The organism is Aeromonas sp. S11(2024) (assembly GCF_041402345.1).
In the GTDB taxonomy this organism is placed as follows: domain Bacteria; phylum Pseudomonadota; class Gammaproteobacteria; order Enterobacterales; family Aeromonadaceae; genus Aeromonas; species Aeromonas veronii.
Map to the genome: position 1 here is coordinate 1 of NZ_JBGLRC010000001.1, position 115,343 is coordinate 115,343.

At 59.6% G+C, this 115,343-nt stretch carries 97 protein-coding genes, 1 pseudogene and 1 riboswitch (1 of these 99 running past the window's edge); of the genes and pseudogenes, 50 read left to right on the forward strand and 48 right to left on the reverse strand.

Going from position 1 to position 115,343, the window contains the following annotated elements:
• From ACB040_RS00005 to ACB040_RS00015, 3 genes are all read left to right on the forward strand, one after another.
• On the forward strand, positions 1-3,283 hold a 3,283-nt coding region (locus ACB040_RS00005; protein WP_371153969.1), incomplete at its 5' end, for a DUF5801 repeats-in-toxin domain-containing protein.
• 85 nt (positions 3,284-3,368) lie between these two features.
• Positions 3,369-3,929, forward strand: coding sequence for a hypothetical protein (locus ACB040_RS00010; protein ID WP_371153967.1), 561 nt, complete (start codon positions 3,369-3,371; stop codon positions 3,927-3,929).
• A 56-nt stretch (positions 3,930-3,985) separates the two neighbouring features.
• Positions 3,986-4,702 (forward strand): SIMPL domain-containing protein, encoded by a 717-nt coding sequence (locus tag ACB040_RS00015; RefSeq protein WP_021229694.1) that lies wholly within the window; start codon positions 3,986-3,988, stop codon positions 4,700-4,702.
• Between the two features lie 136 nt (positions 4,703-4,838).
• Here ACB040_RS00015 and ahpF read toward each other — a convergent pair whose 3' ends face one another.
• The 3 genes from ahpF to ACB040_RS00030 all read right to left on the reverse strand — a co-directional run bounded on the left by ahpF (position 4,839) and on the right by ACB040_RS00030 (position 8,260).
• Entirely contained in the window at positions 4,839-6,419 is a 1,581-nt protein-coding gene (gene ahpF / locus ACB040_RS00020; RefSeq protein ID WP_371153965.1) for an alkyl hydroperoxide reductase subunit F, read from the reverse strand.
• Positions 6,420-6,542: 123 nt separating this feature from the next.
• Positions 6,543-7,109, reverse strand: a complete 567-nt coding sequence (gene ahpC / locus ACB040_RS00025) for an alkyl hydroperoxide reductase subunit C (protein WP_005337335.1) — start codon at positions 7,107-7,109, stop codon at positions 6,543-6,545.
• A gap of 704 nt (positions 7,110-7,813) precedes the next feature.
• Positions 7,814-8,260, reverse strand: a complete 447-nt coding sequence (locus ACB040_RS00030; RefSeq protein WP_041235032.1) for a CBS domain-containing protein — start codon at positions 8,258-8,260, stop codon at positions 7,814-7,816.
• 212 nt (positions 8,261-8,472) lie between these two features.
• Here ACB040_RS00030 and queA point away from each other — a divergent pair, with 212 nt between their 5' ends.
• The 7 genes from queA to nlpI all read left to right on the forward strand — a co-directional run bounded on the left by queA (position 8,473) and on the right by nlpI (position 15,442).
• Positions 8,473-9,525, forward strand: a complete 1,053-nt coding sequence (gene queA, locus ACB040_RS00035) for a tRNA preQ1(34) S-adenosylmethionine ribosyltransferase-isomerase QueA (RefSeq protein WP_005344678.1) — start codon at positions 8,473-8,475, stop codon at positions 9,523-9,525.
• A 74-nt stretch (positions 9,526-9,599) separates the two neighbouring features.
• A complete protein-coding gene (tgt, locus tag ACB040_RS00040; RefSeq protein WP_005337329.1) occupies positions 9,600-10,736 on the forward strand; it encodes a tRNA guanosine(34) transglycosylase Tgt in 1,137 nt (378 codons plus the stop codon).
• A 52-nt stretch (positions 10,737-10,788) separates the two neighbouring features.
• Entirely contained in the window at positions 10,789-11,124 is a 336-nt protein-coding gene (gene yajC / locus ACB040_RS00045; protein WP_005337327.1) for a preprotein translocase subunit YajC, read from the forward strand.
• An 18-nt stretch (positions 11,125-11,142) separates the two neighbouring features.
• Complete coding sequence (gene secD / locus ACB040_RS00050; RefSeq protein ID WP_371153961.1) at positions 11,143-12,996, forward strand: protein translocase subunit SecD; 1,854 nt, start codon at positions 11,143-11,145, stop codon at positions 12,994-12,996.
• Between the two features lie 10 nt (positions 12,997-13,006).
• Complete coding sequence (gene secF / locus ACB040_RS00055) at positions 13,007-13,954, forward strand: protein translocase subunit SecF (RefSeq protein WP_371153959.1); 948 nt, start codon at positions 13,007-13,009, stop codon at positions 13,952-13,954.
• 84 nt (positions 13,955-14,038) lie between these two features.
• Positions 14,039-14,407: a rhodanese-like domain-containing protein gene (locus ACB040_RS00060; RefSeq protein ID WP_005351016.1), complete on the forward strand. Its 369-nt coding sequence runs from the start codon at positions 14,039-14,041 to the stop codon at positions 14,405-14,407.
• A 90-nt stretch (positions 14,408-14,497) separates the two neighbouring features.
• Positions 14,498-15,442, forward strand: a complete 945-nt coding sequence (gene nlpI, locus ACB040_RS00065; RefSeq protein WP_005351017.1) for a lipoprotein NlpI — start codon at positions 14,498-14,500, stop codon at positions 15,440-15,442.
• Between the two features lie 65 nt (positions 15,443-15,507).
• On the opposite strand, the gene ACB040_RS00070 is transcribed toward nlpI, so the two are convergent.
• Together ACB040_RS00070 and ACB040_RS00075 are read right to left on the reverse strand one after the other, a co-directional pair.
• Positions 15,508-16,380 carry a U32 family peptidase gene (locus ACB040_RS00070; RefSeq protein WP_371153956.1) on the reverse strand — a complete coding sequence of 291 codons (873 nt, stop codon included), beginning with the start codon at positions 16,378-16,380 and terminating at the stop codon, positions 15,508-15,510.
• Positions 16,381-16,391: 11 nt separating this feature from the next.
• On the reverse strand, positions 16,392-17,387 hold the full coding sequence (locus ACB040_RS00075) for a peptidase U32 family protein (protein WP_042080116.1): 996 nt from the start codon (positions 17,385-17,387) through the stop codon (positions 16,392-16,394).
• A 189-nt stretch (positions 17,388-17,576) separates the two neighbouring features.
• Between ACB040_RS00075 and ACB040_RS00080 the strand changes: the two genes are divergently transcribed.
• Positions 17,577-18,110: an SCP2 domain-containing protein gene (locus ACB040_RS00080; RefSeq protein ID WP_139746632.1), complete on the forward strand. Its 534-nt coding sequence runs from the start codon at positions 17,577-17,579 to the stop codon at positions 18,108-18,110.
• Here the strand turns inward: ACB040_RS00080 and ACB040_RS00085 are convergent.
• Positions 18,063-18,479, reverse strand: a complete 417-nt coding sequence (locus ACB040_RS00085) for a hypothetical protein (RefSeq protein WP_005359788.1) — start codon at positions 18,477-18,479, stop codon at positions 18,063-18,065. The genes ACB040_RS00080 and ACB040_RS00085 overlap by 48 nt on opposite strands.
• 187 nt (positions 18,480-18,666) lie before the next feature.
• On the opposite strand from ACB040_RS00085, the gene trmJ reads away from it, so the two are divergent.
• The 20 genes from trmJ (at position 18,667) to ACB040_RS00185 (ending at position 37,650) form a co-directional block, all read left to right on the forward strand.
• On the forward strand, positions 18,667-19,389 hold the full coding sequence (gene trmJ, locus ACB040_RS00090; protein WP_371153954.1) for a tRNA (cytosine(32)/uridine(32)-2'-O)-methyltransferase TrmJ: 723 nt from the start codon (positions 18,667-18,669) through the stop codon (positions 19,387-19,389).
• A gap of 92 nt (positions 19,390-19,481) precedes the next feature.
• Positions 19,482-19,985 carry a Fe-S cluster assembly transcriptional regulator IscR gene (iscR, locus tag ACB040_RS00095; protein ID WP_026035025.1) on the forward strand — a complete coding sequence of 168 codons (504 nt, stop codon included), beginning with the start codon at positions 19,482-19,484 and terminating at the stop codon, positions 19,983-19,985.
• 53 nt (positions 19,986-20,038) lie between these two features.
• Positions 20,039-21,253, forward strand: coding sequence for an IscS subfamily cysteine desulfurase (locus ACB040_RS00100; protein WP_013723838.1), 1,215 nt, complete (start codon positions 20,039-20,041; stop codon positions 21,251-21,253).
• Between the two features lie 41 nt (positions 21,254-21,294).
• The gene (gene iscU, locus ACB040_RS00105; protein WP_005333813.1) at positions 21,295-21,678 is read left to right on the forward strand and encodes a Fe-S cluster assembly scaffold IscU; all 384 of its coding nucleotides are present in this window, start codon (positions 21,295-21,297) and stop codon (positions 21,676-21,678) included.
• Positions 21,679-21,693: 15 nt separating this feature from the next.
• Positions 21,694-22,017 (forward strand): iron-sulfur cluster assembly protein IscA, encoded by a 324-nt coding sequence (gene iscA / locus ACB040_RS00110; protein ID WP_005333812.1) that lies wholly within the window; start codon positions 21,694-21,696, stop codon positions 22,015-22,017.
• 118 nt (positions 22,018-22,135) lie between these two features.
• Positions 22,136-22,654 carry a co-chaperone HscB gene (gene hscB, locus ACB040_RS00115; RefSeq protein ID WP_371153950.1) on the forward strand — a complete coding sequence of 173 codons (519 nt, stop codon included), beginning with the start codon at positions 22,136-22,138 and terminating at the stop codon, positions 22,652-22,654.
• A 28-nt stretch (positions 22,655-22,682) separates the two neighbouring features.
• A complete protein-coding gene (hscA, locus tag ACB040_RS00120; RefSeq protein ID WP_005351033.1) occupies positions 22,683-24,530 on the forward strand; it encodes a Fe-S protein assembly chaperone HscA in 1,848 nt (615 codons plus the stop codon).
• Position 24,531: 1 nt separating this feature from the next.
• Positions 24,532-24,870 carry an ISC system 2Fe-2S type ferredoxin gene (gene fdx, locus ACB040_RS00125; protein WP_005333808.1) on the forward strand — a complete coding sequence of 113 codons (339 nt, stop codon included), beginning with the start codon at positions 24,532-24,534 and terminating at the stop codon, positions 24,868-24,870.
• A 174-nt stretch (positions 24,871-25,044) separates the two neighbouring features.
• Positions 25,045-26,349 carry an aminopeptidase PepB gene (gene pepB / locus ACB040_RS00130; protein WP_371153948.1) on the forward strand — a complete coding sequence of 435 codons (1,305 nt, stop codon included), beginning with the start codon at positions 25,045-25,047 and terminating at the stop codon, positions 26,347-26,349.
• The gene (gene pepB, locus ACB040_RS00135) at positions 26,346-27,629 is read left to right on the forward strand and encodes an aminopeptidase PepB (RefSeq protein WP_371153946.1); all 1,284 of its coding nucleotides are present in this window, start codon (positions 26,346-26,348) and stop codon (positions 27,627-27,629) included. Before pepB (ACB040_RS00130) ends, pepB (ACB040_RS00135) begins: the two co-directional genes overlap by 4 nt.
• A 267-nt stretch (positions 27,630-27,896) precedes the next feature.
• A complete protein-coding gene (ndk, locus tag ACB040_RS00140) occupies positions 27,897-28,325 on the forward strand; it encodes a nucleoside-diphosphate kinase (protein ID WP_005333805.1) in 429 nt (142 codons plus the stop codon).
• Positions 28,326-28,492: 167 nt separating this feature from the next.
• Positions 28,493-29,596: a bifunctional tRNA (adenosine(37)-C2)-methyltransferase TrmG/ribosomal RNA large subunit methyltransferase RlmN gene (locus ACB040_RS00145; RefSeq protein ID WP_005344856.1), complete on the forward strand. Its 1,104-nt coding sequence runs from the start codon at positions 28,493-28,495 to the stop codon at positions 29,594-29,596.
• An 11-nt stretch (positions 29,597-29,607) separates the two neighbouring features.
• Positions 29,608-30,399 (forward strand): PilW family type IVa pilus biogenesis/stability lipoprotein TapF, encoded by a 792-nt coding sequence (gene tapF, locus ACB040_RS00150; protein WP_085943024.1) that lies wholly within the window; start codon positions 29,608-29,610, stop codon positions 30,397-30,399.
• The gene (gene rodZ, locus ACB040_RS00155) at positions 30,389-31,357 is read left to right on the forward strand and encodes a cytoskeleton protein RodZ (RefSeq protein WP_362782025.1); all 969 of its coding nucleotides are present in this window, start codon (positions 30,389-30,391) and stop codon (positions 31,355-31,357) included. Before tapF ends, rodZ begins: the two co-directional genes overlap by 11 nt.
• 10 nt (positions 31,358-31,367) lie before the next feature.
• On the forward strand, positions 31,368-32,483 hold the full coding sequence (gene ispG, locus ACB040_RS00160) for a flavodoxin-dependent (E)-4-hydroxy-3-methylbut-2-enyl-diphosphate synthase (protein WP_362808386.1): 1,116 nt from the start codon (positions 31,368-31,370) through the stop codon (positions 32,481-32,483).
• A 138-nt stretch (positions 32,484-32,621) separates the two neighbouring features.
• Positions 32,622-33,899 carry a histidine--tRNA ligase gene (hisS, locus tag ACB040_RS00165; protein ID WP_005351051.1) on the forward strand — a complete coding sequence of 426 codons (1,278 nt, stop codon included), beginning with the start codon at positions 32,622-32,624 and terminating at the stop codon, positions 33,897-33,899.
• Between the two features lie 3 nt (positions 33,900-33,902).
• A complete protein-coding gene (locus tag ACB040_RS00170) occupies positions 33,903-34,553 on the forward strand; it encodes a tetratricopeptide repeat protein (RefSeq protein ID WP_019446074.1) in 651 nt (216 codons plus the stop codon).
• On the forward strand, positions 34,546-35,730 hold the full coding sequence (gene bamB / locus ACB040_RS00175) for an outer membrane protein assembly factor BamB (RefSeq protein ID WP_371153942.1): 1,185 nt from the start codon (positions 34,546-34,548) through the stop codon (positions 35,728-35,730). The genes ACB040_RS00170 and bamB overlap by 8 nt, the downstream gene beginning before the upstream one ends.
• 74 nt (positions 35,731-35,804) lie before the next feature.
• Positions 35,805-37,301, forward strand: coding sequence for a ribosome biogenesis GTPase Der (gene der / locus ACB040_RS00180; RefSeq protein ID WP_005333794.1), 1,497 nt, complete (start codon positions 35,805-35,807; stop codon positions 37,299-37,301).
• Between the two features lie 124 nt (positions 37,302-37,425).
• Complete coding sequence (locus tag ACB040_RS00185; RefSeq protein WP_005333789.1) at positions 37,426-37,650, forward strand: zinc ribbon domain-containing protein; 225 nt, start codon at positions 37,426-37,428, stop codon at positions 37,648-37,650.
• Between the two features lie 372 nt (positions 37,651-38,022).
• On the opposite strand, the gene mltF is transcribed toward ACB040_RS00185, so the two are convergent.
• Positions 38,023-39,507 (reverse strand): membrane-bound lytic murein transglycosylase MltF, encoded by a 1,485-nt coding sequence (mltF, locus tag ACB040_RS00190; RefSeq protein WP_005344877.1) that lies wholly within the window; start codon positions 39,505-39,507, stop codon positions 38,023-38,025.
• Positions 39,508-39,656: 149 nt separating this feature from the next.
• Here mltF and purL point away from each other — a divergent pair, with 149 nt between their 5' ends.
• Positions 39,657-43,580 carry a phosphoribosylformylglycinamidine synthase gene (purL, locus tag ACB040_RS00195; protein WP_371153939.1) on the forward strand — a complete coding sequence of 1,308 codons (3,924 nt, stop codon included), beginning with the start codon at positions 39,657-39,659 and terminating at the stop codon, positions 43,578-43,580.
• Positions 43,581-43,644: 64 nt separating this feature from the next.
• Here the strand turns inward: purL and ACB040_RS00200 are convergent, their stop codons facing one another.
• From ACB040_RS00200 to ACB040_RS00305, 22 genes and pseudogenes are all read right to left on the reverse strand, one after another.
• Complete coding sequence (locus ACB040_RS00200) at positions 43,645-45,189, reverse strand: HD domain-containing phosphohydrolase (RefSeq protein WP_371153937.1); 1,545 nt, start codon at positions 45,187-45,189, stop codon at positions 43,645-43,647.
• Position 45,190: 1 nt separating this feature from the next.
• Positions 45,191-46,648 (reverse strand): HD domain-containing phosphohydrolase, encoded by a 1,458-nt coding sequence (locus ACB040_RS00205; protein WP_338774574.1) that lies wholly within the window; start codon positions 46,646-46,648, stop codon positions 45,191-45,193.
• Positions 46,645-47,781, reverse strand: coding sequence for an FIST C-terminal domain-containing protein (locus ACB040_RS00210; RefSeq protein ID WP_338774575.1), 1,137 nt, complete (start codon positions 47,779-47,781; stop codon positions 46,645-46,647). The genes ACB040_RS00205 and ACB040_RS00210 overlap by 4 nt, the downstream gene beginning before the upstream one ends.
• 232 nt (positions 47,782-48,013) lie before the next feature.
• Entirely contained in the window at positions 48,014-49,477 is a 1,464-nt protein-coding gene (nuoN, locus tag ACB040_RS00215) for an NADH-quinone oxidoreductase subunit NuoN (RefSeq protein WP_110303232.1), read from the reverse strand.
• A complete protein-coding gene (gene nuoM / locus ACB040_RS00220) occupies positions 49,474-51,018 on the reverse strand; it encodes an NADH-quinone oxidoreductase subunit M (protein WP_021231430.1) in 1,545 nt (514 codons plus the stop codon). Before nuoM ends, nuoN begins: the two co-directional genes overlap by 4 nt.
• A 98-nt stretch (positions 51,019-51,116) precedes the next feature.
• The gene (gene nuoL / locus ACB040_RS00225; RefSeq protein ID WP_371153933.1) at positions 51,117-52,964 is read right to left on the reverse strand and encodes an NADH-quinone oxidoreductase subunit L; all 1,848 of its coding nucleotides are present in this window, start codon (positions 52,962-52,964) and stop codon (positions 51,117-51,119) included.
• Entirely contained in the window at positions 52,961-53,269 is a 309-nt protein-coding gene (gene nuoK / locus ACB040_RS00230; protein ID WP_005337247.1) for an NADH-quinone oxidoreductase subunit NuoK, read from the reverse strand. Before nuoK ends, nuoL begins: the two co-directional genes overlap by 4 nt.
• A complete protein-coding gene (nuoJ, locus tag ACB040_RS00235; RefSeq protein WP_005337246.1) occupies positions 53,266-53,817 on the reverse strand; it encodes an NADH-quinone oxidoreductase subunit J in 552 nt (183 codons plus the stop codon). The genes nuoK and nuoJ overlap by 4 nt, the downstream gene beginning before the upstream one ends.
• 10 nt (positions 53,818-53,827) lie before the next feature.
• Entirely contained in the window at positions 53,828-54,370 is a 543-nt protein-coding gene (gene nuoI / locus ACB040_RS00240; protein WP_005337245.1) for an NADH-quinone oxidoreductase subunit NuoI, read from the reverse strand.
• Between the two features lie 10 nt (positions 54,371-54,380).
• The gene (gene nuoH / locus ACB040_RS00245; RefSeq protein WP_005337244.1) at positions 54,381-55,349 is read right to left on the reverse strand and encodes an NADH-quinone oxidoreductase subunit NuoH; all 969 of its coding nucleotides are present in this window, start codon (positions 55,347-55,349) and stop codon (positions 54,381-54,383) included.
• Complete coding sequence (gene nuoG / locus ACB040_RS00250) at positions 55,346-58,102, reverse strand: NADH-quinone oxidoreductase subunit NuoG (RefSeq protein WP_342400918.1); 2,757 nt, start codon at positions 58,100-58,102, stop codon at positions 55,346-55,348. The genes nuoH and nuoG overlap by 4 nt, the downstream gene beginning before the upstream one ends.
• Before the next feature lie 41 nt (positions 58,103-58,143).
• Positions 58,144-59,529 (reverse strand): NADH-quinone oxidoreductase subunit NuoF, encoded by a 1,386-nt coding sequence (gene nuoF, locus ACB040_RS00255; RefSeq protein WP_342400919.1) that lies wholly within the window; start codon positions 59,527-59,529, stop codon positions 58,144-58,146.
• Positions 59,526-60,068, reverse strand: a complete 543-nt coding sequence (nuoE, locus tag ACB040_RS00260) for an NADH-quinone oxidoreductase subunit NuoE (protein WP_270817113.1) — start codon at positions 60,066-60,068, stop codon at positions 59,526-59,528. The genes nuoF and nuoE overlap by 4 nt, the downstream gene beginning before the upstream one ends.
• Before the next feature lie 80 nt (positions 60,069-60,148).
• Complete coding sequence (nuoC, locus tag ACB040_RS00265; protein WP_206901672.1) at positions 60,149-61,954, reverse strand: NADH-quinone oxidoreductase subunit C/D; 1,806 nt, start codon at positions 61,952-61,954, stop codon at positions 60,149-60,151.
• A gap of 2 nt (positions 61,955-61,956) precedes the next feature.
• On the reverse strand, positions 61,957-62,631 hold the full coding sequence (locus ACB040_RS00270; RefSeq protein ID WP_005344917.1) for an NADH-quinone oxidoreductase subunit B family protein: 675 nt from the start codon (positions 62,629-62,631) through the stop codon (positions 61,957-61,959).
• A gap of 29 nt (positions 62,632-62,660) precedes the next feature.
• Positions 62,661-63,065 (reverse strand): NADH-quinone oxidoreductase subunit A, encoded by a 405-nt coding sequence (locus ACB040_RS00275; RefSeq protein ID WP_005344919.1) that lies wholly within the window; start codon positions 63,063-63,065, stop codon positions 62,661-62,663.
• Between the two features lie 193 nt (positions 63,066-63,258).
• A pseudogene (locus ACB040_RS00280) lies at positions 63,259-63,893 on the reverse strand (IS3 family transposase); the annotation flags it as partial.
• A 245-nt stretch (positions 63,894-64,138) separates the two neighbouring features.
• Positions 64,139-64,663, reverse strand: a complete 525-nt coding sequence (locus ACB040_RS00285) for an acyloxyacyl hydrolase (RefSeq protein WP_371153927.1) — start codon at positions 64,661-64,663, stop codon at positions 64,139-64,141.
• Positions 64,664-64,912: 249 nt separating this feature from the next.
• Entirely contained in the window at positions 64,913-66,577 is a 1,665-nt protein-coding gene (asnB, locus tag ACB040_RS00290) for an asparagine synthase B (RefSeq protein WP_371153925.1), read from the reverse strand.
• A 192-nt stretch (positions 66,578-66,769) separates the two neighbouring features.
• Entirely contained in the window at positions 66,770-67,138 is a 369-nt protein-coding gene (locus tag ACB040_RS00295; RefSeq protein ID WP_201908822.1) for a cupin domain-containing protein, read from the reverse strand.
• A 129-nt stretch (positions 67,139-67,267) separates the two neighbouring features.
• The gene (locus ACB040_RS00300) at positions 67,268-68,842 is read right to left on the reverse strand and encodes a cation:proton antiporter (RefSeq protein WP_371153922.1); all 1,575 of its coding nucleotides are present in this window, start codon (positions 68,840-68,842) and stop codon (positions 67,268-67,270) included.
• A gap of 54 nt (positions 68,843-68,896) precedes the next feature.
• A complete protein-coding gene (locus ACB040_RS00305; RefSeq protein ID WP_005337281.1) occupies positions 68,897-69,646 on the reverse strand; it encodes an HAD-IIA family hydrolase in 750 nt (249 codons plus the stop codon).
• Between the two features lie 197 nt (positions 69,647-69,843).
• Here ACB040_RS00305 and ACB040_RS00310 point away from each other — a divergent pair, with 197 nt between their 5' ends.
• Positions 69,844-70,908: an adenosine deaminase gene (locus ACB040_RS00310; RefSeq protein ID WP_371153920.1), complete on the forward strand. Its 1,065-nt coding sequence runs from the start codon at positions 69,844-69,846 to the stop codon at positions 70,906-70,908.
• Positions 70,909-71,008: 100 nt separating this feature from the next.
• Here ACB040_RS00310 and ACB040_RS00315 read toward each other — a convergent pair whose 3' ends face one another.
• The 4 genes from ACB040_RS00315 to ACB040_RS00330 form a co-directional block, all read right to left on the reverse strand.
• Entirely contained in the window at positions 71,009-71,995 is a 987-nt protein-coding gene (locus ACB040_RS00315) for a zinc-binding dehydrogenase (protein WP_371153918.1), read from the reverse strand.
• Between the two features lie 159 nt (positions 71,996-72,154).
• A complete protein-coding gene (locus ACB040_RS00320) occupies positions 72,155-73,264 on the reverse strand; it encodes an alkene reductase (protein WP_371153916.1) in 1,110 nt (369 codons plus the stop codon).
• Positions 73,265-73,446: 182 nt separating this feature from the next.
• On the reverse strand, positions 73,447-74,982 hold the full coding sequence (locus tag ACB040_RS00325) for a TerC family protein (RefSeq protein WP_040066465.1): 1,536 nt from the start codon (positions 74,980-74,982) through the stop codon (positions 73,447-73,449).
• Between the two features lie 300 nt (positions 74,983-75,282).
• Positions 75,283-76,209, reverse strand: a complete 927-nt coding sequence (locus ACB040_RS00330) for a cation diffusion facilitator family transporter (protein WP_139429511.1) — start codon at positions 76,207-76,209, stop codon at positions 75,283-75,285.
• A 167-nt stretch (positions 76,210-76,376) separates the two neighbouring features.
• Here ACB040_RS00330 and ACB040_RS00335 point away from each other — a divergent pair, with 167 nt between their 5' ends.
• The 4 genes from ACB040_RS00335 to ACB040_RS00350 all read left to right on the forward strand — a co-directional run bounded on the left by ACB040_RS00335 (position 76,377) and on the right by ACB040_RS00350 (position 82,648).
• Positions 76,377-79,448, forward strand: coding sequence for an FAD-binding and (Fe-S)-binding domain-containing protein (locus tag ACB040_RS00335; RefSeq protein ID WP_371153913.1), 3,072 nt, complete (start codon positions 76,377-76,379; stop codon positions 79,446-79,448).
• Positions 79,448-79,936: a hypothetical protein gene (locus ACB040_RS00340; protein ID WP_371153911.1), complete on the forward strand. Its 489-nt coding sequence runs from the start codon at positions 79,448-79,450 to the stop codon at positions 79,934-79,936. Before ACB040_RS00335 ends, ACB040_RS00340 begins: the two co-directional genes overlap by 1 nt.
• Positions 79,937-80,104: 168 nt before the next feature.
• A complete protein-coding gene (locus tag ACB040_RS00345) occupies positions 80,105-80,566 on the forward strand; it encodes a hotdog fold thioesterase (protein ID WP_040066459.1) in 462 nt (153 codons plus the stop codon).
• A gap of 180 nt (positions 80,567-80,746) precedes the next feature.
• Complete coding sequence (locus tag ACB040_RS00350; RefSeq protein WP_371153908.1) at positions 80,747-82,648, forward strand: DEAD/DEAH box helicase; 1,902 nt, start codon at positions 80,747-80,749, stop codon at positions 82,646-82,648.
• Positions 82,649-83,139: 491 nt separating this feature from the next.
• Here the strand turns inward: ACB040_RS00350 and ACB040_RS00355 are convergent, their stop codons facing one another.
• From ACB040_RS00355 to ACB040_RS00365, 3 genes are all read right to left on the reverse strand, one after another.
• On the reverse strand, positions 83,140-84,462 hold the full coding sequence (locus ACB040_RS00355) for a Na+/H+ antiporter family protein (RefSeq protein WP_005344933.1): 1,323 nt from the start codon (positions 84,460-84,462) through the stop codon (positions 83,140-83,142).
• Between the two features lie 266 nt (positions 84,463-84,728).
• A complete protein-coding gene (gene rnt / locus ACB040_RS00360; protein ID WP_371153906.1) occupies positions 84,729-85,415 on the reverse strand; it encodes a ribonuclease T in 687 nt (228 codons plus the stop codon).
• Positions 85,416-85,515: 100 nt separating this feature from the next.
• Entirely contained in the window at positions 85,516-86,259 is a 744-nt protein-coding gene (locus ACB040_RS00365) for a phosphatase PAP2 family protein (RefSeq protein WP_371153904.1), read from the reverse strand.
• Between the two features lie 248 nt (positions 86,260-86,507).
• On the opposite strand from ACB040_RS00365, the gene ACB040_RS00370 reads away from it, so the two are divergent.
• From ACB040_RS00370 to ACB040_RS00410, 9 genes are all read left to right on the forward strand, one after another.
• Entirely contained in the window at positions 86,508-87,629 is a 1,122-nt protein-coding gene (locus ACB040_RS00370; RefSeq protein WP_371153902.1) for a 4-phosphoerythronate dehydrogenase, read from the forward strand.
• Positions 87,630-87,823: 194 nt separating this feature from the next.
• Positions 87,824-88,840: an aspartate-semialdehyde dehydrogenase gene (locus ACB040_RS00375; protein ID WP_005344937.1), complete on the forward strand. Its 1,017-nt coding sequence runs from the start codon at positions 87,824-87,826 to the stop codon at positions 88,838-88,840.
• A 271-nt stretch (positions 88,841-89,111) separates the two neighbouring features.
• Entirely contained in the window at positions 89,112-91,310 is a 2,199-nt protein-coding gene (locus ACB040_RS00380) for a FimV/HubP family polar landmark protein (protein WP_371153899.1), read from the forward strand.
• A 200-nt stretch (positions 91,311-91,510) separates the two neighbouring features.
• On the forward strand, positions 91,511-92,320 hold the full coding sequence (gene truA / locus ACB040_RS00385) for a tRNA pseudouridine(38-40) synthase TruA (protein WP_040066446.1): 810 nt from the start codon (positions 91,511-91,513) through the stop codon (positions 92,318-92,320).
• A 119-nt stretch (positions 92,321-92,439) separates the two neighbouring features.
• Positions 92,440-93,303, forward strand: a complete 864-nt coding sequence (accD, locus tag ACB040_RS00390; RefSeq protein WP_042053089.1) for an acetyl-CoA carboxylase, carboxyltransferase subunit beta — start codon at positions 92,440-92,442, stop codon at positions 93,301-93,303.
• Between the two features lie 2 nt (positions 93,304-93,305).
• Positions 93,306-94,565, forward strand: coding sequence for a bifunctional tetrahydrofolate synthase/dihydrofolate synthase (gene folC, locus ACB040_RS00395; protein WP_279498130.1), 1,260 nt, complete (start codon positions 93,306-93,308; stop codon positions 94,563-94,565).
• 74 nt (positions 94,566-94,639) lie between these two features.
• A complete protein-coding gene (dedD, locus tag ACB040_RS00400) occupies positions 94,640-95,440 on the forward strand; it encodes a cell division protein DedD (RefSeq protein WP_040066443.1) in 801 nt (266 codons plus the stop codon).
• Between the two features lie 170 nt (positions 95,441-95,610).
• Positions 95,611-95,928 carry a heavy metal-binding domain-containing protein gene (locus ACB040_RS00405; protein WP_005333757.1) on the forward strand — a complete coding sequence of 106 codons (318 nt, stop codon included), beginning with the start codon at positions 95,611-95,613 and terminating at the stop codon, positions 95,926-95,928.
• 252 nt (positions 95,929-96,180) lie between these two features.
• The gene (locus ACB040_RS00410) at positions 96,181-96,783 is read left to right on the forward strand and encodes a hypothetical protein (protein ID WP_088869211.1); all 603 of its coding nucleotides are present in this window, start codon (positions 96,181-96,183) and stop codon (positions 96,781-96,783) included.
• 100 nt (positions 96,784-96,883) lie between these two features.
• Here ACB040_RS00410 and cysG read toward each other — a convergent pair whose 3' ends face one another.
• The 5 genes from cysG to ACB040_RS00435 all read right to left on the reverse strand — a co-directional run bounded on the left by cysG (position 96,884) and on the right by ACB040_RS00435 (position 102,437).
• Entirely contained in the window at positions 96,884-98,275 is a 1,392-nt protein-coding gene (cysG, locus tag ACB040_RS00415) for a siroheme synthase CysG (protein ID WP_371153895.1), read from the reverse strand.
• 197 nt (positions 98,276-98,472) lie between these two features.
• The gene (asrC, locus tag ACB040_RS00420) at positions 98,473-99,483 is read right to left on the reverse strand and encodes a sulfite reductase subunit C (protein ID WP_040066440.1); all 1,011 of its coding nucleotides are present in this window, start codon (positions 99,481-99,483) and stop codon (positions 98,473-98,475) included.
• 11 nt (positions 99,484-99,494) lie between these two features.
• Positions 99,495-100,334 (reverse strand): anaerobic sulfite reductase subunit AsrB, encoded by an 840-nt coding sequence (asrB, locus tag ACB040_RS00425; RefSeq protein ID WP_371153893.1) that lies wholly within the window; start codon positions 100,332-100,334, stop codon positions 99,495-99,497.
• Between the two features lies 1 nt (position 100,335).
• Entirely contained in the window at positions 100,336-101,394 is a 1,059-nt protein-coding gene (gene asrA, locus ACB040_RS00430; RefSeq protein WP_371153891.1) for an anaerobic sulfite reductase subunit AsrA, read from the reverse strand.
• Positions 101,395-101,594: 200 nt separating this feature from the next.
• The gene (locus ACB040_RS00435; protein WP_371153889.1) at positions 101,595-102,437 is read right to left on the reverse strand and encodes a patatin family protein; all 843 of its coding nucleotides are present in this window, start codon (positions 102,435-102,437) and stop codon (positions 101,595-101,597) included.
• A gap of 265 nt (positions 102,438-102,702) precedes the next feature.
• Between ACB040_RS00435 and ACB040_RS00440 the strand changes: the two genes are divergently transcribed.
• On the forward strand, positions 102,703-103,719 hold the full coding sequence (locus ACB040_RS00440; protein ID WP_371153887.1) for a S66 peptidase family protein: 1,017 nt from the start codon (positions 102,703-102,705) through the stop codon (positions 103,717-103,719).
• Between the two features lie 95 nt (positions 103,720-103,814).
• Here ACB040_RS00440 and ACB040_RS00445 read toward each other — a convergent pair whose 3' ends face one another.
• The gene (locus ACB040_RS00445) at positions 103,815-106,070 is read right to left on the reverse strand and encodes an LTA synthase family protein (RefSeq protein WP_371153885.1); all 2,256 of its coding nucleotides are present in this window, start codon (positions 106,068-106,070) and stop codon (positions 103,815-103,817) included.
• 255 nt (positions 106,071-106,325) lie between these two features.
• Here ACB040_RS00445 and ACB040_RS00450 point away from each other — a divergent pair, with 255 nt between their 5' ends.
• Positions 106,326-107,411: a hypothetical protein gene (locus ACB040_RS00450; protein WP_371153884.1), complete on the forward strand. Its 1,086-nt coding sequence runs from the start codon at positions 106,326-106,328 to the stop codon at positions 107,409-107,411.
• A gap of 82 nt (positions 107,412-107,493) precedes the next feature.
• On the opposite strand, the gene lysC is transcribed toward ACB040_RS00450, so the two are convergent.
• Positions 107,494-108,846 (reverse strand): lysine-sensitive aspartokinase 3, encoded by a 1,353-nt coding sequence (gene lysC / locus ACB040_RS00455; RefSeq protein ID WP_159158708.1) that lies wholly within the window; start codon positions 108,844-108,846, stop codon positions 107,494-107,496.
• Between the two features lie 90 nt (positions 108,847-108,936).
• Positions 108,937-109,160, reverse strand: a riboswitch (Lysine riboswitch).
• A gap of 107 nt (positions 109,161-109,267) precedes the next feature.
• Complete coding sequence (argA, locus tag ACB040_RS00460; protein WP_005345063.1) at positions 109,268-110,596, reverse strand: amino-acid N-acetyltransferase; 1,329 nt, start codon at positions 110,594-110,596, stop codon at positions 109,268-109,270.
• Positions 110,597-110,864: 268 nt separating this feature from the next.
• Here argA and msrA point away from each other — a divergent pair, with 268 nt between their 5' ends.
• Positions 110,865-111,497, forward strand: coding sequence for a peptide-methionine (S)-S-oxide reductase MsrA (gene msrA / locus ACB040_RS00465; RefSeq protein ID WP_216948451.1), 633 nt, complete (start codon positions 110,865-110,867; stop codon positions 111,495-111,497).
• Between the two features lie 261 nt (positions 111,498-111,758).
• On the opposite strand, the gene ACB040_RS00470 is transcribed toward msrA, so the two are convergent.
• From ACB040_RS00470 to ACB040_RS00480, 3 genes are read right to left on the reverse strand one after another with little or no spacing between them, the layout of a single operon-like run.
• Positions 111,759-112,094, reverse strand: a complete 336-nt coding sequence (locus tag ACB040_RS00470; protein WP_005333735.1) for a DUF3802 family protein — start codon at positions 112,092-112,094, stop codon at positions 111,759-111,761.
• Positions 112,095-112,151: 57 nt separating this feature from the next.
• Entirely contained in the window at positions 112,152-112,640 is a 489-nt protein-coding gene (locus ACB040_RS00475) for a GNAT family N-acetyltransferase (RefSeq protein ID WP_371153880.1), read from the reverse strand.
• Positions 112,637-113,020, reverse strand: coding sequence for an MmcQ/YjbR family DNA-binding protein (locus tag ACB040_RS00480; RefSeq protein ID WP_247822628.1), 384 nt, complete (start codon positions 113,018-113,020; stop codon positions 112,637-112,639). Before ACB040_RS00480 ends, ACB040_RS00475 begins: the two co-directional genes overlap by 4 nt.
• 118 nt (positions 113,021-113,138) lie before the next feature.
• Between ACB040_RS00480 and ACB040_RS00485 the strand changes: the two genes are divergently transcribed.
• Positions 113,139-113,930, forward strand: a complete 792-nt coding sequence (locus ACB040_RS00485; RefSeq protein ID WP_005333728.1) for an alpha/beta fold hydrolase — start codon at positions 113,139-113,141, stop codon at positions 113,928-113,930.
• A gap of 189 nt (positions 113,931-114,119) precedes the next feature.
• On the opposite strand, the gene ACB040_RS00490 is transcribed toward ACB040_RS00485, so the two are convergent.
• Positions 114,120-115,343 carry the 3' portion of a hypothetical protein gene (locus tag ACB040_RS00490; RefSeq protein WP_371153878.1) on the reverse strand. The gene runs 66 nt beyond the window's last position, so only the last 1,224 of its 1,290 coding nucleotides appear in the window; its start codon lies off the right edge, out of view — the gene reads right to left on this strand; it ends in the stop codon at positions 114,120-114,122.

Below are 115,343 nucleotides of genomic sequence, written 5' to 3' on the forward strand. Positions count from 1 at the left end.
TGCGAACGGCGCGGTGCAGGCTGAAGCAACTGGAGCGGCGGCCAGCTTGCAGGTGAATGCAGATGGCTCGTACACCTTCACCCTGGCAGACAACCTGCTGGTATCGGGTGAGGGAGAGAACGTAGTTAAGTTGCTGACCGATGGCTTTACCTTTGCGGCGCAGGATGGCGATGGCGACCCGGTGGTGGGTGGCATCAAGGTGAATGTAAACATCACCGATGATGTGCCGGTGGTTCGCAGTTTCAGCCTGAAGGAGGGCGTGAAACTGTTCGTGGACGAGTCGGTGGGCACTACCGGTTCGACTAAGGACGAATCTGGGCAGGCGACCAACAATGATGAGTCCGGCCAGAGAGTCGGTGTTATTGGCTACAAGAGCATCACCGGCGCCAGTCTGTTCAGTCTGACGGTAGACTCCGGCAGTGACGGTCAGGATGCCAGCAAGACCAAGTACGAACTGACCCTAAGCGCGCCGAGCGCCAACTCGGGCCTAGATGCGACAACAGGCGGCGACATCCTGTTGTCGAAGGAAGACGGCACTGGCGATATCCTTGGCACGGCTGACGGCACGGTTGTCTTCCGTCTGCATATGGATGCTGATGACGGCGACCTCACCCTGATTCAGTACAAGGCCATCAAGCACACCGACATCAGCAACAATCACGACTTCCTGGCCCAGATCAGCCAAGGGCTGGTAGGTGCCAAGGTGACGGTGTATGACAACGATGGCGATTCGGCCAGTTCCAACACTTTGGACTTGGGGCCGGTGCTTGGCTTTGAGGACGATGGCCCAGAAATCAGCAATGTGCAGGATGCGGTCTTGGCTAACTCTGCCAGTGGCTACTTCTCAGGTGGTTCGGTTGTCGATATTGGCACTGATGGTGCCGGCTGGGCTGATCTGACGGGTAACATCAGTGGGTGGGATGGTTCAAGCACTACCTATGCTGCCAGCGCGTTGACCTCAGGTGGGGCAACGGTTTACTACTACGTCAGTGCAGCCGATCCGAGCATCCTCTATGCCTATACCAGCACGGTGCCCGGCGCCTATACCGGTGGTGCCGGTCAGTCACTGATATTCACCTTGAGCCTGAATACGTCTGGTAATTATGTCATCGACATGAATGGCAAACTGGACAACGCTACCCAAGAATACTCGGCGACATTCTCGAATATTCCTGGCGGCAATCAGGATTATCTCGTGGTCAGTAATACCGGGGGCATCTACAAACCCGGAGAGGTTGTACCGGCCGGTCAGTTCGTAATCATGTCTATCGACTCATCAATAGACTCTGTCAATTCCAGTACTCAGGGGCTGGCGACAGACAATCAGTGGGTCGACGGCAGCGAGAAGCTGTATTTCGACTTCAGTGAGCCTGCCGTCAAGGTGTCGTTTGCCATTGACGTACAAACCGGCGCTACGACCAATAGCGTTAACTGGACTGTGTATGGCACCAACGCTAACGGTGAGTTGGTCACTGAAAGTGGCAGCACGCTGTTCACTGACGGTGTGCTTCAGCAGGTGCCGACGACCCTGACGGACATCACGCGAGTTGAACTGTCTGACAACGGTGGGGCTTACGGCTACCGGGTGCAGAAGGTCACGCTGGTCGATCGTGTAGACGAGAGCCCAGTAACGAGCAGCTTTGATCTGGCCGTCGTCGATGCCGACGGGGATAGGGATTCGGCCACACTTGATGTGACCTTTGAGCCTGTGGTTGCCCCGGTTCTGATTGTGGGCACCAATGCGGATGATGTTACCGGCAGCTCGGTGCCCTATGAGGTATCGGGCGGTGCCGGGGTTATTACCGGCAAGGGTGGCAATGATGTGTTGGTCGGGGACGTGGGGGGCACCACGCAGTTGCCCGGACAAAAGGCCAATATCGCTTTTGTACTGGATAACTCCGGCAGCATGCAGACCAATACCATTCAGTTCACCAATGCAAATGGCACCACAACGACCATGACTCGTCTGGATGCCATGAAACAGGCGGTGATAAGTTCACTGAATGGTCTCTATAACTCGGGCGCTGGTGATATTCGGGTGCATTTGGATACATTTGCGACCCAGGTTAATGGTTCCGGCACCTTCACCCTGACTTCCGGCGGTGTGGATAACGCAGCTCAACTGGCGGCCGCGATAGCTTTTGTCAATGCCATCACGGTGCCGGGCTCGGATGCTGCGCAATACACCAACTATGAAGCGGGTCTGGTGGCAGCGAATACCTGGATCGAGTCTGCAGGGGTAAATGCGCCTATAGCGGCGGCGGATGTCAATAAGGTCATCTTTGTCTCCGACGGTGAGCCCAACAGGGCGCTGCAAGGCAATGGAACCAGTTCGGTAGTTTCGTTAAGCACCACAGGGGCCATGAAACATGTGCTGGGTACCTATGACGTCTCCCCCAACAGCAATGATGATACTGTCAATGAGATCAACCTGATCGAGAACGTCGGCTCATCGACGGGACAGGCCTTTACCGTCGAGGCGGTTGGCATTCAGGTTAACGAAAGTGCGCGGAGCCTGCTGAGCCAAGTCGAGGGAGCTGGTGGCAGTGCTACCAATGTGACTAATGCCAATCAATTGAGCAGTGTGATTGGTCAGCTGACCGGTGGAAGTATCAACGCTAACTCGGTAGGCAACGACCATCTGGTCGGTGGTAACGGCAATGATGTGATGTTTGGTGATAGCATTCATGCAGACAATGTGGATGGTGGTTGGTTCGAGTTTGTTACAGACAATCCGGGCAAGAGTGGTGGGCAACTGCTCAACGAACTTTACAGTCAGCATGCAGTGTATGGTAAGGAGGGGGCTGTCGGTGGCGATGATACCCTTGAAGGTGGCGACGGTAATGATGTGCTTTATGGCCAAAAAGGGAATGACATCCTGATTGGCGGTGACGGTATCGACATTCTGATTGGTGGGACCGGGTCTGACATCCTCACTGGGGAGGCTGGCAAGGACACCTTCAAGTGGATGGCTGGGGATGTGGGTGGTACCGATGTGATCAAGGACTTCACTACCGGTACCGGTGGGGATGTGCTGGATCTGTCTGATCTGCTGGTTGGCGTACCAGCGCTGGGGGACAACGAAGACTTGGCAGCCGTGCTGATCAACTATCTGCAGTTCAACACGACCACCAAGACGTTGACGATAGATCCTGCCGGGGCCGGTGGGAGCCCGGAACTGACCATCCAGTTCCAGAACTCACTCGATCTCGCCTCGCTTGGGTCCAATCAGGATATCATCAAGCACTTGCTGGATGACGGTAACTTGAAGGTTGATCCGTAACCCTGTCTCGGGGCCGGGCTTGCCTGGCCCCTGTTTTTTCTCAAGGTGGATGGATAAGATAGCGGCCGTAGAAGAGAGGGTAATCATGCAGTCATTCAACTGGGTCGACATTGATGGCATCCGTTATAGCTGGGATGGACAGGGCAACATTACCTGCGCAGGCCAGTTTGGCTATCAGGCCTCGATCGCTGGTGATCGGCTGGATGGGATGGAGATAGAGAATGAGGCCGGTGATGTAGCGGGCTCGCTCTATGTTGACTTTGCAGCAGCCTCTATCACCTATGTGCCTGTTTTGGATACCGAGTCTGCCCATAACATGATTCTGGTTGGCCATGAGCAGGGTCAGCAGGAGTATCCGCTGGTCAGTTTTCACCCTCCGTTGTTACAAAGTTTGCTTGGGCCGTCTGATACCATCCCTTGGTCTGCGATGGAGGAGGCAAGTGGTGGCACCAATATCGGACAGGCGGTGCAAGGACACGTTCTGTCGTGGGACTCGTTCCATTTCGATGATGAGGTGTTGGTCTGTGGCGCGTCTCCTGCTCTGGATATGGCAAACCAGAGCCAGGATCCCGGCAGCATGGTCACCATTAGCCTCGATCTGACTAATCAGATACTGGATCAGCTCCCCCCCTTGCACGATATATGAATCCCGTAGCTGCACGGGCATAATGGCCTCAATCTTTCCGATTGAGGTTTTTTTCTATGTGGCGTCCCCTTCTTACTCTTTCCGCTCTGGTTGTCAGTGCTCCGCTGCTGGCGATTGAAGTGCCGCAAGCGCCCCATCTGGTGGTGAGTGGTTATGCCGAGCAGAAGACCGAACCCGATATGCTCACCCTCAATGTGGCGGTGAGTGCACTGGATAAGCAGGGCCTCAAGGCCAAGCAGCAGGTCGATACCAAGGTCGCAGCCTTTTTCAGCCAACTGGAAGGGCTGGGGATCAAGCGCAGCGATGTTGAGGCTGGCAACCTGATGGTCTCTCCGGAATATCAGTATGGCGAGAACAAGAAGCCGGTATTGCTGGGATACCGTGCCCAGCGGCAATTGGCGGTCAAACTCTATCAACTGGATAAATTGAGCCCCCTGATGGATACCGCCCTCAAAGCCGGGCTGGAGTCCGTATCCCAGATTGAGTACGGGTTGAAGTCGCCGCAGGTCATCAAGGAGCAGGCCCGTCTGAATGCCGTTGAGGATGCCAAAACCAAGGCTGAATCTCTGGCCAAGGCGTTCGGGATGAAGCTTGGCAAGGTCTACAGTGTGGAGTACCGCAATGCTTCGCCCATTACCGCCTACAGCCGCAACCTGAAGGTGGTGCAGGCCATGGCGATGGCTGCTCCCGCGCCGGATATGGCGGACAACAGCTATCAACAACAGCAGATCACGGTAAGTGATAATATCGAGGCTGTTTTCTTGCTGGAGTAATGCCCGTCGTTTAAGTCCAGTCATGAACAACCCCGCCATTTGCTGCGGGGTTTTTATTGCGCATCGATGCAGATATAAAAAAGCCGACGCTCGTGTTTACTAAATCGAGCATCGGCTTTTTGTTGTGCCGGGTTTATCAGGCGGTCACAGTATCAGCCTTGGTCGCTTCAGGTGCCGGGTTGCGGATGAGGTAATCAAACGCACCCAGTGCGGCGGTGGCGCCAGCACCCATGGAGATGATGATCTGCTTGAACGGTACCGTGGTGGCATCCCCTGCGGCGTAGACGCCGGGCAGGGAGGTCGCCCCTTTGGTATCGATCTCGATCTCGCCAAAGCGGGTCAGGGCTATCTCGCTCCCTTTCAGGAACTCGGTGTTCGGTACCAGACCGATCTGGACGAAGATGCCCGCTACCGCCAGGTGCTTGATCTCGCCGGTGGTGCGATCTTCGTAGTCCATACCGACCACCTTGCTGCCATCACCGATCACTTCGGTGGTGCGCGCGCTCATGATGATGTCGATATTGCTCATGGAGCGAGCCTTCTTCTGCAGCACTTCATCGGCACGCAGGGTGTCGGCGAACTCCACCACAGTCACATGCTCGACGATGCCAGCCAAGTCGATCGCTGCCTCGATGCCGGAGTTACCGCCACCGATCACAGCTACTCGCTTGCCCTTGAAGAAGGGACCATCGCAGTGCGGGCAGTAGGCCACGCCCTTGGTGCGGTACTCAAGCTCGCCCGGTACGTTCAGATCACGCCAGCGGGCACCGGTAGCCAGGATCACGGCGCGGCTCTTCAAAGTGGCGCCAGAGGCGAGATCCACATTCACATATCCATCTTTGCTGATGGCGGCGGCGCGCTGTTCAGTTATCACTTCCACGCCGTACTGTTTGACGTGCTGCTCCAGGCTGGCGGCCAGTTTGGGGCCTTCGGTGTAGGGCACGGAGATAAAGTTCTCGATACCGACGGTGTCCATCACCTGACCACCGAAACGCTCGGTAACGATGGCGGTGCGAATGCCTTTACGGGCGGCATAGATGGCCGCTGCGGCGCCAGCCGGGCCACCGCCCACCACCAGTACGTCGTAGGGATCTTTCTCATTCAGCTCGGCAGCCTTGCGCTCGGCGGCGCCGGTGTCGAGTTTGGCGACGATCTCTTCCAGCGAGATCCGGCCCTGGCTGAACGGTTGACCGTTCAGGTAGACATTCGGTACCGCCATGATTTGACGCTCATTGACCTCATTCTGGAACAGGGCGCCATCGATCATGGTGTGGGTGATACCGGGGTTCAGGGTCGCCATCAGGTTGAGGGCCTGTACTACGTCCGGGCAGTTGTGGCAGGAGAGGGAGATATAGGTCTCGAAGTGGAACTCACCCTTGAGATTGCGGATCTGCTCCTGCACGGCCGCATCGGCCTTGGAGGGGTGGCCGCCGCTTTGCAGCAGGGCGAGCACCAGAGAGGTAAATTCATGACCCATGGGGATGCCGGCAAAGTGAACGCGCGGGGCTTGGCCCTGCGGCGCGACACTCATGGAAGGCTTGCGAGCGGCAGTGCCAGAGGTCTGGGTGATCTTGGGGGACATCTCGGCGATCTCGCTGGCCAGTGCCAGCAGCTCTGCAGATTTGTCGCTGTCGTTACCGGACACGCTGATCTCGATGGGATTGACGATGTACTGCAGATAGGTGTTCAGCTGTTGTTTGAGGTTGGTATCCAACATGGTCGAATTCCTTCTTGTAATGGCGAGTTGGCATTAAATGTGAGTCGGTCTGCTTTCAGGCCTATTTGGCAATGCCGGAAAGCAGACCGGCCCTTATGCGGGCCGGTCTTGGAAGCGGGAGGCTTAGATCTTGCCTACCAGGTCCAGGGACGGGGCCAGAGTGGCTTCGCCTTCTTTCCATTTAGCCGGGCACACTTCACCCGGGTGGGAAGCAACGTACTGGGCCGCTTTGACTTTGCGCAGCAGTTCCAGTGCGTCACGGCCGATGCCGCCAGCGTTGATCTCGACGATCTGGATGATGCCCTGCGGGTCAATCACGAAGGTACCGCGGTCAGCCAGACCAGCTTCTTCGATCATCACGCCGAAGTTGCGGGTGATGGTACCAGTCGGGTCACCAATCATCGGGTACTGGATCTTCTGAATGGTGTCAGAAGTGTCGTGCCATGCTTTGTGAGTGAAGTGGGTATCGGTAGAGACAGAGTAGATCTCGACGCCCAGTTTCTGGAATTCAGCGTAGTTGTCAGCCAGGTCGCCCAGCTCGGTCGGGCAAACGAAGGTGAAGTCAGCCGGGTAGAAGAAGACCACGGACCACTTGCCTTTCAGGTCAGCGTCAGACACCTGAACGAATTTGCCATTGTGGTAGGCGGTAGCATTGAACGGCTTGATTTCAGTGTTGATGTAGGTAGACATGTAATTGCTCCTTGGTGATGTACATATGCCGGTCTGGTGTTGAAGAGTCTTGCCAGACGAGGCGCTTAACTTTCGATGGATTCATCATAGGGGCTTCCGCTAATCGATAAAAGCCGCAATTTTGAATCGCTTAAATCTACTTATTAGATAACTCACTATGGCTGTACCTAACATGAATATCTCTGGCCTACTGAGATAACTCCTTGTCGTGGTTCAATATCTGTGCGCTACATCGCCTTTTCAAGGCATAAGAAAGGGTGTGCAGAGCCACGATGACGCGATGAGATAAACGGTGGTGCAAAGATATGGAGCAAACAGATGGCGCAGGAGGTTGAGGCCGCTGCTCGCAGCGATGGAGTTGTGCTGACAAGGGGGAGAGCAGAAAACGCGGATAAAAAAATCCCGGCGCTATCGCAACGACAGGGCCGGGTCATCAAACAAGGAATGGCTATATAAACAAATGCTTTACAGCAAAGACTAACTACGGGGTGTGCAAACTTGCAGACATATGAGAGGAAGATAATGGGTGCACAATCCCTCGTCTCCCCCTCGGCAACTATTGCATGAGAGGGATGATAGTGTGACGCAGATCACAAGGCAAGTATTTGGTGTAATTTTTCAATCAAAATGAAAGTGTTTCATCATTTCAGCTTATTTTGACGGCTGAAAACGCTTTTATTGTAATTTAATTACAGCCAGATCTATCAAAAGTCGATAGGTGGTTCCTGCTCTTCCATCAATTCCAGCAGGTTGATGGCCACGGCAATGAAGTCCGACTCGGTGACAATGCCGATCAGCTTGCGTCCTTTGAGTACCGGCAGGCAGCCATATCTGTGTCGCTGCAGGTAAAGTGCCGCCTCCTTGATACCGGCGTGAGGATCTACGCTCGCCACTTGCCGTGTCATGATCTCGTCGAGTTGTACGCTGTCGGTAAATTCGGCTTCCCGCTCCGGGCTGATGAGCAGCAGCTTGGATTCCCGGGTGGCCAGGATATCGGTGAGGGTCACCAGCCCCAGCAGGTGGTGCTGCTCGTCGACGATGGGAATGTGGCGGATCCGCTCCTGCTGCATCAGGTCCATCGCCTGTTTGACACTGTTTGACGGACCCAGAGTGAAGGGATGTTCGGTCATGATTTCGGATAGGGTCATCATGGTGGGCCTCCTTGTGTATCTGCTTTCACCCTAGCCCAGCGCCCATTGGCAAAACATGATCAGGGTCAATACAGAACATTAAAGAATCATTAACCGGAGGTGTGTCTCAATATTGCTCGCTACCCCTTGTCTCTCTTGGGTTTTTGGTCTTTTGGGTTGCCTTGGAAGATGGGGATAACTAGACTAGCCGCCGATTCCCCCCGAGGTGAAAGATGCAAGTATCCGATTTTCATTTTGATCTGCCAGACGAGCTGATTGCCCGCTATCCGATGGCAGAGCGTACCGCCAGCCGCCTGTTGCAGCTCGATGGTCAAACTGGCGCCCTGCGCCACGGTCAATTTGTGGATGTGCTGGATCAGCTCAATCCGGGTGACCTGCTGGTATTCAATAACACCCGTGTCATTCCGGCGCGCATGTTTGGCCAGAAGGCCAGCGGCGGCAAGCTGGAGGTACTGGTCGAGCGCATTCTGGACGAGCACAGCGTGCTTGCCCATGTCCGTGCCTCCAAGGCGCCCAAGCCCGGCACCCGGATGATCATGGATGGTGGTGTGGAGGCAGAGATGCGCGCCCGCCACGACGCCCTGTTCGAGATCCACTTCCTCGACCCGCGTCCGGTGCTGGAGATTTTGGAGGCCATCGGCCACATGCCGCTGCCCCCCTATATCGACCGTCCCGACGAGGATGCCGACAAGGAGCGCTACCAGACCGTTTACAATCAAAAGCCGGGCGCCGTCGCGGCGCCGACCGCCGGCCTGCACTTTGATGAGCCGCTACTTGAGAAAATTCGGGCCAAAGGGGTTGAAACGGCCTTCGTCACCCTGCATGTAGGGGCGGGGACCTTCCAGCCGGTGCGGGTTGAGAAGATTGAAGATCACCATATGCACTCCGAGTATGCGGAAGTGCCGCAAGAGGTGGTGGATGCCATCGCGGCCACCCGTGCCCGTGGTGGCCGGGTGATTGCGGTGGGGACCACGTCGGTCCGTTCGCTGGAGAGCGCGGCCAAGGTCACCCTGGCACAGGGCAAACCGCTGGCGCCCTTCTTTAGTGACACCGACATCTTCATCTTCCCTGGCTATCAGTTTCAGATTGTCGATGCCATGGTCACCAACTTCCATCTGCCGGAGTCGACCCTGATCATGCTGGTCAGCGCCTTTGCCGGTTATGACAACGTGATGGCGGCCTATCAGGCAGCCGTGGCCGGGCAGTACCGTTTCTTCAGCTACGGGGACGCCATGTTCGTCACCCGTCGCCAGGTTGAAGCATAAGCTTCAGCTTATTTACCGGGCCGTGAGCGGCCCTCCTATTGTCAGACTGTTTATCTGACGCAGCCGAGGTAGCAATGAAATTTGAACTGAAAACCACCGACGGCCGTGCCCGTCGCGGTCAACTGGTCTTCGAACGTGGTGTGGTACAAACGCCGGCCTTTATGCCGGTCGGGACCTACGGCACCGTCAAGGGGATGACCCCTGAAGAAGTGCGTGAAACCGGCGCCCAGATCCTGCTGGGTAACACCTTCCACCTCTGGCTGCGCCCGGGTCAGGAAGTGATGCGTGCCCACGGCGATCTGCATGACTTCATGAACTGGCAGGGCCCGATCCTGACCGACTCCGGTGGTTTCCAGGTGTTCAGCTTGGGCCATATTCGCAAGATCACCGAAGCGGGCGTCCACTTCCGTCACCCCATCAATGGCGAGAAGATCTTCCTCGACCCCGAGAAGTCCATGGAGATCCAGTACGATCTGGGCTCCGACATCGTGATGATCTTCGACGAGTGCACCCCGTACCCGGCCACTTATGAAGAAGCGCGCAAGTCCATGGAGATGTCCCTGCGCTGGGGCAAGCGTTCCCGCGACAAGTTTGATGCGCTGGGCAACAAGAACGCCCTGTTCGGCATCATTCAGGGCTCGGTCTACGAAGATCTGCGTGATGTCTCCCTCAAGGGGCTGCTGGAGATCGGTTTCGACGGTTATGCGGTCGGTGGTCTGGCCGTGGGTGAACCCAAAGAGGACATGCACCGCATCCTCGAGCACGTCTGCCCGAAAATCCCGGCCGACAAGCCGCGCTACCTGATGGGGGTCGGCAAGCCGGAAGATCTGGTGGAAGGGGTGCGCCGTGGTATCGACATGTTCGACTGCGTCATGCCGACTCGCAACGCCCGCAACGGCCACCTGTTTACCACCGATGGCGTAGTGAAGATCCGCAACGCCCAGCACCGCAACGACACCAGCACCCTGGATGCCGAGTGCGATTGCTACACCTGCAAAAACTACAGCCGCAGCTACCTGCATCATCTGGACAAGTGCAACGAGATCCTCGGTGCCCGTCTGAATACGATTCATAACCTGCGTTATTACCAACGCGTGATGCAGGGTTTGCGGGACGCGATCGAGCAGGGTAAATTAGACGACTTTGTAACAGAGTTTTACCGTCGGCAAGGGAAGCCTGTGCCTCCGTTAGCTGAAAATGACGTTAAATAACAACAACATATAATTTTGTTTTTTTTAATCTACATCAATAAGAGGTTGTTAAATGAGCATTATCTCCAAGGCGTATGCAGAAGGCGCAGCACCGGGTGCACAGGGTGGTGGTATGGAAATGATCATCATGCTGGCCGTATTCGGCCTGATCTTCTACTTCATGATCTATCGTCCCCAGGCCAAGCGTGCCAAGGATCATCGCAATCTGATGAGCTCCTTGTCCAAGGGTGATGAAGTGCTCACTTCCGGTGGCCTGGTTGGCAAAATTGCCAAAGTGGCTGCAGACAGCGATTACCTGGTGATCGCCCTGAACGACCAGACTCAAGTCACCATCAAAAAGGACTTCGTCTCTGCCGTTCTGCCCAAGGGTTCTATCCAGTCCCTTTAATCTCCCAAGGAGCACAGCGTGTTGAATCGCTATCCGCTGTGGAAATACCTGATGGTGATCCTGGTGATCGCCATCGGTTTTCTATATGCAGCCCCCAATCTTTACGGCGAAGATCCGGCTTTGCAGGTTTCTGCCAGCCGTGGTGCCGAAGTCAAGCTAGATACTCTTGATCTGGTGAAAGAGACCCTTGAAGCGGCCAAGATCCCGGTCAAACATGCTGCATTCGAGCACGGTTTTATCCTGATCCGTTTCCAGAACACAGAAGACCAGCTGAAAGCGCGCGATATCGTTGCCAACAAGCTGGGTGACAACTTCATTACCGCACTCAACCTGGCACCTTCCACTCCCGCCTGGCTCGAAGCCATCGGTGCGGCGCCTCTGAAGCTGGGTCTTGATCTGCGCGGTGGTGTGCACTTCCTGATGGAAGTGGACATGGCCGAAGCACTGACCAAGCAGCAAGAGCAGATGGTGCAGGATTTTCGCACCGAGCTGCGCAACCAGAAGATCCGTTACTCCGGCGTGCGCCGGGTCGGTGATCTGGTGCAGGTGATCTTCCGTGACGAAGCCGATCAGGAACGCGCTGTTTCTCATCTGCGTCGTCAGAACCCTGATTTGACCTTCACTACCGAGCAGAAAGGGGATGAGTTCATCCTGCAGGCTGGTCTGAGCGAAGCCAAGATCAAGGAAGTGAAGAAGTACGCCCTCGAGCAGAACATCACCATCATCCGTAACCGGGTCAACGAACTGGGCGTGGCCGAGCCGCTGGTACAACAGCAAGGCGCCGAGCGCATTGTCGTTGAACTGCCCGGTATTCAGGATACCGCCCGCGCCAAGGAGATCCTGGGTGCAACCGCGACCCTGGAATTCCACATGGTCGATGAGACTGCCGACATCCAGGCTGCGGCCGATGGCCGTGTCCCGCCCAGCTCCAAGGTCTACAACGATCGCAATGGTCGTCCCGTGGTGCTGCAAAAGCGGGTGATCCTGACCGGTGACCACATCGTGGGTGCCCAGTCCGGTTTCGACGAGTACAGCCGTCCCCAGGTCAACATCAAGCTGGATGGCCAGGGTGGCAACAAGATGGCCAACTTTACCAAGGATAACGTCGGTAAAGGGATGGCGACCGTCTTCATCGAGTACAAGCCGGTCGGTCAACCGGGTCCGGATGGCAAGCGCAAGTTCCGCAAGCAGGAGGAGGTGATCAACGTCGCCACCATCCAGTCGCGTCTTGGCAGCCAGTTCCGTATCACAGGTATCGACAACGCCAACGAAGCCCACAACCTGGCGCTGCTGCTGCGTGCCGGTGCCCTGATCGCCCCGATCCAGATCGTGGAAGAGCGCACCATCGGCCCGAGCCTGGGTCAACAGAACATCGACAGCGGTATGGAAGCCATCGGCTGGGCCATGCTGGTGATCGTGCTGTTCATGGGGATCTACTACCGCGCGTTCGGCTGGGTTGCCAACCTGGCGCTCTGTATGAACCTGGTGTTGATTGTCGGCATCATGTCGATGATCCCGGGGGCCACGATGACATTGCCGGGTATCGCCGGTATCGTCTTGACGCTGGGTATGGCGGTGGATGCCAACGTACTGATCTACGAGCGTATTCGTGAAGAGATCCGCAACGGTCGCGGTGTTCAGCAAGCCATCCATCTGGGCTTTGATCGGGCATTCTCCACCATCGCCGACTCCAACGTCACCTCGCTGATCACCTGCGTGATCCTGTTCGGTATCGGCACCGGCGCAATCAAGGGCTTTGCCCTGACGCTGGGCATTGGTCTGACCGCCTCCATGTTTACTGCCATCACAGTTTCCCGTGCCATTATCAACCTGGCTTGGGGTGGACGGCGTATCGACAAGCTGCCCATCTGAGGATAGAGAGATGTTTCAGATTCTACATTTTGAAAAACCGATCCCGTTTATGCGCTATGCCAAGCCGGGTGTGGTTTTCTCTTCCGTGCTGATGGTGGTAGCCCTGTTCTTCCTGTTTGATCGGGGGCTGAACTGGGGTCTGGACTTTACCGGTGGTACCACCATCGAGGTGGGGTTCCAGCAGTCGGTGAGCCTGGACAAGATCCACGACGCTCTGGAAGAGCAGAAGATTGAAGGGGCAACCCTGCAACACTTTGGCTCCAGCCGTGACGTATTGTTCCGCCTGACTCCGGAAGAGGGTGTCAAGGTCGAACAGCAAGGTAATGAAGTGCTGGCGGCGGCCAAGCTGCTCGATGAGGGCGCTGTGCTCAAGCGGGTCGAGTTCGTCGGTCCTTCGGTGGGTGATGAACTGGCGACAGACGGTGCGCTGGCGATGCTGGCCTCCATCCTCTGTATCCTGGCCTACGTGGCAGTGCGTTTCGAATGGCGTCTGGCGTTGGGGGGCATTCTCTCCCTGGTACACGACGTGGTGATCACGCTGGGTGTCTTTGCCTACTTCCAGTACGAGTTCGACCTGACCGTACTGGCGGCGCTGATGACCCTGGTGGGTTACTCCCTTAACGATACTATCGTGGTGTTCGACCGCTTGCGGGAGAACTTCCGCAAGGTGCGTAAAGGGGATACCGAATACATTCTGGATCTCTCCATGACCGAGACCCTGAGTCGTACCATCATCACCTCCGGCCTCACCTTTATCGTGGTGCTGGCGCTGCTGCTCAAGGGCGGTGCACTGATCCACGGTTTTGCCGTGGCCATGGTGATCGGTGTGGCGTTCGGTACCTACTCCTCCATCTATGTGGCGAGTGCGTTTGCCATGTTCCTCGGCGTCAAGCGCGAGCACATGCTGCCCACCCAAGTAGAGAAAGAGGGTGCGGACCAACAGGAAATTCTGCCGTAACAGTGAAGAGCGCCTCATGGCGCTCTTTTCTTATCTCTGCGTGTTGTTTGCTGACGCACATGATTTAAACAACAGGAGTTTGTCATGCATCACAATCCCCGTTTTTTGGCGCTGGTTGACGGGATCCGCTCCCGCATCACCGAAACCGATGTTCACCAGATCAAGCGCTGGCAGGACGAAGGGCGCACGTTTCACCTGATCGACGTGCGGGAAGAGAGCGAGTGGGCCAGGGGCCATCTGCCCGGAGCCCGATATCTGGGTCGTGGCGTGATTGAGCGGGATATCGAGACCCAGTTCCCGGATCTCGAGACCGAGCTCTACCTCTATTGTGGTGGTGGTTTTCGCTCCATTCTGGCGGCGGACAACCTGCAACAGATGGGTTATCGCAAGGTGATCAGCGTCGACGGCGGCTTTCGCGGTTGGTGCGATGCCGGATACCCTGTCGAATCCTGATTTATTTGAGGTAGAGGGGCACAGCTACATGACAAAGCGGCAGTTGACCTTTACCATATGCGGGGTCAAGCGTAAGCGTCGGAGTGTTCATTGAACGTCAGGAAAGGGATTGGATACCTCCTCGGTATCCTGTTGTTGCTTCCCATGTGGGGTTGCAGCAGTAGCAGTCAGGTTAACACCCCCAAGGTTCCCAAGCCGCAGCCTGCTTCACTGGTGTTGGCGACCCCCCTGCAGGTCTCCTACCAGAGTGAGCTGGCGCTTGCCCGACTCGGGCAGATGCTCAGTGAAATGGAACTGACCACCGAGCAACGGGCAGAGTTGTTCTATGAACGTGCCGTGGTGTTTGATCGGGTTGGTCTGCGTTCCCTCGCGCGGCTCGATTTCAACCGTGCCCTGAGGGAGAAACCGGATTTCGCTGAAGCCTACAACTTCATCGGCGTCTATCTGGTACAGCAGCAGAATTACGACGAAGCCTATGATGCGTTCGATTCCGCCCTCGAACTGGCGCCGGACTATGACTATGCCTATCTCAACCGTGGCATCGCCCTCTATTACGGCAACCGTCCCGAACTGGCTGCGGCCGATATGAAGCGTTTCTACGAGGCGCAGCCGGAAGACCCCTATCGGGTGATCTGGCTCTATCTGGCCGAGCAGAAACTCGACCCGTCGGCCGCCATGAGCCGGATGCGCGAGCGTCTCAACAAGTACGATGACGATGCCTGGAACTGGGATCTGGTGCGCCTTTATACCGGCGAGATCAACGCTTCCCAGCTGATGGGCAACGTGGTGAAAGGGGTGAAGGATAACCGGGAGCTTGCCGAGCGCCTGTGTGAAACCTACTTCTATCTGGGCAAGTTCGAGCTGGGCAAAGGCAACCGCAAGGAAGCCATCAGCTACTTCAAGCTGGCCTTATCCAACAACGTCTATGACTTCATCGAGCACCGCTATGCGCTGCTGGAGCTGGAGTTGATGGCGCGCAAGCCCTTGCCGCCAGGTGCCCAGAGCGCTCGTAACAAGGGTGATCAGCCCTCCTGATCTACTGCCAGATAGTGGTAAAAAAGGCCTCGCGATGAGGCCTTTTTGTTGGGCAAATAGCGGGTTTACTCCACCAGGCTCATGCCGGGGATCTGACGCCAGTAGCCGTTGCAATCGCTTCCTTGCTGCAAGGAGAGGGGTGCCTGGCCCTGCCGGTTGGCTTTGAAGCGGGCCAGCATCTCCAGCGTCTCCATCCCTTGCGGCGAAAGCCTGACCACATCTACCAGACCTTCCATACCAGCCAGCTCGTTACCCAGGTTGTAGCAGTAACCGGACTGGGTCTGGATCCCGTTGAGATTGAACACCCGCTGCCCCTCGCGGCTGTTGGCCAGTCGTCCGGTGGGGTAGTTGATGCAGGCGAGCTCGCAGTTGTCCTTGGGCTTGTCGAGGGATCGGGCGGTGAAGCAGCGCGCCGAGTAGGCGAGCGGCAGATGGCCGTAGGCAAACACCTCCACCTCAAATTGGTCGCGCAGGGGGCCCAGATCCTGATTGAGCTGGATCAGCCAGTCACGGGAGAGCTCCACCGGCATGACCCAGCGTTTCATCCCCTGTTTGAGCAGCATGCGCAGCACATCGGCGTTATAGGCGTTGATGGCGGGACCACAGACGAAGGGGATCCCTGCCTCCCAGGCGAGTTGCACCGTACCGAGATCGTTGGCTTCGACCATCAGGTCGCCATTGTCGACCAGCCGCTTCACCTCCTTGAGCTCGGAAGGGGCGGAGATAAGGGCGAGGGTCGAGAGCACCACCTGCTTGTCGGAGCAGGCCATCTGACGGGCCAGCGCAATCCAGTCATCGACTGTGAGTTCGCGCCGCTTGCTGCAGACGGTCTCCCCCAGATAGATGATGTCGGCCTGACTGTCGGCAGCGGCATGGTAAAAGGCTTCGGTATCGGCTTTGGGCCAGTAGAAGAGCAGAGGCCCGAGAGAAAATTGCATGGGTGGACTCCTTATTGCCACTGACGATGGTAGGCGCCGAGGGTAGTCTGGCTACCTTCGGAGACGCGGGCGAGCTGGGCATCCCACTCAGCTTTGACCTGATAGGCCTCGGGATTGGCCTGATAGGCATCGATGGCCGCACGCCACACCCGGGTCACTTGCTCCACATAGGCGGGGCTGCGTTGGCGCCCTTCAATCTTGACCGACTGGATCCCGGTCTTGAACAGCTCGGGCAGGAGACCCAGGGTATTGAGACTGGTGGGCTCTTCCAGCGCGTGGTAGGTCTGGCCATCCACGTCGAAACGCCCCTTGCACAGGGTCGGGTAACCGGCATTTTCGCCCGGGCCATAGCGGTCGATCAGCACCTCGTTGAGTCGCGACTCGAGACCATTCGGGGTCTCTTCCCAACGGACGAACTTGGCCGGTGAGCAGGCGCCGACGGTGTTGGGACTCTCGCCAGTCATGTAGGAGGAGAGATAGCAGCGCCCCTCGGCCATGATGCAGAGGCTGCCAAAGGCGAACACCTCAAGGCCAACATCGGTCTCGCGGGCCAGCTGCTTGACCTGATGCATGGAGAGCACCCGGGGCAGCACCACCCGTGTGACATTGAATTGCTGCTGATAGAAGCGAATGGCGGCGGCATTGGTGGCGCTGGCCTGCACCGAGACATGGAGTTCCATCTCGGGGTAGTGGCGGCTGGCATATTCCAGCACAGCGAGATCGGCGATGATTAACGCATCGGCGCCGAGGGCCACCCCGCGATCAACCGCCTGTTTCCATCGAGTATCGGCCCCGGGATGGGCAAAGGTATTGATGGCAATATGCAGCTTGCGACCATGTTGATGCACATAATCTACCGCCTTCTCCAGTTTGCTGTCGGTAAAGTTGAGACCGGCAAAGTGGCGGGCATTGGTGTCATCCTTGAAACCGATATAAACGGCATCGGCCCCGTTATCCACGGCGGTTTTCAGTGCCGGCAAACTGCCTGCCGGACAGAGTAATTCCATTGGTACGCTCCGAGAGTGCATATGAAGGGCAAACGAGCCCTGATTGTATGCAGCCATGCACTCCCGCTTTTTGACCTGAGGCAGCTTTGTGTGGCTTTACCCTTCTTGAGGTAACCCTGCACAAGTTTGATTTCCAACAGGATCTTGACACTCTCCCTGTGTTTGAATGCGCAAAAAAGGGAGTCTATCGTGTTTCAACAACTGCAACGCCGCCTGGTCGAACAGGCTCCGCGCTTCTTGCGCCATCCCCTCAAGCTGGTTCCCTTCAATCTGCAAAAGCAGCTGATGGAGAGTTTGCTGGCCCGGGTTTTCAAAGAGGCTATCGAAGATGGCGATTTCGAGTTTCTGGCAGACAAGTGGCTGAAAGTCGAAGTCTCTGATCTGGAGCTGTGCTGGTTTATCAGTGAGCAGAATGGCCAGCTGGTGGTGGCTCGCGAGTGTGACAAGGCCGATGTCTGCTTCAGCGGTACCGCCAACGACCTGATCCTGATTGCCGGTCGCAAAGAGGATCCGGATTCGCTCTTTTTCCAGCGCAAGCTGAAGATAGAAGGGGATACCGAACTGGGCCTTGAGGTGAAAAACCTGATGGACAGTCTGGATCTCGATGGCTTGCCAAGCCTGATGAAGTATCCCCTGATGGATCTGGCGACGTTTATCGAACGGGCCCGCACCGAGTCAGCGCAGGCTTCGGTGCAGACGGCGCCGGGCGGGATCCCGTCTTAAGTGGACAATCACCCCATGGGCATGGCGACGATAATGGTGCCGTGCCCAGAGGCAACGACAGGCCCACAGACAGGGCACCAAGGCGATGAGTGCCGCAGGGGCGGGCAGCTGTGACATGGCTAGCCCCGCAGCCAGCCAGATGAAGGGCTGCGCTTCATACAGCCACTCCGGCTGTAGCCAGCGTTTGCTCGGAAAGATAATCAGATCGGTACGTCGGTAGCTGGAGCGCATCATCCAGGTCACCGCTCCGGCGATAAACAGTAAGGCGCCTGCAAACCAGAGCAGGGGCTGATCACTCAACGTAATAATGGCAATGGCTGCCAGCAGGTAGAGGCTGGGCAATCTTTCATAGATAAAGGGAGGAAGCATGGCGCGGTGTCTCCTGTGCCGTTTATCGGATATCCATCAAGTTTAGTCCCCCCCTCTCACTTCCCTCATGCTGGTTTGTTATACAAACGGGTGGTTTTGTTCTGAAATGGCTCGGCTTTTACGGTGCCAACATGGTGTTCTCTTATGTTACAATTGCGCGCCATTTTTGACTGAAGATTGACTGGGCATGTTGGATCAGATTCGTATCGTTTTGGTAAACACCTCTCATACCGGCAACATGGGGTCTGCGGCACGTGCCATGAAGACCATGGGGTTGACCCAGCTGGTATTGGTTGATCCGCAAGCCTTGCCGGATGACAATGCCTTCGCCCTGGCGGCTGGTGCCAGCGATGTGCTTGCCAATGCCCGTATCGTCCCGACACTGGACGACGCGATCGCCGATTGTGGTCTGGTGATTGGCACCAGCGCTCGTTCTCGAACCCTGAGCTGGCCCATGCTCGATCCCCGTGAGGCCGGCGAAAAGTCGATAGTCGAGGGGATGCAGCACCCGGTCGCGCTGGTGTTTGGCCGTGAACGCACCGGTCTCACCAACGACGAATTGCAAAAGTGCCACTACCACGTGGCCATTCCGGCCAATCCTGATTACAGCTCTCTCAATCTGGCCATGGCGGTGCAGACTCTCTGCTACGAAGTGCGGATGCGCTGGCTGCATGGGCAGGCCGCCGAGCCTGAAGACGAGATGGTCTATCCGAGTGCCGCCCAGCTGGAAGGGTTTTATCAGCACCTGGAACAAACCCTGATGAAGACCGGTTTTATTGCCGATGACCATCCGGGTCATGTGATGAGCAAGCTGCGTCGCCTGTTCAATCGGGCTCGGCCGGAAGCGGCTGAGCTCAACATTCTGCGCGGTATTCTGACCTCGGTGCAGAAAGCGCGCGTACCGGATTAATCCGACTGATTTACTCAACCATATACTTGACTGATTTGGTCGGGTATGTGACCATGTGCCCCATTAAATTGCTTCGCAAGACGGTAAGGCACATGAGACTGACTTCAAAAGGACGTTACGCTGTAACCGCCATGCTCGACGTGGCGCTGCATGCAGAGCAGGGGCCCGTCCCCCTTGCCGATATTTCCGAGCGCCAGGGCATCTCGTTGTCCTATCTCGAGCAGCTCTTTGCCCGCCTGCGCAAACATGGTCTGGTGAGCAGTGTGCGTGGCCCGGGCGGTGGTTATCGCCTCGGTTTGGCCCCAGGCGAGATTTCGGTTGGTCAGGTGATCACCGCGGTCGATGAGTCGGTCGATGCCACCAAGTGTCTCGGCAAGGGCGGTTGCCACGGCGGTACCCAGTGCCTGACTCACTCCCTGTGGCGCGACCTGAGTGAGCGGATTTCCAGCTTCCTCGGGGATATCACGCTGGCCGAGCTGGTACGCCAGGCCGATGTGCGCCGCATTGCCGGCAAGCAAGATGAACAAATGAAGACCGTGTTGTCCCTGGTTGATCGGGCAGAACACGGCGATGTGAGCTTGAAAGTCCAACTATAAACGTGCTTTCCACAGCGGGACTCTGTATGACCCGGACTGTGACGGAGAAAAACATGAAACTGCCTATTTACCTTGATTATTCGGCAACCTGTCCGGTGGACCCGCGTGTCGCAGAAAAAATGATGCAGTGTCTCACCATGGATGGCCTGTTCGGCAATCCGGCTTCCCGTTCTCACCGCTTTGGCTGGCAAGCCGAAGAGGCGGTGGATCTGGCCCGTAATCAAGTGGCAGATCTGATCGGTGCCGATCCCCGCGAGATCGTCTTCACTTCCGGTGCGACCGAATCCAATAACCTGGCCATCAAGGGTGTTGCCCACTTCTATGCCAGCAAGGGCAAGCACATCATCACCTCCAAGACCGAACACAAGGCGGTGCTCGATACCTGTCGCCAGCTGGAGCGTGAAGGGTTCGAGGTGACCTATCTTGAGCCGATGCCAAACGGCCTGTTCACTATCGAGATGATCGAGAATGCCATGCGTGATGACACCATCCTGGTCAGCATCATGCATGTGAACAACGAAATCGGCGTGGTTCAGAACATTGCCGCCATCGGCGAGTTGTGCCGTTCCCGCAAGATCCTGCTGCACGTGGATGCCGTTCAGAGTGTGGGCAAGATCCCGGTAGATGTGGAAGCACTGAAAGTGGACCTGCTCTCCGTCTCTGCGCACAAGGTGTATGGTCCGAAAGGGATCGGTGCACTGTTTGTTCGCCGCAAACCCCGCGTTCGTCTGGAAGCCCAGATGCACGGTGGCGGCCACGAGCGCGGCATGCGTTCCGGTACTCTGCCGACCCACCAGATCGTCGGGATGGGCGAAGCTTTCCGCATCGCCAAAGAAGAGATGGTGAGTGAAGGCGAGCGCATCTTGGCTCTGCGCCAGCGTCTGTGGAATGGCATCAAGGATATTGAAGCCGTCTACATCAATGGCGATCTGGAGCAACGTGTTCCGGGCAACCTCAACGTCAGCTTTGCCTATGTGGAAGGGGAATCCCTCATCATGGCGCTGAAAGATTTGGCGGTCTCTTCCGGCTCGGCCTGTACCTCCGCCAGCCTGGAACCTTCCTATGTGCTGCGCGCACTGGGTCTGAACGACGAGCTGGCACACAGCTCCATCCGTTTCAGCATGGGTCGCTTCACCACCGAGGAAGAGATTGACTACGCGGTCAAGCTTATTCGTGACTCCATCGGTCGTCTGCGCGAGATGTCCCCTCTGTGGGAGATGTACAAAGACGGCGTCGATCTGAACACGGTCGAATGGGCTCATCACTGATCTATCTGGTCAGTGAGCAACAGAATTAGCAGGAGTGAGATATGGCTTACAGTGAAAAAGTAATCGACCACTACGAGAATCCTCGCAACGTCGGTGGTTTCGACAAGAATGATCCCAGCGTTGCAACCGGCATGGTCGGAGCGCCCGCCTGTGGCGACGTGATGAAGCTGCAACTGAAGATCAGCGATGAAGGCATCATCGAAGATGCCAAGTTCAAGACCTACGGCTGCGGTTCCGCCATCGCCTCCAGCTCCCTGGTGACCGAATGGGTCAAGGGCAAGACCCTGGACGAAGCGGCTGGCATCAAGAACACAGATATCGCTGAAGAGTTGGCCCTGCCACCGGTGAAGATCCACTGCTCCATTCTGGCCGAGGACGCCATCAAGGCCGCCATCGCCGATTACAAGCAGAAGAAAGGTCTCTAAGCGTCGGAGAGCAGTATGGCTATTACCATGACAGATGCCGCCGCGGCACGGGTTTCCTCTTTTCTGGCTAACCGGGGCAAGGGCATTGGCCTGCGCCTCGGCGTCAAAACCACCGGCTGCTCCGGTCTGGCCTACGTGCTTGAGTTCGTTGATGAACTGACCGATGAGGATCAGGTGTTCGAGCAGCAGGGCGTAAAGATTATTGTCGATGCCAAGAGCCTGATCCATCTGGATGGCACCGAGCTGGATTTCGTCAAGGAGGGCCTCAACGAGGGCTTCCAGTTCAACAATCCCAACGCCAAAGGCGAGTGTGGTTGCGGCGAAAGTTTCAGTGTCTGAGATGTTTGACGTCAATGATCCTTCGTCTGTGGTTGAGCGGGTCGCCCATGACCCGTTCAACCACATCTCATTTGCTAGGGGCGAGTGAGGTTGTGGCGAACGTTTCCAAGAGGTTTGCATGAATCATTTCGAGCTGTTTGGGCTGGTTGAAGGCTTCGAGCTCGATACCCGTCAGTTGGCTGATACCTACCGCCAGCTGCAAACCCAATTCCATCCTGATCGTTTTGCCACCGCCCCCGAACGGGAGCAGCTGGCTGCGGTGCAACGTGCCGCCCAGATCAACGAAGCATTCACCATCCTCAAGGCGCCGCTGCGCCGTGCAGAATATCTGCTCTCCCTGCGTGGCACCGATATCCGTGGTGAACAGCAGACTCTGCAAGATACCGCGTTTCTGATGCAGCAGCTGGAGTGGCGCGAGCGTCTGGCCGATCTGAAAGATGACGCAGACCCTGAGCGCGCCATCAAGGATTTTCGCAGCGAGATCAGGCATGATCACCAGATGTTGATGCAGCAGCTGACCGAGTCTCTTGCCGCCGGCAAAGATCTCGTTGCCGCTGATTGCGTTCGCAAGCTCAAGTTTGTCGACAAGCTCCTCGAAGAGCTGGAACGATTCGAAGACTCGCTTCTCGAGTCTTGATCCTTTAACGCTGGAAGTTTCATTACCCATGGCATTACTGCAAATCGCCGAACCCGGCCAGAGCGCTGTTCCTCATCAGCACAAACGTGCCGTCGGCATCGATCTCGGCACCACCAACTCTCTCGTCGCTGCGGTTCGCAGTGGTCACGCCGATACCCTTTGCGATGAGCAAGGGCGCGACCTGCTTCCCTCAGTGGTGCACTATCAAAGCGACGCCATTCGAGTGGGGATTGATGCCAAGCGCGAAGCGGCGCTCGATCCTCACAACACCATCGTTTCGGTCAAACGGATGATGGGCAAGGCGCTGGCCGATATCGATACCCGCCAGCAGCCTTACCAGTTTGTTGCCGCCGACAATGGCATGCCGCAACTGCAAACCCGTCAGGGGCTGGTCAATCCGGTGCAGGTCTCGGCCGAAATTCTCAAAAAGCTGGCCGAGCGTGGCGCCCAGACACTCGGGGGCGATCTCGATGGCGTGGTCATTACCGTGCCCGCCTATTTCGATGATGCCCAGCGTCAGGGCACCAAGGATGCGGCCCGTCTGGCCGGTCTGCACGTGCTGCGGCTGCTCAACGAGCCGACTGCGGCCGCGATTGCCTATGGCCTCGACTCCGGTCAGGAAGGGGTGATTGCGGTCTACGATCTGGGGGGCGGTACCTTCGATATCTCCATTCTGCGGCTGCATCGCGGTGTGTTTGAAGTGATGGCGACCGGCGGCGATTCCGCCCTCGGCGGCGATGATTTTGATCACCTGCTGGCGGACTGGATCAAGGAGCAGGCGGGCCTCTCCGGTGAGCTGGATGCCCATCTGCAGCGCGAGCTGCTGGATGTGGCCGCTGCCGTCAAACATGGCCTGACCGATGCCGAGCAGGTGGCGTGCACCTTTGCTGGCTGGCAGGGTTCAGTGAGCCGCAGCCAGTTTGATGAACTCATCACCCCGCTGGTGAAACGGACCTTGCTGGCCTGCCGCCGCGCCCTGCGCGATGCGGGCCTTGAGCAGGTGGAAGTGCTGGAAGTGGTGATGGTCGGTGGCTCCACCCGGGTGCCGCTGGTGCGTGAACTGGTGGGCGAGTTCTTCCAGCGCACGCCGCTGACCAGTATCGATCCGGATAAAGTGGTCGCCATTGGCGCCGCTATCCAGGCCGATATCCTGGTGGGCAACAAGCCCGATGCCGAGATGCTGCTGCTGGACGTTATCCCCTTGTCGCTGGGTCTGGAGACCATGGGTGGCCTCGCCGAGAAGGTGATCCCGCGCAACACCACCATCCCGGTTGCCCGCGCCCAGGAGTTCACCACCTTCAAGGATGGTCAGACCGCCATGGCCATTCACGTGGTACAGGGTGAACGCGAGTTGGTGGCCGATTGCCGCTCCCTGGCCCGCTTTACCCTGACCGGTATTCCGCCGATGGCAGCCGGCGCCGCCCATATTCGCGTCACCTTCCAGGTGGATGCGGATGGTCTGCTCTCGGTCAGCGCCATGGAGAAATCCTCCGGCGTGCAGGCCGAGATCCAGGTCAAGCCCTCTTACGGGCTGGCGGAGCAGGATATCCTCAACATGCTGAGTGCCTCCATCGAGAACGCCCAGCAGGATATGGATGCCCGCATGCTGGCCGAGCAGCAGGTTGAAGCTGACCGGGTGGTCGAGAGTCTCAATGCCGCGCTGGCTGCTGATGGCGATGCCCTGCTCAATGCTGCCGAGCGTGCCGAGATTGATGCCGCCATCGCCCATCTGCTGACCATGCGCAACAGCGGTGCAACCCATCAAATCAAAGAAGCCATTGAGGCAGCAGATGCTGTCAGTGGCGAGTTTGCAGCCCGCCGGATGGACGCCTCCATCCGCAAGGTGCTGACCGGACAAAACGTCAACAAGGTGTAATATGCCAAAACTGATCATTCTTCCTCATCCCGTACTCTGTCCGGATGGCGCCGCCCTCGAGGGGCAAAGCGGCGAGACCATTCTGGATGTGGCGCTGCGCAACGGTATCGAAATCGAGCACGCCTGCGAGAAATCCTGTGCCTGCACCACCTGCCACTGCGTGGTGCGCGAGGGCTTTGACTCGCTCGAGCCAAGTGACGAGCTGGAAGACGACATGCTGGACAAGGCGTGGGGGTTGGAGCCGGAATCGCGCCTCAGCTGCCAGGCAAAACTGGCGGACGAGGATCTGGTGGTGGAATTGCCTAAGTACACCCTGAACCTTGCCTCTGAACGCCATTAATTACACATGAGTGAATTGCACGTGCAGCATCCTGTGGTGCTTCAGTGATATGGTGGAAGGCCGTGACCCTCGGGGGCACGGCCTTTTTTGTATTCGTTATTCTCTCTTTGCCAATAAGCTCTTTGCCCATAAAGAGTGCTTATACATAGTGCCAGTAAAAAGGAAGCAAACACGATGGCTGACATGATGAAGGTAGCGTTATCCACCCAGGCTGCGGCCGCTTATTGGGGCGAGGGCGCCCAGCTCAGTTTCAATGGCGACGAGGCACTGATCCATCTTGGTGCCGCCGGTCAGGAGAAGGATGTTCTGCGTACCGTTCAGCGCGCCGCCCGTCGCCTCGAATCGAGCGGGATCAAGCGGGTGATGCTGGTCGGTGAAGGCTGGGATCTGGAGCGTCGCTACGCGTTCGCCCAGGGGTTCTACGCCGCCAAGGGTGCGCGTGAACTGGATTTTGGCCAGCAGAGCGACGGGGATGCCCGTGAACTGGATGCGCTGCTCAAGGCAGCTCGCTGGGGACGTGACATCACCAATGGCTGTCCGGAAGAGATCTACCCCATGAGTCTGGCGGAATCGGCCCTGTTGCTCATTCGTGGTCTGGCCGGGGATCAGGTTACAGCTCGCATCACCGCCGGTGAAGCGCTGCGCGAGTCCGGCCATATCGGGATCTGGTCGGTTGGCCGTGGCAGTGAGCGCGAGCCTGTGCTGCTGGAGCTCGACTATAACCCGACCGGGGATCGCAATGCACCCGTGGTGGCGGCGCTGGTGGGCAAGGGGATCACTTTTGATTCCGGTGGCTACTCCATGAAGTCCTCTGACAACATGCTGCCGATGAAGTCCGATATGGGCGGCGCGGCCATGGTGACCGGCGCGCTGGCGCTGGCTATCAGCCGCGGTCTGAACCAGCGGGTGAAGCTCATTCTCTGCTGCGCCGAGAACCTGGTCTCCGGCCACGCCTTCAAACTGGGCGACATCCTCACCTACAAGAATGGGGTTTCGGTCGAGATCCAGAACACCGATGCGGAAGGTCGTCTGGTGCTGGCCGATGGCCTGATGGCGGCCTCCGACAGCGGTGCGGCTTATATCCTTGACGCAGCCACCCTGACCGGCGCCGCCAAGATGGCGCTGGGGCGCGATTATAATGCGGTGTTTGCCCTCGATGAGACCGAACAGCAGCGTGCGCTGGCCGCCGCCAAGGTGGAAAACGAGCAGGCGTGGGCACTGCCGCTGGAGCCCTGGCATGCCAGCCAGCTCACCTCGGCCTTTGCCGATCTGGGCAACGTCGCCTCGGCAGAAGGCACGGCCGGTGCCACCACGGCTGCTGCGTTCCTCTCCCGCTTCGTGCGCGATGAGGGCAAGGGCTGGGTGCACCTGGATCTGTCGGCCTCTTATCAGAAATCGGGCAACGATCTGTGGGCGACCGGCGCCAAGGGCCACGGTCTGCGCACAATCGCACGCTGGCTGCAGGAGGTGACCGCATGAATGTCTGGTTAAGTCGTGAATTTGCATCGGCCGAGTGGGGGGAGGGTGCGCTGCTCTCTCACCGTGCCGACGGCATGGTGATCCATCTGGTGACGGCCAATCCGCTGCTCGATATCCAGCAGGCGGCCCGTCGCCTCTGCCAGCAGGGGATCCAGAAAGTGACCCTGGCTGGTCACTGGGAGCGTGAACAGCAGTGGGCTTTTGCCCAAGGGCTGCAAACCCCCAAGGCGGAGGTGCAACTGCAGTGGGCCATGTCCTCGGAAGAGGACAGAGAGGAGCTGGAAGCGCGTTGGCTCTGCGGCCGCTGGGTGCGCGAGATGACCAATGCCACCCCGGAGCAGTTGGGCCCGCTGGAGCTGGCGGTGGAAGCGGCCTCTTTTATTACCGAGCTGGCGCCGGACAAGGTGAGTCATCGCATTTTGAAAGGCGAAGCGCTGCAACAGGCGGGCTGGGTCGGTCTCTATCAGGTGGGCCGCGGCAGTGCGCGCGAACCGGTATTGCTGGAGCTCGACTTCAACCCGGGGCGTGACCCCAAGGCGCCGGTGGCGGCAGCGCTGGTGGGCAAGGGGATCACCTTTGACTCCGGCGGCTACTCCATGAAGAGCTCCGAGGGGATGCTCACCATGAAGTGCGACATGGGGGGCGCGGCGATGGTCACCGGTGCGCTGGCGCTGGCTATGCTGCGCGGGCTCGACAAGCGGGTGAAGCTGATCCTCTGCTGCGCCGAGAACCTGGTCTCCGGCCACGCCTACAAGTTGGGGGATATCCTCACCTACAAGAATGGCACCACGGTCGAGATTGTGAATACCGACGCTGAGGGGCGGCTGGTGCTGGCCGACGGCCTGCAACTGGCGAGCGAGTCCGGCGCACCGCTGATCATCGATGCCGCAACCCTGACTGGCGCAGCCGTGATGGCGCTGGGTGGGCGCTACAATGCTCTGTTCGGCCTCGATAAAGGGCTGGTAAGCCGGGCCATGACTTATGCCGATGCCGAGCATGAGCCAGCCTGGCCGCTGCCGCTGGAGCCCTGGCACCGCCAGCAGTGCCCTTCCCATTACGCCGACACGGCCAACAGCCGTCCGGTGAAGGGGGGCGGGCCGGGTGGCGCCTCCAACGCGGCGGGTTTCCTCTCCCGTTTCGTTGCCAACGAAGGGATGGGCTGGTTGCATATCGATCTGGCCGCCTGCTTCAGTGACAACGGCGATGCTCTCTGGGCGCCGGGGGCCAATACCTTGGGGATGCGCACCATAGCGCGGGCCCTGCTGGCTGAAGCCAAATAGGCGAGACAAGGCACCTTCGGGTGCCTTTTTCATGCTGTTCGAATTGTGAACAAAAGATGGGGTTTTGGCGGCTTAAGGTAACTATCGTGCGCAAGCGCACATATTTTCCGGCTCTGCTCGGTCAAGATGAGTGTGGATGTTGATTGCGAGGGAGTGATGTTTAATAAAAAGTTGCTTGTTTGTGTGTTTTTCCGGTTTTTGTTTACGTATAATCGCCAGCGAACATGGATTCTAACAATAAAACTCTGTAGTTAAGGAAAGATATCAATGGCCATCGAACGTACCTTCTCTATCGTCAAACCGGATGCTGTCAGCAAGAACCTGATCGGTGCCATCTATAGCCGTTTCGAAAGCGCAGGCTTGAAAGTGGTGGCATCCAAAATGCTGCACATGAGCAGTGAACAGGCTGCCGGTTTCTATGCCGAGCATCAGGGCAAGCCTTTTTATGACAATCTGGTCAGCTTCATGACCTCTGGCCCTGTCATGGTGCAGGTGCTGGAAGGGGAAGACGCCATCCGTCGCAATCGCGAGATCATGGGTGCTACCAACCCGAAAGAGGCGCTGGCTGGTACCTTGCGTGCCTGTTATGCCGAGAGCATCGATCGCAACGCAGTACATGGCTCCGATGCACCGGCATCCGCTGCCCGCGAAATTGCCTACTTCTTCTCTGACAACGAGATCTGCCCGCGCGGCTGATTTACGTGGATGATGACCCAAGGGAGCCTCGGCTCCCTTTGTTGTTTTCGCCGTTTACGCAATATCCCTCTATTCTCCAGGTGGAAAGCCAGACCCATTATTTGTACAATGCCGCCCCCTGACGTCGTCAGCCAATAATTGATGAAGTGTTTGAACTGAGGCCATTGATGAGCGAAACAAAAATCAACCTGCTGGATCTTGATCGGGATGCCATGCGTGCCTTTTTCGTCGAACTGGGCGAGAAGCCATTCCGGGCAGATCAGGTCATGAAGTGGATCTATCACTTTGGGTGTGATGATTTCGATCAGATGACCAACGTCAACAAGGTGCTCAAAGAGCGCCTCAAGGCGATCGCCGAGATCAAGGCGCCCGAGATCAGCCGCGAGCAGCGCTCTGCCGATGGCACCATCAAGTGGGCCCTGCAGGTGGGCGATCAGGAGGTCGAGACCGTCTACATCCCGGAAGATGACCGCGCGACCCTCTGCGTCTCCTCTCAAGTTGGCTGTGCGCTGGAGTGCAAGTTCTGCTCTACCGCCCAACAAGGCTTCAACCGCAACCTGAAAGTCTCCGAGATCATCGGTCAGGTGTGGCGTGCGGCCCGCGTGGTCGGTGGCAAGCGTCCCATCACCAACGTGGTGATGATGGGGATGGGCGAGCCGCTGCTCAACCTCGCCAATGTGGTGCCCGCCATGCGTCTGATGATGGATGACTACGGCTTTGGCATCTCCAAGCGCCGGGTGACCATCTCCACCTCTGGCGTGGTACCTGCGCTGGACAAGCTGGGTGACCAGATCGACGTGGCGCTGGCTATCTCCCTGCACGCCCCGAACGACAAGCTGCGTTCAGAGATCATGCCGATCAACGACAAATACAACATCGAGGAGTTCCTCGCCGGTGTCCGTCGTTACCTGGCCAAATCCAATGCCAACGGTGGCCGGGTGACCGTCGAATATGTGCTGCTCGATCATATCAATGACGATATGCAGCATGCGCACGAGCTGGCCAAAGTGCTCAAGGACACGCCGAGCAAGATCAATCTGATCCCGTTCAACCCCTTCCCGGGCAACCCTTACGGCAAGCCGAGCAACAGCCGTATCGATCGCTTCTCCAAGGTGCTGATGGAGTACGGTTTCACCGTGATTGTCCGCAAGACCCGTGGTGATGACATCGATGCCGCCTGTGGTCAGCTGGTGGGTGACGTGATTGACCGTACCAAGCGAACTATCAAAAATCGGATGCAACAGGATGGGATTTCCGTCAAAATGGTTTAAATGCTAAGCCATTGTATAGACAGGGAATGGATACACGTACATTGATCGTAGTGGCAGCGCTCTGCGCGCTGCCAGGCTGTGTGACCGAGACCACTTACGCTGGCCAGAACTCGACCCAGCGTGAAGTGGGTCCTGACCTCAAGGCGGCTGCCCAAACCCGCCTTGACCTGGGTATCCAGTACCTGCGTCAGGGCAATGCCGAGCAGGCCAAGTTCAATCTTGACCGCGCCCTCCAGTATGACCCCTCCAACCCCCAGATCCAGATCGGTTTTGCCTACTTTTACCAGAAGGTAGGAGATTTCAAGGCAGCCGAGACCCATTACAAGAACGCCCTTGCCATGGATCCGTCCAATGCTGACGCAATGAACAACTATGGTGCCTTCCTCTGTGATCGCGGCAGGTATGCCGAGGCAGATCAGGCGTTCAACCAGGCTGTTATTCAGCCAGGCTACGTAAAAATTGCTGATACCTATGAAAATGCGGCACTTTGTGCGCTGCAAAATCGCAGAAATGATAAAGCAGGCGAGTACTATCGCCTGGCCTTGGGGTATAATCCCCGCAATCCAGGGTTATTGCTGGACTTGGCCGAGCTTTCCATGAAAGATGGCAAGCTGCCTGATGTGCAGTCCTACCTCGCCCGTTTTGCCGATGTGTCAGACGAGAACGAGGAGAGTCTCTGGTTGAGACTTCGGCTGGCACAGGCGATGGACAAGCCGGCATTACTTCACCAATTCGGGACTGAGCTGGTAAGGCAATATCCCACTTCGCAACAAGCCAAGCGTTATTTAGCCAATGACTATTGAACAGCAACACGATTTCCAAGACGACTCCCAGGCAGTAGGCCCAGGCCAATTGCTGCGCAACGCCCGTGAACAGCTTGGCTGGACACGAGAACAGGTTGCGTCCCGCATTCACCTTCGTCTGACCCTGATCGCCGCTATCGAATCGGATACCTACGACAAGCACACCTCCCATACCTTTATTCGGGGCTATCTGCGTACCTATGCCAAGCTGGTCGGGATCCCCGACGAGACCATTCTGGCCGCTTACGACAAGCTGGGTCTGACTCCTCCCGACAATATCGACATGCAGAGCTTCTCCCGTCGCTCCCGCCAGCAAGCCAACGACAGTCGGCTCAAGGTGGTGACCTGGCTGGTGATCCTGGTGTTGATTGCGCTCTCGGTCGCCTGGTGGTGGCAGAGTACTTCACGCCGCTCCGCCGGTGATGAAGCGCTGGCAGCCACCGAGATGAGTGCAACTAGTTCGACTCCGGCTGAACCTGCTATCACGCCGCCCGATGCGATCAATACCGCTCCGGTGGAAGGCGCTGCCATCGCACCGGCCGCCACGGACGTGGCTGCCCCTGCGGTGGTCTCCGATGCGACGGCTACCCTGGCGCCTGCTTCTGCGGCTGTTGCCCCGACCGATGTCAGTGCGGCTGTCGGCACTGCGACCGATGCTGCAGTATCCGGCGCCAATGGCACCGAATCTGAAGAGGCTGTCGTTGATCCGGCGACTGCGCCGCAACTGAAGATGAGCTTCACTGCCGATTGCTGGCTGGATGTGAAGGATGCCAACGGCAAGACCCTGTTTAGTGGTCTGAAGAAGGCCAACGACGAGCTGGTGCTGGAAGGCGCCGAGCCCCTGAAGTTCATCATTGGCGCGCCCATGGCCGTCAAGCTTGACTACAAGGGTCAGTCGTTTGATATGAGCCGTTACAACAACGGTCGTACAGCCCGCTTCTCACTGCCGCAGGAGTAATCTGTTTCCCATGTCTTCTCACGAATCACCCATCATTCGTCGTAAATCCAGACAGATCATGGTTGGTAATGTACCGGTTGGGGGCGATGCCCCCATTACCGTGCAGACCATGACCAACACCAAGACCACAGATGTCGCCGCCACTGTCGAGCAGATCCAGCGGATCGAGCGGGTTGGTGCCGATATCGTCCGGGTTTCCGTGCCCACCATGGAAGCGGCGGAAGCCTTCCGGCTCATCAAACAGCAGACCCGCATCCCCATCGTTGCCGATATCCATTTTGACTATCGCATCGCCCTGAAAGTGGCCGAGTATGGCGCTGACTGCCTGCGCATCAATCCGGGCAACATCGGCAACGAGCAGCGGGTGCGCTCGGTGGTCGATTGCGCGCGCGACCTCAATATCCCGATCCGTATCGGGGTCAATGGCGGGTCGCTGGAGAAAGATATTCAGGAGAAGTACGGCGAGCCGACCCCCGAAGCGCTGGTGGAGTCCGCCATGCGTCACGTGGACTACCTCGATCGCCTCGATTTCCAGGACTTCAAGGTGAGTGTCAAGGCCTCTGATGTGTTCCTGGCCGTCGGTGCCTATCGCCTGCTGGCCAAGCAGATCGAGCAGCCGCTGCACCTTGGCATCACCGAAGCGGGCGGTTTCCGTGCCGGCGCGGTGAAGTCTGCCATCGGTCTGGGCATGCTGCTCACCGACGGCATCGGCGATACCCTGCGTATCTCGCTGGCGGCGGATCCTGTGGAGGAGGTGAAGGTCGGTTTCGATATCCTCAAATCCCTGCGTATTCGCTCCCGTGGCATCAACTTTATCGCTTGCCCATCCTGCTCACGGCAGGAGTTCGATGTGATCGCCACCGTCAATGCGCTGGAAGAGCGGCTCGAAGATATCATCACCCCGATGGATGTCTCCATCATCGGTTGCGTGGTGAATGGCCCGGGCGAAGCACTCGTCTCCGATCTTGGTCTGGCGGGTGCCGCCAACAAGAGTGCCTTCTATGAGGGGGGCCAGCGGGTCGATCGGCTCGACAACAAGGATCTCATTCCAACTCTGGAGCGCCGCATTCGCGCCCGCGCCGCCATGCTGGATCCCGCCAACCGGATCCCGATGGACAAGGAGTGAGCGAAACAGGGCCACATTGGGTGGCCCTTTTTCCAGGTGACTGATTTTAAATCCCGCATCCGGATTCCCTGATTTTACCTTGGGGGGGAAAATCCCTATAATGCGGCCAAATTTTACCTCTTTTTCTCGAGTATCAACGTGGCAAAACAGATCCAAGCTATTCGCGGTATGAATGATTGCCTGCCGGAGCAGAGCCCGGTATGGCAGAAGGTTGAACAGATCCTGCGCCAGGTCGTTGCCAGCTATGGCTACAGCGAAGTGCGCATGCCGATTGTCGAGCAGACTCATCTGTTCAAGCGCGCCATCGGTGAAGTGACCGACGTGGTCGAAAAAGAGATGTACACCTTTGAAGATCGCAACGGCGACAGCCTGAGCCTGCGTCCGGAAGGGACCGCCAGCTGCGTCCGTGCCGGTATCGAACACGGTCTGCTCTACAACCAGGAACGCCGGATGTGGTACATGGGCCCCATGTTCCGTCACGAGCGTCCCCAGAAGGGCCGTTATCGCCAGTTCCACCAGTTCGGTGTCGAGCTGTTTGGCATCAACGGGCCGGACATTGACGCTGAGCTGATCATGCTGACCCACCGTCTGTGGCGTCTGTTTGGCATCAGCGAGCATGTCACCCTGCAGCTCAACACCTTGGGTCAGAGCGCCGAGCGTGCCGCTTACCGCGATGCGCTGGTGGCCTATCTGGAGCAGTACAAGGAGCAGCTGGACGAAGAGAGCCAGCGCCGCATGTACAGCAACCCGCTGCGGGTGCTCGACTCCAAGGATGAAAAGGTGCAGGCCATTTTGGCGGGTGCCCCGCGTCTGTTCGACCATCTGGGCGAAGAGAGCCTGGCCCACTTCGAGGGGCTCAAGCGCCTGCTCGAGTCTGCCGGTATCAAATACGAAGTGAACGAGCGTCTGGTGCGTGGTCTTGACTACTACAACCTGACCGTGTTCGAGTGGGTCACCAGCAGTCTGGGTGCCCAGGGCACCGTCTGTGCCGGTGGCCGCTACGATGGTCTGGTAGAGCAGCTGGGCGGTCAACCGACCCCGGCCGTGGGCTTTGCCATGGGCATGGAGCGTCTGGTGCTGATGCTGGAGACTCTCGAGCTCAACGCCGATATCCGCCCGGCAGTGGATGTTTATCTGGCGATGGTGGGCGAGGGGACCGAACAGGCTGGCTTCCAGCTGGCCGAGCGTCTGCGCGATGCCCTGCCGGATCTGCGCCTCATGAGCCACTGCGGTGGTGGCAACTTCAAGAAACAACTCAAACGTGCCGACAAGAGCGGCGCGGCAATCGCCCTGATCCTTGGTGAGACCGAGGTGCAAAACGGGGAGATCACTATCAAATATCTGCGTGGTCAGGCCGAGCAACAGACCGTCAAGGTTGACGCCGCCATTGCCCTGCTGGCAGCCAAAGGAGAGTAAGCTGTGGAAGTCTATACCACCGAAGAACAACAGGTTGAGGTTATCAAGGAGTGGTGGAAAGAGAACGGAACCTCGGTGATTGCCGGGACCGTGATCGGTCTGGTCGGTCTGTTCGGCTGGCGCTATTACAACCAGCACCAGCAAGAGACCATGGAGGCATCCTCCCACTCTTACAACCAGGTGATTGAGCAGCTTGCCAAGGGCGATACCGCCGGTTTCGAGCAGGCACAGCAGTTTGTCACTGCCAACAAGGGTGACTCCTACGGTGAACTGGCCGCGTTGCAACTGGCTGCCGCTGCCGTCAAGGCGGGCAAGCTGGATCTGGCTGCCGAGCAGCTGGAGCTGGTGGCGACCACGGGTGACGAGAGCATTCGTCCCATCGCGGCGCTGCGTCTGGCCCGTGTGCTGAATGATCAGGGCAAGGCAGATGAAGCGCTGGCCAAGCTGGCGACCATCCAGAATGAGGCCTTCAAGGCGCAGGTAGCCGAAGCCCGTGGTGATGTGCTGCAAAAGCAGGGCAAGACCGAAGAGGCTCGTGATGCCTATCAGGCGGCGGCGGATGCCGGCGGCCTGCAGGGTAGCGCCGAGCTCAAGCTGAAAATGGACGATCTGGCCCTGCCGGCCGTTGCGACTGGTGAGGCACCGGATGCGTAATCTATTCAAGATGGTGGCGCTGGGGGCTGCGGTCTCCTTCGCTCTGCAGGGGTGCTCCCTGTTCAGTTCCGAAGAGGATCTCAACCCGATGGCGCCGCTGCCCAAGGTTGAATCTGCCTTCACTGCCGACACCGCATGGTCATCTACTGTGGGTGATGGTATCGGTGACTTCTACTCCCAGCTCAAGCCGGTGGTGGAAGAGGATCGCATCTACGCGGCGGCCCGCGACGGCGATGTCAGCGCCTTTGACCGTGCCAGTGGCGATCGCCTCTGGAGTGTCGATCTGGCCGACCTGCCGGTCAACGCCGACAAGCGCAGCGCCCGCCTTTCCGGCGGCCTGGTTTCCCGTTACGGCAAGCTGTTCCTCGGTTCCGAGAACGGGGTGGTCTACGCCCTTAACGAAGAGAACGGTGAAGTGCTGTGGCAGACCAATGTGCCCGGCGAAGTGGTGGCAAGCCCCGCGGTGGAAGATGGCCGCGTGGTGGTGTTGACCACCTCCGGTCGCTTGATCGCCCTCGACACTGATGAAGGCAAGTTGCAGTGGTCGCTCTCCGAAGAGCAGCCGCCGCTGACCCTGCGCAGTGCCGGTGCACCGGTGATCACCAACGGCGCCGTGATTTACGGTCGTGCCGATGGCAAGGTGGGCATCGCCCTGCTGAGCAACGGCCAGCCGGTGCGCCAGTCTAAGGTGGCTGATCCGCGCGGTGCCACCGAGCTGGACCGCATGGTTGACGTCGATGCCAGCCCGCTGATCGCCGGTGATGAGCTCTACGCCATCGCCTACAACGGTCAGCTGATGGCGCGCAAGCTGATGACCGGCGATGAAGTGTGGAAGCGCAAGTATTCCGGCTATCGCGATCTGGCGATGACCGGCAATGCCATCGTGCTGACCGACAGTCGCAGCCACCTGTTTGCCATCGACCGTCGCAACGGTCTGGAGCTGTGGTCAAACACCCAGCTGGAAAATCGTACCGTCACTGCACCTGTCATCTTCGGTGACTATGTGGTGGTGGGTGATGTGGAAGGATACCTGTATTGGCTTGATCGTACCGACGGTACCATCAAGGCGATGCAGCAGCTCGATAGCAGTGGTCTCTATGCCGCCCCGCTGGTGGATGGCGAGACCCTGTATGTGCAGAGCCGTGACGGTAAGTTGTACGCCCTCAAGCGTCCTTGATCGTCCGATAATGTGAATATCCGGCTCCTGGTCTTCGGACCCGGAGCCTTTGTCGTCTTGAGAATGAGGCTTTTATGACTCCTGTAGTAGCCCTGGTGGGCCGCCCCAACGTGGGGAAATCCACCCTGTTTAACCGCTTGACCCGTACTCGGGATGCCCTGGTTGCCGATTTTCCCGGTCTGACCCGGGACCGTAAATACGGTCAGGCGAAGTTGGGCGAGCTGGAATTTATCGTGGTCGATACCGGCGGTATCGATGGCACCGAAGAGGGGATCGAGCTGAAGATGGCCGAGCAATCCCTGCTGGCCATCGAAGAAGCGGACGTCGTGCTGTTCATGGTGGATGCCCGTGCCGGTCTGACCGCGGCGGATCAAGCCATTGCCGAGCACCTGCGCAAGGCCCACAAGAAGGTATTTCTGGTGGCCAACAAGACCGACGGTATCGACGGTGATTCCGCGGTCTCCGAGTTCTACGGTCTGGCGCTGGGCGAGGTCTACCAGATCGCGGCCGCTCACGGTCGTGGCGTGCTGAGCCTGCTGGAACTGGCCCTGGCTCCCCATCTGGAGACCCTGGTCGACTCCGCTACCGATGAAGATGCGCAGGATGAGGAAGAGGAGGACTTCGACGAAGAAGCCCTGCTGCGCATGGTGGCTGCCGGTGAACTCGATACCAAAGAGGACACCAAGGAGACCCCGTTCGCCGACCTGCCTATCAAGTTCGCCATCGTTGGTCGCCCCAACGTCGGTAAATCTACCCTGACCAACCGCATGCTGGGTGAAGATCGGGTCATCGTCTATGACATGCCCGGCACCACCCGTGACTCCGTTTACATTCCGATGGAGCGTGACGAGCAGAAGTATGTGGTCATCGACACCGCCGGTGTACGTCGTCGTGGCAAGGTGCACGAGACGGTGGAGAAGTTCTCCGTTATCAAGACCTTGAAAGCCATCGAAGATGCCAACGTTTGCCTGCTGGTGATCGACGCCCAGGAGACCATCACCGATCAGGACTTGAGCATCCTTGGCTATGTGCTCCACGCCGGTCGCTCCGTGGTGCTGGTGGTGAACAAGTGGGATGGTCTGGATCAGAAGGTGAAAGAGGATGTAAAGAACGAGCTGGATCGTCGCTTGGGCTTCATCGACTTCGCTCGCGTCCACTTCATCTCCGCCCTGCACGGCAGCGGTGTCGGCCATCTGTTTGAATCCATTCAGGAGGCTTACCAGTCCGCCACCCGTCGTACCAGCACGGCCATGCTGACCCGCATCATGCAGATGGCGCAGGAAGATCACCAGCCGCCGATGGTCAATGGTCGCCGCGTCAAGCTCAAATATGCTCACGCCGGTGGCTACAACCCGCCGCGCATCGTGATCCACGGCAACCAGCTGAACGACTTGCCGGACTCCTACAAGCGGTATCTGATTAACTACTTCCGCAAGTCCCTCAAGATCATGGGCTCGCCGATCCGGGTCGAGTTCCAGGAGTCGGTCAACCCGTTTGAAGGGAAGAAGAACACCATGACCCTGAGTCAGGAACGTCAGCGCAAACGCCTGCTGAAAATGAAGAAGAAATAAGTCCTTGCGGCTGCCCTCACCGGCAGCCGCTTTGTTATCCTCGCCATGTTAAGGTGAGGAATAAGGTGAGGGGGATCTGCCATGGAACAAGACCATGGCAGATCCACTTTTCGAGGAGTTGATTATGGAAGCCCTGCTTTGTCCATCATGCCAGGCTGAACTGGATACCCGCAGCAAGGAGCAAACCTGTGGCCAGTGCCAGGCCCCTGTTCGCGTCACGGCCATCTGCCCCACCTGCCAGCAGGAGCTGGAACGTCTCAAGGCGTGCGGCGCGGTGGATTACTTCTGCAACCACTGCAACTCGCTGATCTCCAAGCGGTCGGTACAGTTCAAGGCGGCGCTGGTGTAAGACAGTATTCAGGTGAGAAAGAAGATAAAAAACCCGGCGAATGCCGGGTTTATGCTGTGTGCTCTGCAATAAGCAGGGTATAGGATCGATTTCTGCGCCACAGATTGCGCTTGATGTCATTAAGCTTGAGTTTGCGTCTGGGGCTCCAGCTGCACTTCGCTTTTCTGACCAGACTGATTTTTCTACGTTTTTGCATCTTGGTCTCCTCCCAACTCAGTTGGCCATCCCGGCCTTGGGTCATTGATGGAGCCCATCCGAAATTGCTGTTATTTAATCTCTCAACATAATGAAAACAATGCGATTTCGGATAGGCTCCGATATGAATCGATGGTAACAGAGAAGTTTGCGTGAAAACAGCCGAATAATGGCTGGTTAGCGCATGGTGATCTGATTGACCACTTCGGCGATGGCGGTGGGGCGCTCGGCCAGCTCGGGCTCGCTGTCGTTGTCGAGACTCTCCCGCTGATGTGCCTTCTGTTGCTCGTTGTCGAGCCAGAGCAGACTCTGGTAATACTGGCGCACGTTGTTGACATAGTTGCGCGCCTCGCTGCCACGGGCATAGCCATAACGCACCTTGCGGTGCCAGCGCGCTTGCTGTAGCAGCGGCAGCACCTCTTTCACGTCGCTCCAGGCGTCGGGATTCTTGCCGAGCTCTTTGGTCAGGCGGCGGGCATCCATCATGTGGCCGTAACCGATGTTGTAGGCGGTGAGGGCAAACCACACCTTCTCGTCATCGGGCACCGAATCCGGCACCTTCTCCATCATCTGTTGCAGATAGAGGGAGCCACCCTTGATGCTCTCTTCCGGATGAAGCCGGTCGTTGACTCCCATCGCCTTGGCAGTGGGCTCGGTCAGCATCATCATGCCGCGCACGCCGGTGTAGGAGCGGGCCTGCGGGTCCCAGTGGGACTCCTGATAGCTGATGGCGGCGAGCAGACGCCAGTCGATATTCTTGGCGTGAGTCTGGAACAGCGGTTGGTACTTGGGCAGCAGGCTCTTGGCGCGCTTGAGGAAGGTGCGGGTATCGACAAAGTCGAAGTTCTGCACGTGGCCGAAGTACTTCTCGTCCAGCTTGGCGATGGCACCATCCATAAAGCGCTGACCGAAGAAGTCGATCACGCTGGCATAGAGGCTGTCATCGGGCAGCTTGCTCATGGCCCAGGCAACGGTCTGCTTCTGGGCCAGGGTCAGCCCCTCGGTGAGCTCCGGGTAGTAGCGCTGGGTACGGGCCAGCACGGTATCCTGCACCACCGTGTAGTCAATCTTGCCATCCACCACCTGCTTGAGCAGCTCCTCTACATCGGCGTTGTCGCTGGTGCTCCAGGCTAGTTTCGGATTTTCTTTGCTCATCTCTTTGAGCAGATCTTCACCGGTGGAGCCGGCGGCCACCACCAGCTTGCCCTTGATATCGTTTAACGAGGCAGGCTTGGGTTTGCCGTTGCGGTAGACCAGTTTGGGAGAGACCTGATAGAAGCCCGGGCCGAAGCGAAACAGCTCGCGTCGCTCTGGGGTGACCATGATGGCGGCAGCCGCCAGATCGAGTTTGCCCTTTTTCAGCAGGGTGACCAGTTGGTCAGTGGTGTCGACCGGGATGATGGTGAGTTTCACCCCCAACCAGTCGGCATAATTTTGCGCCAGCTCGTAATCGAACCCCTGGGCGAGGTCGTCACGCTGGTAATAGGAGGTGGGACCATAGATGGTGCCAACCCGGATCTCGCCTCGCTGGCGGATCTGCTCCAGCTGGCTGGAGGGGCTATAGAAGTCGCAGCCAACCAGCGTCAGCGTCAACAACAGCCCGATAAACAGTCGAAAAATGCAGCGCAAGTAGGTGAGTACCTTTGTTGAAAAAATCGGCATTTGTCAAAAAAGAGGCACCTTTATACCAGAGAGTGTGCGCAGAGTCACACTGCTCGAAGTGAGAAAAACGTTTGTCCGCTGTGAGCCAGATCCCTATAATACGCGCGTCTCAATTCCCCCCCACTTTAAAACTTGGTGAGAAAGGTCATATGGATATCTTGCGTGGTGCCCCAGCACTGTCTGATTTTCGTGTCCAAAAACTGCTGCAACGCTTCGCACAGATGAGAAACGAGAGTGGAGTAGAGAGCGGAGTAGAGATAGAGGATGTCTATGCCGAGTATGTGCACTTTGCCGAGCTGACAAGCCCCCTCTCTCCCCCCGAGCGAGCGACCTTGGGCCAGCTCTTGCGCTACGGCCCGACTATCCCCGAACACACCCCCAGCGGTCAGCTGTTTCTTGTTACCCCCCGCCTCGGCACTATCTCCCCCTGGTCTTCCAAAGCAACCGACATCGCCCACAACTGCGGCCTGAAACAGGTCAAGCGGCTGGAGCGGGGTATTGCCTATTACCTGACCATCAAGGGGCAGGGTGAGCTGAGTGCCGCCCAGCGCAGCGCCATTGCCGCCGTGCTCCATGATCGGATGATGGAAGTGGTGTTTGCCGAGATGAGCGAAGCTGCCGCCCTGTTTGCTCACCACGAGCCGCGCCCCTTCACCCAGGTGGATGTGCTGGGCGGTGGTCGCGCAGCCCTGGCCGAAGCCAACGTGGCGCTCGGTCTGGCGCTGGCCGACGACGAAATCGACTATCTGGTGGAGAACTTCACCAAGTTGGGTCGCAACCCCAACGACATCGAGCTCTACATGTTCGCCCAGGCGAACTCCGAACACTGCCGTCACAAGATCTTCAATGCCGACTGGACCATCGATGGCGAGCAGCAGCCCAAGTCGCTGTTCAAGATGATCAAGAACACCTTCGAGCAGACGCCGGATCATGTCCTCTCTGCCTATAAAGACAATGCCGCCGTGATGGAAGGGAGCCAGGGGGGCCGCTTCTTCCCGAGCCCGGCCAACGGCGAATACCAGTATCACCAGGAACAGGTCGACATCCTTATGAAGGTGGAGACCCACAACCACCCGACCGCCATCTCCCCGTTCCCGGGTGCAGCCACCGGCTCCGGCGGCGAAATCCGCGACGAGGGGGCCACCGGTCGCGGTGCCAAGCCCAAGGCGGGTCTGGTCGGTTTCTCCGTCTCCAACCTGCGCATTCCCGGCTTCGAGCAGCCCTGGGAGCAGGATTTCGGCAAGCCGAGCCGTATCGTCAGTGCCTTCGACATCATGCAGGAGGGGCCGCTCGGCGGCGCCGCGTTTAACAACGAGTTCGGCCGTCCGGCCATTCTCGGCTACTTCCGTACCTTCGAAGAGGAGGTGCCGAGCCACAATGGCGTCGAGGTGCGTGGCTACCACAAGCCCATCATGCTGGCGGGCGGCATCGGCAACATCCGCACCGAGCATGTCCAGAAAGGGGATATCCCGGTCGGCGCGGCGCTGATCGTGCTGGGCGGCCCGGCGATGAACATCGGTCTGGGCGGTGGTGCCGCATCCTCCATGGCCTCCGGCCAGTCAGCCGAAGATCTCGACTTTGCCTCGGTGCAGCGTGATAACCCCGAGATGGAGCGCCGTTGCCAGGAGGTGATCGATCGCTGCTGGCAGCTGGGGGACGACAACCCTATCGTCTTTATCCACGATGTGGGGGCGGGTGGTCTCTCCAACGCCATGCCGGAGCTGGTCAACGACGGTGAGCGTGGCGGTCGTTTCGATCTGCGCGCCATCCAGAGCGACGAGCCGGGCATGAGCCCGCTGGAGATCTGGTGCAACGAATCCCAGGAGCGTTACGTGCTGGCGGTAGCGCAGGACAAGTTGCCGCTGTTCAAGGCCCTGTGCGAGCGTGAGCGCGCTCCTTATGCCGTCATCGGTACCGCGACCGAAGAGAAGCATCTGACCCTCTCTGACAGCCACTTTGAAAATCAGCCCATCGATCTGCCGCTGGACGTGCTGCTGGGCAAGGCGCCCAAGATGCACCGTGACGTGGTGACCCTGCCAGCACAGGGCAAAGCGCTCCAGCTCGATGGCATCACTTTGAGTGACGCGGCCGAGCGGGTACTGCGCCTGCCGACCGTGGCGGAGAAGTCCTTCCTTATCACCATCGGCGATCGCAGCGTGACCGGTCTGGTCAATCGCGACCAGATGGTTGGCCCCTGGCAGATCCCGGTGGCCGATTGCGCCGTCACCGCTGCCACCTACGACAGCTATCACGGCGAAGCCATGTCCATGGGCGAGCGTACCCCAGTGGCGCTGCTCTCCCACGCCGCCTCCGCTCGTATGGCGGTGGCGGAAGCGCTCACCAACCTGGCGCCGGCTCATATCGGGTCGCTGAAGCGGGTCAAGCTCTCCGCCAACTGGATGGCCGCTGCCGGTCATCCGGGTGAAGATGCCGGTCTCTATGAGGCAGTCAAAGCGGTGGGCGAGGAGCTCTGCCCGGCTCTTGGTATCACCATTCCGGTGGGCAAGGACTCCATGTCCATGAAGACCCGCTGGCAGCAGGATGGCAAGGAGCACAGCGTTACCTCGCCGCTCTCCCTGCTCATCTCGGCGTTTGCCCGGGTCGAAGATGTGCGCAACACCGTCACGCCACAACTGCGTACCGATCTCGGTGAAACCGACCTTATCCTCGTCGACCTTGGCAGTGGCAAGCAGCGCCTCGGCGCATCTGCGTTGGCGCAGGTCTATCGCCAGCTGGGTGACAAGGCGCCGGATCTCGACAACCCGGTCCAGCTCAAGGGCTTCTTCAACGCCATTCAGACGCTGGTGGCCGATCGCAAACTGATCGCCTATCACGACCGCTCTGACGGTGGCCTGTTCGTCACCCTGACCGAGATGGCGTTTGCCGGTCACTGCGGCCTCGACATCCAGCTCGATCGCATCGGCGGCGAGCTGCTGCCTGCTCTGTTTAACGAGGAGCTGGGCGCCGTCATTCAGGTGCGCCGCGAAGATAAGGAAGCGGTGATGACCCTGCTGGCCGGTCACGGTCTGGCGGCTTGCTCCCACGTGCTCGGCACGGTGCGCGAGGGGGATCTCATCACCCTGCAACGTGCCGGTCAGGAGGTCTATCGCGCCAGCCGCACTGCCCTTCGCACCATTTGGGGCGAGACCAGCTGGCAGATGCAGCGCCTGCGCGACAACCCCGAGTGCGCGGATCAGGAGCATGCTGCTCGTCAGGACGCCACCGATCCGGGTCTGCAGGCCAAGCTGACTTACAACCCGTCCGAGGATGTGGCTGCACCTTACATTGCCCGTGGGGTCTCCCCCCGTCTGGCGGTGCTGCGCGAGCAGGGGGTCAACTCCCATGTGGAGATGGCTGCGGCGTTCGATCGTGCCGGTTTCGCGGCGGTCGATGTCCATATGAGCGACATTCTCTCCGGTCGCATCAAGCTGGAGGAGTTCCAGACCCTGGTGGCCTGTGGCGGTTTCTCCTACGGTGACGTGCTGGGTGCGGGGGAAGGCTGGGCCAAGTCCATCCTGTTCAATGACAACGCCCGCGAGCAGTTCCAGCGCTTCTTCGAGCGTGGTGACACCTTGTCGCTGGGCGTCTGCAACGGTTGCCAGATGATGTCCAACCTGCGGGATCTCATCCCGGGCGCCGATCTCTGGCCGCGCTTTGTGCGCAACCGCTCCGAGCGCTTCGAGGCCCGCTTCAGTCTGGTTGAGGTGCAGGAGTCCCCGTCGGCCTTCTTCGCCGGCATGGCAGGTTCGGTGATGCCCATTGCTGTTTCCCACGGGGAAGGGCGTGTCGAGGTGCGCGATGCCGCTCACCTGAACGCACTGCAGCAGAGCGGTCTGGTAGGACTGCGCTTTGTCGACAACCGCGGCAGCGTGACCGAGCAGTATCCGGCCAACCCGAACGGCTCGCCGGATGGTATCACCGCCGTGACCACCACCGATGGCCGAGCCACCATCATGATGCCGCACCCGGAGCGGGTGTTCCGCACCGTGGCCAACTCCTGGCACCCTGATAACTGGGGTGAGGGCGGCGCCTGGATGCGGATGTTCCGCAACGCACGGGTTCGTCTGGGTTAATAGAGAGAGCGCCAGCGCATAAAAACAGAAACCGGCCAATTGGCCGGTTTTTTTATCCGTGTCGTTACGGCTTGCCGAGCGGTTGGGGGATAAAGTCTCCCCGGTCGAGGATCCGCAGACAGGCATCCACCACATCCGCATCGAGCTGATGGCCGCGCATCTGGATGATCTGCTCACGGGCCTGGGGAATGCCGAGGGCGGCGCGATAGGGGCGATCCGAGGACATGGATTCGACGATATCGGCGACGGTGAGGATGCGGGCCTCCAGCAGGATCTCATCCCCCTTGAGCCCCTGCGGATAGCCGGAGCCATCGAGATACTCGTGGTGCTGGTGGATCATCCGGGCGATGGGCCAGGGGAAGTCGATATCCTTGAGCACCAGATAGCCGATGGCGGGGTGTTCCTTGACCAGCTCGAACTCCAGCGGCGTGAGGCGCTCCGGTTTGGTGAGAATTTCAGCCGGTACCTGGATCTTGCCGATATCGTGCACCATGGCGCCCAGATAGATCCCCCGCAGCCGCTTCTCTTCCAGCCTGAGCTCCCGGCCGATGGCTTGGGCCAGCTTGGCCACATGTTTCTGATGGCCAGCGGTATAGGGATCGCGCTGCTCCAGCACGGCGGCGATGGCACCCAGCGCATCTTCCAATGCCAGCTCCAGCTGGCGGGCATGGAAGATCTTCTCCTGTTGCGAACGCAGATAAGCCTGCTGGGTATGGCGCGCCTGCAGGCCGTAGGCGAGGTAGTCGGTCAGCTGGATAAAAAGTTGCTCCTCCTCCTGGCTGAACAGCCGTGGCTGGTCGCTGTGAATGATCAGCGCACCGGCCAGATCCTCCTGCAGTGGCAGAGGGATCAGCAGACGGGATCGCAACGGATGGTGGCCGGTATGGGGCCGCTCGTGGAAGATCACCTGATTGAGACGCCGCTGGTGGAGGATGGCCTGGGTGAGGGCCTCATCGTTCAGCCACAGCGTTTGTTCCGAGGCATCGGCACTGCCTGCCTGCGCCACGATCCTCGGCGGTTGGGCGAGTTCGGGCTGGCCTTGCAGCACTGCGACCAGCGGAAAACGGTCATCGACGGCGATGGCATCGCAGATATCCTGCAGCAGTTGTGGCTCATCGCCCGGTTTGAGCAGGGCGTGGTGGGCGCGGCTGATCGCCTGCTGGGTCCAGCTGTACTGTTGCAGTTTCTCCTGCTGCCATTTCTGCTCGGTAATGTCCTCGAAGAAGACGCCGACCCCCACGATGACCCCCGCCTCATCACGCAGGGGAAACTTGGTGGTGCTGAGCCAGCGGGCTTCTCCCCCCTTCAGATAGGGCTCTTCGATGTGCTGGTGTATCCCCTCGCGCATGACTCGGGTGTCATCCTCCCGATAGCGCTGTACCAGTTCGGGGGGAAAAAAGTCGCAGTCATTCTTGCCCACCAGTGCCTCTGGGGAGAGGGCGAGATCCGCCGCCAGCAGGCGGTTGCCCGCAATGTAGCTGAATCGGGTGTCTTTGAGCAGCACCCGATAGGGAAGCTGATCCATCACCTGGGTCAGCAACAGCGCCGAGGAGGGGAGCGCATCGGTCAGTGGGTGGGGGAGTGCACAGGAGGTGAGGAGTTCGGACATCTTATCCCGCCTTGTCTGCAAGTTGACTGATGGGAGGGCCGAAGTGGTAGCCGGTCTGCCAGAGCACGATACAGCTGTTGACCACTTTTTCATCGTAATGGATCCCGGCATAGCGGGTCAGTTCGGCAAAGGCGTCACTCAGGGGCATGGCCCGGCGGAACGGGCGATGGGAGGTCATGGCGATCAGCGAGTCGGCCACCCGGATAATGCGCGCCTCCAGGGTAATGGCGTTGCCCGCCAGCCCCTGCGGATAGCCGCTGCCATCGAGGTTTTCGTGGTGCTGCAGCACTATGGTGGCGATGGGCCAGGGGAAGTCGATCTGTTTGAGAATATCGTGGCCGGCCTGGGGGTGCTGCTTGATCAGTTCGAACTCCACCGGCCGTAATTCACGTGGGCGGGTGATGATCTCGGTGGGGATCTGCAGCAGGCCAATATTGTGCACCATGGCCGCCAGTCCTAGCGCATCCAGCCGCTCTTGCCGCAGTTGCATGGCCTGCCCGATGGCCAGTGCCAAATCGCGCACCCTCAGCTCATGGCCCGCACTGTTGCGATCCTTGTGGCTGATGGCGCTGGCGAGGGCACTGATGGTCTGGAACAGCAGCTCACGCTGGTGGCGCTCGCTCTCCTTGAGGCGGGTGATGTCGACCAGGGTGCCGATGATGCCGGCAACCATCCCCTGATGGTCATAGAAGAGATCCTTGAAACAGATGACCTGATAGCGCATGCCATTGCGATCATGCAACTGCTGTTCGATGCACTGGGGCTGGCGACTTCGCAGCAACTCGGCTTCCCGCATGCTGTAGGCCTCGGCAAGCCCGACTGGCAGCAGCTCCTCGACCCGTCGACCCAGCAGCGCCTCCTTGCCGATGCCGATCACCTGATTGAAGGCCTGGTTGCAGCCCAGAAATCGCCCTTCGATATCTTTGTAGAACACCGGGATCGGGATAGCCTTGAGCAGGGATTCGTTGAAGTGTTTCAGATCCTTCAGTTCGGCCTGCTGACGCAGGGCGAGCAGCTCGCTGTCCTTGCAGAGGGAAATGGCGCGGGCCAGGTTGCCGAGTACCGGGCTGAACAGATGGCAGACCGGTACGATCTGCTGATGTGGCTGGGGGGCGAGCAGCAAGATGAGATAACCCCCTTCAACCTTGAGCCGATAGGCAAACTGGTAGGGGCGGCTGCCCGGCAGGGGGAGCGTCTGTTGCAGCAGGCAGAGCTCCTCCTCGCTGACCCACCCAGGCAGGGTCAGGGTGGTGCCGGTGTGCTGGCGCAGCTGCTCGTCGCCGATCACCTTGAGCAGCTTGTATCCCTCCCGTTGTTGCTGCAATACCGCGCCAACTGGCGTGGCGCAGTGATGCATGAAGCGTTGCAGTACCTTGGTGAGCAGCGCATCCAGCGTCACTTCACGCCCGATGCAGAGCGCCAGATCGCAGACGATGGCCATGGCGTGGTCGTTGTTCATATCAATACCCCGTTACAGAGAATGGCGCCGTTATGAAATTGGGGGTAATCCCCATGGCGCACGCTGCCAATTTCGCCAAGGGAGAGGGCTCCTGCCAGATCGCCGGCCCCCGAGTGGGTCAGCAGGGTGCGCAGCTCGGTCACCGTCTGCTGGTCGAAGTGCAGCTGGCGTCCTGCGCAGTAGTAGACCTCCAGCAAGTGTGCCCGGGTGAGGGTTTGTTGCTGGTTGAGGCGCCTGGCCAGTAAGCAGGCATGTTCGGTGGCACTCTCTGGCGCCTTCAGCAGAGTGAGGATGCTGTGCTCCGCGACCTCGCCGGCGCAGAGCAGGGCGCCGTCATCGTTTGCCTCGACGGGGATCCTGACAATCACATCCCCGTTGGCCCGCAGCAGGCCCAGTGGCATGTGCACCACGAAACGGTAGAGCTCCTCGCGCACCATAGTGTGCTGGAATTGCTGGCGGATCAGCCCCTGATATTTTTGAAAGGCCGGTTGCCAATCGATGTAGGCAATCTTGTTCGCTTCACTGCTGGTGGCCAGCATCGGTTGGGCCGAGAGTTGGTAACCATGTTCCAGAAAGGGAAAGCTGTTGCTGGGCTGCAGTGTGCAGTTGACCCCGTAGGCAAGTTGCCGTTGATTATCGAACAGGCAGGCAAGGGGGGTGAAGCTGCCGCTGCCTGCGTTGGCGCCGGCATAGTTGACGCGATTGGCCAGTTGCAGATAAAGCGCATCCAGAATGGAGGCGATATTGGGAATGAGGTTGTCGAAGGTCAGAAACAGGGTTGGTGGCGGCGAAGGGGTTGGCCAGGTGGCCAGCATGGTCTCCACCTGTTCCGCAATCAGGTGGGCAAGGGATGCTGCGCTGGTCTGCGGTGTCAGTGGCAGCAGTGTGGCGTGATAGGGGTTGGCTCTGGGCAGTAGCCAGGCCCCTTGCGGCAACAATCCTTGCGCACCGATCAGCTGGGGGAAGATGGCGCCATCCAGGGCGATGTTGAAGTCGCGGCACAACTGCTGCAACAGGGGGACCTGTGCGCAATCCTGTTCGGCCAGCAGTATGGTCAGCTTGCCTCCTTGCAAGGGTGCCAGCGTGGCGGCCAGTTCTGTCGGGTTAAATTGGCAAACGTAGTGTTGCTTCATCAATCTGAACTCCATTCCAGAATATAACCAATATATCAATAAGGAATTCAAGAGGGTATGAGGATCTCGCCCGGTTCTGGTTGTATGGCAAAAACCATGATGGGTATCACCCTCACTGACTGATCTGTCATTTGCTGGCTTGCGGAGTGCGCGGTGCTGTCGGGCCGCAAATAGAAAACCGGCAGCCAAAGCTGCCGGTTTTGCGGGTAATGAGGGGTAGTGACGGTAAAGGTTACTGCAATACCACGTGCTGGAACCCTTGTACCAGGCTGATGACCGGTTGCGGGTAGAGCCCCAGCAACACCACCAGGGCGGCAGAGAGCAGTACTACCACACCGCCGGAGGAGAGTGCCCAGTCGGCGCTGGCATCCCGCTGCTGCATACCCGGTTCGCGCAGATAGAGGGTCACCATCACCTTGAGGTAGTAGTAGAGACCCAGTGCGCTGCCGAGCACGATGGCACCGGAGAGCCACCAGAGCTGCGCCTCGACGGTGACGCCGATGAGGTAGAACTTGCCGATAAAGCCGAGGGTCATCGGGATGCCCGCGAGTGACAACATCATCACCGTCAGTACGGCAGTCAGATAGGGGCGCTTCCAGAACAGACCGCGATAGCTGTGCAGGGAGTCGGCATCCTTGCCGCGATAGGGGCTCGACATCATGCTCACCACCCCAAAGGCACCCAGGCTGGTGAACAGATACATCAGCAGGTAGACCCCGGCTGCTTCCACCGGCATCTGGCCGAATCGGCTCGCCACGATCACCGCCAGCAGGTAACCGAAGTGGGAGATGGAGGAGTAACCCAGCATCCGTTTGACGTTGGTCTGCACCAGGGCCAGCAGGTTGCCGACCAAGATGGAGATGACCGCCATGGCTGCCAGCAGCCAGTGGATCATGGGATCGCTCGCCGCCGGTACCGCCAGATAGAAACGCAGCAGCACGGCAAAGACCGCCACCTTGCTGACGGTGGCGAGGAAGGTGGCGACCGGTGCCGGGGCACCTTCGTAGACATCCGGGGTCCAGAGGTGGAAGGGGGCCAGGGAGAGTTTAAAGGCAAAGCCAACCAGCATTAACCCCAAACCGCCCATCAGCAGCGGATGGTGAGCCGGGCTCTCGGCCAGGGACTGCCCCAGGGCAGCAAAGCTCAGGCTGCCTGCCTGCGCGTAGAGCAGCGCCATGCCAAACAGCAGGAAGGCGGTAGCGGCGGCAGAGAGCACCATGTATTTCACCGCCGCTTCCAGCGAGTGGCGCTCGCGGTAGGCGTAACCCACCAGACCGAACATCGGCAGGGTCAGCATCTCGATCCCGATAAAGAGAGAGGCGAGGTGACGGGAGCAGGCCAGCACCAGACCACCGGCAGTGGCGATCAGCAGCAGCAGGAAGAACTCTTCCCGGTTGTCCGGGTAGGCTTTCAGCCAGGATTGGCCGAAGGTGCAGGTGGCCAGGGCGCCGATGAGCACCAGTCCCATGTAGAAGACGGCGTAACTGTCCACTTGCAGCAGCGGGGTGACCCCCTGATCCCCTTGCGCCATCACGATGGGCAGCGAGAACAGAGCAAGGTTGAGGCCAACAATGGTCACGGTAAAGGCGGTGGTGACACAGCGGCGCCAGGCGATGGCCAGCATCAGGGCCGCCATGGCCCCGGTGGTCAACAGCAGGGGAAGCAGTGCCAGCAGTTGGGAAGCGGAGAAAGTCATTGCAGGGCTCCAGCAGTCGGCAGCAGATACCAGTGCAGCACGTTGATAAGGCTGCTGCTGGCGGTGTCAATCACGGGTTGGGGATAGAGGCCAAGCAGAACCAGCAGGCCCGCGATCACCATCATCATGGTCAGCTCGCGGCGATCCAGTCCCTTGAGCATGCTCTCATCCTTGGCGGGGCCAAAGCAGGCGCGCTGCAACATGATGAGGGAGTAGACCGAGGCCAGTACCAGACCGAAGGTGGCGACCGCCGTGATAAGAGGGGCAACCTGGAAGCTGCCGACCAGGATCAGGAACTCGCCGACGAAGTTGCCGGTGCCCGGCATGCCAAGTGACGCCACCGAGAAGAAGAGCATCACACCGGGCAGATAGCGCAGGCGTCCCCACAGGCCGCCCATCTGGCGCAGATCCCGGGTGTGCAACCGCTCGTAGAGCTGACCGCAGAGGATAAAGAGGCCGGCAGCCGAGAGACCGTGGGCGATCATCTGCACCACGGCGCCCTGCAGGGCCAGCTCGCTACCCGAGTAGATGGCGATCATCACAAAGCCCATGTGGGAGATGCTGGTGTAGGCTACCAGCCGTTTGATGTCGGTCTGGGCAAAGGCCACGATGGCACCGTAGACGATCCCGATCAGGCCAAGCACCATGGCGTAGGGAGCAAATTCGGCGGACGCTTCGGGGAAGAGCGGCAAGGCAAAGCGCAGCAGACCGTAGGCGGCGGTTTTGAGCAAAATACCGGCGAGATCCACCGAACCTGCGGTCGGCGCCTGACTGTGGGCATCCGGCAGCCAGCCGTGCAGCGGTACCAGCGGCATCTTGACCGCGAAGGCGATAAAGAATCCCAGCATCAGCAGCCACTGAACGCCCTTGCTCATCGGGGTATTGAGCAGCTCCAGATAGTTGAAGGTGAAGACTCCGGTGGCATGCTGGTGGGTCAGCACCAGCCCGATGATGGCCACCAGCATGATAAGGCCCGAAACCTGGGTGTAGATGAAGAACTTGGTCGCCGCATTGATCCGTGATTTGCCGTCAGTGACCGAGTGGCCCCAGAGCGCAATCAGGAAGTACATGGGGACCAGCATCATCTCCCAGAAGAAGAAGAAGAGGAACAGGTCCAGCGCCATAAAGACCCCGAGCACGCCGCCCAGGATCCAGAGCAGGTTGAGGTGGAAGAAGCCGATGCGCTGCACGATCTCTTTCCACGAACAGAGGATGGCCAGCACCCCGATAAAGCAGGTGAGGATCACCATCAAGAGCGACAGGCCATCCACCGCCAGATGCAAAGAGATGCCGAAGCGGGGGATCCACGGCAGGCGCCACTCGGCGGCCCAGGCGGAGGCAGCACCGGAGACGCCCGCGCTGTCGAGGCCGGTCGTGGCAAGGGAGAAATCACCACTTAGCCAGATGGCACAGGAGAGCAGCAGGCTGGCGCTCATGGAGAGCAGGGCAACCCAGCGGACAAACTGCCCGCCGAGACGCTCCATCTGCCAGCAGAGCAAGCCGCCGATAAAAGGAATTAGCAAGATCCAGAGTAAGGTCACGGTATCAGCTCTCGTTCAAGTTCATATGAGATTGCGCTCCCTGTTCCATCAGGGAGAGCAAATAGCCCGGCTGTACGATCTTCGTGTTGTTCATCGCGTTATCCCAGCAGCAACAGCGCCAGCACCAGCACGGCGCCGATCCCCATGGAGGCGGCATACCAGCGCAACTTGCCGGTCACGGTCCAGGCCAGCAGCTGGTTGCCACGCAGGGCAAACCAGGCGGGCAGGCCCATCATCCAGTCCAGCGGATCCTGCCCGACCAGACGGGTCGCCAGCAGATAGGGTTTGACCCACAGCTGGTCATAGAGCCAGTCAAAGCCCCAGGCGTTGAACCAGAGGGTGCTGAGCAGGCGGCCCGGCGCGCTGTTGGCAATGGAGGTGGCCAGACGGCGCTCACCAAGGAACAGAAACGCGGCCAGCACAATGCCAGTAATGGCAATGATGCCGGAGGTGATCTCCAGCGCATGGCGACCCTCTTCGATATGGTCCCCCGGGCCTGCGGGTAGTACACCTGCCAGTGGCGGGGTGATCAGCGCGCCTATGCCGGTAGAAAGCACCAGCAGCACCAGCAGCGGCAGATGGTGAGCCAGACCGTGACCAGCGTGGGCTTTGGTCTGCTCTTGGCCATGGAAGGCGATAAAGATCAGCCGGAAGGTATAGAGCGAGGTGAGGAATGCCCCTACCAGACCTGCCCACAGCAGCGCGCTTTGGCCAGAGGCTTCTACTTGCCACAGGATGGCGTCCTTACTGTAGAAACCGGAAGTGACCAGCGGCAACGCCGCCAGCGCCGAGCCCCCCACCAGGAAACAGGCATAGACCAGCGGCAGACTCTTGCGCAGCCCACCCATCTTGAAGATGTTCTGCTCATGGTGGCAGGCAACGATAACGGCACCGGCGGAGAGGAACAGCAGCGCCTTGAAGAAGGCGTGGGTCATCAGGTGGAAGATGGCCCCTTCCCATGCGCCGACACCCAGTGCCAGAAACATGTAGCCAATCTGGCTCATGGTGGAGTAGGCGAGGATCCGCTTGATATCGGTCTGAACCAGCGCTGCAAAGCCTGCCAGCACTAGCGTGATGGCGCCAACCAGCCCGACCAGATGGAGGATCTCTGGCGCCAGCAGGAACAGGCCGTGGGTACGGGCAATCAGGTAGACACCGGCGGTCACCATGGTGGCTGCGTGGATCAGCGCGGAGACCGGCGTCGGGCCTGCCATCGCATCTGCCAACCAGGTTTGCAGCGGCAGCTGGGCCGATTTACCGACCGCGCCGCCCAAGAGCATCAGGCAGGCCAGCGACAGGGCAGGGGAGCCCTCGGCAAACAGGGTCGGGGCACGAACCAGCAGCTCGTGGATATTGAGGGTGCCCAGTTCCCGATAGAGGATAAACAGGCCGATGGCGAGGAAGACATCACCCACCCGGGTCACGACAAATGCCTTGAGGGCCGCCGCTCCGTTCTTGCGATCCTTGTAGTAGAAGCCGATCAGCAGGTAGCTGCACAGCCCTACCCCTTCCCAGCCGAGGTAGACAAACAGCAGGTCATCGGCCAGTACCAGAAACAGCATGCTGGCGATAAAGAGGTTGGTGTAGGTGAAGAAGCGGGAGTAACCCTCTTCTCCGCGCATATACCAGGAGGCAAACAGGTGAATGAAGAAACCCACCCCAGTCACCACCCCCAGCATGGTCAGAGACAGGCCATCCAGTGCCAGCGAGAAGCTCGGGGTAAAGTTGCCCACCGCCATCCATTGCCACAGGCGCTGGACATAGACGCCCCCCTCTGGCGGGTTGCCCAGAAAGTCGATGCCCACCCACAGGGTAGTGAGGGCCGACAGGCCAATGGAGCCCACCCCGATCATTGCAGAGGTACGCTCGCCAAACCGTCCGAGGGAGAAGGCCAGCACCAGCCATCCCAGCAGCGGAAATAGAAAAGTCAGATATAAGAGGCTCATCCGCGCATCTCGCTCACAGTGTCCACGTTCAGGGTGTGGTAACGACGATAGAGCAGCAGTAACAGGGCAAGGCCGATACTGGCCTCCGCTGCCGCCAGAGAAATCACCAGGATATACATGATCTGGCCATCGGCCTGGGCCCAGCGGCTACCCGCCACCACAAACGCCAGTGCCGAGGCATTCATCATGATCTCGATACTCATCAGGATGTAGAGCAGGTTGCGGCGGATCAGCAGACCGCACAAGCCGATGCAGAAGAGCACCGCGGCCAGCAAAAGCCCGTGCTCCATGGGGATTCCATTCATTGCTGACCTCCTTCTTGTGCAGAGCGGGAAGCAGAGCGCGGGACGGAGAGCACTTCACCGCTCTTCTCTTCCCGACCCAGGTGATAGGCGGTTACCAGACCCGCCAGCAGCAGGATGGAGGCAAGCTCCACCGCCAGCACATAGGGGCCAAAGAGTTCGACACCCACCTGCTTGGCGGTCACCTCGGTCACTCCGATCAGGCCCCCGGTCACCCCGAGAATGCCGTGGGCCAGAAAGCCCAGCAGGATCAGCGAGAGCAGGGCTGGGCCCCCCCAGGTCATGGGGGTGAGCCACTTTTTCTCCTGTGCCTGGGCACTCCCCAGGTTCAGCATCATCACCACGAACACGAACAGCACCATGATGGCGCCGGCGTAGACGATCACCTGCAGGGCGCCTGCAAAGGCGGCACCTAGGCAGAAGAAGATCATGGCCACGGCGATGAGGGAGATGATGAGATTGAGCAGCGCATGCATCGGATTGCTGGTGCTGATCACCCGCAGCGTGCTGTAAATGGCCACCAGGGCCGAGGCATAAAATGCCAGTTCCATGATTGACTCCTCAGGGCAGCAGGCTCTTGACATCGATGGGCTTGGCTTCGTTTTCGGCATCCCCTTTCGGCTTGCCGTCGATGGCCATCCCGCTCATGCGGTAGAAGTTGTAGTCCGGGTATTTGCCGGGCCCGCTGATCAGCAGATCTTCCTTCTCGTACACCAGATCCTGGCGGCGATACTCACCCATCTCGAAATCCGGTGTCAGCTGGATGGCAGTGGTGGGGCAAGCCTCTTCACACAGGCCGCAGAAGATGCAGCGAGAGAAGTTGATGCGAAAGAACTCCGGATACCAGCGACCATCTTCCCGCTCGGATTTTTGCAGCGAGATGCAGCCGACCGGGCAGGCAACTGCGCAGAGGTTGCAGGCCACGCAACGCTCGTCCCCGTCGGGGTCGCGGGTCAGCACGATGCGACCGCGGTAGCGGGGGGCCGCATAGACTGCCTGCTCCGGATAGTTGAGGGTTTCACGGGGCCGCCAGGCATGGGAGAAGACCATGGCCAGACTGCGTAACTGGGTGCCGACACCCTGAATAATGCTAACAATTTTCATATTGAGTGCCTCACTGCGTACTTATCAGTACAACTGCCGCGGTGACCAGCATATTGATCAGGGTCAGCGGCAAGCAGACTTTCCAGCCAAACGACATCACCTGGTCAAAGCGCGGGCGAGGCAGGGAGGCCCGCAGCAGGATGAAGAACACCATGAAACAGGCGGTCTTCAGGGCAAACCAGATGAAGGGGGGCAGCCAGGGGCCGTGCCAGCCACCGAAGAAGAGGGTCACGATGAGCGAGGAGATCAGCACGATGCCGATATATTCGCCCACGAAGAAGAGACCCCACTTCATCCCCGCATACTCGATGTGATAGCCATCGGCGAGCTCCTGCTCGGCTTCTGGTTGATCGAACGGGTGACGGTGGGTGACGGCGACACCGGCAAACAGGAAGGTGACAAAGCCCAGGATCTGGGGCACCACGTTCCACAAGTCTGCCTGTGCTTCGACGATATCCCGCAGGTTGAAACTGCCGGTCTGGATCACAATCCCCATCAGGGATAGCCCGAGAAACACCTCGTAGGAGAGGGTCTGGGCCGAGGCGCGCAAGCTGCCGAGCAATGAGTATTTGTTGTTGCTTGACCAGCCGGCGAACAGCACCGCATAGACCGCCAGCCCCGCGATGGCCAGGATGTAGAGCAGCCCCACATTGAGATCCGCCACGCCCCAGGTGGGGGTGATGGGCACCACCGCAAACGCCAGAATAAAGGCGGTGAAGGCGATGATGGGGGCCAGGATAAAGATCCGCCGATCAGCGAACGGCGGGATCCAGTCCTCCTTGAAGAACATCTTGATCATGTCGGCGGCCAGCTGGAGCAGACCAAACGGTCCCACCCGATTGGGGCCGTAGCGATCCTGCCACAGGGCCAGCAGACGGCGCTCGATGAAGCTCATGAAGGCGCCAGCCCCCACGATCCCCACCAGCACGATCAGTGCCTTGCCCACCTCCAGCAACAGATCGATCAGCGACTCGCTCATGCGATCACCTCCTGCAGGTTAGTGATTGAGGCTTGTTGCAGGGCCGTCGGCAGGCCGTTCACCCCAAGGGGGAGCCCCACCAGACCGGCGCTCAGTTGCTCGCTCAGGCGCAGACGCAGTTGCCAGTGGCTACCGCCCCAGGAGAAGGAGACCTGACTGCCCCCGTGGAGGGCCAGACGCTGCGCATCAAGGGGATTGAGCACCAGCTCGGGTTCGTTCATCCGGGCCTGAATAACCGGGCTGCGAGCGGAGAGCTCCTCGCCGCCAAACAGCTGGGCATAATTGACCACTTGCAGCGCCTCTGCGGCCTTGAAGGGGGCGGGGATGGTGGTGAACCAGCCGAGCAGCTCCTTGCCTTCTGCTTTTTTGTCACTCACTTCCAGCAGACGGCGACCCGGATCGCCAGCACGCAGTTTGCCACCCACTTCATCCTGGAACTTGTTCCAGGCGGAGGGAGAGTTCCAGCCCGGCGCCCAGGCGAACGGCACTTGCGGCAGCGGCTGACGGGCTCCGGCATACCCTTCCATGGAGAAGTTGAAGGGGGAGTCGGGATCTTGCGCTACCCGCGGCTCGCTGACGTTCTGATCCGCCAGCATGGAGGTGCGACCGCTGTAACGATGCGGCTCACGGGCCAGTCGCATGCCACGGATCCGCAAGCCTGCGTTGGGCGCCGCTTCCAGCATGGTAGCCAGCAGCGGATTGCTGGTGGCACAGTCATGGTTGACCTGGTCGAAGTTCTGCCAGCGCAGCGGCTTGCGTTCTATCGCCCCTTGCAGCGCTGCCAGCCAGCGCCACCCTTCACGCACCTGAATATCGGCGTTGTAGAAGGCGGGCGCATAGACCTGGAAGAAGCGCTGGGCGCGCCCTTCCATGTTCACCAGGGTGCCATCGGCTTCGGCAAAACTGGCCGCTGGCAGCACCAGATCAGCCTTGTTGGCGGTCGGGGTCGCCTGATGGTCGATGACCAGCAGGTGCTGCAGCCGTGCCAGTGCAGCATCCACCCGGTTGCGCGGCGCGCGGCGGTAGAGATCGTTCTCCAGGGCAACCAGCGCCAACCCCTCTTCTGACTCGATACGCGCAAGGGCGGCTTCGAGTGGTTTGTCTGTCAAGGTTTGAGCGCCCAGCATGGTCAGACCGAGCGAGTTGGCCTCCTGGCCAACCAGCGCGATGTTGGCTTCCTGTCCACGGCCCTTCAGGGCGCGGGCAATGTTGCTGGCCGCCTCAAGCAGCGCCACATCGCGGGCACTGGAGCCTGCAATGATGAGCGGCTTCCTGGCGTTGCCGAGCAGCTCGGCCCAGCGAGCCGCTTGTGCCTGCTGTTCGGGGCAGAGGTCGGCCACGGCCGGAGCACTCGAGTCGAGCAGATTGGCGATGGCAAAGCCAAGGCGCGCCTGATCGGCATAGGGGGCGTGCAGCTTGTCGGCCGCCACATCGTCCATACGGGTGGTGTCGAGGCTGGTGATGAGCAGCGGGTAGCGCTCGTTCTGACCCAGGGTTTGAACGGCGGCGACTTGCCACAGATCGACCTTCATCTTGCGGGCCAGCTCGCGGGCCTTGCCCTTGACGGCTTGGCGCAGCGCCAACGCGATACGGGCTGCGCTCATGGTGACATCCTCGCCGAGCAGCAGAATGGCGTCGGCCTCTTCCATGTCCCGCAGGCTCGGAGTCGGCACGCCGCCCTGTTGCAGGATCTGCAGCATCTTCAGCTGACAGGCCCATTCGGCCTGCTCGACGCCTGCGTAGAAGTTGTCTGCCCCCACCAGCTCGCGCAGGGCAAAGTTGCTCTCCAGCGAGGCGCGGGGCGAGCCGATGCCGATGAGGCCGCGGGCCGTGCGCAGGGCATCGGCGGCGCGGTTGAGGGCGCCATCGACCGTGATGGTCAGCTGGTCGTTGCCATCTTTGAGCAGCGGTTGGCGCGGGCGGTCGGCCAGATTGACGTAGCCATAGCCAAAGCGGCCACGGTCACAGAGGAAGTAGTGGTTGACGCTGCCGTGGAAGCGGTTTTCGATGCGGCGCAGCTCGCCATAACGCTCGCCCGGACTGATGTTGCAGCCCACGGAGCATTGCTGGCAGATGCTGGGGGCAAATTGCATGTCCCACTTGCGGTTGTAACGTTCGGAGTGGGTCTTGTCGGTGAAGACGCCGGTGGGGCAGACCTCCACCAGGTTGCCGGAAAATTCACTCTCCAGGGGGCCATCCTCGACCCGCCCGAAATAGACGTTGTCGTGGGCACCATAGACCCCGAGATCCTCGCCACCGGCATAATCCTTGTAGTAACGGACGCAGCGGTAGCAGGCGATGCAGCGGTTCATCTCGTGACCGATGAAGGGGCCCAGCTCCTGATTCTGGTGGGTGCGTTTGGTGAAACGGTAGCGACGGCTGTTGTGGCCGGTCATCACCGTCATGTCCTGCAGGTGGCAGGCGCCGCCCTCTTCACACACCGGACAGTCGTGAGGGTGGTTGGTCATCAGCCACTCCACCACGCTCTTGCGAAATTCTTTAGCCTCTTCATCCTCGATGGCGATGTAGCTGCCATCGGTGGCCGGGGTCATGCAGGACATGACCAGACGGCCGCGCTTGTCATCGGCATTCTGATACTGTTTCACCGCACACTGGCGGCAGGCTCCCACGCTACCCAGCGCCGGGTGCCAGCAGAAATAGGGGACGTCCAGACCCAGCGACAGACAGGCTTGCAGCAGGTTATCTGCCCCGTCTACCTCGTACTCTTTGCCGTCTACATAAATGGTTGCCATACAACTTCCCTGAAACCTGTTTTGTGAAATCTGTGGTGTCGTTACCAGCGCTCGCCCAGCAGATTGGGCTGGATCCCTTTGACCGGCTTGCGGTTATCACCGCTGCCTTTGATCCCGGCCTCGAATTCGGAGCGGAAATATTTGATGGCACTGGCCAGCGGCTCGACGGCGCCCGGTGCGTGGGCGCAGAATGTCTTGCCCGGGCCAAGGAAACCGCAGAGTTGCTCCAGGGTCGCCAGATCGCCGGATTGCCCTTCGCCACGTTCCAGTGCCCGCAGCAGCTTGACGCTCCAGGGCAGGCCGTCGCGGCAGGGCGTGCACCAGCCACACGACTCGCGGGCGAAGAACTCCTCCATGTTGCGCAGCAGGGAGACCATGCTGATGGAGTCATCCACCGCCATGGCGAGGCCAGTCCCCATCCGGGTACCTACCTTGCCGATACCGGCGGTATACATCTGGGCATCGAGGTGCTCCGGCAGCAGGAAGCCGGTGCCCGCGCCGCCCGGTTGCCAGGCTTTCAGTCGATAGCCGCTCTTCATCCCGCCGGCGTAATTTTCAAACAGCTCGCGGGCGGTGATGCCAAACGGCAGCTCCCAGACCCCGGGGTTGTTCACCTTGCCGGAGAAGCCCATCAGCTTGGTGCCGTGATCTTCCGAGCCCGGCAGCGCCAGCCCGTGATACCAGGCGACCCCGTTGCCAATAATGGCGGGGACGTTGCAGAGGGTCTCGACGTTGTTGACGCAGGTGGGTTTGCCCCAGACGCCGGAAACGGCGGGGAAGGGGGGTTTGGCACGCGGGTTGGCGCGGCGCCCTTCCAGCGAATTGATCAACGCCGTCTCTTCACCACAGATGTAGCGGCCGGCGCCGGTGTGGACGAACAGCTCGAAGTCAAAACCGGAGCCCAGAATGTTCTTGCCAAGCAAACCGGCGGCCTTGGCCTCTTCCACCGCACGGCGCAGGTGGATGGCAGCATCCACATACTCGCCGCGCAGGAAGATATAGCCGCGATAGGCCTTGAGCGCCCGGGCACTGATGATCATCCCCTCGATCAGCAGATGGGGCAGTTGCTCCATCAGCAGGCGATCTTTCCAGGTGTTGGGCTCCATCTCGTCGGCGTTGCAGAGCAGGTAACGGATGTTCATGCTCTCATCTTTGGGCATCAGCCCCCACTTCACGCCAGTGGGGAAGCCCGCACCGCCGCGCCCCTTGAGACCGGCATCCTTGACGGTGCTGACAATCTCGTCCGGGTTCATCTGGCCGAGCGCCTTGCGGGCGGCTTCATAGCCCTGTTTGGCCTGATACTCCTCCAGCCACACCGGCTGGCCGTCATCCCGCAGCCGCCAGGTGAGCGGGTGGGTCTCGGGGGCTCGCGGGGTGCGATTGGCGGTGCCAAGAGAGGCGAGGATCTTGTTTTGCGGCAGGCTCATGGGTAAGCCTCCAGCGTTTTCAGCAAGGTCACCGGATCGAGGCCGCCATAGGTGTCGTCATCGATCATGATGGCTGGCCCCTTGTCGCAGTTGCCAAGGCAGCAGACCGGCAGCAGGGTGAAGCGGCCATCCGGGGTGGTTTGACCGGGGCCGAGGTTCATCACCTCCTTTAGACCGGCCATCAGCTCTTCATGGCCATTGATGTAGCAGACCATGCTGTCGCAGACGCGGATGATGTGACGCCCTACCGGCTGGCGGAAGATCTGGCTATAGAAGGTGGCGACCCCCTCCACGTCGCTGGCGGGAATGCCGAGCTGGGCCGCGATGGCGTGAATGGCGCCGTCGGGTACCCAGCCTCTGGCCTGCTGCACGATCTTGAGCGCTTCGATGCTGGCGGCGCGGGGATCTTCGTAGTGGTGTTTCTCGTGTTCGATGGCATCGCGTTCAGCCTGGCTCAGAACGAAGTCGTCCTGTTTGCTGCTGCATGCCCCTTGCCCCTGTGGGGTCTGATTATTGTGACACTGACATTGCTGGCTCATGACTTGACCTTTGGTGGCTTGTCCTTTTACTGCTCGTCCGGCGATCCCAATTCCCGGCCATGGCCGGGAGGGCGGATCACTTAACGGTCCACATCCGACATAACAAAATCGATACTGCCCAGATAGACGATGAGGTCCGACACCATGCTGCCCTTGATCACCGAGGGGATCTGCTGCAGGTGAGCAAAGCTCGGGGTGCGGATCCGGGTCCGGTAGCTCATGGTGGAGCCATCGCTGGTCAGGTAGTAACTGTTGATCCCCTTGGTCGCCTCAATCATCTGGAACGACTCGGCAGCGGGCATCACCGGGCCCCAAGACACTTGCAGGAAGTGGTTGATCAGGGTCTCGATGTGCTGCAGGGTGCGCTCTTTGGGCGGCGGGGTGGTGAGGGGGTGATCTGCCTTGAAGGGGCCCTCCGGCATGTTTTTCATGCACTGCTCGATGATCGACATGCTCTGGCGGATCTCCTCGATCCGCACGGTGGCTCTGTCGTAGGCATCGCCATTGCTGCCAACAGGCACTTCGAAGTCGAACTGATCGTAACCGGAGTAGGGACGCCACTTGCGCACGTCGAAGTTGAGGCCGGTGGCGCGCAATCCGGCCCCCGTGGTGCCCCAGGACAACGCCTGCTCGGTGGTGTAGGCAGAGACGCCTATGGTGCGACCGCGCAGAATGCTGTTGCGCATCGCCGCTTTTTCGTAATCCATCAGACGTTTGGGCAACCAGCTCAACAGGTTGTCCTGCACCAGCCGTTGCCATCCCTTCGGCAGGTCGTGGGCCACACCGCCGATACGGAACCAGGCCGGGTGCATGCGGGCACCGGTGATCGCTTCGATGATGGTGTAGATCTTCTGCCGGTCGGTGAAGGTGAAGAAGACCGGGGTCATGGCCCCCACGTCCTGGATATAGGTCCCGAGGAACAAGAGGTGGCTCTGGATGCGGAACAGCTCTGCCATCATCACCCGGATCATGTCGACCCGCTGGGGCACCTTGATGCCGGCCAGCTTCTCGACCGCCAGCACATAGGGGAGGTTGTTCATCACCCCGCCCAGATACTCGACCCGGTCGGTATAGGGGATGTAACTGTGCCAGGACTGGCGCTCACCCATCTTCTCGGCACCACGATGGTGGTAGCCGATATCGGGCACGCAGTTGCGGATCTCCTCGCCATCGAGCTGCAACACCAACCGGAAGGCGCCGTGAGCAGAGGGGTGGTTGGGGCCGAGGTTCAAGAACATGTAGTCCTCGTTCTCGTTGCCGCGGGCCAGCCCCCACTCTTCCGGTTTGAACAGCAGGTTCTCCTGCTCCATGTCCTGTTTGGCGGCATCGAGCATGAAGGGATCGAATTCGGTGGCGCGCGCCGGGTAATCCTTGCGCAGCGGGTGACCCTGCCAGCTCTTGGGCATCATGATGCGGGTCAGATGGGGGTGGCCATCGAAGGTGATGCCCATCAGATCCCACACTTCCCGCTCGTACCAGTTGGCATTGGGGAAGTGGTTGGTGATGGTGGGCAGATGCAGGTCACTTTCGGCCAGCGCCACTTTCAACATCACATCGGCGTTACGGTCGATGGAGATGAGGTGATAGAAGACGGTGAAATCGCTCTGGGGCAGACCGTCGCGATGGCTGCGCAGCCGCTCGTCAGTCGCACTCAGATCGAAGAGCATCACGAACGGGGAGGGCACCTTGCGCAAAAAGCCCATCACATCCTGCAGCAGTTCGCGGGGGAGCCAGACCACCGGCACGCCGGTGCGCGTGGTCTGCACGGTGAAGTGCTCGGCCCCGAAGTGGGCAAACAGTTCGCCAATGACTTTGGCATCCTTGTGGTCGCTGGGCTGCCACTGGGCCATGGCGTAATTGCTGGGAAAATCACGAGTCAGTTTCATGGTCAGATCTCATCCGGCGTGCGCAGGTTGGTCACATTGATCCGTTCGCCGCGCTTGCGCTCTTTTTCGGCCTGCATCTGGGGACGGTAGATCCCCTGATCGCCCACTACCCAGGAGAGGGGGCGGCGCTCTTTGCCGATGGAGTCCTGCAGCAGCATCAAGGCTTGTAGAAAGGCTTCGGGACGGGGCGGGCAACCCGGAATGTAGACGTCGACCGGCAGGAACTTGTCCACCCCCTGCACCACGGAATAGATGTCATACATGCCCCCTGAGTTGGCACAGGCCCCCATGGAGATCACCCACTTGGGTTCGAGCAGCTGTTCATACAGGCGTTGAATCACCGGTGCCATCTTGATGAAGGGGGTCCCTGCAATCACCATGAAATCGGCCTGACGGGGCGAGGCACGGATAACTTCGGCGCCGAAGCGGGCCACATCGTGGGGGGAGGTGAAGGCGGTACACATCTCCACGTAGCAGCAGGAGATGCCGAAGTTGTAAGGCCAGAGGGAGTTTTTGCGGCCCCAGTTGACTGTGTCTTGCAGCACCTCCTCGAGACGGCCCATCATGATGCCGCGCGTCGCTTCTTGCGCCAGTGGGTCATCGACGGTCTGGCGCTGCTCCTGGGGGTAGCGCTCAACGGGTGCATCCGGGTCAATCCGGGTCAGGGTGTACTTCATGGTGCAACCTCAAGGAAAGGGTCTGTGGTTCAATCACTGTTTTTGTTGTTCAACTGCGGTTTGCGCGGTGACCAGTCCAGTGCGCCGATGCGCCAGAGGTAGATCAGGCCGATAAGCAGCAGTCCGATGAAAATGGTGGCTTCAATAAAGCCGACCCAGCCACTCTCCCGCACGGAGACAGACCAGGCAAACAGGTAGAGCGCCTCGACGTCGAAGATGACGAAGAACATGGCGACCAGATAGAACTTGGCGGAAAAACGCAGGCGGGCACTGCCGACCGAGTCGACACCAGATTCAAATGGCTTGTTCTTGGTGCGGCCGTAGGCGCGACCTCCCAGCAGGGCAGCGAGGCCTATCATCACCAGACAGATGGTGATGGCACCGATGACATAAATGGCAAAAGCCCAATGTTGAGCAGAAATATCAGCAAACATAGAGGTTTTTCCTAACCAAATTAATCAAGCGACTTAACAATAATGTTACGCATTATGACACTTTCGCACTGATTTACATGTCATTTTTACGGGTTAATTATTAATCGGTTAACCGGTAATTAAATTTTGTTAAGAAGCGCACTTTTTTGTTGGTTATGGCGGGCGAGAAAGGCCTGGAAAGCGTAGTGGTCCAACTAAATACGGACATTTGGTTAGGCCGTTCCTTGGCTTTTGCTGGCAGCATCCCATAATTCTGGCGATGTGGACGCTGCCAGTTGTAGTAATCCATCAGCCGTTATCCCAGCAGTTACTACTTCGGCTCATGTTCTGGGTCATGCGATAGTGCCACCGTCGTTGCGGAAAGGCCCAGTTGTCGTGTCGGTTACCCAGGCAGATTGAAACGACACCTGAGGGGAAAACCCGCTCCAGATTGTCCATATCGAGCACTTTTGTTCTCAGTACTGCATCAGGTTTGTCAGACACTGCTCAACCCATGACCCGCTGGTTATGCAGGGCGAGCATTGCGGCCAAGATAATGCTAGCGAGCGCCTGCTCAGCCGTCGGTGGCATCTCCACATCACACTTGATTGGGTTGCGGAAGATCAATTTTTCGGGCCAGCAGATTGGGAATGTCCGGTCGTTTTGACCGTGCAACACCTGTAGCGGTGTGCGCCCGGCTGTTTGGATGCCAGCCCGGCTTCCTTTATCAGGTTACGTATTTTGACTCGGCCAAGCTGATACCCACAACATCCGCATCACCGACATCAAGGGGCTGCGGCCTGCTGAGCTCTGGCTCGCTGTGAACAACCGCCGCAGTTGCATGCGCTCTCCTGCGAGCCAGATAGTCGTCTCAGCGGATCACTCCCTTCTCGCATCCAGATGCCACTCCGGTAGTTCTTCTAGCTGCACGTCGATACTTTTTTTTCGGTGGCTGCATTGCTGGCCAGTCGGCTATGACGCCTATTTTGTGTATATCACTGTTGGTCAACGAGGCTATGGGCATGTCGTTTTGAGCAATGTACACCTGCTTGTATCCAGCAGCGCAGTCTGCAGTCTAAGGAATGGGTTTGTAGTCAAAAACGGTACTCGATATGGAGGGTATGGCTGTCCAGCCCCGGATTCTTGTCATACATATGGGCGTTGGACATGTGCTCATACTGATAGCCGATCAGCCAATTTTTGGTGATGGCGTAACCGAGGCCGATACCCAGGGCGAACTGGAAGGGGCCGCCGTAATCCTTGTAGCCGTGGCCGCGAGTGCCAAATTGGTACTGATCGAGCCAGACCATCTCGCCGGGGAGCCAGGTCACCCAGTTACCCCATTGGCATTCGATACGGGCGCCGCCCCCCACTCTGGCGGTCTCTTCATCTTCTACCTTGAGCGTTCCGGCACGTACCCCCAGCCCAAATTGACAGCCTGAGTCTCCCCAGCGCCAGAACATTTGGTGGAACTTGGCGTCGGCGATGTTGATGTCGAGCTTGTCATTGCTGAAGGCCTTGCCAAGCTGCAGTACCACGATATTGTCATTCGCCATTGCAGACGGACTGGCGAGCAGTGCTGTCAGCAGGCCGATCCTTGATAGAGTGTTAGCGTCCATGCCCCCTCCCGATCCTTGTTGTCATCCTGGTGATCCTGTTGATCACCCTTCAGGCATAGTCAATCGACGCGCTCCCTGTCAATGCATGGTCACTCGGTAAAAAAATTAAATATTTATGAAAAATCAACTATCTGCGATGGGCTGATGTGATTTGGCAGGCGTGACCGCGGGGAGATGAAAAAGCCCTTCACCATGGTGAAGGGCTTTTTGCTATCTGGCGTTTATCCGCTTGGGTTGCTCCGTCTGGGTTTAGTAGCCCTGCTGGTGCACGTCCATCACGGCGCGGCCTGACGGGTCGGCCATCTCTTTGAACTTGGCATCCCACTCCAGCGCGGTAGGGGTGGAGCAGGCGACCGACTTGCCGTAGGGCACGGTGCGGGCGGCAGCTTCCAGCGGGAAGTGCTCGTCGAAGATGGCGCGATAGAAGTAGGCCTCCTTGGTGAGCGGGGTGTTGATGGGAAAGCGGAATGCGGCCGCTTCGAACATCTGATCCGTCACTTCGGTCTCGACCATCGCCTTCAGGCTGTCGATCCACGAATAACCTACGCCGTCGGAGAACTGCTCCTTCTGGCGCCATGCCACTTCGTGGGGCAGCAGATCCTCGAAGGCTTCGCGCAGGACGTGCTTCTCGATCTTGCCCTTGCCGCACATCTTGTCGGCAGGTTGCAGGCGCATCGCCACGTCCATGAACTCCTTGTCGAGGAAGGGCACGCGACCCTCGACACCCCAGGCGGCCATCGATTTGTTGGCGCGCAGGCAGTCATAGAGGTGCAAAGAGGCGAGCTTGCGCACGTTCTCTTCGTGGAACTCGCGGGCGTTGGGCGCCTTGTGGAAGTAGAGGTAGCCACCGAACAGTTCGTCGGAACCTTCGCCGGAGAGCACCATCTTGATCCCCATCGCCTTGATGTAACGGGCCATCAGATACATCGGCGTGGAGGCGCGTATGGTGGTGACGTCATAGGTCTCCAGGTGATAGATGACGTCGCGCAGGGCATCCAGCCCCTCCTGAACGGTGAAGTGGATCTGGTGGTGGACGGTGCCGAGGTGATCAGCCACCTTGCGGGCGGCGGCGAGATCCGGCGACCCTTCCAGACCGACGGCGAAGGAGTGCAGTTGCGGCCACCAGGCTTCGCTCTTGCCATCGTCCTCGATGCGGCGCGCCGCATAGAGCTTGGTAATGGCGGAGATAACGGAGGAGTCCAGTCCGCCGGAGAGCAGCACGCCATAGGGTACGTCACACATCAGCTGGCGCTTGACCGCCGCTTCCAGCGCGGCTTTCAGCTCCGCCTTGTCGCTGACGTTGTGCTCGACCGCGCTGTATTCCATCCAGTCGCGCTTGTACCACTGTTTGAGCTCGCCATCCTTGCTCCACAGGTAGTGTCCCGGCGGGAAGGTTTCGACGCTCTTGCAGACCGGCACCAGCGCCTTCATTTCGGAGGCGACATAGAAGTTGCCGTGCTCGTCGCGACCGGTATAGAGGGGGATGATCCCCATGTGGTCGCGACCAATCAGGTAGGCATCCTGTTCGGCGTCATAAAGGATAAAGGCAAAGATGCCGTTGAGATCGTCGAGAAACGCCGGGCCCTTCTCCTTGTAGAGGGCAAGCAGCACTTCACAGTCGGATTTGGTCTGGAACTGGAAGTCGACTTTGAGGGTCTTCTCCAGTTCTTTGTGGTTGTAGATCTCGCCGTTGACCGCCAGCACATGGGTGCGCTCGGGGTTGTAGAGCGGCTGGGCGCCATTGCCCGGGTCGACGATGGCCAGACGCTCATGCACCAGAATGGCTTTGTCTGAGCTGTAGACGCCGGACCAGTCAGGCCCGCGGTGACGAAGTCGCTTGGACATCTCCAGCGCCGATTTGCGCAGGGCTACTGCATCGGACTTGATATCCAGAATGCCGAAAATTGAACACATTGGCGGTAATCCTCTTGATTTTTATATGAGCCCCCCACGTTTGGGCTCGAAATTCCATTTACATTCCTCGTCAGACACAATGCCTAGCGGAAAAACCTTTTGCAAGCGGGAAAACCGCAGAAAATCATGCCGTAAGCGTCAAGCGGATCAACAGGATAAGGGCTGCTGCAACGAGGCAGGGTGACGTGAACGTCAAGCCGAGGCGGGTTCGAAGATCACATAGACCTTGCGACAGGGGGTGAGGGTCTCCCACTCGCCGACAAAGCCTGCCGGAATCACGAATTGATCGCCGGGTTTGAGGGCAAGCTGGCCGCCCTGACTGTCGTGGATCACCACATCCCCCTCCAGCAGCTGGCAATACTCGTGCTCGGTGTAGTGGATGGCCCAGCGGCCAGGCTCGCAAGCCCAGAAGCCCACGTGAAACTGCTGGCTGGGGTCGGAGTAGTGGTTCCACACCGTTTGCGCCGGGTTGCCCGCTTTAATGCGCTCGGGGGCTGGCATCAGCGGGGTAGGGGCCGCCTCGTGGCGGCCCGGCAAAATCCAGTCGTTGAGGGTCTTCATGGTGCCTCCCTGGCAATGGGGATATGAAAACGGGGCCATCCAGGCCCCGCGTTTGTTCGTTTTATTAAACGAGGTTGTGCATAACTTAAACGATGTGCATTCCCTTGCCAAGAGCCGCTGGCCGCAGGATCAGAGCGGCTGCAAACGGCGGATCACATGACGGGCAAAGCCGCTGCCCGCTTCGTTGTAGACGTTGAACACTGCATCCACCCCCTGCTCCTGCAGGGAGGCGATATCATCCTCGAAGCGGACGATGGCGGCTATCTTGCCGTTGAACCCGTGGCTGCGCAGCTTCTCGATGGCGTAGAGATTCCCCGAGTGGTGGGGCATCGCCAGCAGCACCAGATTGACCTGATTGGAGAGCAACACCTTGTCCCAGAAGTCGGTATCGGTGGCATCCCCTTCGATGACGTTCATCCCCTGGGCGCGCAGGGTGGGCAGCTTCTCGCTGTCGTTCTCCACCCCGAGGATGACGTTGCCGTACTTGTTCTCCAGCTCGAAGTAGGCTCCCTGACCGATCCGCCCCATGCCGAGGATGATCACCTCGGCATCGCCAAGCTCGATGGGCCTGTCTTCCGGATGGAGGTTGCTCGCCTGCAATCCTCGCAGCCAGTGGCCGATACGGTGATAAATGCGCTCGCTCTGGGCATTGAGCGGGGCGGAGATCATAAAGCTCGCCGCTAGCGCCAGCGAGACCGCCACCAGCCACTCGTGGGAGAGCCAGCCCGCCCTGGCTGCGATGGCGGCGACGATCAGGCCAAACTCCGAGAAGTTGGTGAGCGCCAGGGTAGAGAGCAGCGCGGTACGCACCCGCAGGTGAGCGCCGCTGTAGACCAGATAGTAGAGGACACTTTTGAGCGGCAGGGCCAGCACCAGTGCCAGTGCCAGCAACATGGTGTCGTGGGTCGGCAGACCGTTGAGGCCGATGGTGAGAAAGAAGCAGACCAGAAAGAGGTCTTTGAGGTTGAAGAGCGCCTTTGCAAGCCCTGCCGCAGCCGGATGAGAGGCGAGCAGCATGCCGATGATGAGGGCCCCCAGATCCGGCTTGAGGCCGACCACTTCAAAACCGGCAGCCCCGACCACCAGCGCCAGAAATACTCCGAACAGCACCTGCAGCTCGCCGTGACCGGCCCGCTCCAAGAGCTTGAACAGCAGCGGGCGCAGCAGCGGCAATCCCAGCACCCAGAGCGCCCAGATGCTGGGCCACTTGCCGCTGGAAAAGGCCAGAAATGCTACGGCGAACACGTCTTGCATGACCAGTACCCCGATGGCGATGCGGGCGTAGAGGGCATTCATGTCGCTGCGATCTTCCAGCACCTTGACTGCGAAGACGGTGCTGGAGAAGGAGAGGGCAAAGCCCAGCAGCAGCGCCAGTTTCCAGTCCAGCGAGAGGGCAAGTTCAAGCCCCAGTCCCTTGCAGACCAGCAGCACCACGGTAAAGAGCAGGGTGGAGAGCAGCAGGTGCAGGCTGGTGGTGCCCCACACATCGCGCCGCATCAGGGTCTTGATATTGAGCTTGAGGCCGATGGTGAACAGCAGCAGGGTGACGCCGAGATCGGCCACCTCGCTCAGGGCGGGGGTATTTTCATATCCCATGCCGTTGAGGATAAAACCGGCGGCCAGAAAGCCGAGCAGGGGGGGCAGGCCAATCAGATTGACTACCATGCCGCAGCCAAAAGCCACGGCGATCAGAATGGGTTCCATAACAGATCCTGCAAGGGCAGGAGAGACCTGCCCTGTTTAACGCTTGGGTGGTGATTAGACGATATCGATGTCGACCACGGAGTCGAAAATATGGTTCGGGCGAAACGGCATGCGGTCGATATCGGCGACCTTGCTCACCCCGGAGAGCACCAGCACCGTTTCGAGACCGGCCTGAAAGCCCGCCAGAATGTCGGTGCGCAGGTTGTCGCCGATGATGATGGTGTCGTCGGAGTGGGCCTCCATCCGGTTGAGCGCCGCACGGATGATCCAGGCGCTCGGCTTGCCGACATAGAACGGCTTCTTGCCGGTCATCCGCTCGATGGGGGCGCACAGGGCGCCGCAGGCCGGGTGCATCATGGGGCCGTGGGTATCCGGGTTGGTGGCGATAAAGCGAGCCCCCTGATCGACGAACTTGGCCCCCTGTTGCATCATGGTCCAGTTGTAGTTGCGGGTCTCGCCCACCACCACGAAGTCGGGGTCGATATCGGTGATGGTGAAACCGGCCTTGTAGAGCTCGTGGGTCAGTGCCCCTTCACCGATCACATAGGCCTTTTTGCCATCCTGACGCTTGAGGAAGTCGGCGGTGCCCATGGCGGAGGTATAGAAGCACTCCTCCGGCACTTCGATACCTGCGGAACGGAAGCGGTTTTGCAGATCTTTCTGGGTCTGTGCCGGGTAGTTGGTGAGGAACAGGAGCTTGCTGCCCTGCTCCAGCAGGCGATGGACGAAACGGTCGGCACCGGGGATGAGATCGTTGTTGTGCAGGATGACACCGTCGATATCGCAGATGACGTTCTTCTTCATGAAAACTCCTTGTCAGGGCGCAGGCGAGCCGCCAATCGTTAAGATGTTCAATCATTTATGATTTTTGTGACGCCATTATAAGTCTGTTTGATGACAAGTCTCCCCTGTCTCGTCACTTCGGTGCACAATAAAGCTGCCGTCGGGTCAGTCTGGTGGAGGGGCTGACGCCGGATCACTTTGCTGATGGAGCCGTTGCCATGGACACCCCGATTCCCAAGCCAGTCACCCCCGAACACCTCACCGCCGCGCAATTTATCGCCGGACTGCCGAAACTGGAGCTGCACCTTCACATTGAGGGCACCCTCGAACCCGAGCTGATGTTCGAGCTTGGCAAACGCAACAATGTGCCACTGCCCTGGCCCGACGTGGCCAGCGTGCGCGCCGCCTATGACTTTGACTGCCTGCAATCCTTTCTCGACCTCTACTATCGCGGTGCCAGTGTGCTGGTGACCGAGCAGGACTTCTTCGACCTCACCTGGGCCTATCTTGAGCGGTGTGCCGCCGACAAGGTGGTGCATGTGGAGATCTTCTTCGACCCGCAGACCCACACTGCCCGCGGTATCCCATTTGTTACCGTGCTCGGCGGCATCGAGCGGGCGCTGCAGCGCGGGGAGCAGGAGTTTGGCATCAGCTGGCGCCTTATCATGAGCTTTTTGCGCCACCTGAGCGAAGAGGAGGCGTTCGTCACCTTGGCAGAGGCCATGCCCTTCCTGTCACGGATCCACGGCATCGGCCTCGACTCGGGGGAGAAGGGCAATCCGCCCAGCAAATTTGCCCGTATTTTTGCCAAATGCCGCGAGCTGGGGCTGCCGGTGGTGGCCCATGCGGGCGAAGAGGGGCCTGCCGACTATATCTGGCAAGCGATCAACGAGCTGCAGGTGCAGCGCATCGATCACGGGGTGCGCTCGGCCGACGATCCCGAGCTGCTCCGTTATCTGGCCGATACCCGGTTGCCGCTCACCGTTTGCCCCCTCTCCAACACCCGGCTCAAGGTGTTTGACCAGATGGCCCACCACAATGTGCTGCGGCTGCTGGAGCAGGGGATCTGCGTCACCATCAATTCCGACGATCCCGCCTACTTCGGTGGTTACATGGGGGCCAACTTTGCGGCGCTGGCGGACGATCTCGGCGCCACTGCGGATCAGCTTTGCCGCCTCTCGCTCAATGCAGTGGAGGCGAGCTGGCTGAGCTTGGCCGACAAAGCGCGGCTGACCCGTGACATCCGCACTCATGCCGCCCGCCACGCGGTGCAGCTGCACTGAGTCAGGCGCAGGTTAATCCCGGATGCAGAGAGGCCCGCTATCACGGGCCTCTCTTATTTTCAGTTGCGAGCGTTTCTGCTGCCGGTGGATGACGCCCGCGCTATGCCACTCGCACCAGAAACTTCTCGCCCTGTCCTGCGCGCTTGAAGCGCTCGAGCAGGGTCGGCAGCGCCTCAAAGTCGCCGACCACCAGCGGCGGCAGGGTCAGCTCGCCGCTCGCCATCTGCTCCATCATGGCGACACCGGCGGCCACCTGTCGGCTCCACTGTTTGTCCGAGCCAAAGGCGTGCTGGGCACCCAGCGCAATCTCGTGCAACGAGTGGCAGTGGGCAAAGGCGGGCAGCGGGTTGTGCAGAATACGCCCCAGCACAGTCACCATATGACCGTAGTAGCCAAGGGCAGGCAGCAGGCTCTCAGCCTGTTGGCTAGAGACCAGATCGATGATCCCCTCGAACGGCTCGTTGCCGTTGGCGGCCTGCAAGGTGGCCAGCCAATCGGGCTCCCGATAATCAGCCACCCCCTGCACACCTATCTGCTTGAGCCACGGATGGTGGCGAGGACTGGCGCTGGCAAAGACCCGCGCCCCCTGCTTGAGGGCCAGCTGCACCGCAAAGCGGCCGACACTGCTGCCGGCGCCGGTGATGAGCAGCGCTTCACCGTGCAGGCGCGGCAGCTTGGCCAGCGCCTGCCAGGCGGTGAGACCGGGACAGGGCAGGGCGGCTGCCGCCTCGTCGCTCAGGGCATCGGGTACCGGCAGCAGGGCGCGTGCCGGCACCCGGGTATGACGGGCAAAGCTGCCGTGGTGGCGCAGATCTGTGTGGTAGGCGACCCGGGCGCCGAGACGCAGATGGCTGACGTTGGCGCCGAGCGCCACGATCGTGCCCATGCCATCGACGCCGGGCACTTGACCGTCCTGCCAGTGGGCGTGACCATATTCGATCAGCTTCCAGTCCACCGGATTGAAGGCGATGACCCGGTTGGCCACCAGTACCTCATCGGGGCCAAGGGGGGAGAGCGGGAGGTCGGCGAGGGTGAGCTGATCCGGTTCACCGGGGGCATGCCAGCACCAGGCTTGGGTGTGATTCATGATGATTCCTTGCGAAACAGTGGGGAGAGCTTGATGAGATTATTGCAACAGCAAGACAGTAAAAATTCCACTGTTGCAATTGCGCAACAATACGGCAGGCCCCAACCTGTGGGGCCTGCTTAACGTGGTCTGCTGGCCATTGGCAAGCAACGGCCGGTTTTATGCGTCATCGGCCTGATAGGTCGGGTAGTCGGTGAGCCCCTTCTCGCCGCCGCCAAACAGGGTGGCCGGATCGTGGGGGGCCAGCGGATAGCCGTGGCGCAGCCGCTCCGGCAGATCCGGGTTGGCGACGAAGGGGCGGCCAAAGCCAATCATGTCGGCCCAACCCGCCTTGAGGGCGGCGCGCGCTCGCTCGCCGTCATATTTGCCGGCATAGATCAGGGTGTTGGGGAAGGCATCGCGCAGACCCTGCTTGAAGTTCTCCGGCATCAGGGGGGCATCGTCCCAGTCCGCTTCGGCGATGTGCAGGTAGACCACGTTGAGCTGGCCCAGCAGGTGGGCGGCGGCCAGATAGGTCTCTTGCGGGTTGGCATCCACGGTGCCGTTGAGGGTGGTGAGCGGCGCAAGACGCACCCCGACCCGGTCAGCCCCGATCTCGCTGCAGACCGCTTCGGTCACCTCCTTGAGGAAGCGCAGCCGGTTCTCCAGCGAACCGCCGTAGCCGTCGGTGCGGGCGTTGGACTCGGAGTCGAGGAACTGGTTGATGAGGTAGCCGTTGGCGGCGTGCAGTTCGATGCCGTCAAAACCGGCGCTGATGGCGTTGCGAGCCGCCTGACGGAACTGGCCCACTACCGCATCGATATCTGCCTGGGTCATGGCGCGCGGGGTGACGGTCTCGACAAAACCGGGGGCATCGCTGCCGTTATCGACAAACACCTTGACGCCGACCGCGGGCAGGGCCGAGGCCGAGATGGGCTGGGCGCCGTCGATGTTGTCGGGATGAGTGACCCGACCCACGTGCCAGAGCTGGGCGAAGATGGTGCCATGTTTGGCGTGAACGGCGTCGGTCACCAGCTTCCAGCCGGCGATCTGGTCGGCGCTGTAGATGCCCGGCGTCCAGGCGTAGCCCTTGCCCATGGGATCGATCTGGGTGCCCTCGCTGATGATAAGGCCGGCACCGGCACGTTGGGCGTAGTAGGTGGCCATCATGGCGTTGGCCACATCACCGGGCTGACTGGCACGGGAGCGGGTCATGGGGGGCATGACGATGCGGTTGGCAAGGTGCAGCTGACCCAGTCGCTGCGGGCAAAACAGGTGATCGTGGCTCATCTTGAGTTCCTCATGGTGGAAGTGAGGCCACTTTATGCCGCCATCTTGTTGTGAAAAAGGGGGGTAATTGCACAAGAGAATTGTGCTTGATGCAGCAATCAGTGCAAACCGTTAGGAAAGAGGCGTTTAGGCATAAAAAAGAGGGCCGTCTGGCCCTCTTCTGTTTTCTGCCGGTGGCAGGCTCAAGCTGCGGCGGGCATCACTTTCACACGCTCGATGCGCCGCTCGCTCACCTCGATCACCTCGAAGTTGAGCTGCTGCAGTTGCAACTGCTGGCCCGGGGTGGGCAGAGTGCCGAAGTGGGAGAGCAGCATGCCCGCCAGGGTCACGTATTCATCGCTCTCGCTCACCAGCCCCTCGTGCTCCAGCACCTGCTCCACATGGTGGATGTTGGTGCTGCCGTTGATCAGCCACCCTTCGCCATCGCGCACGATATCCGGGGTTTCGTCCTCGTCCGGCAGCTCGCCGACGATGGCCTCCAGCAGATCGTGGGTGGTGACCAGCCCCTGGATCACGCCAAACTCGTCGGAGACCAGAATAAGGCTTCCCTTGGCTTTGCGCAGCTCCGCCAACAGACGGATCACGTTGATGGTTTGCGGCACGATAATGGGGTCGTTCTGCTTGGCCAGTTCACTTAAGGATTGCCCTTCGTTCAAGGCAAACAGCAGATCGCGCGCCTTGACCACTCCGATCACCTCGTCCAGATCCCCGTCACAGATAGGGAACAGGCTGTGGGGCTCGCGCTGCAACAGGGCGCGGATCTCGTCGCTGGAGTCGTTGATATCGATCCAGGCCATCTCCGAGCGCGGGGTCATGATGGTGCGAATGGAGCGCTCGGCCAGCGACAGCACGCCGGTCACCATATAGCGCTCCTCCTCGCCAAAGCTCACCGGTGCTACGGCAGGGGCATCCAGATCGTCATCCGGCTGATCCTGATAGGCTTTGCTGCCCATCAGCTTGAAGATGGCGGCGGTGGTGCGCTCGCGCAGCGGCTGTTTGGATTCGTGACGCATGGCGCTGCGCTGGGCCAGCTGGTTGAAAAACTCGATCAGCACCGAGAAGCCGATGGCCGCGTAGAGGTAGCCCTTCGGAATATGGAAGCCAAATCCTTCCGCCACCAGGCTGAAGCCGATCATCAGCAGGAAGCTCAGACAGAGCACCACCACGGTGGGGTGGGCGTTGACGAAGCGGGTCAGCGGCTTGGAGGCGAGCACCATCACCACCATGGCGATGGTCACGGCGGCCATCATCACGCCAAGGTGTTCCACCATGCCGACGGCAGTGATGATGGAGTCGAGCGAGAAGACCGCATCGAGCACCAAAATTTGGGCGATCACCACGCCGAAGCTGGCGTAGGCGCCGACCGGGCCGTCATCGTGGGGTTTGGCTTCCAGCCGTTCATGCAGCTCAGAGGTAGCCTTGAACAGCAGGAACAGGCCGCCCCCCATCAGGATCAGGTCCCGACCGGAGAAGGGGTGATCCCACAGGTGCAAAATCGGGGTGGTCAGGGTGACCAGCCATGACATGACGCTCAAGAGCCCAAGTCGCATCAGCAGGGCCAGCGACAGGCCGATGACGCGTGCCTTGTCTCGCTGGGCGGGGGGCAGTTTTTTCACCAGGATGGCGATAAAGACCAGGTTGTCGATCCCCAGCACGATTTCCAGAATGATCAGGGTAAACAGACCAATCCAGATGTGGGGATCCAGCAGCAATTCCATTGTATGACCTCAATAAAAACAGACAGAGCAGAGAGTGATCACGGCGCACGATGGCCGCAGTAACAGCAAGGCAAAGGTGTTATTCAGAGGCGCTGATTAAGCAGAAAAAGATAGGCTTTGACAGAGAGAGACGAAGGGCAACTTCGGGGATTGTCCATGATGGGCAATAAAACCTCGGGTGAAAAATGAGCCCTGATGATAGCGGCTGGCGCCAATTTGGCAAGCGCAGTGTCAGCGGGGCGTGATGGGGTTGTGATGCGACAGGGGGAGGCGGCGGTGGCGCTCTCCCCCGTGCGGTCGTTACAACCAGCGCTTTTCGCGGGTGAAACAGACCGACAGCCAGGCATCCCCCAGGGTGTCACCGAGGCGAGACCAGAGCTCCTGACGCAGGGCATCCTGACGTTCGACGGGCCACTCCTGACCCGGCGCCACCAGAATGTTCAATTCCAGATCGAAGCGGCGACCGCTTTTGGCCAGATGGCTGTAGCACTCGATGCCGTGGCGCTGGCGCAGCGCCTCGATCTCCTGCTCGACTTGCCGTGGCACGTCTCCCTTGGGAGCGATCTTCAACACTTCCCGCAGGTTGCGACCGAGCACCTTGATGGGAATAAGGGTGGCACAGAGGGCCAGCAGCGAGACCAGCACCGGGTCTATGTAGCGGTTGTATTGGCCGTAGCCGATGGCATCGAGGCCGATGGCGACCACGAAACCGATAAGCAGGGTGGCGCTGAGCAGGGTATCCACCAGCCACTCTTTGGAGTCGACCCGCACCAGTTCGGAGTCTACCTGCTCGGCAACCTGGGCTTCGATGCGATAGATGATGGCGCAGAAGAAGGTGGAGACGGCGGCATAGATGAGGGCGTGGCCGAGATCGATCTCCCGTCCGCCATCCAGCAGGGTGGTGATGCCGCTATAGAGAGCGCCAAGGCAGAGCAGCAGAATAATGGTGCCATTGATGACGTTGGTGATGGGCTCGAAGTGGGCATAGCCGTACTGGAAGCGCGCATCGGAAGGGCGGGTAACGAGATAGGCAGTGATGAGGCCAAGGCCCGTCATACCCATGCTGAACAGGGTGAAGATACCATCGAGCATGATGGCGTTGGAACCGACGAAGAGGCCGTAGCCGATGCCGAAGATGGCAAAGGTAATACAACCGAACAGCGACAGGGTAAGCGCCTGTTTTTCGGTGGTGACCAGCGTACTGATAACATGGCTGTGGTGAGCCATAAAAGTCCTCCTTTCAAATGGTGAATATTGCCAAGCGCAAGCGGTTTTCTAGCTGATATACTGCCCGCTCACATGTGAGCGGACTGGCCTGACTGCCATTGACAGGCGGCTGGCCAGTCGTTGTCGCCGGCGTGCCGGCATCAAGCAAAGGATGGGAACAAGGATTCATGATCCCGAGACTCGATTACCAGGACAGTTTGTCACCCGCAACCCTGCAGTTTCTTGAGTTGCTAGAGCGCAGCGCATTTCGTGGTGATATCGAAAAGTCTTATGCAAGCCGGTTGGCGATGGCGACGGATAACAGCGTCTATCAGGTAGTACCTCAGGCGGTTCTCTATCCGCGCAGTGCGGACGACATAGCAGCAATGCTCAAGCTGGCCGCAGAGCCGGTGTTCGCCTCCCTGAGCTTTTTCCCTCGCGGTGGCGGTACCGGCACCAATGGCCAGTCATTGGGCGGCGGCATTATCGTCGATCTCTCCCGTTATATGAACCAGATCATGGAAATTAATCTGGAGGAGGGGTGGGTGCGCGCCCAGGCCGGGGTGGTGAAAGACCAGCTCAACGCCTATCTCAAGCCCCACGGCTACTTCTTCTCGCCGGATCTCTCCACCTCCAACCGCGCCACCTTAGGCGGAATGATCAACACAGATGCCTCGGGGCAGGGGTCTCTGGTCTACGGCAAAACCTCGGATCACGTACTGGGTCTCAAAGCGGTGCTGGAGAATGGCGATATCATGGCGACCGAGCCGCTGACCGGTGAGCGACTGGCCGACAAGCTGGCGCTGGAGAGTCGGGAAGGGGAGATCTATCGCACCCTCTATCGTATCGGCAAGGAGCGCCGCGCCGACATCGAGGCGACCTTCCCCAAGCTCAACCGCTTTCTGACCGGCTACGATCTCAAGCACCTATATCAACCGGATACCGACACGCTGGATGTGAGTCGGGTGTTGTGCGGATCTGAAGGGTCTCTCGGCTTTATCACCGAAGCCAAACTCAATATCACCCCCATCCCGCGTTATCGCACTCTGGTCAACGTCAAGTACGACAGCTTCCCCTCCGCCCTGCGCAATGCCCCCTTTATGGTGCAGGCGCAGGCTCTCTCGGTGGAGACGGTGGACTCCCGGGTGCTGGGGTTGGCCCGCGCCGACATCATCTGGCATTCGGTGAAAGAACTTATTCAGGATGTGCCCGGCAAGGATCTGCAGGGGCTCAACATCGTCGAATTTGCCGACACCGACGAGGCAGAACACAGGGCCAAGGTGGCGGAGCTCTGCCGCCGTATCGACGCGCTGCTGGCCAAGGGCGAGGCGGGGATCATCGGCTATCAGGTGTGTGACCACCTGCCGAGCATCGAGACCATCTACACCATGCGCAAGAAGTCGGTGGGGCTGCTGGGCAACGCCGAAGGGCGCAAGAAGCCGGTGGCCTTCACTGAAGACACCGCCGTGCCGCCCGAATCCCTGGCCGATTTCATCATGGAGTTTCGCGCTCTGCTGGATGCCCACGGCCTCGACTACGGCATGTTTGGCCACGTTGATGCCGGTGTGCTGCACGTGCGCCCGGCGCTGGATTTGTGCGATCCCGAGCAGGAGGTGCTGCTGCGCCGCATCTCCGATCAGGTGGTGGCGCTCACCGCCAAATATGGCGGTCTGATGTGGGGCGAGCATGGCAAGGGCTTTCGCTCCGAATACAGCCCCGCCTTCTTTGGCGAGCTGTGGGAAGAGCTGCAGCGGGTCAAGGGGGCGTTCGACCCGACCAACCGCATCAACCCGGGCAAGATCTGTATCCCCTACGGTAGCGGCGCCGAGCTGGTGTCGGTGGATGGCCCCAAGCGCGGCAAGTATGACCGCCAGATCCCGCTCGCGGTGCGCACCAGCTACACCCGCGCCATGGATTGCAACGGCAATGGTCTCTGCTTCACCTTCGAGACCGACTCCCCCATGTGCCCCTCGGTCAAGATCAGCCGTGATCGCCGCCACTCCCCCAAGGGGCGGGCGGGCCTGATGCGTGAATGGTTGCGTCAGCTGGCGGAGCAGGGCTTCGATCCGCTAGCGGAAGAGGTGGCGCTGCAATCCGGTGGTGTGCGCTTCAAACAGCTGGTGGACAAGGTGCGCAACAGCTGGGCCAAACAGCGCGGCGAGTATGATTTCTCCCACGAGGTGATGGAGGCGATGGCTGGCTGTCTGGCCTGCAAGGCGTGCACCAGCCAGTGCCCGATCAAGGTGGATGTGCCCGATTTTCGCGCCCGCTTTATGCAGCTTTATCATGGCCGCTACCTGCGCGCCCCCAAGGATTACTTCGTCGGCACGGTGGAGAGCTATGCCCCGCTGCTTGCCAAGGCGCCGAAGCTGGTCAACTTCTTCCTCGAAAAAGAGTGGGCCCAGAAGGCGACCGAGAAGAGTATCGGCATGGTCGATGTGCCGCTGCTCTCGGTGCCGACCCTGGCCGAGAGCCTGCACGATAACCGCGCCCGCTATTTTGATCTGCCGGGTCTGGAGCGGATGAGTGCCGAGCAGCGCAAGCAGGTAGTGCTCATCGTGCAGGATCCCTTCACCAGCTATTACGACGCCCCCGTGGTGCGCGACCTGGTGAAACTCGCCAGCAAGCTCGGCTTCCAGCCCTACTTGCTGCCCTTTAAACCCAACGGTAAACCCCAGCATATCAAGGGATTCCTGCGCGCCTTTGCCCGCACTGCTGCCAACAGCGCCCAGTTCCTCAACAAGGTAGCGGCGCTTGGCATTCCCATGGTGGGGGTGGATCCGGCCATGGTGCTCTGCTATCGCGACGAGTATGCCAAGGCGCTGGGGTCGGCCCGCGGCGATTTTCAGGTGTTGCTGCCGCAGGAGTGGCTGCTCTCGCTGCCGGTAGATCAGTTGCCTGCTCGAACCGACAAGACCAAGAGCGAGGAGGGGAGCGAGCCCTGGTATCTCTTTGCCCACTGCACCGAGAAGACCGCCAAGCCCTCCACTCACGGTGACTGGAGCACCCTGTTTGGCCGTTTCGGGGCCAGTTTGCAGCCGGTCTCTGTGGGGTGTTGCGGTATGGCGGGCACCTATGGTCACGATGTCAAACAGGTGGAGAACTCCAAGGGCATTTATGGGTTGAGCTGGGCTGACCCGCTAGCCCGTTTGCCCAAAGCGCGCTGTCTGGCGACCGGCTATTCGTGCCGCAGTCAGGTTAAGCGGATGGAGGGGGAAAAGCTCAAACATCCATTGCAAGCCCTGCTGGAGCTGCTCTGATGCTGACGTTTCCCAAGCGGTTTCGGGTGCCGAAGGCCTATCGGCACCCGCGTTTCTTACTGTTACCCGCCACTCCCGCTCAGGCGGTGGTGGAGTTTGTCGCCATGTTGCGCGAGCGCGAGCAGCTCCATCAGCTGTTTCGCCCGAACGATCTCTGGCCCTCCGCCAATTTCAGTCTGAGCCAGCACGAAGGGGATCTGGAGTGGCAGCAGTCGGAGTTTCTGGCCAAGCGCTCCTTTGCCTATGGCCTCTGGAGTCCGGATCGGGAGCCGCAATTTTGGGGCGGGGTTTATCTCTACCCCTCGGTGTTGCCGGAGGTAGCGGTGGAGCTCTTCTTCTGGAAGGTGGCCGAGGCGCCTATCACGGATGAGGAGCTGGAGATTCAGCTGCGCGAGTGGCTCGCCAAGGTGTGGCAGTGGCCAGAACCCCGTCTGCCGGGGCGAGAAGTGCCTTGGTCCGAGTGGCCCGGCGTTACCTACCCTTGGTGACATCCCGCTTAAGGGCATGATTGTGTAACACGCAGCGCCGGGTCGGGGCTGCGTTGTTACCACGTCACCCGGTAACCAACAACTCATATAACCGAACCATGTTGCCGATGGAGGGCGTTTCACTCATATCGGTACGCATTCATCGCTAACATAAGGAGTCTGCTCGCAATGAGTCACGATATTGCGCCCATCTGGCGTAAACCCATGAGCCTGGAGGGGCTCAACGCCACCTCTCGCAACACCCTGATGGCCCACCTCGATATCATCTATACCGCTTTTGGCCCAGACTGGTTGGAGGCCACTATGCCAGTGGATCACCGCACCCACCAGCCTCTTGGCATGCTCCATGGCGGCGCGTCAGTGGTGCTGGCGGAGACGCTTGGGTCGCTGGCGGCCAATATGGCGGTCGGGCCAGATAGCTACTGTGTGGGGTTGGAGGTGAATGCCAACCATCTGCGGGCCAAACGGGAAGGGGTGGTGACCGGGCGTTGCACGCCGCTCCATCTGGGAGCAACAACCCAGGTGTGGCAGATTGAAATTCGGGACGAACGTGAGCGTTTATTGTGCACCAGCCGACTGACCATGGCGGTGCTCAAACACAAGCGGGGCAAGGACTCCAGCGAGGAGTGATCTGCAATAACGCACTATGAGTGCAAAATAAGCAAGCCATACTCGTCAGATCCCTCTATAATTGCCAACGTCTTGAGAGGCTTATCACATTTTTCAAGACAGCAGAACAAAGTGGCGCTATAATCGCCGCCTTTTTGCTATTCCGCGGTGTTAGCCGCCTGCCTTAATCTGGAAGAATCTATGTCTGATACCGAACAACTGCCCCTTTTTAGTGAGCTTGGACTGGCCGCGCCTGTATTGAAAGCGCTGCAGGACGTGGGCTATGAGCGCCCGTCACCGATCCAGGCCGCAGCAATTCCCCACCTGATGGCGGGACACGATCTGCTGGGGCAGGCGCAAACCGGTACAGGGAAGACCGCTGCTTTTGCCTTGCCTCTGTTGTCTCGTCTGGAAGCTGGTAACCGCAACACCCAGATCCTGGTGCTGGCGCCTACCCGCGAACTGGCGCTGCAAGTGGCTGAAGCGTGCCAACGCTACGCCCACCACATGCCTGATTTCCACGTACTGCCCATCTACGGCGGCGCCTCCTACGAAACCCAGACCCGCGCCCTGCGTCGCGGTGCCCAGGTTGTCGTCGGTACTCCGGGCCGCGTGATGGACCTGATCCGTCGCAAGAACCTGGACCTCTCCGGCTTGAAAGCACTGGTACTGGACGAAGCGGACGAAATGCTGCGTATGGGCTTCATCGACGACGTGGACTGGATCATGGAGCAGTGCCCGAGCTCTCGTCAGGTTGCTCTGTTCTCTGCCACCATGCCGGAGCAGATCCGTCGCGTGGCCCAGAAGCACCTGAAGCAGCCCAAAGAGATCAAGATCGCCTCCAAGACTGCTACCGCGACCACTATTCGCCAGCGCTACTGGCAAGTGACCGGTCTGCACAAGCTGGACGCCATGACCCGTCTGCTGGAAGTGGAATCCTACGAAGCCCTGCTGGTATTCGTACGTACCAAGAACGCTGCCGAAGAGCTGGCTGGCAAGCTGGCCGCCCGTGGTCACGCCTGTGAAGCGCTGCACGGCGACATCCCGCAGAAACTGCGTGAGCGTACCGTCGACAAGCTGCGTCAGGGCCAGCTGGACATCCTGATCGCCACCGACGTTGTCGCCCGTGGTCTGGACGTTGAGCGCATCACCCACGTAGTGAACTACGACATTCCGTACGACACCGAATCTTACGTACACCGTATCGGCCGTACCGGTCGTGCCGGTCGTAAAGGCGAAGCCATCCTGTTCGTCGCTCCCCGCGAGCGTCGTATGCTGCGCGCCATCGAGCACGCAACCCGTCAGGCCATCGAGCCGATGAAGATGCCGAGCACCGAGGACATCAACCAGCATCGTCTGGCCAAGTTCAAGGAGCGCATCCGCGAAACCATGATGGGTGAAGAGCTCGAGATCTACCACAACCTGGTAAACGAGCTGATCGAAGAGGATTCTGCCGATCCGCTGGAGCTGGCTGCCGCACTGGCCAAGCTGGTACAGGGCGACCAACCGCTGCTGCTGGATGACTCCATTCCGGATCCGCTGCTGAACGCTGGCAACGATCGTGGTGGCTTCGAGCGCCGTGACTTCAACGACCGTGGCGGTCGTGACTTCGGTGACCGTGGCGATCGTCCTGCCCGTCGCATGCCGTCCTTGGAGCCGCGTCCGCTGAAAGACAACCCGGATGTGGAGATGGAGCGTTACCGCGTAGACGTGGGTGCCCATCACGGCGTCAAGCCGGGCCAGATCGTGGGCGCCATCGCCAACGAAGCGAACATCGAGAGCCGCTTCATCGGCAACATCGACATAGCCGATGACTTCTCCACCGTCGATCTGCCGAAAGGCATGACCGCCGATGTACTGGAAGTGATCAAGAAAGCCCGTGTTTGCCAGCGTCCGCTGCAAATCACCCGCTACACCGAAGTGCCGGCCGGTGGCAACACCAGCAGCCGTCCGCCCCGTGGTGATCGTCCGTTCCGTGGCGACCGTCCTTTCAACAAGGATCGCCGTCCCCAGGGTGACCGTCCGTTCAACAAGAGCGGGGAGCGCCGTGAAGGTGGCTTCAACAAAGATCGCAAATTCGGTGGCAAGCGTCGCGAAAGCTGATTGCTGATCCCGTTATGAAGAAGGCCGCTCATTGAGCGGCCTTTTTTTCTGCCTGCGGTTTACCCTGTGTTCTTACTGAACGCCAGATCGGCATAAGCCGTTAAATGGGGGAGCGCATGATGGCCACTATTTGATGACTGGATGTCGAGGAAAGAGAGAATACCTTTTCTACTCGACAGGCGGTTGTGACGTGGTTGGGTATCATCCGCCGTTCTGCCATAGGTCTGGGCTGGCAGCCGTTTCTTTGTATTGGCAAGCGTTGGGACGTGTGCACTTGGGCGGATGGTTGGATGGGGAGTGACCGCATTGCGTCCGCTGACTCCGGCGGTCGCAAGGGGTGGCGACTAGTTGGCCGCTCAGAGGCTTTGTCTGGCTGGCAGCCATTATTCATATCGAGTGGGGTAATTGGTTGGCATCAATGAAGAAGGCGACCATCTGGTCGCCTTCTTGTTTTGCATTGTGATGTGCAGAGGTCGCAGCCCGAGGGGCTATCAGAGCACCATGGCGGCAATCCAGCCGAAGATCACCAGTGGGATGTTGTAGTGAATAAAGGTGGGCACCACGCTGTCCCAGATATGGTCGTGCTGACCATCGGCGTTGAGGCCTGAGGTGGGGCCCAGAGTTGAATCGGAGGCCGGTGAACCCGCATCCCCCAGCGCGCCAGCTGTACCGACCAGGGCGATGATCGCCATTGGTGAGAAGCCGAGCTGCAGACAGAGCGGCACATAGATGGTGGCGATGATGGGCACGGTGGAGAAGGAGGAGCCGATCCCCATGGTGATGAGCAGACCCACCAGCAGCATCAGGAAGGCGGCGATGCCTTTGTGCTGACCGATGCCGGAGGCGACCACCTGAACCAGAGAGTCGACCCCGTGGGTTGCCTTCATCACCGCGGCAAAACCGGCGGCGGAGATCATGATGAAGCCGATCAGCGACATCATCCGCACCCCCTGAGTGAAGGCATCCTGGCTTTCGCGAAACTTGATAACGCCGCCGCAGGTGAAGATGACAAAACCGGCCAGTGCACCCAGTACGATGCTGTTGGTCATCAGTTGCAGCCCCAGCGCCACGCCAATGGCCAGCAGAGCCACCCAGATGTGGGTAAGGTTGAGCTCGACCGCTTCGGGCTCGGCATCCAGGATCTTGGCCAGATCGTACTGGCGTGGTTTACGATAGCTGATGAATACCGCAATCAGCAGGCCCAGTACCATACCAGCAACCGGAATAGCCATCGCCAGCGGGATCTGGCTGGTGGTGATGGGCACACCGTTATCAATCAGGTTCTTGGCCAGAATGTTATTCAGGAAGATGCCGCCAAAGCCGACCGGCAGCACCATGTAGGTGGCGGTCAGGCCAAAGGTGATGACACAAGCCACCTGACGACGGTCGATCTGCATCTGCGCCATCACATGCAGCAGCGGCGGGATCAGGATGGGAATAAAGGCGATGTGAACCGGGATCAGGTTTTGGGAGGAGATCGCCACGGCCAGCACGGAAGAGAGCAACAGGGTTTTGACCCACATGATGCGGGTCGAGCTGGCATCCTTGCCCAACTGGCTGATCACCTTGCGGGCCAGCAGGTCGGTGATCCCGGAGCGGGAGATGGCAACCGCAAAGGCGCCCAGCATGGCGTAGGAGAGGGCTATCTCGGCGCCACCGCCTAGGCCACCGCTGAAGGTGGTGAGGGTATCGGTCAACGACAGCCCACCGACCAGGCCGCCAGCAATGGCCCCCAGCGCCAGCGAGACCACCACATTGATCCGCAGCAGACTGAGCACCAGCATCAGCCCGACTGCGATAACAACTGGATTCATTTGATTTCCTTATAGTTTGTTATTGCTGTCTGTCATGTGAAGGGGAGTTAGTTTGCGAAAAATGTGACAAATGTCGAGTAAAAAATCAGTCAAACCCCTCATATCGCAGCAGCATGTGGCACAAGGTTGCTCAACATGAGGGTTTGTAACCTGTTTGTCTCCGTGCATCCCGTACGTAGCGGTGGATAGTGACCTTGATAGCGATCTCCGGTGCGCCGTGCAATCAATCACTTCCCCAAAATAGCAAAGGCTGCCAGTGGCAGCCTTCATTCGTTTATTCTTGCCCCCTCATCGTCGGCAGGGGCATCGGTAGTGTCATCATCCGGATGCGCTGGCGGCCAGCCCCCCATGCTCTTCCAGCGGTTAACGATATGACAGAACAGCTCTGTGGTGCGTTCGGTGTCATAGAGGGCAGAGTGCGCCTCTTTATTGTCAAACGGGATGCGGGCGCTCTGGCACGCTTTGGCCAGCACGGTCTGACCCAGCGCCAATCCGGAGAGAGCAGCGGTGTCGAAGGTGGCAAACGGGTGGAACGGATTGCGCTTGAGGCCAGCGCGCTCGGCGGCGGCCATCACGAAGCCGTGATCAAAGGTGGCGTTGTGGGCCACTATGATGGCGCGGCCGCAATCCTGCTCCTTCATCCCCTTGCGGATCCCCTTGAAGATCTCGGTCAGCGCCTCTTTTTCCGAGACAGCGCCACGCAACGGGTTGTAGGGGTCGATGCCGGTGAACTCCAGCGCAGCCTTTTCCAGGTTGGCCCCTTCGAAAGGCTCGACATGAAAGTGGAATACCTGATCGGGAACGAGCCAGCCCTGCTCATCCATTTTCAGGGTGTAAGCCGCGATTTCGAGCAGGGCATCGGTCTTGGCGTTGAACCCGGCTGTTTCAACATCGATGACGACGGGGTAAAAACCACGGAAACGGCCCTTGAGGGTATGAACTGCGTCGGTCATGGGATCTCGGTCGGGATAAAATGAGGCGGCATTATGGCAAAAAAGCACAGGCTTGTCCCCCCATCCCGTTGCAGTAAGCCGCGGCAAGATGGCGCAGGATTCAATATCTGTGCAGCCACCAGCGGGCGGCAATCAGCGCCGTGAGCGTTCCCAACAGGGCGCTGGCCAGCACATCCACCGGCCAGTGCATCCCCATTACCATGCGCGACAGACCAATTCCCAGTGCCCACAGTGGCAGCAGCCAGACGCCCGTGGGAGCGCGGGCCAGCCAGATCAGACCAAAGAACTGGGCCAGGCTGATGGCGGCGATGCTGTGGCCAGAAGGGAAGGCGTAATTTACCTCCTTTTGCCAGTGGTGGCCGAGCCACTCTGGCAGGGCCAGCAACTGGCTGGCGGCGTGAACCTGTTCACTGCGCACATCGACGCTACTGGCGTAGAAGCTCTTGATGGCCGGGATCAGCGCCTGACTCTCCAGCCAGAGCAGATAGGGTCTGGGCTCTTCAGTCAGGTATTTGATCAGGCTTTTGAGCACCCAGTCGCTGGAGAGCAGGGCTGCCAGCGCGCATCCCAGCGCAATGAAGGGGGTCAGCTCCAGTTTCAGTTTGTAGCGGGTCAGCAACAGCAAGAGGGCGCCACTGACCCCGATCCCGGGAATATCGACCATGCGGGTGAGGGCGTATGACCACCATAACCAGCCTGATTGCAGGGAGCCGGTCAGAAAAGGCTGCCAGGGCAGGGTGGCGAGCAGCAGCAGGGGCAGGATCAACAGGGCAGTGAAGCCAAGCACCTGACTGCGGGTCAGTAAGCAGACAGAGGTTGAGAACGACGGGGCATGTGGCGGCATGGTGGGTATGGGCGATCGCGAAAAAGAGGGGCATTGTGCCACCGTGATATGCCCGGACAAAGCCGAGCAGCACGTTTGTTACCTCTGCTTACACATTTTGTGGCCACATCCTCTGTTTGAGCGGGCGGATGGAGCGGCTGCCGCGCAATGTGGTTCCCTTTCGCGCCGGATTGCATCACAGGCTGAAATCTCTGGCGGCTTTGCGCTAGAATGGCGCCCCCGTGGCGGTTGTGACCAAAGAGAGCCCGATGAAGATAGTCGTTGATGAGAATATGCCCCATGCCGTGGAGCTGTTTGCCGAATTTGGCGAGGTGATCCCCTTGCCCGGACGGCAGATGCAGGCCCGCGATCTGCTGGATGCCGATGTGCTGCTGGTGCGTTCGGTCACCCGCGTCAACGGCGATTTGCTGGCGACCAGCCCCAAACTCGGGTTTGTCGGCACCGCCACCATAGGCACCGACCATGTGGACAAGGCCCTGCTGGCAAGCCGCAATATTCCCTTCTTCAGCGCCCCCGGTTGCAACAAGTATTCGGTGGGGGACTATGTGCTTTCCGCTTTGCTGGTGCTGGCGGAGCGTTACGAACTCGAGCTCTCGGCCATGACTCTGGCGGTGATTGGCGCGGGCAATACCGGCGAGTGCGTGGCTGGCAAGGCCCAAGCGCTCGGCATGCGGGTACTGCGCTGCGATCCACCCAAGGCGCGTAATACCCCCGATGCGGGCTTTGTCGATTATCAGACCGCCCTTGGCGCCGATATTGTCAGCTTCCATGTGCCCATTACCCGTGAAGGGCCGGATGCCACCTACCATCTGCTCGATGCCGAACAGATTGCCGCGCGCCCTGCCGGACAGATCCTGATCAACGCCTCCCGTGGCGAGGTGTGGGATAACCGGGCCCTGCTGGCGCGCCAGTTGAGCGATAAGCCGTTGCGACTGGTGATGGATGTGTGGGAGAACGAGCCCGAGCCACTGGCTGCGCTGGTGCCCCATACCGAGATTGCCACCCCCCATATCGCTGGTTACAGCCTGGAGGGGAAGGCCCGCGGTACCTGGATGCTCTATCAGGCGCTCTGCCAGCAGTTGGGACGCCGGCCTCGTCAGGATTTGAGTAAGCTCCTGTCAGCCCCCGATGTGCAGGCGGTGGTGCCGGGCCGCGCACCGGATCAGGCGCTGATCAAGCAACTGGTGCATCTGGTCTATGACGTGCGCCGCGATGATGCCCGTTTCCGGGCCCGACTCGGTCTGCCCGACAGCTTTGACGAGCAGCGCAAACACTATCCCGAGCGCCGTGAACTATCCTCCCTGCAGGTTGAGGGAGCCTTTGCCGACCAGGCGCTGGGCGAGCTGGGATTTGCGCTGTCACGCCCCTGAATCGGGGACTAGGAGTTGGAAGATAACCGGAAGGGGTGAGCCGTACTGGCTACCTCGCCCCCATTTTTTTACTGAGCTGGCGCAGATACTACTGCGCTGGCTCAGCCATATCAGGCAGCGTTATCTCGCCGTGCGAGCGCCTGCCGACCATGGCGCCACCCGGCGCCATTGCAGCATTATCAGAGGAGAACAGAATGAGCCAGCAGTTTAACGTAGCGGTATTGGGTGCCAGCGGCGCCGTGGGTCAGGCGATGATCGAGATCCTGGAAGAGCGCGAATTTCCGGTAGCGACCCTCTATCCGCTGGCTTCCAGCCGCAGTGCCGGTGATACCGTGCGCTTTGGCGGCAAGAACCTCGAGATCCTCGATGTGGAGGAGTTTGACTGGAGCCAGGTGCAGATCGCACTCTTCTCCGCCGGTGCCGAGGTCTCTGCCAAGTGGGCGCCGATTGCTGCCGAACACGGCTGCATCGTCATCGACAACACCTCCTGCTTCCGTTACGACGAAGATATCCCGCTGGTGATCCCGGAAGTGAACCCGGATGCGCTGGCCGATTTTCGCAATCGCAACATCATCGCCAACCCCAATTGTTCCACTATCCAGATGCTGGTGGCTTTGAAGCCGCTGCACGACGAAGTGGGCATTGCCCGCATCAACGTGGCCACCTATCAATCCGTGTCAGGCTCCGGCAAAGAGGGGGTCAGCGAGCTGGCGGGTCAGACCGCTCATCTGCTAAACGGTCGTCCGGTGGAACCGACCCTCTATCCGCAACAGATCGCCTTTAACCTGATCCCGCAGATCGACAGCTTCACTGACAACGGCTACACCCGTGAAGAGATGAAGATGGTGTGGGAAACCCAGAAGATCCTCGGCGATGCCAGCATTGCCGTGAACCCCACCTGCGTGCGGGTGCCGGTCTTCTACGGCCACGCCGAGGCGGTACACGTCGAACTGCACCAGCCGCTCGATGCTGAACAGGTCAAGGACCTGCTGCGCAATGCGCCGGGTGTGACCCTGTTTGATGACGAAGGGGACTATCCGACCCCGGTGCGTGACGCAACCGGCAAGGATGAGGTGCTGGTGGGTCGGGTGCGCCAGGATATTTCTCATCCAAGTGGTATCAATATGTGGATCGTGGCCGATAACGTTCGTAAGGGCGCGGCAACCAACAGTGTACAGATTGCCGAGCTGCTGGTTCGCGACTATCTGTAAGGCTGGTCAGATGCCACAGATGCGCAGCAGGGAGTGCTGCGCATCCGGCCTGTGATCAAACAGGGGTGTGACCCATGCCGCACTCCGTCACTTCAAGATTCTGTTGCGATATCAACTGATTAAGTTTTTTCCTACACTCAGGGTCAAGTTGGGTGCTAAATGTGTCGGACTGCTGGCTTGCCAGGCGAGCCTGATTTATATTGAACCGACTGTTTTGGGGTAACTATCCAGATTTTTCAATGTGATAGGGCCGTCATACGAAGGAACGAATATGGGACATTCCCGCATAACATTGGCAACGCTACTCGCATTGGGTCTGCTGGGCACCGTCCAGGCTGAAGACTCGGCGCGGGAGCCTTTTTTTGTCGAGCTAAAAGGCCCTGACGAACCCGCACCTCCCGCCGTCAATTCCCAGCCGCTGGCGCAGCCGGTCGCCAGACCCGTGGCACAACCGGTGCGTACAACCGCCCAGCCGGTGGTGCGTCAGGTCACTGCCAATGCCGGTAGCTATGGCCCTGTTCGTCCGACCGATACCCTATGGAGCCTGGCGAGCAAATATCGCCCCTCCAATCGGGTCAGCGTCTACCAGACCATGGTGGCGATTTACGAGAAAAACCCCCGCAGTTTCGCCGATGGCAATATCAACCACATTCTGGTGGGGTCCCGCATTCTGCTGCCGACCGCGGCCGAGGCGAGCGTCATCACTGATGCACAGGCCCGCGCCAAGTTCCGCAGCGACAACGCCAGCTGGAAGGGGTTAAGCCCCAAATATCTGGCTGACAAGCAGGCACATACCGCCAAACCGGCTGCCGCCAAATCCGCGAAGGTTGAAGCCGCCAAGACCGAGCCGGTGAAGGCTGCGCCGCTGCCAGTAGCGAAAGCCGCCCCCATTCCAGCCCCGGTGGTGGCACCGCAACCGGCTGCTGAAACCAAAGAAGTGGCCAAGGTGAGCGAGCCTGCGCCGAAAGAGGCGGTAGCACCTGCTCCGAGCGCTGCAGAAGGCACCACCCCGGCGCCTCTGCCTTCCGATCTGGATAAACCGGTGGGCAAACCGGCTACCGAGATGGCGCTGGCACTGGAAGATGCCAATGCCCAGCTCGGCCAGGTGACCGAGATGAACCACAGGCTCAAGCTGCGTCTGCAATCCCTGACCGAAGAGGTGGAGACCCTCAAAGCCCAGCTGCAGGATCAGACGGCGCTGCAAAAAGAGATTGCCGAGCTCAAGGCTCAACCGGTCCCGCCGGTGGCAGCCGAGCCTGAGCCTGAGAAAAACTGGTTGATGGACCTGCTCTCCTCGCCACTCAACCTCGCCATGATCATCCTGCTGCCGGTGCTGCTGGTATTGGCGCTGGTGACCCTGTGGCTGCGTGCCCGTGCTCGCCGCGAACTGGAAGAGCAGGAGAAGAGCCTCTCCGAATCCACCGCCATGATGATGGATCAGGAGCAGAGCGAGTTTGATGATCTGCTGAGCGTCGATGTGACCGACAACGAGCCGGTGCGCCCGGTGCCGGATCTCAACACCCCGGATGGCTTTATGCCGATGGAGCCTGACGAGCCGGCCGCCAAGCCGGATGTCGATCTGGTGTTCAGCGACGAGGGCGAGATGGAGCTGCAGGGCTTCGAGCCCGAGCGGATGGCGGCCCAGCCAGCCAGTCGTGACCCGGATCTTGTGCCGGATCTCGATCTCTCGCTGGATGAGCCCATCGCGCTGGCCAACGAGCCCGCCATGGATCTGGCCAGCGAGTTCAACCCCAAGCCCAAGGCCGCTGACGAGATCATGAGCGAAGAGGAGCTGCAGGCAGCCCTGTTTGCCGAGCTGGATGCGGATCTCTCCGCCGACCTCGAGCCCGATTTGAGCTCCATCGACGAAGTCGGCGCCGCTGATGACGATCTGGCGAGCTTCGATCTCGGTGATTTCGACAACGCCCTCGACGAGCCTGCTGCTGGCAAAGATGATAACGCCATTGATCTCAGTGCCGCAGAGGACGCCGACGAGAGTGCGGATGCCATGCTGGCCGAGCTGGGTCTTGAGCCTGTCAAGGCGAAGGAAGCGGAACTGGATCTGGAGTGGGATCCCAACGAGCTGGCGCTCTCCGATTTTGAAGATGCGTTCGCCGAGGTGGAGTCTCATCCGGCAGATCTCCAGCCCCGTGAGCAGGCACAGGAGAGCGGCTACGTCGAGATCGACAAGCTGCTGGCCGAAGCGGATGCCACCGCGCCTGAGCAGGAGCCGTATCAGGGCTTCTCGCTGGATGTGGGGCTCGATGGCTTCCCCGAGGTGCTGCCGGAATCCACCGGATTTGATGTGGATGCCGACGACGGCGGTGTGGGTGCCAAGCTGGATCTGGCCCGTGCCTACCTCGAGATTGACGACAAGGATAGCGCCCGCGAGCTGCTGCAAGAGGCGGCGGAGCAGGGCAGCGATCACCAGCGCGCCGAAGCCGAGAAATTGCTCAAGCGGTTGGGCTAAAGCATTTCCCATCACGGGATCAGCAAAACGGGGGCAGCCAACAGGCTGCCCTCTTCTTTTGGCGATTTGATATGGGGGGATCATGGCCGCGCAGGCTGACCATCCAGGCCAATTGCGCGTGTGGTGGGACTTTTCAGGCTGAGCGCGTATAATCCGCCCCGTTTCTTTCACTGCGTTTTCACAACAAGACAAGTTTATCCATGCGAATTGCCCTAGGTATTGAATATGACGGCAGCCGGTATTTCGGCTGGCAGCGTCAGCGTGAAGTGATCAGCGTGCAGGCTGAACTGGAGACGGCGCTGAGCCGGATTGCCAACCATCCTGTCTCCATCCAGTGTGCCGGACGCACCGATGCCGGTGTCCATGCGACCGGTCAGGTGATCCACTTCGATACCGAGGCGAACCGTGCCGAAGGGGCCTGGACCCTGGGGCTCAATTCCAACCTGCCGCCGGATATCGCCGTGCGCTGGGTCAAGCAGGTGGATGAGAGCTTCCACGCCCGCTTCAGCGCCACTGCCCGTCGCTATCGCTATGTCATCTACAACCACAACTACCGGCCGGCGATCCTCGGCAGTGGCGTCAGCCACTACCACGAGACCATCGATGCGGAGTTGATGCACCAGGCGGGTCAGAGCCTGTTGGGGGAGCACGACTTCAGCACCTTCCGTGCCGTCGCCTGCCAATCCAACACCCCGTGGCGCAATGTGACCCATCTGTGTGTCAGCCGCTCCGGCCCCTACATCGTGCTCGACATCAAAGCCAACGCCTTCCTGCACCATATGGTGCGCAACATCACCGGCTCCCTGCTGCTGGTGGGGCAGGGGCTCAAACCGGTGGAGTGGATTGCCGAGGTGCTGGCTGCCAAGGATCGCAATCTGGCCGGGCCGACCGCCAAGGCCGGTGGCCTTTATTTGGTCGATGTGGATTACCCGGCCGAGTTTGCTCTGCCGCAGTTGCCGCTCGGCCCGCTGTGGCTGCCGGACTCGGCACCGGGTACGACCAGTTTTTAGTAACTGCGCCCGAAAAATTGTGGTTTAATGACCCGTCATTTGTTGCCATCGAGCTATTAAGTCATTGAACAATCTAGGCTCGATGCGTTTTGTCAGGCACAAAAGCATTAAGGAATTCCATGAGCTGGCTTGAGAAGATTCTTCCCAAGAGCAAGATCACTGCGCCCCGTCGTCACAACATTCCGGAAGGGGTGTGGACCAAGTGCAGTGCTTGTGAACAGGTGCTCTACCGGGCAGAGTTGGAGCGCAACCTCGAAGTGTGCCCCAAGTGTGATCATCATATGCGCATCAGCGCCCGCGCCCGTCTCGAGAGCTTCCTCGATGAGCAGGGTCGTACCGAGATCGGTGCCGAGCTGGAGCCGCAGGATGTACTGAAATTCAAGGATTCCAAGCGCTACAAGGATCGTTTGTCTGCCGCTCAGAAAGAGACGGCGGAGAAAGATGCGCTGGTGGTGATGAAAGGGACCCTCAAAGGGGTACCGGTTGTCGCCTGTTCGTTCGAATTCTCCTTCATGGGTGGCTCCATGGCCTCCGTGGTCGGTGCCCGCTTCGTGCGCGCCGTCGAGGAGTGCATCAAGGAAGGCCGTGGTCTGGTCTGCTTCTCCGCCTCTGGTGGTGCTCGCATGCAGGAAGCGCTGTTCTCCCTGATGCAGATGGCCAAGACCAGTGCTGCTCTGGATCGTCTGTCCAAAGCCGGCCTGCCCTATATCTCCGTGCTGACCGACCCCACCATGGGGGGCGTCTCTGCCAGTCTGGCGATGCTGGGTGACATCAACGTGGGCGAGCCCAAGGCGCTGATCGGCTTTGCCGGCCCGCGCGTTATCGAGCAGACCGTGCGCGAGAAACTGCCGGAAGGCTTCCAGCGCTCCGAGTTTCTGCTGGAAAAGGGTGCCATCGATATCATCATCGATCGCCGTGAAATGCGTAACCGTCTGGCCAGCCTGCTCGCCAAAATGCTGAATACTCACGTCATCGAAGAGTGAAGATGAGTTCAAACATGCAACAATCCCAAAGCCGGTCGCTTGTCGACTGGCTTTCTTATTTGGAGCAGATCCATCCGGTCAATATCGACATGGGGCTGGATCGGGTCGGTGCTGTCGCCCGGCGTATGGGGCTTACCCAACTGCCGTTCAAGGTGATCACGGTGGCGGGCACCAACGGCAAGGGCTCCAGCTGTGCCATGGCGGCTAGCATTCTGATGGCCGCAGGCTATAAGGTCGGCGTCTACTCCTCGCCCCATCTGCTGCGCTTTACCGAGCGGGTGCGGGTCAACGGGCAAGAGCTGCCCGACAGCGATCACTGCGCCGCCTTTGCCGAGGTGGAAGCGGCCCGCGGCGAGATTGCCCTTACCTTCTTCGAGTTCGCCACCCTGGCTGGCTTGTGGCTCTTCTGCCGCGCCGCCCCCGATGTGCTGCTGCTGGAAGTGGGGCTGGGTGGTCGGCTCGACGCCACCAATGTGGTGGAGTCCGATGTGGCGATGATCACCTCCATTGCCCTTGATCACTGCGACTGGCTGGGTGATACCCGCGAAGCTGTGGCGGTGGAGAAGGCTGGCGTCTATCGCGCTGGCAAGCCCGCCATCAGCGGTGAGCCCAATCCGCCTGCGACTATCGCGAGTGAAGCACAGCGTCTTGGCGCCAACCTGCGTCAGGTCGGTATCGATTTTCGTGGCGATGAGCACGAGAGCGGTTGGGATTATCACGGCCTCAACCAGTGGCGGGATCTGCCAAAACCGGCGCTGCCGCTGATGAACGCGGTGACCGTGCTGGCGGCGCTGGAATCCCTAGGCTTGCCGCTGCCGGAGTCCGCCATTCGTGACGGGCTTGCCAATGCCCGGCTGGCTGGCCGGATGCAGCAGCTGCAAAGTGCGCCCCTGGTGATCGTCGATGTGGCCCACAACCCCCATTCGGCGGCCTATCTGGCCGCGCAATTGCGCAAGATGCCCTGCACGGGTGTGCGCCGCGCCGTGGTCGGTATGCTCAAAGACAAGGACATTGCGGGGTCCCTTGCCGAACTCGATGGTCTGATCGGCGAGTGGTATCTGGCCAGCCTCACCGGCCCGCGCGCCGCCACCGCTGCGCAACTGGCTGCGGCGTTGGGAGAGGGCAAGGAGCCTGCCAGGGAGTTTGATGATGTCAGCGCCGCTTATCAGGCAGCGTTGGCCGCATCGAGTCCGGACGATATGGTCATTGTGTTTGGTTCGTTTTACACTGTCGCCGACATTCTGGCGGGTGTCGCCGTCTAGGCCACACCCCGGCTCCCCGGCCCTCGGGCGGGGAGCCAAATCGCATATTGAGTTACGTAAAGGTAGGATTCAACTTGGCCTCGAAGTTTCAAAACCGTCTGGTGGGCACCGTCATCCTGGTGGCCCTGGTTGTTATTTTCCTGCCGGACTTGCTGGATGGTCACAAGCTGGCACAAAAGGAGGAGGCCTTTGCCAAGATCCCGCTGCGCCCCGAGCTGGAGCCTGCCAAGCCTGCGCTGCAGGTCTCGGCAGCCAGCAGCCTGCCAGCCGATCATCTGGCCAGCCAGCAACAGGCCTCTGCGGCCCAGCAGTGGCAAGTGGAAGAGGTGGCTGACCCCATGACCCTCGCCGGTCAGGGCAACGGTGCGCAGCCGGCGACAACCCCTGCCGCACCGGCACCGGTTCAGCCGCAACAGAATGCCCAACCCAAGCCACAGCCCAAGCCGGAAGTGGTGGCCAAAAAACCGGTAGAACCGCCCAAGCCAGCACCCAAGCCGACGCCAGCCAAACCGGTTGAAGTGGCCAAGGCACCCGCACCGACCAAGCCGCAGGCGGGTCAGATCAAGTCCCTCGACGATCTGATTGAAAGCAAGATGACCCAGCCGACCACTCCCGCGCCTGCTGCGGCACCGGCGCAGGGCAGCTGGATCCTTCAGCTTGGCGCCTTCAAGAACGTCGACAGCGTCAACGCGCTGGTGAGCAAGCTGCGGGCGGCGGGCTACTCTGCCCACACCTCGCCGCGCACACCGGTGCAGGGTCAGCTCAACCGGGTCTTTATCGGACCGGATGTCTCCAAGGCCAAACTGCAGGGGATGCAGGGGCGGATCTCCCAGATGACCGGCCTCAGTGGCTCGGTGGTCTCTTACAATCCGTGACGGCTTGCCGTTGGCAATGGCCCTCTGAAACAAACACCGCGCCCCGTGCGCGGTGTTTTTTATCTGGCCGTCGTGATTTTTAAGGACGGCGTCGTACAGGTCACCCCCCGGTTGGGATTTTCGGGCAGTTGGGGTAGTCTGAGCCCTTCTGCTACTCACAGGAGTTCAAGATGATCCTCTCGACGACCCCCACGCTGGAAGGCAAAACCATTCGTGAATACCGCGGCATCGTGGTTGGCGAAGCTATTCTCGGCGCCAATATTTTCAAGGATCTCTTTGCCGGGATCCGCGACATCATCGGCGGCCGCTCCGGCGCCTATGAAAAAGAGCTGGCCCGTGCCCGCGAGATCGCATTTGATGAGCTGAAAGAGCGCGCCGCCGCCCTTGGCGCCAATGCGGTGGTCGGCATCGATATCGACTACGAAGTGGTGGGGCAAAACGGCAGCATGCTTATGGTCAGTATCAGTGGCACCGCCGTGGTGGTCTGATCGGGCACCAGCCTCTGCATGGGCAATGAGCCGATAACCGGGTTATCGGCTTTTTTATTGCCTGTCTGATACGTGGCGGCTGGCAGGGTTATCACTCAACCCATTGATTTTAAATATTTATATTTATTAATAATTCCCCTAGCCGGTTTTATTTTTTTTAACTGGGTGGCCCGAGAGGGTCAAGCTAGAGTGCCGCCATCAGGAACGACACCGCTCACGGACGAGGTTCTCTTCTCTTGAAGGCGTATCACTATGAATCAAAAACCTGCTCTGCTGACCCTTGTCATGTTGGCCATGACCGCTCATGCCGGCAGTGCCCTCGCGGCGCTGCCCAACTTCAGCGCCACCTGTCCCACCGATATCCGGGTCAAGTCGCAAGGGGGCAATGTCTTTATCAATGGCAAGAAGGCGACCCTGAAAACGCTGGCGCCCGCCGCCTATTCGGCCACAAACGGCAAGGTGGTCATCGGGATCACCTTCGATCTGCCCGCCAGCGAACCCACCCTGGATTACGTCATCAAGCATGATCGCCGGGCCCACGGCTTTTGTACCGTGCACGCCTGGTCGGCGGGCAAGGCCGCCGCACTGCCGATGGCCAAGGGGGACTCGCCCTATCAGGGCAAGTGGATCGCCAAAAACCGCGAGACAGGCGCCACGGTGGCCAATATTCAGGTGGATGGCAAGGAGCAGGTGTGGGTCAACGGAGTCAAGGTGAAGGCGAAACGGGCCGATGGCGCGCTGCAGTTTCGTCAGGGCACCATCCTCTACACCTTGCAAGGGGATCCGCGTATTCGCGATGAGAGCGACTGGAATGACAGCGATGTTCAGAACACCGGCCCCATCCGGCTCGAGTAACAGACGCGCCGTGCCACGGCTTGGTCATTGATGCAAAAAGCAGAGAGCGGCATGGCCGCTCTCTGCTTTGTTGTCTCTATTGGTTGATCGCCGTGCGGGGTTAGATGCCGTGGATGGCGTTGGTTTCCCCATACCAGTCCAGCTTGTCGGCCAGAGTGACCACCGAGCCGATGATGATGAGACTCGGGCTCTTCACCTGACGGGCCAGTTCGGCCAACTGCCGCAGCTCGCCGCGCACCACCCGCTGACTGAGCTGGGTGCCTTGCTCCACCAGCGCCACCGGGGTGTGGCCGGGCATGCCGTGGGTTTGCAGCGCATCCTGAATGCGGGCGGCGTGGGCCAGCCCCATGTAGAAGACCAGGGTCTGGCGTGGGGCGGCCAGCGCCGACCACTCCTGGGCGATATTGCCCTCCTTGTCATGCCCGGTGATGAACTGCACCCGTTGGGCGTGATCGCGGTGGGTGAGGGGAATGCCGCTGTAGGCGGCGCAACCCGATGCAGCCGTAATGCCCGGTACCACCGAGAAGGGGATGCCCGCCTCGGCCAGGGTTTCCAGCTCCTCGCCACCCCGGCCAAAGATAAAGGGATCGCCCCCCTTGAGCCGCACCACCTGTTTGCCCAGCTGCGCCTGCTCCAGCAACAGCTGGTTGATCGCCTGCTGGGGCACACAGTGGCGGCCCGCCTCCTTGCCAACAAAGATCCGCTCGGCATCCCGGCGAACAAGTGCCAATACCTCCTGCGACACCAGCCGGTCATAGACCACCACATCCGCCTGCTGCAACTGCTGCAGACCGCTTAGGGTAAGCAGCCCCGCATCGCCTGGGCCCGCACCGACCAGGGTGACGCTGCCATGACTTTGCTGTGGTTCGTCCAGCAGCTTGTTGACACTCTGCTCGGCGGCCTGCTGCTGGCCGCGGGCCAGTTGGCATGCCAGTCGCTCATGGCTAAAGAGCCGCTCCCAGAAGCGGCGGCGGGCCAGCTTGTCCGGAATGAGTTTGACCCGCTCGCGCAGCTTGCCCGCCAGCGCCGCGAGCTGGCCGAGGTGTTGCGGCAGCATGGCTTCAAGTTTTTCCCGCAACTGGCGGCTCAGTACCGGCGCCGTGCCTGCGCTGGAGATGGCCACCATCAGCGGCGAGCGGTCGATGATGGCGGGCATGATGGCGCTGCAGTGGGCGGGAGAGTCCACCACATTGCAGAAGATCTGGCGCAGGCTCGCCTCGTGAAAGACCTGATGATTGACCTCTGGATTATTGGTGGCGGCGATCACCAGCCACTTGCCATCGAGCAGTTCGGGATGAAAATTGGCGGCGCAGACGGTCAGGCGACCCTGCTCGGCCCAGCTCATCAGCTGGGGTTCCAGGTGCGGGGCATTGATGGTGATCTTCGCCTTGGCATCGAGCAGCAGGCGCGCCTTGCGCACCGCCACCTCACCGCCGCCGACGATCAGGACCGGCTTGTTTTGCAGCTGACAGAAGAGAGGGAGAAAGTCCATAACAGGCTCCGGATGCAGGCCCGCTCGCAATGCCGCGCCGGGCGAGATAGCAGGGCGCGCCGTGACGCACCCCGGATGGTCGGGGGAAAGATCCCCCGACGGGAATAAAAAAGGGGAAGGGTGATCTACGCCCGGGCCAACGACAGATCCCCACCGGTGTCGGCCACTTGATCACGCTTCCCCAAACGAGGTTTTTCCTATTGCACCGCTTTGACGTGCATGTTGGCGACGTACTGATCTTCGGCCCAGAAGATGCGGTCAGCGACCATGGCTTCCGGGTTGAGGGTGACGCCGCGCAGCACCCGCTCCTTGAACTTGTGATAACCGGCCCGGTCAATAAGGTGACCCATGTGCAGGTAGATGGGTTTGCCATCCAGCATCTCGGCCTCGAACTCGAACAGGTTCTTGATCACCGCATGCAGCACCTCTTCGGTCACCCAGTTGAGGAACAGCTTGCCGGTACGGGGGGTCTTCTTGCTGGTGCGTCCCCCCAGCTTGACCATGTAGAGCTGCTTGGGATCCCGTTGCCAGGCCAGGGTCGGGCAGGCCAGCACGCACTCGCCACAGCCGATACACTTGCTCTCCTCTTTGACCGCCTTGCCATGCTTGATGGCGAGGCAATCCACCGCGTGGTGGCTGCATGCCTTGACGCAGGCGCCACAGCCGATGCAGCGCTCGGCATTGAAGTGGATCTTGGCGATGCCGAGGATGCCGAAGTCGGCCATGTTGGCCTTGGCGCAGTCGTTGGGGCAGCCGGCGATCACCATCTTGAGGTGATAGGGGTTGGGGTAGAGGTGTTTCTCCATCCGCTGGGCCAGCCCTGTGCAGTCGATATTGCCCTTCTGGCAGATGGTGTTGCCCTGACAGGCGACGATGTTGCGCCCGCCGATGGTCTGGTAACCGGCTGTGGTGTCCTCTACCTCGATGCCGCAGGTCTCCACCTCGATCTCCTTGATAAAGGGTTCGAGGGCGGCGTTGACCTTGTCCATGTCCTGATACTTGATGCCGGGCATCGCCAGCTTCTGGCGGGTGGTGAGGTGGATCAGGCCGTTGCCGTACTGTTCGGCGATCTGCTGGGCCACCGCCAGCAGGTGGGCGGGCATGATCCCGCCGGGAATGCGTACGCTGATCATCGCTTCGCCGCGCACCTTGGAGAGGCGGTATTCGTTCTTGGCGCGGGCCTTGATGATGTCGATATCGAGACTCATGGTGTTCTCCCTCAGTCGATCAGATGCTGGGCCTGGTCAAAACGAAAGACCGGTCCATCCACGCAGATATAGGTGTCGCCCATCCGGCAGTGGCCACACTTGCCCACGGCGCAGGCCATGCGGCGTTCGTAGTCGACCCAGATGCGATCCTTGGGGATGCCCCGCTCGAGGAAGGCGAGCACCACGAAGCGGATCATGATGGGGGGGCCGACCACGATCACCTGGATATCCTCCTTGTCACAGAGATCCAGCTGGTCGATGTAGTCGGTGACCCGGCCGATGCGAAACTGCTCGCTCTCCTTGCCCTCGTCCAGGGTGACGATGAGGTTCTGCTGCTCGGCCCAGAGCGGCATCTCGTGGCGATAGAGCACCGCCTGCTCGTTCTTGAAGCCGAGGATCATGTCGAGGGATTTCACCTCTTCCGGATGTTTGCTGAAGCGGCGCAGCAGCCCCTTGACCGGCGCGACGCCGGTGCCGCCCGCCACCACGATGAGGTGCTGGTTGCGATAGGTCTCCAGCGGATAGCCGTTGCCGTGGACGCCGCGCATCCACACCTTGTCGCCCACATCGAGGGCAAACAGCGCATCGGTTACCTTGCCGACCTTGCGGATCAACAGATCCACATAGCCATCGCCATAGTCGGAGACCGAAATGGGCGCCTCGCCAACGGTGGGCAGGGAGATCTCCACAAACTGGCCGTAGTGGACATCAAAGTCGCGGGAGACCCGAAAGTTCCACTCCAGCTCGGTGTGACGCTCGATGGCCAGAATGGTGTAGGCCTTGGGCAGCAGGCGGTTTTCGACTGCTTCCTGCTGTTGTTCTGCTGTTGCGGTTTGCTGGCACTGGCACATATCAGTTCGCCCCCTGCGCGTTGTCGGCTGCGATGGTCTGTTCGACCACATCGGTCATCTTGTTGATGATGTTGCTAAAGGAGATGTAGTGAGGGCAGCGATCGTCGCAGCGGCCACAGCCGACGCACATGTGCTCCTCTCCCTGACGGGCCTTGTAGTCGTTGACCTTGTGCAGGGCGCGATAACGCAGGCGCTCGCCATGTTTGGCGCGAAAACCGTGGCCACCGGCCATGTCGCTAAAGCCATCCACCATGCAGCTAGCCCACTGGCGACGGCGCTCGCCCTGCTTGGGGTTCTCCGCATAGGTGAGGTCGTGCACGCTGTAGCAGCTGCAGGTCGGGCAGGCGGTGGTACAGCGGCCGCAGCCGATGCAGCGGGTGTCGTACTCGGCCCAGACCGGATGGGCGGTGAGGATCTGTCGGATCCGCTGGGGGTCGTCACAGACGCTGTCCGGGGTGCGTACCTTGACCGGGTTGCTCTGGACAAATTCCGGGGTGAAGTCATCGGATTCACCGAGCTCGGCAAAGTAGCCGAGCAGCTCGGGATCCTTCACCTCAATACGGGCACCCTCATCGCTCAGACGAATGGCGGCGGCGTAGTCCTGGGTCTCGTTGCTGCCCATGGAGACGCAGAAGCAGTTCTCGAAGCTCTCGCGGCACTCCAGCAGCACCAGCTTGAGCTTGCTGCGCAGCCGGGCGTAGTAGACGTCGCTGTTCTGGCCATTTTTCAGGTAGACCTGATCCAGCCTGCGCAGAGCGTGGATATCACAGCTGCGCAAGAACAGCAGGGTGGGTTTGGCCTCCACCTTTGATTCGCGCAGCTCCAGATTGTCGAAGTGGAACAGGGTCTGGGTGATGGGGAGCACCACCTCTTTTGGGGAGAAGTGGGACTTCTCCTGCCACACCAGATCGGCCGGATGGCGGATGCTGTGGTAGGTGACGTTGTCGGTGTCGGAGAAGCGGCCGCCCCGATATTCGGCCGCGGGCGCCATGATCCGGTAATCGGGCAGCAGCCGCTCGAACAGCTGCGCCAGCGCGGGATGGGTGAGAAGAAACGACATAAATAAACACCTTGTATGAGGGTGAGATGCCCTGGCATAGGGATGAGGAGCGGGCCGGTCAGGGGGTCTGGCACCGGTTCTGGCCGCGCTTGCCTCGCCACGGTCTGTTTTTATGACTCATGTTGCTCAACTGACCCGATTGTTATTGTGTTGGCGGCGCGTGCGTCGCGGCAGGTCGGGTCATGCCTGTAAAACCCTTATCAATTGAGCAGGGCGGCCTGATAGCCTGCGCACTTGCCCATCACGTATCCCATCTCCAGCTTGTTGATATCGCGGGTAAAACGGGAAACGGGGAAGTAGTCGGCCGGGGCGATCACCTCGATCTGGCAGTCCTCCGGCGGATTGGCGATAAAATCGAGCGCCTCGTTGTAGCTGCGATCCCGCTGCTCCAGCGCCTGTGCCAGCGCGGGGCGGGTCTTGAGCAGGGTGCGGATCATCCAGGGGAAGGGCATCGGCTTGAGCCGATAGCCAAGGGGCTCGGAGAGGATCACCGTCAGGTGACGGGCACCGCGGCGGTAGGCCTCGATCACCGGGATGGAGTCGGCCACCCCGCCATCTGTCATCGGTACCCCGTGTACCTCCGGGTATTCGTGGGAGGCGAGGGGAATGGCGCAGCTGGCGGGCAGCACCTCGTTCATGTTTTCCGGCTTGACCCGGATGTACTCCGCCTTGCCGGTCAGGGTATTGGTCACCACCGCATAGAAGGGGATGGCGGTCTCCCGGTAGGCGTGAATGTCGAGGGGATACTTGCGGCAGCTGGTGTTCCACAGCCAGTGGATATCCACCAAATTGCCTCCTTTGGCAAAACGCAGGGGATCCATAAACTGCTGGCTGCACGCCAGTTTGGTCAGGATCTCGTGGCTGCGGCCATGCTGGCTGGCGAGATAAGCCAGCAAGTTGGTGGCCCCCGCCGAGACGCCGATGGCGAAGTCAAAGGGGCGATAGTCATGCTCGATAAACGCATCCAGCACGCCGCTGGCAAATATGCCGCGCATGGCGCCGCCTTCTACAACCAATGCGCTGGGGGATGCGTTTTTGTTCATGACAGGCACCTCATTGATAAGTCAGAGAGAAAAAGTGGGAAAGAGAACGTTCGGGCTGTCAGGCCGACCGTTCTGACAACCAACCGGGGTTGGCCATCGCAATGAGGTCATTCTAGGAAGGGGATAGTGTTTAGAATATCTGTTAATAATGAATCAAGTGTTTTGTATTTCTAAACGATGGTGATAAACCCGTTGTGATCAAAGGGGTTGTGTAGGAGTCTCAACGACTCTGTGATGGCTGGATATTGGCAAGGATGAGTGTGTCATGACGTTATTGGTTCCCCCGCTGCTCCGACGTGGCGATACCATCGCTTTTTTCTCCCCTTCCAGCGCGGCGACCGCCTGGGCACCCAACCGTTTTGCCCGCGCAAAAGCCTTTCTTGAGGGGCAGGGCTTTAGGCTCAAGGCGGGCAGTCTCACCGGCCAGCAGGATCACTGGCGATCCGGCTCCATCGCCGCGCGGGCCGAGGAGCTCAATGCCCTTATTCGCGACCCAGAAGTACGCTGCATCATGTCGGTGATTGGCGGCAGCAACTCCAACTCCCTGCTCCCTTATCTCGATTTTGAGGCGCTGAGGCGCGATCCCAAGATCATCGTCGGCTACTCAGACGTGACGGCGTTGCTGCTCGGCATCCATGCCCAAACTGGCCTGGTTACCTTTTATGGCCCGGCGCTGGTGGCCTCCTTTGGCGAGTTGCCGCCGTTGGCGGATGAGACGCTGGCCAGTTTTTTACAGATTGCGTTGGCCGACGAAGCTGGCGTCCCCTGCACGCTGCCCACCCCGGCAAAGTGGAGCGATGAACGGCTGGACTGGGAGAACCAGACCCGGGCCAAGCGCTGCCAGCCCAATCGGCTGATCTCGGTGGGCTCAGGCTGGGTAGTGGGGCGACTGATGGGCGGCAACCTCAACACCATGGCGGGGATCTGGGGCTCCCCCTATATGCCCGTCATCGAGCACGGCGACATTTTGCTGCTGGAGGACAGCCTGAAATCTGCCGAGACGCTGGAGCGCTCCTTTGCCCATCTCAAGCTGTGCGGGGTGTTTGAGCGGATCGGCGCGCTTATTCTCGGCAAGCACGAGCTGTTCAACGATCAGGGTAGCGGCAAGCACCCCCTCGATATCCTGCTGGAGGTGGTGGGGGAGCCGAGCTTCCCCATTCTGGCGGAGTTTGACTGCGCCCATACCCACCCCATGCTGACGTTGCCGCTGGGCGTTGAGGCTGAGCTGGATCTCGACCGTCAGCAGCTCACCTTGCTGCAGCCCTGGTGGCAAGCCGGGTGAGCGTCCAATTGATGTGAAAAACAGGCATGTCAAAAATGGATGTCAAACAACAAGGCCGCTGATGCGGCCTTGTCTGTTGTTGGGGGATGACATTGTCAGGGCAGGGCATCGGGCCGGAAGCTGGCGCGGATCTGCGGCACCAGGCTTGAAGGGTCGAACCCTTTCTCCTCGCCCAGCACCGGATGGAGAAGGGGCTTCTCTTCGATGGGGGTGATATCCCCCGCCAGCAGCTGGCGGGTGGCCTGACCCATCTGGTAGAGCTGGCGCACCGGCGCAAACTGGGTCGCCAGATTGAGGGGGTCATCGGCGCGGGTGAAGGCCATCATGGGGATCTGGTAGGTGGCATCGCGCGCCGGCTTGTCACCGTGAATCCCCTTGCCGGCGGACATCAAAAACGGCTGGTGATCGCCAAAGGCCACCACCAGATAGCGCTTGCCCGACTGGTCGAGGGTCTTGAGCAGCCGCTCCAGCGAGGCCATGGCATCCACCACCCCTGTGTAGTAGGTGTTGAGCAGCTGGGTGTCGCTCTCGCTCTGGTTCGGGCAGGCGCCGCTGCGCTCCTGCCCCTGATAGCGGGGGCCATCGAAGGGGCCGTGCCCCTGCATGGTGACTGCATAGGCAAACAGCGGTTTGTCATCCTGCTCGCTGCGCTTGAGCAGGTGGTCGATGAGGGCATCATCGGAGATATAGAGTCCCTTGTGCTCAAGGGTGGTGAAGCGGGTATCGAACCAGCGCTCATCATACCCCAGCGCCGGGATCGCCTTGGCGCGGCCCCAGAACTTCTCTACATAGGGGTGGGCGAACAAGGTCTGGTAGCCGCTCTGTCTGGCGCTCTGGGCCAATCCCGGCACCTGCTGCGAGAGGTAGTAGTAGGGCACCACGCCCTGCTTGAGCAAGCCCACCGGCAGGCCGGTGTTCATCTCGAACTCCGCCAGCACCGTCATGCCGCCGGTGGTGGGGGAGTGGATGGTCTTTTGCCACTGCTGCACGCTGGCGGGCAGGGAGAGGGTGGGAGCCGGGGCGCAGATCCGCCCCTTCCAGTCGAGCCAGAGCGACTCATATTGCAGCACGATCACCAGATCCCAGCGCGGCGCTATGCCCTGGGGCGGATAGCTCAGCTGCGGGGCCAGCTCGTTGATCTGCAAGGGGTAGCGAAACACGCTGCCGCTTTGCAGCATCTCGTCCACCAGATTGAACAGATAGAGGCCGGGGCCGGAGCGGATGATGTCCCTGTGGTAGTTGACCGCGCGATCCACGTAGCGAATGTTGGCCCCCAGCAGCTTGTTGCCGGTCTGGGTGGCAAAGACGCACAGGGCAAAGAAGGCGACGGTGGCGGCGGCAGTGCGCAACACCCAGCGTGACAGGGCAAAGCGCCAGCAGAGCAACAGAGCCAGCAACACGGTGAAGATGGGCAGGATGGGGTGCTGGTCGAGCAGGATCCGCAGCAGCGCCAGCAGGTTGCCAAAATCGTCTCCCCCGAGCGGCACGCCGTAGATGGCGATCTTCATAAAGTTGGCCAGCAGACCTATGCCTGACAGCGCGGTAAAGACCAGCCCCATATAGAGGTTGAAGCCAGCCAGCGCGCAGAGGCTCCAGCCCAGCACCATACTGCCCCAGGCGAGATAGTAGTGCTCCGGCCGAAAGCCTGACCAGAGCAGAAACTCCCCCAGCTTGAACACCACGAAGCCGTGCAGCAGCACGAAGGTGAGGTTGCCGAGCAGCAGGCTGCCGATGATCCGCCAGCGCAGGCTGCGGCGCAGCTTTGGCAGCACCGTCTTGAGCACGGCGGCGCTCAGGGCCAGCACCAGGGTCAGGCTCACCACCAGATAGGTGAGGTTGAAGCCCTGCTCGGGCAGGGTTTGCAGGATCTGGCTGAAATCGCCGCTCTCGGGGCGATCTTTGAGCAGCAGACCGATGCGCAACTGATAACGGCTTGCTAGCGCGTCATCTGGGGCGCGCAGGGTACTGTTGAGATCCAGCGAGCAGCGGTTATTGCGGCACACCTGACGCTTATCCACCGCTTGACTCAGCTGGTCGATCCGCTCCCCCTTGTCGTTGAGAAGCTCCACCCGCACCTTGTCCCCCGCTTGCAATGGCCCTCGCAACTGCCATTGGCTGCGCACCACCAGATAGAGGCCGCGGCTGTCGCTTTTATAGAGCAGGGCGTGGCGGGTGAGGGTGGCCAGCGGATTGTCGGCGGGGCCCAGCACCAGCGGCTGGGCACGGCCCAGCCAGCTACCGGGATTAATCAGCGGCAACAACAGGGTCAGCAGCAGCAATCCGCCCAGCAGGGCAAGCAGTAGAGAGGGCAGACTCAGAACGCGGGGGCGGCCTGAGGAGGGGCGATTCATATAAGCTCATCCTTTGAGCGAGTGAGGGAGAGATCGTTCATCCGCATAGAGTTTGACCCGATGGTGCGGGCCTTGTTTCAGCTTGTCAATTTAATGACCACTTAATGAATATTTGGTTACAGCTCAACCTTGCAAATTGTGATCCCGATCGAGGGGTTGTTCGGAATATGTGATGAAAGCGTCATCATGGGGTTTTGCCACTGGCTTGGGAGGGATCTGCTGTTTAGTCTCTCGATAGCGACTGGAGGTACATGTATGAATCCCAAAGTGATGGCACGTCAGGCCAGATTGCTGCGCATGCTGGAGAGCAAGGAAGAGATCCGGATCGGACGCGAGCGCGACTGCCCGCTGCCGCTGGCCCAACTGGTCAAGCTGAAGGATAGCCATCCGGCTGTGGTCAAGGTCTATCGCCACGGTCTCACCGCCGAGGTGTTTCACCTCAAGGTGGAGGGGCACCACTGGTGCCTCAAGCGGCGCCGTCAGGATTCACTGGTGGCCAACCTCGATGGCAAGACCGCCTTTCTGACCGAGCTGGAGCGGCGGCGCGAAATCGAGGCGCTGCGCGAGCTGCACCCTACTGTCCTCTCCCACGTGGTCTGCACCAGCTTTGGCTCGGCGCGGGCCGGGGTGCTGGTCTCCCCCTGGTTGCGGGGTGTGCCGGTCCATCAGCTCAACGATCGCAATCTGGCCCAGATGCTGGAGGTGCAGGGTGAGCTGGCCCGCTGGGGCTGGTTTGACTGGGACCCGAGCCCGGGGAACCTGCTCGATGACGGCGAGCAGATCTGCGTGTTCGACTTTGGCTATATGTGGACCTTCGATCCCCGCTTTGAATACAACTCCAACGGTCTGGTCGACCCGCAGTTCCATGTACCGGAGCGGTTGGAGACCCGTACCCTCTCCGGACTCTGGCTCGATGAGGCCGATCCTTTGCCGCAATTTCGCTACTGGCGCGAGCTTTGCCTGAAATGGGTCAAACGGGAGATCCACCACCTGATCCGTGAAGGGGCCAGCGCGCCCGTGCTGGCCCGCCTGCACGCCCTGCAAGGGGAGTGGAGCGCCGCGCTGGCGAGCGACGAGGCGCTGGTCGCCAACTGGTGGCGGGACATGTATCGCAGCCACCGGCTCGATGTGGCCGATGATCTGAGCGGCCAGAGCTGCGGCCCGCTCACCCTGCGTCGCCTCGATTGGCTGATGCAGGCGGTGACGGATCACTATCCGCTGCTGGTGGACAATCTCTCGCCTCAGGAGACGGAGCTCGGCCAGACCGGGCTGCTGGCCCGCTTGCAGCAGCTGCGCCGGGAAGCCGTCGCCTGCCAGTTGCCTGCCACCAGCTTTGCCTGAGCCAATACCTTTGCGGAGTACAAATGAACAGGGCGCCTTGCTGGCGCCCTGTTGCATGGTCTGGTTCGCCTCGCGGTGAGGGTCAGTCCAGCAGCTCCTGATGGAGGCGGTTGACGATATTGCCCGCCTCGCTCTCCTTGACCAGGAAGCAGAGGTTGTGGGCGCTGGCGCCATAGCAGATCATCCGGATGTTGTGCTCGCGCAGGGCGTCAAAGACCTGACTGCCCACCCCGTTCACTTCGCTCATCCGGTTGCCGATGAGCGCCACCAGTGCCAGACCGGTTTCCACTTCCACTTTGCAGAGCTGGCCCAGCTCGGCCAGTACCTTGTCGCTCAGGATCGGTTCGCCGTTACTCTGGCTGCCGGTGTGATCCAGCGTCAATGACACGCTCACTTCCGAGGTAGTGATGAGGTCGACCGAGATGCGGTGACGGGCCAGAATGCCGAACACTTCGGCCAAAAAGCCGTAGGCGTGGAACATGTTGAGGCTGTGCAGGGTCACCAGCACCTGCTGGCGGCGCAGGGCGACGGCGCGAAACAGCGGGCTTGAATCTGTGCTGGCGCGGATCCAGGTACCACCGGCGGCGGGGTCCTTGGCGGAGCCGACAAACACCGGAATATTCTGGCGCACCGCCGGTTGCAAGGTGGCCGGGTGCAGCACCTTGGCGCCGAAGGTGGCCATCTCGGCCGCCTCGACAAAGCTGATTTCGGGAATGGGGCGGGCGCGGGTGACGAGGCGCGGATCTGTGGTGTAGATGCCGGGCACATCGGTCCAAATCTCGATACTGGCGGCATCGAGCGCTTCGGCGAGCAGGGCTGCGCTGTAGTCAGAGCCGCCGCGACCGAGCGTGGTGGTGCGGCCATCGCCATCGGCGCCGATAAAGCCCTGGGTGATGATCAGGCTGTCGCCAAGCTGCGGGCCCAGCGTCTGCTGGCAGAGGGTACGGGTAGTGGCCAGATCGACGGTGGCCTTGCCAAAGCGGCTGTCGGTGCGCATCAGCTGGCGCACATCCTGCCAGTGGGCCTTGACGCCGCGCTGGCGCAGCAGCTCGGTAAAGAGGCGGGTAGACATCAACTCGCCGCAGGCAATGAGGCGGTCGGCCAGCTCCGCATCGGTATGCTGGTGAGCTTGCTGGGCCATGAGGCGAATTTCGTCCAGCTGGCCATGAATAAGGGCGCTCACATCAACAGGGTTGCCGAGATCGCTCAGAATGGCCTGCTGGATCCCGGCCAGTTTGGCCAGCTGCTCGTCGCGGCCCGCTTCGTCCAGCTCCCCTTGAGCCAGAGCGACCAGCAGGTTGGTGACGCCGGCGCTGGCGCTCAGTACCACCACCCGGGTGGCGGGATTGGCCAGCACGATGTCGGCGCAGTGATTCATGGCCGGGAAGTTGGCGACACTGGTTCCGCCAAACTTGGCGACATTGATCGGGCTCATTGCTTACTCCTGTCTTATTTTAAGATTCCGGTTCCATCGGGCAAAAAAGAGAGGAGGAGGCTGAAAATGGCAGGAATGAACGTAGCTATCCCGGCCAGAAGCACTCCACCTGCAGAGCCCATCCCGTACCGCCCCTGACAGGGCGCGGTGTGGGATGATCACTACCGATGACAACCCGGGGGATTCAGCCCCCGCAGCCGACGTTGAGGTCACCAGTCTCCTCACTCGTCTCGGCGCTGCTCCCCCTAACCCAAGTTCACCGGACGCTGGCGTCCTCCCTTGGGCTGCCTGGGCAGCGCTCCTCTTCTGGCTCCACCAGGGCGGTGGAGTGCATTTAGAAATACCCTGCGTTGGATTGCACTGTCAATCGAGTTTGTGAAAAAGTTCAAATTGTCGGCTAACTCAACCCAGGATCAATGACTTAGGCAATGGTCTTTGACAAAACCTTGGAACGGCGCTGCCAGTTGTAGAGACGCTGACGCGCCACCGGCAGATCTTCCACTTCCAGCGGATCAAAGCCCCGCTCCCGGAACCAGTGGATGGAGCGGGTGGTGAGCACGAACAGACGGCGAATGCCAAGCCGTTTGGCCCGCTCGGCCACCTTGGCCACCAGCTGATCCCCCCGGTTGGAGTTGCGATAGTCGGGGTGGATGGCAACGCAGGCCATCTCCGCCATCGCCTCTTCCATAAAGCAGTAGAGGGCCGCGCAGCCGATGATGAGGCCATCGCGCTCGATGATGGTGAACTTGTCGATCTCCATCTCCAGCTGCTCGCGGGAGCGGCGCACCAGAATGCCTTCCTCCTCCAGCGGGCGAATAAGATCCAGAATGCCACCGATATCTTCGATGGTGGCGGCGCGGGCCTGCTCGGCACTTTCCCGCACGATCTGGGTGCCGAGGCCGTCACGGCTGAACAGCTCCTGCAACATGGCGCCATCATCCTGATAGCTCACCAGATGGGAGCGGGGCACGCCGCCACGGCAGGAGGCAATGGCCGCACGCAGGTAGCGGGCGGTGCCGGACATCTCTTCCCCCGCCTGCTCCAGCTCCACCAGCAGCTCTTCGGCCTGTTCGGGGAAGAGCTCGGAGATAGCTTCGCCGCGTCTGTCCATCACCCCCTGGGTACTGCTGAAGCAGATGAGCTTGTCCGCCTTGAGATCGACCGCCACCCGGCGGGCCACCTCTTCGGAGCTCAGGTTAAAGCTCTCGCCGGTGACCGAGCAGCCGATGGGGGAGATGAGCACCAGACTCTTCTGGTCGAGCTGGCGAGTGATCCCCTCCACGTCGATGCGGCGCACCCGGCCGCTATGGCAAAAGTCGATGCCATCATCCACCCCCAGCGGCTGGGCGGTGACGAAGTTGCCGCTCACCACGCTGATCCGCGCCCCCTGCATGGGGGTGTTGGCGAGCCCCATGGAGAGCTGGGCGGTGATGTCATATTGCAGGCCGCCACACACCTGTTTGATGATGGTGAAACTTTCGTCATCGGTGACCCGGATCCGCTTGTGATACTGGGCCTCGATACCGGCGCGGGCCAGCGCTTCATCGTTTTGCGGACGTGAACCAAACACCAGCACCAGGCGTATGCCTAGTGTCTGCAGCAGGGCGATATCGCTGACGATATTGGCGAAGTTGGGGTGGCAGATGGCTTCTCCCCCCATCATCAGCACAAAGGTGGCACCCCGATGCACATTGACATAGGGGGTGGATTGCCGGAAGGCATTGACCAGACTGGGTTCGCGTTCACGCACTTGATATTTCTTCCATAAAAAAACAGCGATTGGCTCAATATATGAAAATTAATTCACAAATCAAGATTAAATATTGATTTTGGCTGTTTCTGGTCTACGAGGGGCGGCTTGGCCGTGCGGATCGGGAAAGGATGGTTGGAAGCGCAGATAGCCGCCGGAGCGAGCGGGGAGGGGCCCGCCGGTTGATCCGGCGCGATAAACTGCTATCTTCGATGCTCCTTTTCGTCAGCTGTGTGATTTCACAGGGTTTTATACAAGGACAGAATTCATGGAACAGATTATTTCACCGGCAGATGCCCTGCCGGGACGACGCGAAGCGATGGTGATTGGTCAGCAGCATGCGGTGAATGGCAACCCGACTCAGGGCCCATGGCCACAAGGGATGGCGGTGGCCTGGTTTGGCATGGGCTGTTTCTGGGGCGTGGAGCGTCTGTTCTGGCAGCAACCTGGCGTCTACTCCACCGCGGCAGGTTATCAGGGCGGCGTGACCCAGAATCCCACCTACAAAGAGGTGTGCAGCGGCCTGACCGGCCATGCCGAGACGGTGCAGGTGGTGTTTGATCCGGCGGTGATCAGCTACGGCGATCTGCTCAGACTGTTCTGGGAGCAGCACGATCCGGCGCAGGGGATGCGTCAGGGCGGGGACATTGGCACCCAGTATCGCTCGGTGATCTTCTATGGCGATGAGAGCCAGCAGATCATTGCCCAGCAGAGCATGGCGGCCTATCAGCAGGCGATGGCGGCGAGCGGCGACAGTCGTGCCATTACCACCCGCATTTTGCCGCTGGCGCCCTTCTACTACGCCGAGGATTACCATCAGCAATATCTGGAGAAAAACCCGGATGGTTACTGCGGATTGGGTGGCATTGGAGTCTGTTTGCCGCCCAGCCTGAACCGCTGAACAGGTTTGTAGTCGATTTCTTAATAAAAGTGAAAATAAATGGTCGGAGGAGGGAACTTATTGCGACCAGTCGGGACTAACTAGGTAGCGTCCAGGGATCGGATGCAAAGTCCAGACACGTTTCTTGCCTTGATAACCGCCTGATGAATGAACGCACTGGCGGGTTGAAAATGATAGCAAGCAGGGCTGCCCACCAAGGCGGCCCTTTTCCTTATCTGCTGTTTTGCAATCTTGCGTTGGGCGGGAGAGCCGGACGGCAGATCAGCCGATGGCGCTGTCGAACAGGTTCTTGATGAGATCGATAAACTCGATGAGGAAGGTTTTCTGTTCCGGGGTCGGGGCGCGCAGCCAGACGGCGGAGAGCACCTCTTCCAGATCGGCGACCACGGCGTCGGCCTCCTGCATGATGGCGAAACGCACCTTGGGATCGAGCTGGGGGTTTTGCTCGCAAATGGCCATCAGATTGCTGGCAACACGGCCACTGACCAGATCTTCGATGGTCTCTTCACCATCGTTCTGCTGTTGGGATTCAAACAATCCCAAACTCTCCACCAGATACTCGATCAGCGAGATATAGCCTTCACTTTCTACCACCATGGTTGCTGCCTCAATACAGTAACAATACGAAAATTAAGCGTATTTTAGTGGCTTGCCCTAGCTTGGCAAGCAGCAGTGCAGGCGATGGCGAGTAAAACTGACTCCGCCCCGCTCCACGCACTCCAGCCCGGTCAACGTAAAGCCATGTCGTAAAAATAGCTCATAACTGAAGGCGCTGGCCTCGGTGGTGATGAGGGTCATACCGAGCCCTCTGGCCCCCGCGAGCGCCGTGGTGAGCAGCAGATTGCCCAGTCCCTGGCGCTGATGGTCGGCGCTGACATAGAGCAGACTGAGGTGTCCATCGGAGCTCAGAGTGACAAACCCGAGGGGCACATTTGCCAGCTCCGCCACCCAGCCGTGGTGTTCACGCAGCTGGCTGACAAAGCCTGGATGTTGTGAACCGAGGGCCCACTGCTCCACCTGCTCGGCGCTGTAGTGCTCGGGGCCGCTGCGTCGCACCGCCTGCTCAAACAGGGTCACGAGAGCGGGGATATGTGCCTCACCAAGGGGGACAATACAAAGTGCTGGACTAAGTGCTGGGGTCATAAGGTTGGGTCGTCAGTGGGGGAGAGGGGGCGCTGCGCCTGTGGCCGTTTGGCTTTGGGCAGACCCGCGACAACCCGCTCATAGGAGTGGTGCACCCAGCCCTGCCACAGATCATCCGGCAAGGTGCTGTTCAGGGTCACTGTGTTCCAGTGTTGCTTGTTCATATGCCAGCCCGGTTTGACCTCGGGGTGGATCTCGCGCAGCAGCAACGCCAGTTCTGGCTCGCATTTGAGGTTGATGGTAAGCGGCTCGGCCTGCCAATCCACCAGCGCAAACATCTTGCCCGCGATGCGGTAGACCAGGATCTCCGGGCCAAACGGGGTATCTTCGGTGGCGCCCGGCAGGGAGAGCAGAAAGTGGCGCAAACGGGTCAAATCCATGGTGGGTTCTCGCGCAAGGGGTGATCCGGGTCATGTCAGGCGCATATCTATCGGCGGGCCTGTTCTGTTAATATGCGCGCAGCCGAGTATACCCCCCATCACCAAGGGAGCCTATTGGATGTTGTATCACAAGACTTTCGAACTGGGTCCCGAGCGGGATTGGGTGGTGTTTGTCCACGGCGCCGGTGGCAGCTCCTCCATCTGGTTCAAGCAGCTGCGCGCCTATCGCGAGCACTTCAACGTGCTGCTGCTGGACTTGCGCGGCCACGGCCAGTCCCACCAGCTGCAACAGGTGGTCAAAGGCCACTACAGCTTTCGGGAAGTGACCGAAGATATCGTTCGGCTGCTCGATCATCTCGATATCCGCCGCGCCCACTTTGTCGGCATCTCCCTTGGCACCATCCTTATTCGCCATCTGGCCGAGCTCTGCCCGGAGCGGGTGAAAAGCATGGTACTGGGGGGCGCCATTTTGCGGCTCGATATCCGCTCGCGGGTGCTGGTGCAACTGGGCCGACTCGGCCAGCACTTCCTGCCCTATATGTGGCTCTACCGGCTGTTTGCCTTCATCATCATGCCGCGCCAGCACCATCAGGAGTCGCGCAACCTCTTTGTGCGCGAAGCCCGCAAGCTCTGCCAGAAAGAGTTCAAACGCTGGTTCCGCCTCGCCACCGAGGTTAACCCGCTGATGCGTTATTTTCGCGAACGCTCCCTGCCCATTCCCACGCTTTATGTGATGGGGGAGGAGGATCATATGTTTCTGGCACCGGTGCGCGAACAGGTGGCCCGCGATGCCAGCTCCTCGCTGGCGGTAATCGAGCAGTGCGGCCATGTCTGCAATGTGGAACAGCCGGAGCAGTTTAATCGTCGTACCCTGGCGTTTATTCAATCGCTGGGGGGCGGGAGGAAGTAATCTGTTGATCCATATGTCAGTAACTTAGTGTTGGAGCTTAAACAAATATAAAGGTATTCCCTATCACAGATGCCTACATCTGGTAGAACTGGCGGCGAAAAAAATGAAAATCTAGCTGGATTAATACACCTGTGGTGTATATATGGAGGTTATATGCACCATACGTATAATATTTAAAGTATGCTTTCATTAATTATGATGCATCGCATCTAGTCTCTGCGCTTCTCGTTCAATATCAGATAGCTTCGTATATCCACGCGTTAGCAAGACCGCCATGGCTATGGTTACCCAACAGGCAATAAATGCCATTTCTTCAAGTTGAATGTTATCTATTTGAGAGAACTCTGCGTGATGAACTATCTTAGAACGAGATTTATAGTGTTTTTTTATTTTTTGCTTAAGCTGACTATAATCTTTAAAATCTATATGATGAAAGTCCCCATACATTATTATTGATGCGATTCCACGCGCGTTGCGCTCTGTAATATCTCCTTTTTCTAGAGTGAAAAAACATTCTAAAGCAGACCAAAGTTTTACGAATGCAGACGGATTGGATTGATCCTTTTGAGACTCTCCTATCCAATATAGTGATTTAATAATCGCATTTTCTAGCTCATTCCTGTAGTCTTTACTGACTAACGAAGAAATAGTCTCGAAAAACATTTCCTTATCCAAGAGAGTTAATAACTCATTATCTATTTTAAAATCTTGGGTTGATTTTCCATAACTGGTGAATGTTATATCGTGGCTGTATTCATCTTGACGAATGCAACTTGCTGAACCGTATGAATGTGTACAATCATTTATCAATCTTATATTAACTTTATGTATAGACCTTTTATACAGTGCGCATGAATAAAGTCTTATAATCGAAAGGGATAGCTCTGCGTTGAAATAGAATTTTTCCATTGCTACAGAGTTACTACCGTGTTCGCTTCCTATTATTATGAGGCTTTCATGGTATTCACGATTGATATGGGATTTTATATTTTTGTGGACGTCGCTAGCACCATTCAAGTCAGACTTATCATATATCTTTATTGTTTTGCCTCCGATATTAGTTTTGTTCAACCCATTAAGGGATATACCATCTATTCGACAAATAAAGTTGGATGTTTGGATATTCTTCGATAATGCCGTGTCTAGCGATACAAAAAAATCATATGCGTCTGGCATTAATATGATTTCAAACCATTTCCCAAGTTCTAATATAACGGATTGATATATGTCATTGTAATTAAGAAGCCCTTTGTATTTATTGAGGTTTGAAATTATCTCGCAAATTCTTTCTAATGCAGTAATCCCTTCCTTAGATAGATATAATTCCCGATCCTTGAGCTTTACTCTTGGTGAGAAAATCCCTAATTTTATTATGCCTTCAATATTTTTAGGTAATAATATCCCCTTGATTGA

What these genes read in the sequence shown, in the direction of transcription:
- ACB040_RS00475 (WP_371153880.1), bottom strand. Translation starts at nt 112,640, where the DNA reads ATGACCCCAGCACTTAGTCCAGCACTTTGTATTGTCCCCCTTGGTGAG.
- ACB040_RS00270 (WP_005344917.1), bottom strand. Translation starts at nt 62,631, where the DNA reads ATGAAGTACACCCTGACCCGGATTGACCCGGATGCACCCGTTGAGCGC.
- accD (WP_042053089.1), top strand. Translation starts at nt 92,440, where the DNA reads ATGAGCTGGCTTGAGAAGATTCTTCCCAAGAGCAAGATCACTGCGCCC.
- ACB040_RS00405 (WP_005333757.1), top strand. Translation starts at nt 95,611, where the DNA reads ATGATCCTCTCGACGACCCCCACGCTGGAAGGCAAAACCATTCGTGAA.
- ahpF (WP_371153965.1), bottom strand. Translation starts at nt 6,419, where the DNA reads ATGTTGGATACCAACCTCAAACAACAGCTGAACACCTATCTGCAGTAC.
- ACB040_RS00100 (WP_013723838.1), top strand. Translation starts at nt 20,039, where the DNA reads ATGAAACTGCCTATTTACCTTGATTATTCGGCAACCTGTCCGGTGGAC.
- ACB040_RS00480 (WP_247822628.1), bottom strand. Translation starts at nt 113,020, where the DNA reads ATGGATTTGACCCGTTTGCGCCACTTTCTGCTCTCCCTGCCGGGCGCC.
- ACB040_RS00325 (WP_040066465.1), bottom strand. Translation starts at nt 74,982, where the DNA reads ATGGAATTGCTGCTGGATCCCCACATCTGGATTGGTCTGTTTACCCTG.
- ACB040_RS00350 (WP_371153908.1), top strand. Translation starts at nt 80,747, where the DNA reads ATGTCTGATACCGAACAACTGCCCCTTTTTAGTGAGCTTGGACTGGCC.
- bamB (WP_371153942.1), top strand. Translation starts at nt 34,546, where the DNA reads ATGCGTAATCTATTCAAGATGGTGGCGCTGGGGGCTGCGGTCTCCTTC.
- nuoI (WP_005337245.1), bottom strand. Translation starts at nt 54,370, where the DNA reads ATGAAAATTGTTAGCATTATTCAGGGTGTCGGCACCCAGTTACGCAGT.
- ACB040_RS00010 (WP_371153967.1), top strand. Translation starts at nt 3,369, where the DNA reads ATGCAGTCATTCAACTGGGTCGACATTGATGGCATCCGTTATAGCTGG.
- secF (WP_371153959.1), top strand. Translation starts at nt 13,007, where the DNA reads ATGTTTCAGATTCTACATTTTGAAAAACCGATCCCGTTTATGCGCTAT.
- ACB040_RS00435 (WP_371153889.1), bottom strand. Translation starts at nt 102,437, where the DNA reads ATGAACAAAAACGCATCCCCCAGCGCATTGGTTGTAGAAGGCGGCGCC.
- ACB040_RS00210 (WP_338774575.1), bottom strand. Translation starts at nt 47,781, where the DNA reads ATGAAGCAACACTACGTTTGCCAATTTAACCCGACAGAACTGGCCGCC.
- asrC (WP_040066440.1), bottom strand. Translation starts at nt 99,483, where the DNA reads ATGAGTCTCGATATCGACATCATCAAGGCCCGCGCCAAGAACGAATAC.
- nuoL (WP_371153933.1), bottom strand. Translation starts at nt 52,964, where the DNA reads ATGAGCCTCTTATATCTGACTTTTCTATTTCCGCTGCTGGGATGGCTG.
- ACB040_RS00315 (WP_371153918.1), bottom strand. Translation starts at nt 71,995, where the DNA reads ATGAATCACACCCAAGCCTGGTGCTGGCATGCCCCCGGTGAACCGGAT.
- ACB040_RS00275 (WP_005344919.1), bottom strand. Translation starts at nt 63,065, where the DNA reads ATGTTTGCTGATATTTCTGCTCAACATTGGGCTTTTGCCATTTATGTC.
- tgt (WP_005337329.1), top strand. Translation starts at nt 9,600, where the DNA reads ATGAAATTTGAACTGAAAACCACCGACGGCCGTGCCCGTCGCGGTCAA.
- ACB040_RS00485 (WP_005333728.1), top strand. Translation starts at nt 113,139, where the DNA reads ATGTTGTATCACAAGACTTTCGAACTGGGTCCCGAGCGGGATTGGGTG.
- ACB040_RS00145 (WP_005344856.1), top strand. Translation starts at nt 28,493, where the DNA reads ATGAGCGAAACAAAAATCAACCTGCTGGATCTTGATCGGGATGCCATG.
- nuoH (WP_005337244.1), bottom strand. Translation starts at nt 55,349, where the DNA reads ATGAGCGAGTCGCTGATCGATCTGTTGCTGGAGGTGGGCAAGGCACTG.
- ACB040_RS00345 (WP_040066459.1), top strand. Translation starts at nt 80,105, where the DNA reads ATGAGTCACGATATTGCGCCCATCTGGCGTAAACCCATGAGCCTGGAG.
- ACB040_RS00470 (WP_005333735.1), bottom strand. Translation starts at nt 112,094, where the DNA reads ATGGTGGTAGAAAGTGAAGGCTATATCTCGCTGATCGAGTATCTGGTG.
- ACB040_RS00450 (WP_371153884.1), top strand. Translation starts at nt 106,326, where the DNA reads ATGAATCCCAAAGTGATGGCACGTCAGGCCAGATTGCTGCGCATGCTG.
- nuoJ (WP_005337246.1), bottom strand. Translation starts at nt 53,817, where the DNA reads ATGGAACTGGCATTTTATGCCTCGGCCCTGGTGGCCATTTACAGCACG.
- rnt (WP_371153906.1), bottom strand. Translation starts at nt 85,415, where the DNA reads ATGACCGACGCAGTTCATACCCTCAAGGGCCGTTTCCGTGGTTTTTAC.
- trmJ (WP_371153954.1), top strand. Translation starts at nt 18,667, where the DNA reads ATGTTGGATCAGATTCGTATCGTTTTGGTAAACACCTCTCATACCGGC.
- nuoK (WP_005337247.1), bottom strand. Translation starts at nt 53,269, where the DNA reads ATGAATGGAATCCCCATGGAGCACGGGCTTTTGCTGGCCGCGGTGCTC.
- msrA (WP_216948451.1), top strand. Translation starts at nt 110,865, where the DNA reads ATGGAACAGATTATTTCACCGGCAGATGCCCTGCCGGGACGACGCGAA.
- ACB040_RS00355 (WP_005344933.1), bottom strand. Translation starts at nt 84,462, where the DNA reads ATGAATCCAGTTGTTATCGCAGTCGGGCTGATGCTGGTGCTCAGTCTG.
- ACB040_RS00060 (WP_005351016.1), top strand. Translation starts at nt 14,039, where the DNA reads ATGCATCACAATCCCCGTTTTTTGGCGCTGGTTGACGGGATCCGCTCC.
- ACB040_RS00440 (WP_371153887.1), top strand. Translation starts at nt 102,703, where the DNA reads ATGACGTTATTGGTTCCCCCGCTGCTCCGACGTGGCGATACCATCGCT.
- asrB (WP_371153893.1), bottom strand. Translation starts at nt 100,334, where the DNA reads ATGTGCCAGTGCCAGCAAACCGCAACAGCAGAACAACAGCAGGAAGCA.
- ACB040_RS00070 (WP_371153956.1), bottom strand. Translation starts at nt 16,380, where the DNA reads ATGCAATTTTCTCTCGGGCCTCTGCTCTTCTACTGGCCCAAAGCCGAT.
- ACB040_RS00305 (WP_005337281.1), bottom strand. Translation starts at nt 69,646, where the DNA reads ATGAAGAAGAACGTCATCTGCGATATCGACGGTGTCATCCTGCACAAC.
- hscB (WP_371153950.1), top strand. Translation starts at nt 22,136, where the DNA reads ATGAATCATTTCGAGCTGTTTGGGCTGGTTGAAGGCTTCGAGCTCGAT.
- ACB040_RS00310 (WP_371153920.1), top strand. Translation starts at nt 69,844, where the DNA reads ATGGACACCCCGATTCCCAAGCCAGTCACCCCCGAACACCTCACCGCC.
- iscR (WP_026035025.1), top strand. Translation starts at nt 19,482, where the DNA reads ATGAGACTGACTTCAAAAGGACGTTACGCTGTAACCGCCATGCTCGAC.
- nuoE (WP_270817113.1), bottom strand. Translation starts at nt 60,068, where the DNA reads ATGAGCCAGCAATGTCAGTGTCACAATAATCAGACCCCACAGGGGCAA.
- folC (WP_279498130.1), top strand. Translation starts at nt 93,306, where the DNA reads ATGAGTTCAAACATGCAACAATCCCAAAGCCGGTCGCTTGTCGACTGG.
- iscA (WP_005333812.1), top strand. Translation starts at nt 21,694, where the DNA reads ATGGCTATTACCATGACAGATGCCGCCGCGGCACGGGTTTCCTCTTTT.
- ACB040_RS00015 (WP_021229694.1), top strand. Translation starts at nt 3,986, where the DNA reads ATGTGGCGTCCCCTTCTTACTCTTTCCGCTCTGGTTGTCAGTGCTCCG.
- truA (WP_040066446.1), top strand. Translation starts at nt 91,511, where the DNA reads ATGCGAATTGCCCTAGGTATTGAATATGACGGCAGCCGGTATTTCGGC.
- ACB040_RS00295 (WP_201908822.1), bottom strand. Translation starts at nt 67,138, where the DNA reads ATGAAGACCCTCAACGACTGGATTTTGCCGGGCCGCCACGAGGCGGCC.
- ahpC (WP_005337335.1), bottom strand. Translation starts at nt 7,109, where the DNA reads ATGTCTACCTACATCAACACTGAAATCAAGCCGTTCAATGCTACCGCC.
- nuoF (WP_342400919.1), bottom strand. Translation starts at nt 59,529, where the DNA reads ATGAGCCTGCCGCAAAACAAGATCCTCGCCTCTCTTGGCACCGCCAAT.
- ACB040_RS00445 (WP_371153885.1), bottom strand. Translation starts at nt 106,070, where the DNA reads ATGAATCGCCCCTCCTCAGGCCGCCCCCGCGTTCTGAGTCTGCCCTCT.
- hscA (WP_005351033.1), top strand. Translation starts at nt 22,683, where the DNA reads ATGGCATTACTGCAAATCGCCGAACCCGGCCAGAGCGCTGTTCCTCAT.
- ACB040_RS00030 (WP_041235032.1), bottom strand. Translation starts at nt 8,260, where the DNA reads ATGATGACCCTATCCGAAATCATGACCGAACATCCCTTCACTCTGGGT.
- der (WP_005333794.1), top strand. Translation starts at nt 35,805, where the DNA reads ATGACTCCTGTAGTAGCCCTGGTGGGCCGCCCCAACGTGGGGAAATCC.
- cysG (WP_371153895.1), bottom strand. Translation starts at nt 98,275, where the DNA reads ATGGACTTTCTCCCTCTCTTCTGTCAGCTGCAAAACAAGCCGGTCCTG.
- ACB040_RS00300 (WP_371153922.1), bottom strand. Translation starts at nt 68,842, where the DNA reads ATGGAACCCATTCTGATCGCCGTGGCTTTTGGCTGCGGCATGGTAGTC.
- rodZ (WP_362782025.1), top strand. Translation starts at nt 30,389, where the DNA reads ATGACTATTGAACAGCAACACGATTTCCAAGACGACTCCCAGGCAGTA.
- ispG (WP_362808386.1), top strand. Translation starts at nt 31,368, where the DNA reads ATGTCTTCTCACGAATCACCCATCATTCGTCGTAAATCCAGACAGATC.
- ACB040_RS00410 (WP_088869211.1), top strand. Translation starts at nt 96,181, where the DNA reads ATGAATCAAAAACCTGCTCTGCTGACCCTTGTCATGTTGGCCATGACC.
- ACB040_RS00335 (WP_371153913.1), top strand. Translation starts at nt 76,377, where the DNA reads ATGATCCCGAGACTCGATTACCAGGACAGTTTGTCACCCGCAACCCTG.
- ACB040_RS00380 (WP_371153899.1), top strand. Translation starts at nt 89,112, where the DNA reads ATGGGACATTCCCGCATAACATTGGCAACGCTACTCGCATTGGGTCTG.
- queA (WP_005344678.1), top strand. Translation starts at nt 8,473, where the DNA reads ATGCAAGTATCCGATTTTCATTTTGATCTGCCAGACGAGCTGATTGCC.
- ACB040_RS00185 (WP_005333789.1), top strand. Translation starts at nt 37,426, where the DNA reads ATGGAAGCCCTGCTTTGTCCATCATGCCAGGCTGAACTGGATACCCGC.
- nuoC (WP_206901672.1), bottom strand. Translation starts at nt 61,954, where the DNA reads ATGAAACTGACTCGTGATTTTCCCAGCAATTACGCCATGGCCCAGTGG.
- ACB040_RS00370 (WP_371153902.1), top strand. Translation starts at nt 86,508, where the DNA reads ATGAAGATAGTCGTTGATGAGAATATGCCCCATGCCGTGGAGCTGTTT.
- ACB040_RS00200 (WP_371153937.1), bottom strand. Translation starts at nt 45,189, where the DNA reads ATGTCCGAACTCCTCACCTCCTGTGCACTCCCCCACCCACTGACCGAT.
- ACB040_RS00320 (WP_371153916.1), bottom strand. Translation starts at nt 73,264, where the DNA reads ATGAGCCACGATCACCTGTTTTGCCCGCAGCGACTGGGTCAGCTGCAC.
- ACB040_RS00205 (WP_338774574.1), bottom strand. Translation starts at nt 46,648, where the DNA reads ATGAACAACGACCACGCCATGGCCATCGTCTGCGATCTGGCGCTCTGC.
- ACB040_RS00365 (WP_371153904.1), bottom strand. Translation starts at nt 86,259, where the DNA reads ATGCCGCCACATGCCCCGTCGTTCTCAACCTCTGTCTGCTTACTGACC.
- iscU (WP_005333813.1), top strand. Translation starts at nt 21,295, where the DNA reads ATGGCTTACAGTGAAAAAGTAATCGACCACTACGAGAATCCTCGCAAC.
- mltF (WP_005344877.1), bottom strand. Translation starts at nt 39,507, where the DNA reads ATGCCGATTTTTTCAACAAAGGTACTCACCTACTTGCGCTGCATTTTT.
- ACB040_RS00085 (WP_005359788.1), bottom strand. Translation starts at nt 18,479, where the DNA reads ATGCTTCCTCCCTTTATCTATGAAAGATTGCCCAGCCTCTACCTGCTG.
- lysC (WP_159158708.1), bottom strand. Translation starts at nt 108,846, where the DNA reads ATGAGCCCGATCAATGTCGCCAAGTTTGGCGGAACCAGTGTCGCCAAC.
- nuoN (WP_110303232.1), bottom strand. Translation starts at nt 49,477, where the DNA reads ATGACTTTCTCCGCTTCCCAACTGCTGGCACTGCTTCCCCTGCTGTTG.
- ACB040_RS00340 (WP_371153911.1), top strand. Translation starts at nt 79,448, where the DNA reads ATGCTGACGTTTCCCAAGCGGTTTCGGGTGCCGAAGGCCTATCGGCAC.
- ACB040_RS00375 (WP_005344937.1), top strand. Translation starts at nt 87,824, where the DNA reads ATGAGCCAGCAGTTTAACGTAGCGGTATTGGGTGCCAGCGGCGCCGTG.
- asrA (WP_371153891.1), bottom strand. Translation starts at nt 101,394, where the DNA reads ATGTCGTTTCTTCTCACCCATCCCGCGCTGGCGCAGCTGTTCGAGCGG.
- pepB (WP_371153946.1), top strand. Translation starts at nt 26,346, where the DNA reads ATGAATGTCTGGTTAAGTCGTGAATTTGCATCGGCCGAGTGGGGGGAG.
- ACB040_RS00330 (WP_139429511.1), bottom strand. Translation starts at nt 76,209, where the DNA reads ATGGCTCACCACAGCCATGTTATCAGTACGCTGGTCACCACCGAAAAA.
- yajC (WP_005337327.1), top strand. Translation starts at nt 10,789, where the DNA reads ATGAGCATTATCTCCAAGGCGTATGCAGAAGGCGCAGCACCGGGTGCA.
- nuoG (WP_342400918.1), bottom strand. Translation starts at nt 58,102, where the DNA reads ATGGCAACCATTTATGTAGACGGCAAAGAGTACGAGGTAGACGGGGCA.
- ACB040_RS00075 (WP_042080116.1), bottom strand. Translation starts at nt 17,387, where the DNA reads ATGGAATTACTCTGTCCGGCAGGCAGTTTGCCGGCACTGAAAACCGCC.
- ACB040_RS00285 (WP_371153927.1), bottom strand. Translation starts at nt 64,663, where the DNA reads ATGGACGCTAACACTCTATCAAGGATCGGCCTGCTGACAGCACTGCTC.
- ndk (WP_005333805.1), top strand. Translation starts at nt 27,897, where the DNA reads ATGGCCATCGAACGTACCTTCTCTATCGTCAAACCGGATGCTGTCAGC.
- fdx (WP_005333808.1), top strand. Translation starts at nt 24,532, where the DNA reads ATGCCAAAACTGATCATTCTTCCTCATCCCGTACTCTGTCCGGATGGC.
- asnB (WP_371153925.1), bottom strand. Translation starts at nt 66,577, where the DNA reads ATGTGTTCAATTTTCGGCATTCTGGATATCAAGTCCGATGCAGTAGCC.
- purL (WP_371153939.1), top strand. Translation starts at nt 39,657, where the DNA reads ATGGATATCTTGCGTGGTGCCCCAGCACTGTCTGATTTTCGTGTCCAA.
- pepB (WP_371153948.1), top strand. Translation starts at nt 25,045, where the DNA reads ATGGCTGACATGATGAAGGTAGCGTTATCCACCCAGGCTGCGGCCGCT.